The following is a 111,455-nucleotide window of genomic DNA, read 5'->3' on the forward strand; positions in this document are numbered from 1 at the left end:
CTGCCGAGGTCTACGCCCGCATCACCGACCGCAGGCGTGACCACCTGCACAAGCTCACCACTCGGCTCGTTCGTGAAAACCAAACGATCGTGATCGAGGACCTCACCGTCCGGAACATGGTGAAGAACCGGAGCCTGGCCCGCGCCATCAGCGACGCGGCCTGGTCGGAATTCCGGAGCATGCTGGAGTACAAGGCCCAGTGGTACGGCCGCGAGGTGATCGCGATCGACCGATGGTTCCCCTCCTCCAGGCTGTGCTCGACCTGCGGCACCTTGCAGGACAAGATGCCGCTGAACGTCCGCACCTGGACGTGCGACTGCGGGACGGCCCACGACCGGGACGTGAACGCGGCGAAGAACATCCTGGCCGTCGGGCTGACGGCGTCTGTCTGTGGAGCTGGTGTAAGACCTCAACGGAGTACTCCGGGCGGGCAGTCGGCGATGAAGCAGAAAACCCCACGGCGCGAGCCGTAGGAATCCCCCTCCTTCAGGAGGGGGAGGAAGTCAACTCGCGTTCCTTCCTCTCTCGGGTGCGCCGGTTCGCGCGGCACCGTACGGGCGCGCATGTGTGGAGACCGGCGCGGTGCGGGGAACTCATCGCCGCCGCGGCGGGTGGCGCAGGTCTCCCCGGTCCGCGGCATGACCGCCGCAGCCGCGGGTAGCCGCCCGCTGGTTCGCAGCCGCACCACGGCCGGACGTGCCCGCGGTGGGCGTGCCCGGATGGCGGGCGCGGCGGCGGGCGCGCGACCGGCACGTGAAACGATCTGGGGCGCGGCGAACGGCCGCACCACGGGTCGCTCACGGCGCCCGTGACACGAGAGAGAGGATCCGCACCATGGCGACCACCGCGACCCGGACCGAGCACCCGCCGATCTACGAGGGTCTGCTGGAGGAGCTCGGGGACGTCCCCACCGAGACGCGCGAGGCGGCCGAGCGAATACTGCGCGAGACCCGTGAGGTCCTGGACTGGAGAGAGCTGGGCGAGGCGCAGCACCGCCCCGAATGACCCGGGTCCGCCCGGACCGCCTCTGAGGACGTGGGCGCCGGGCGCTGCCGTCAGGCGGTGGCCGGGAGTGGCACCAGGAAGAACTCCCGGCCGTCACGCCCGACCACCCGCACCGGATTCGAGGGCAGCGCGTCGAAGACGGCCGCCGCCACGGTCTGCGGTGCGTCCTCGGCGGTGACCGGCGGCCCGAGGGCCGCCCGGATCGCCTTCCGGGAAGTGGGCGAGGGGGGCTTGCGCCCGGCGGACTCGGCGCACTCGTCGATCTGCTCGTCGCTCAGGTCCGGCCCGTATCCCCTGCGGCACGCCTCGGCGGCCACCACAGTGGCCAGGGCGGCGCGGTTGTGGTCGCGGCAGATGTCCCCCGGGGTTCCCGCGGGGTGGAAGTGGCGGGCGGTTCCGATCGAGATCGGGGACGACGAGGACGACGAGGACAACGAGGCCTCCGTGCAGAGCTGGAATCCGTGCGGGGGACGAAGAAGGAAGGGCGGGGCTCCCGCTCCGGGCGGCCGGGGCGTCCTCCATGGTACGGCCGCGCTCCGGCGGCTCCCCCGCGAGGCGCCCCGTGGGAGGGAATCGCGGGGGAAGGGAGGGAAGGCCCCGGCCGAGACGGGGGAGAACTCGACCGGGGCCGGTTGGGAGGCGGGTGCCCGGAGGGCGGTGCCCGGGGGAAGAGGCACGTTCGCGTCCGTCGGCACCCGCATCTGGTTCAACCGTAAACCATTCTGGGGTGTTCCCCCGCACCGGGCCCCGCTCCCGCGCCCCCGCGCACTTTTCCCCGGCCTTCCCGGGTGACCGGACGGCGGCTGGGTAGCGGGACATCATGAGGACAAACCGCCCCATCTCTCACATACTCCGGGGGCGGCGGGCGGCTCTGCTCTGGGCCGTCCTGCTCGCCCTCACCACCGCCCTCCTCTCCCCCGCGGGCGGCGCCCGGGCGGCCACCGGCCTCGACGAGGTCGCCGCCGCGCTGCGGGACGATCCCGTCTACGTCGATCCGGCCGCCTCCGACAAACTCTCGAAGTCCGAGGCCGACCGGCTCACCGAGCAGATCCGGGCCGGCGACGTCCCCGTCTACATCGCCGTCCTGCCCGACGACTCCTCCTACGGGGGCGACGCCGTCTTCGACCGGCTGCGCTCGGAGGTGGGACGCCCCGGCGTGTACGCCGTCGCGCTGGGCTCGCAGTTCGGCGCCGCCTCGGACGCCGGGGTGCTGGCCGGTTCGACGGCCAGTGAGCTGGCCCAGCGCAATCTGCGGGAGCACTCCGGTGAACCGGACCGGATCCTCAGCGGCTTCGTCACCGACGTGCAGTCGGCCGCGCGCACCGACGGCGGCACGGGCGGTTACGGCGACCGGGACACCACCGGCGGCACCGGTGGCGCCGGCGTCCTGGTGGGCTTCCTGGCCGTGCTGGCGGTGCTCGCGCTGGGCGGCCTGTTCCTCACCCGGCGCTCGCGCAAGCGGCGGCAGGAGGAGGAGCGGGCCGAACTGGAGCAGGTGCGGGCGGCGGTCCAGGAGGACATCACCTCCTACGGCGAGGCCCTGGACCGGCTCGACTTCTCCCCCTCCGCCCCCGGCGTCACCCCGGAGATGCTCGACGACTACCGACGGGCTCTGGACGCCTACGAGAAGGCCAAGGAAGCCTCCGACGCGGCCCGCCGCCCCGACGACGTACGGGCGGTGTCCGAGGCGCTGGAGGACGGCCGGTTCGCCCTGGCGGTGCTGGACGCCCGGAGGGAGGGGCGGGAGCTGCCCCAGCGGCGGCCGCCGTGCTTCTTCGACCCCCGGCACGGGCCGTCCGCGCGCGATGTGGAGTGGGCGCCCCCGGGCGGCTCGCCCCGCGAGGTGCCGGTCTGCGCGGCCGACGCCGCCCGGCTCGACGACGGCCTGGACCCTGCGGTGCGGACCGTGCCGACGGCGACCGGCGAGCGGGTGCCCTACTGGGACGCGGGCCCGGCCTACGGCCCGTGGATGGGCGGCTACTACGGCGGCTACGGCTCGATGCTGCTGCCGGGCCTGCTCTTCGGAACGGTCCTGGGCAGCAGCATGGGCGGCTGGGGCTACGGCTACGGGCCCGGCTGGGGTTACGGCGGCGAGAACGGCGGGGACTTCGGCGGAGGCTTCGGCGGTGGAGACGGAGGCGGTTTCGGCGGAGGCTTCGGAGGCGGGGACTTCGGGGGCGGCTTCGGCGGCGGGGGCGACTTCTGAGCCCCTCCCCCACCCCGCTGCCGGGCGGGCCCGGGAAGCCGGGCCCGCCCGGTTCTCACGCCGTGCGGCGGCGGAAGAGCGCCCCGGAGGCCACGACGGAGACGGCGAGGATCCCCGCGCACCAGGCCAGCGCCCGCCAGGGCGCGCCGCCGACCGGCTGTCCCAGCAGCAGTCCCCGCAGCGACTCGATGAGCGGGGTGACGGGCTGGTGCCCGGCGAAGCCGTGGAGCCAGCCCGGCATGGTCTCCACGGGGACGAAGGCGCTGCTCGGGTAGGGCAGGAACAGCACCAGGAAGGTGAAGCCGCTCGCGGCCTCGGTGGATTTCGCGAGCAGGCCGACCGCGGCGGACAGCCAGGACAGGGCCAGCACGTAGGCGGCCAGGAGTCCCGCGGCGGCCGCCCAGCCGGCCGCGTCGGCCTCCGGCCGGAAGCCGATGGCGAAGGCGGCGGCGAGCACCACGGCCGTCGCGGCGGCGTTGCGCGCGGCACTGGCCGCCACGTGCCCGGCCAGCACGGAGGTACCGCCGACGTCCAGGGAGCGGAAGCGGTCGACGACGCCCTCGGCCATGTCGCCCGCGACGCCGACGGCCGTCGCCGCGGCCCCGTAGCCGGCGCACAGCACCAGCACTCCGGGGACGACGTAGGTGATGTACCGGGTACCGGTGTCGATCGCCCCTCCGAAGAAGTAGACGAACACCAGCATCAGCATCACCGGCAGTATCAGCGAGGTGAGCAGGGCGTCGGTGTTGCGCATGGACAGCCGTGTGCAGCGGGCGGCCATGACCAGGCAGTGGGTCAGGGCGCGGGCCGGGCCCCCGGGCGCGGCGGCGCGGGGTGCGGTGAGGTCAGACACGGGCGGGCTCCTTGCGGGCGGGGGCGGCGGGGGTGGTAGGGGTGGCGGCCCGGCCGGTGAGCGCCAGGAAGACGTCGTCGAGGGTGGCCTCGTGCACGGTGAACCGGGCCACCGCGTCCCGGTCCGGATCGATCTCGTCCAGCAGCGCCCGTACCCGCGCCGCGCTCCCGTCGGTGGGCACTCCCAGGAGCAGCCGGTCCGGTTCGCGGTGCACGGCGCGCACGCCGAGCAGATCCGCGGTGCGCCCGTAGGCGGCGGCGTCGGTGAGCGTGAGGTCCAGACGCCGTCCGGCCACCCGCCTCTTGAGGTCGGCGGCGGTGCCTTCGGCGACCACCCGGCCCGCGTCGAGGAGTGCGATGCGGCCGGCGAGCCGGTCGGCCTCCTCCAGGTACTGGGTGGTGAGGAAGACCGTGGTGCCGGCGGCCGCCAGGCCGGCGACGAGTTCCCACATGGCCTGGCGGCCGCGCGGGTCGAGCCCGGTCGTCGGCTCGTCGAGGAAGACGACCTCGGGGCTCGCCACGAGCCCCGCCGCGATGTCCAGACGGCGGCGCATCCCGCCCGAGTACGCGCCGGCCCTGCGGTCGGCGGCGCCGGTGAGATCGAACCGCTCCAGCAGTTCCCCGGCGCGCTCGCGGGCCCGGCGCCGTGTCAGCCCGCACAGCCGGCCCATCATGCGGAGGTTCTCCTCGCCGGTCTGCTGCTCGTCCAGCGCCGCGTACTGGCCGGTGAGGCTGATGCGGCGACGCACCTCGCGCCGGTCGCGCACGGTGTCGAAGCCCGCGACGCGGGCCCGGCCCGCGTCGGGGCGCACCAGTGTGGACAGGATGCGCACGGTGGTGGTCTTGCCGGCCCCGTTGGGCCCCAGCAGCGCGAACACGCTGCCGCGCGCCACCTCCAGATCCACTCCGGCCAGGACTCTCACCCGGCCGTAGGACTTCTCCAGGCCGGTCGCCTCGACCACCGGTTCGTCGGCCATGACGGCTCCCCCTCTTGTCCCGCGCGCCCCGGGCACGCTTCTGCGTATGACATACACGCTATTGCGTAGGGTATACACATCCCTAGGATGGCGGTCAACCGGACGGAGAGCACCACAGCGGCGAGGGCGGGCACGACAAGATGGCGAAGGACAGCGGCGACGGCCTGCCTCCCGGCGTGGAGACCGCCTGGGGCCTGCGCGAACGCCCCGGCAAGGGACCCCGTCCGGGGCTGAGCGTGTCCCGGATCGTCGGCGCCGCGATCGAACTCGCCGCCGCCGAGGGGATCGCGGCGGTCTCCATGGCCCGGGTCGCCACCGCCCTCGGCGTCTCGACGATGTCGCTGTACCGGTACGTGGCCTCCAAGGAGGAACTCCTGGTCCTCATGGAGGACACCGCCTCGGGGCCGCCTCCGCAGGGACCCGTGCCGGAGGAGGAGGGCTGGCGGGCCGCGCTCGCGCACTGGGCCCGCTCCCACCGGGAGGTGCTGCACCGCAACCTGTGGATGCTCCGCATCCCGGTCAGCTCGCCGCCCATCACGCCCAACTCGGTCGCCTGGATGGAGCGGGGCCTGGCCTGCCTGCGCGGCACCGGGCTGGACGAGGGCGAGAAGGTGCAGGTCATCCTGCTGGTCAGCGGCTTCGTCCGGAACGAGGCGACCCTGATGGCGGACATCGAGGCCGCCGCCAGGGCATCGGGCCGGAGCACGGCCGAGACGATGGCCTCCTACACCCGGCTGCTGGACAGACTGACCGATCCCGAACGCTTCCCGGCTGTCACCGCGCTCCTCGCCTCGGGGGCCATGGACGGCGCGGAGGGCCCCGACGACGACTTCGCCTTCGGCCTGGAGCGCCTGCTGGACGGCGTCGAGGCGCTGGTGCGGACGCGGAGCGAGACGGGCCGCTGACGCACGGCGGTGTTTCTGCCGGGCGCCCGGGAGCCGGCCAAGGGCTTCATCGGCGCGATGCTGCGCGAGGACCCGGCGGCGCCGGGGAAGCAGAGGCACACGATTGACAGGGTCCGGGAGCGTCTGGCGGCGGAGCGCGGTTTCGGGCTCCGCCGGCTGCACCACGGTCCGCGACCACGCGCCCTCCGGAGCCGGCGCTGGAGGCCGAACAGGACCGCCGGAACCTTGAAGGCACGGTTCCGCACGGCTCCAGGACACCTGTGGCGAACGCGGAAACCACCGATGGAGGACCCTGCGGCTTCGTGTCCGAGGGCGGTCCCGGCACTGTCACGACGACGGCGCCCACGGTGAGTCACAGGCGCACGAAGCTCACCATGAGCACAGCCAGGGACAGCAGCAGCATGCCCAGGCAGTTGACCCAGAACGCGGAGTTCAAAGCTCGCGCACGCATATGGGATGCGGCGGCCGCCAGGAAGTAGACAACGATCGCAGCAGTGGTCGTCATGGCGACCCCGGGCACCCGGAGCCCGGCGATGAGCCCAGCCACGGAGGCCGCCTTGAAGGTGATCAGCACCCACCACCAGTCGCGCGGGAACCGTACGCCGTCCAGGCAGTCGACGATGAATCCCGGTGGACGGAGCATCATCGCGGCGTCGCCCGCCTGTACCCCGATCAGGATCAGGACCGGCCAGACGGGGGACGGGAGTTCAGACAGGGTCATCGGTCGTTCCCTGCGCATGCGGTGACGAATTCGGCGGTGCGCCGGATCCCGGCCGCCGTCTGCCGCCGGTCGGTGGATCCCGCGGCAAGCATCATCAGCTCACCCAGGTAGCTGGTGAACATCACCTGCGCACCATGCCGGGCGAGGGGGCCGGGTATTCCCGCCCTCACCATCGCGGCGGTGAGATCGCCCTCGGCCAACGTGCGCAGCCCGCCGAGGGCCGCGCTCTCGGGTCGGCCTCGGGTCAGGGCCCGGAAGTACGAGCGCGCGAGTTCCTCGTTCTCGGTGAACAGATCGAGGAACGGGTCGAAGTAATGGGCCAGGTAGTCGACTGCGGAGGCTGCGGACCCCGCCGCCGACGCGGGGACGCGGGCGGCGATGGCTTGGTCGTAGACAAGGCTCAACAGGGACTCCTTGTCCCCCACCGCCATGACGGCGCCCACGGAGACATTCGCCTCCGCGGCGATCTGCCGCACCGTCGTGCCCTGGAAGCCACGCTCCCGGAAGAGTCCTCCGGCGGCCTCGATGATGCGGGTGGCGGTCCGCCGTTTCCGTTCGGCGCGAGTCTCCTGAACACGTTCACTGAACATGTTCATAACGTAGTGGGCGCGGTTGCACCGGCACAACAGCGCCGGTCGGCACGGAGTGGTTCGCGAAGGCCCACCGTGCTGCCCCACGACTCTTCGTGGCTGATGCCTGAACCGCGGATCCCGGCCCGCCGCACGGACAACAGCCCACCTTGGTCCACAAAGGAGCCGGGCCCTTCCGAACCGCGCCCGCCGGGGACGCGGGCCGAGAGGGCCCGGTGGCGCCCCGGCAGGCGGGGCCCCCTGGGTCAGCGCGGCAGGGCGTCCAGCCAGACGGCGGTGTCCGGCGGCAGCGTCCGCCCGTCGCACGGGCCGCTGGCCAGCAGCGGCCCGGCCTCACAGGGCGGCAGGGGCAGCGGGGCGCCGGAGAGGTTGACCCGGCACTCCAGGGCGCCCTTGCGGAAGGCCAGCTCGCCCTCCCGGGCCGGCAGCCAGGTGAAGCTCTCGTCCCCGGTGAAGGAGCGGCGGGTCTTCAGGGCCGCCCGGTACAGCTCCAGGAAGGAGCCCGGCCGGCCGGTCTGGGCCTCCACCGAGTACTCGCCCCAGCCGTCGGGCTGCGGCAGCCAGCTCCCGCCCGGGCCGAACCCGCAGGAGGGGCCCGACCGCTCCCAGGGCAGCGGTACGCGGCAGCCGTCGCGGCCCTTGCGGGCGTTCCCGGTCCGCTCCCACATCGGGTCGCGCAGCGCCTCGCGCGGCAGGTCGGCCACCTCCGGCAGGCCCAGTTCCTCACCCTGGTAGAGGTAGGCGGTGCCGGGCAGCGCCAGGGTGAGCAGAGCGGCGGCGCGGGCCCGGCGGCGGCCCGCCTCCTGGTCGGCGGCCGGCTCGCGGCCGTCCGACATCAGCCAGGCGACGGTGTCGGCGCCGGCGGGCAGGGCGTGGCGGCTGAGGTGGCGCACCACGTCGTGGTTGGACAGCACCCAGGTGGGCAGCGAGCCGACCGAGCGGGCGCCCTCCAGCGAGGAGTCGATGACCTCTCGGTAGGCGCCGGCGTCCCAGGGGCAGCGCAGATAGGGGAAGTTGAACGCCTGGTGGAGTTCGTCGGGCCGGGTGTACAGCGGCAGCCGCGCCTGGCTGACGCCCGCCTCGGCGACGGCGATCCGGGGCGGAGTGTACTCGTCGAGGATCTTCCGCCAGGCCCGGTGGACGTCGTGGACCTCGTCGCGGTCCCAGAAGGGGTGGTCGTGTCCTTCGGGCGGCGCGTTGAGAGGGGCGGAGTCCGATCCGTTGGTGTCGCGCAGCGGCAGGGCGAGGTCCTTGCGCATGCCGTGCGCCACGTCGATGCGGAAACCGTCGACGCCCAGATCCAGCCAGAACCGCAGGATGCTCTCGAACTCGGCCACGACCTCGGGGTTCTCCCAGTTCAGGTCGGGCTGCTCGGCTGCGAAGATGTGCATGTACCACTGGCCGTCCGGCACCCGGGTCCACACCCCGCCGCCGAACTTGGACTGCCAGTCCGAGGGCGGCTCGCCGCCGTCCGGGCCGCGGCCGTCCATGAAGACGAAGCGGTCGCGGGCGGGTGAGCCGGGTGGGGAGGCCAGCGCCTCGGCGAACCAGGGGTGCTCGCCGGAGCAGTGGTTGGGGACGATGTCCACGATGACCTTCAGCCCCAGGGCGTGGGCCCTTTCCAGGAGCTCGCGGAAGTCCTCCAGGGTGCCGTGGCGGGGGTCGACGTCGCGATAGTCGCTGACGTCGTAGCCGCCGTCGGCCCAGGGCGAGCGGTAGAAGGGGGTGAGCCACACCGCGTCCGCGCCCAGTTCGGCGACGTGGCCGAGGCGGTCGGTGACCCCCCTCAGGTCGCCCATGCCGTCCCCGTCGGCGTCGGCGAAGCTGGGCACGTATATCTGGTAGACGACGGACTCCCGCCACCAGTCGGCGTCGTCGCCTCGGGACGTGCTCTGTGTCACGGCTGCCTCTCGGGTCCCGCTTGTAAGACAAGCCGAATTATTGGGCCGTAACGTGGTTCACGGTCAAGAAATGCCCGCGATACGAGCGCGTGACATATGCCATGTCCGATGATGTCCGGACTCGCCGCTCCGGCTCTCCCGCCGCCGTCACGCGGTTCGCCCCGGAAGGCCCGGGTAGCCGTCCTCACACCGTCCGTGCCCGTTCCACAGCACCGGGCCGTGTGAGGAGAGACATGTCCGCAGCGCAGCAGACCGACGGCCTGGTGAACTGGGCCACCGGCCTGATGGAGACCCTCGGCGCCCCCGGGGCGGGGCTGGCCATCGCCCTGGAGAACCTCTTCCCCCCGCTGCCGAGCGAGGTGATCCTGCCGCTGGCCGGGTTCACCGCCAGCCGCGGCGACATCAGCCTCTTCGCCGCTCTTGTGTGGACCACGCTCGGCTCGGTGGCCGGAGCGTTCCTGCTGTACTGGGCGGGCGCGCTGCTGGGCCGGGAGCGGACCCTGGCCCTCGCGCGGAGGATCCCGCTGCTGAAGCCCTCGGACGTCGAGAGGACCGAGGCGTGGTTCGCCAGGCACGGCACCAAGGCGGTCTTCTTCGGGCGGATGGTCCCGGTCTTCCGGAGTCTGATCTCGGTGCCCGCCGGCATCGAGCGCATGCCCGCGGCGACGTTCCTGACGCTGACCACACTCGGCAGCCTGCTGTGGAACACCCTCTTCGTGCTGACCGGGTACGCCCTCGGGGAGAACTGGCACACGGTGTCGGGCTACGTCTCGATGTACTCCAGGGCCGTGGTGGCCGTCATCGTCGTGGCCGTCGTGGGTTTCGTCGCCGTCCGCGCGGTGCGGTACCGCCGCGGCGACGGGTAGGGCGCCTCGGGTCCACGCCTCGTCTCAGGTGCGCCCCTCGTCCTCCTGCGCCTCCTCCAGAACGGGTCCGGCCGTCATCCACCCGGCCCGCACCACCGTGAAACCGTCCGCCTCGTAGGCGTCGCAGACCTGGTGGTCGTCGTCGACCACCAGGGCGACGGTGCGCCCCCGCGCCAGGCTCCGCAGCAGTTCGGGCTTGGCGACGCGGGCCGGGCGGCGGTCCCGCCCCCCGCGCATCAGCAGCGGCCCGCCCGGCAGGCCGTGCCGGGCCAGCCACCGCAGGGTGTCGCGGCGGCACCGCTCCGGCCTCCCGGTCACGTACGCGATCTCGTGCTCCCCGGCGGCGGTCAGGGCCAGTTCGACGCCCTCGGCCAGCGGTGGGTCGTCGGGGGCCGCGGCGAAGAATGCGCCCCAGTCGCGGCGCCCGTCGAGGAGGTGCAGGCGGTGGCGGACATCGGCGAGTGTTCCGTCCAGGTCGAACACCGCCAGCGAGCGGGACGCCATCGGTCACCTCCGGGTGCGGTGGGGCAGTGGCACTCGCGCCATGCTCGCACCCGCCGGTCACGGCCGTGCGACCGGCCTCGGGCCGTCCACCCACCAGCGCAGCGCCTCCGTGGCCAGCTCGGACGGCACCTCGTGGCCACCGCCGAACTCCCGGTAGGTGACCGCGTAACCGGACTGCGCCAACCGCGGGACGAGGCGGCGGCTGCACGTGCCGACCGGCAGGACGGGGTCGTCCCGGCCGTGGGAGACGAAGATCCGGGGGTGTCCGTGGTGGACCATCGGCGCCAGGAACCCCGGTGAGAAGGCCAGCACCGCACCGAACAGGTCCCCGTTGGCCAGCCCCAGCGAGAGCGCACAGGAGGCCCCGTCGGAGAAGCCCGCCACCGCCACCCCCGCCGGGTCCACGGGGAAACGCCGGAAGACACCGCGCAGCGCGGCGTCCAGCCGGGCCACGTCCGGGCCGTAACCACCGCCTGTGACATCCCAGGTGGAGCCGGCCGCCTGGGGCGCGAGCAGCAGCAGCCGGCCGGATCCGGCCTGCGGGAGCAGCCAGGTCAGCGCCTGCTCCGCCGTTCCCCCCTCCCCGTGCAGCACCACCACCAGCCAGTACGGCCGCGTCGGCGCCCCGGCCCCCGACGGCGGCGGAACACGCAGCAGCGCCCGCCCCTCCAGCCGGTGCGTACCCGGGCCCTCCTCCCCGGCCCCGGGCGGGGACACCGGGGGCGGGGAGGCGGAGGGCCGGGCGGACAGCCGGCCGTGCGGCAGGTCGTCCCCGGCCTCCGGGTGGGGGCGGGCCCGCTCCGGCCCCGGCGCACCGCCCGCACCCTCTCCCGCGTCCGTCCCGGTCACTTCCGCTCCCCTCTCCCGTGGCGCCGCATGCGCCGTGCCGCCGGGGGTACCCCCGGCGGCACGGCGCATGCCCGCCTCCCCCAGGGGTACGCACCCCGCATGGCCGACAAAAAGGACACGAACAGGAACGCGGGCGGGGACACCCCGTCGAAGTGGACCCCGGACGACGACAGGGTCCAGGAGATCCAGGAGGCCGAACGCGAACGCGGCGAGGCCCGTCCGTTCGACTATCCCTACGGCGAACGCCGGGCCAATGTGCGGGCCAGGCGCCACATCAGCAGGGAGGAGGCCGACGCGGACATGCCGCCGGGCCTCTCCGGAAGTTACGGCACCACCGGCGGCGGGCAGCCCGCGGGCCCGGCGCGCGCCCGGCCGGGCAGGTCGGTCGTGGGCGAGGACCCGGCCGGGGTCGTCGACCGGGACGGCCCGGCCGGGGAGCGGGCCGGAGAGGAACCGCGGAAGACCGGTGAGGAGGACACCGGGCGCGGGTGACGGCCGCCGGCCCTGCGCGCGGGCCCCTCGGCCCTACTCCCCGGGCCGTACGTCCGGCACGTCCGGCACGTCCCGTACGTCGAACCCGCCGCGGCCGTCGGTCCGCACCTCACGCACCGCGTCGAAGCCGTCCGACCGGCGGGGTTCGCGCAGCCGCCGGAGGGTGTCGAAGAAGCCCGCCTCGGGCACGCGCTCCCCGCCCCGGCGCGCGGCGTTGCGCGCCAGGGCGTTCGGCACGTCCGGCGGGAACCAGTACGCCACCACCCGCGCCCCGTACGCGCGTCCCGCGGCGATCAGGGGAGCCCACTCCAGCGGTGACGGGTTGGTGTTGTCCACGACCACCGGCCGCCCCCGCTCCAGCGCCTCCTCCACCAGGCGCATCTGGCGCCGCTGCCGGTGCCGGGCGGAGCGTGGGAAGAGGTCCTTGCTGACCACGGTGTACCCGGCGGGGAGGCAGCGGGCGCGGAAGGTCGTCTTCCCCGAGCCCTGGAGTCCCACCAGCACGGCCAGTTCCACAGGCGCCCGCCGCCCCTGGCCCGGGGCCTGCTCCTGCCCGGGCCCCCGCCCGGGCGGCGGTGCCGCCACGGCCTCTCAGCCCTCGCCCTCGGCCTTCTGCTGGGTCAGGCTCCAGGCGTACTGCAGCCAGTCGGACAGGGCCACGCTGCTCAGACAGGAGGTGACCAGGCGGGTGGCGCGCGGAGCCGTGGCGTAGCCCGCCGTCAGACCGCCGGCGATCCACACCGCCACACAGAAGGGGCAGGCCAGCAGTTCGCCCACGGACCGGTGCAGTCCGTGTCCGCGGGGCACGTCCATGACCTCGGCGCCGTGGAGACTGCCGGTGCGGCGGGTGAAGGGGGCCCGCAGGAAGCTGGTGACCTTGTCCTTGGTGAGCAGTCGGGAGCTGCGGTAGGTGGCGACCCCCATCAGAAGCAGGTCCAGCGGGGGGATCCGCTCGGGCAGCTGCCGGCCCGACGCCCTCATGCGCCAGGCGAACACCCCCGCACCGGTCGCGTAGACGCCCGCCAGCGTGGCGAGTCCGCGCAGGGAGACCTCCCCCTCCTCGGAGTACCCGTCCGCGCCGGTGACCCGGCCCACCGTCTCTGCGGCCTGGTCCATGGCATCACTCATTCGGCTCCTCCTCGTCACCGGTCCGGAAAAAGGACCCCGCGCCGGCCGTCCCGCGCCTCGCGCCCGTGCCGGGGCCGCCCATGTCACGGCCTGGGGTTCGTACGCCGCCACCGGGGGCGCGCCTCGGCTCCTCTCCGCCCCGCGACCGAGGCGCACCGCGGGCAGAGCCGCCGTACGCGGTCGGCCGCGCCGCCCGACTCGGGTATGACGTCTGCCCACGTCACATGCGGGAAGCGGTCGAGCCGCGAGCGGCTGAGGGACAGTCCGCACACGGTCTGGTTCATGCCCCGCTCCCAGGCGTGCGCCTCGCCCGCGGGCAGCCGGACGCCGTCCTCGTCGTCGATCCACCGGCCCGACGCGGCCACGGCGTATCGCTTGCTCACTGACACGGGTGTACGGGTTTCCCCGAGCGCCGTCCCCACACTCCTTCTCATCGGTTTCCGCAGCTCCCGGGGGCTCCGCGTCCGCCGCTCGGCCGCGTCCCTCCCCTCCTTCCGGCCGCGGCCCCGGCCACCGCCCGTGCGGTACGGCGGCCGCGGCTACCGGGAGTCCGCGGCCGGCTCCTCCCGGCGGTGGAGCCTGCCGCCCGCGCGGAACTCGTGGATGGCATGGCCCTGTTCCCCCGCGGTCAGCATCACCTGCTCCCAGCCCAGTGCGCGGTTCCCCGTGGCGAGCAGCGGGCCGCTCTCCCGGCCGCCGACCACCTCGCGCAGCAGTCCGGCCGCCCGCTCGCTGATGTTCCCCTCGCCCTCGGGCACCGCCCGGCCGCACACCCCGGTCACCCGCCTCGCCCGCAGATCCACGTCCTGGATCTCCAGGGAGAGCAGGTCCAGCACCCGCAGGTCCCCCTCCCACAGCAGCAGCCACAGGGCGCGGTGTGCCATGTCGATGGAGTCGTCGGCGAGCAGTTCCTCGAGCCGTTCGGCGGTGATGCGTTCGTCCGTGAGCGTCATGGCCCGGCAGTATTCCGGCCGGACACGTCCGCGGATAGGGGTAGGAAGGATCCTTCCTGTGAAGGTTGTACCGCGAAACGCCCGCGCTCGCCGCCCGCGGCGAGCGCGGGCGGCGGACTGCGGTGGAGGTCCGCATGGCCCTCCACCGCAACTCCCCTGTCAGCAGGTGAGGTTGTCGCCCGGAGTGGTGCCCAGGATCTGGACGAACCGCTGGTAGTTGTCGATCCGGCTCTGCACCTGGGCCGGGTTGCGTCCGCCGCACTCCAGGGAGCCGTTGATGCTGCGGATGGTCTCGCCGAAGCCGTGCCCGCCCACCATCGCGTCGTGCGGGGTCATGGTGCCCGGCCCGCTCTGGGTGTTCCAGTACCACAGGGCGGTCTTCCAGGCGACCGCCGCGTCCCGCTCCACCAGATAGGGGTCGCGCAGCAGGTCGATGCCCAGCGCGTCGCCCGCCGCCTTGTAGTTGAAGTTCCAGCTGAGCTGGATCGGACCGCGCCCGTAGTAGGCGGCCTGGCCGGCCGGGCAGCCGTAGGGCTGCCCACTGTCGCAGTAGTGCGGGTAGTTGGCGGTGTTCTGCTCCACGATGTGGACCAGGCCGCCGGTCTCGTGGCTGACGTTGGCGAGGAAGGCGGCGGCCTCCCGCTTCCTCACCGTGTCGCCGCCGGTGCCGGCGAAGGCCGGGTAGGCGCTCAGGGCCGCCTTCAGGCCCTGGTAGGTGTAGAAGGAGTTCCGGTTCGGGAACATCTGGTTGAACTGCGCCTCGCCGACCACGAATCCGGACGGATCCGGGTCTGTGGGCGGCGGGGTCGTACCGCCGCCGCAGGAGCCCTGATCGCTCCAGACTCCGGAGGTGCCGGGCGGCGCCTCGTTCTGGGTCCACCAGCGGGCGGTCCAGTTGTGGCCGTTGTGGGAGACGGTCGTCCCGCCGAGGTAGACCGCCGAGGAGCTCCACGGGGTCGCGCACTCGGCGGCGGAAGCGGAGGTCGCGGGGACGGCGACCGCCAGGGCGCCTGCGAGGGCGGAGGCGGCGAGACCCGCCATGAGGCGTTTTCTCAGCACGTGAACTTCCCTTTCGGGGTGAAGGGTTGACCGGGAACACTCAAGCGCCTTGGTATATACCAGTCAAGGTATGGACCAGATCCGTTTCCGCCGGAGCCGCCGGAGCCGCCGGAGCCATCCAACCGGGAGGAAGGTCATTCACCGTGATCGTATGAATTGAGACTTCACCCGAATGCCGGTCATCCGGTCGGGTCCCGCCTTCGTTGTTGTGGACGTGACTCCACCAGATCCGTTTTCCACGCCCGCGGCCCGCCTTCCCGGATCGAGCCGCCGTGAGTGACCAGGGACCGCACTTCGATCCGTACGGAACGCCCGCGGACCCGGACCCCGACTGGTACCGCACCGGTGTCCATCCGGACTTCGATCCGTGGTTCGTGCCGGAGCAGAGGGCCCCCGCCCCGCCCGACGTGGACGTCCTCGACCCGTCCTGGGACTTCGAGGCCGAACTCGCCAAGCTGCTGCGGGACTCCGGTCACACACCGCACCGGCCCCACGGCAGGGAGCACAATCAGCCCCATGCCCGGCCCCGCTCCCCCGAACACCACGGGGGCGCGGCGCACACCGGGCCTGAACCGTCCGCGGAGGACGAGACCACCCGGGTGCTGCGCCGCTTCGACGCCGGGGACACGGGAGAGCCGGGCCACTCCGGCGGCAGCGCCGCTCCCGCCCGCCGGGCGGGGCGCTCGGCCGCCGAACGCCGTCACCGCCGCAGGCGCCGGACGCCGCACCGGCCGGAGCTGTCGCTGCTGCATGTGTTCAGCTACGCCGTGGCGGCACTGACCGCCGGCATCGTGGCGATGGTCAGCGTGCTGGGCGGACTGGTCTCCTACGACCCCCTGCGCCTGCTGGCCGGGCCCACCGTGCCCGCCGACCTGGCGCGGTGGTGGCCCCTGCTGATCTACGGACCCTGGCTCACCGGCTCCCTGTCGATTCTGCGCGCCACCGTGCTGCGGCGCCGGGTCCGGCACTCCTGGGCGGTGGTGATCCTCTTCTCGGCCGTGGCGGTGGCCCTGTGCGTGGCCCATGCCCCCAAGACCCTGACCGGGGTGGCGGCCGCGGGCCTCCCCCCGATCACCGCCCTGGCCTGCTTCCACCAGCTGGTGGGGCAGATCACCCTCACCCAGCCCCGGCACGCCCTGCCCCGCCGGCCCGCGCCGCTGCCGCAGCGTGGCCCGCTTCCCCGAAGGCGGACCACGTACCGCGTGGCCGGTCCGGGGCGCCCCTCCGGGGAGGGGCGCCCCGGGCGAAGCGGCTGACGGACGCGGGAACGGAGCCTGCCGGACGGCCCTTGAGGGGCCGTCCGGCAGGCTCTCGTCATGGTGCGGCGCCGCTCCTCAGCGGCCGGCCCGACGGCTCTCCGGCGGCCCCAGGTAGCTCGGCCGCAGACCGCCGGTGTCCACGACGATCCGGTGCACGATGACCGTCGGGTCGACCATCCACAGCTTCAGGACGTGGACGCCCGGCCGGCCGACCGTGTGCCGGGTGACGGTGCGGTTGACGTTGTCGGAGGTGTTCCTCGCCCACCGCCTGTTCATGTAGGTGTCGTCGGCGCCGGTGGCGGTGGTGACGTTCACCGTCCGCGGTTCGGCGTCGTCGATCGAGACGGCGTACCGCAGGCCTTCCGTCGGCAGGACGTTGTTGCGCGGCGACAGATACACCCATACGTCGACCTCGCCGGCCGTGGTGAGCGTCATCTCGTACTCCAGGCGCGGCCCGCGGCCGCCGGGTTCCCGGCTGGGAGCGGTGACGGGGTAGGGCTCCATCCCGTCCTCCGCCCGCCCGATGTCCGGAAGGCGCTTCCAGCGGATGCCCGCGGTCCCGACGGCCCGGGAGCAGTGCGCGGCCTCCATGGAGATGTGCCCGTCCGCCTCGACGAAGCCCCGCGGCCCCCGCCGCGGCATCCGGTGGTTCTCGACGACGGCCTGGACCTCCACGGTGGCGCCGCCGGGGCCGTGGACGGTGATGGGCACCCTGGTGACGCCCTTGGGAGCCCTCCTCCAGTCGATCCGCACGGTGGCGCGCACCTGCTCCTCGACCCGCCCGCGCGCACGCCTGATCCGCACCCAGGGCTCGGCCGCGGTGATGCGGTAGTCGAAGGGCCTGCTGCCGCGGTTGAAGACCTCGATGTACTGCTCGGGGTAGTTCTGGTACGGGCTGAAGGCGGGCAGCACCGCCTCCGCGTCCGCCTCGGGCCACCACAGGTCGGATCCGTCGATGCCCACGCCCATCTCGGCGCGGTCGGGCAGTTCGATGCGTCTGACCGCCGGGAAGACCTCGTCGGGCAGCGCGACGTGGTCGGGCGTCTGGGGCTGCTGCCAGGGCGCGTCGGGCCCGTAGCGCTCCACGTCCCCGTAGCCGATCTTCGGCTGGGTCTGGAATCCCTTCCACTTTCCGCCGGCCAGGATGTTGTTGTAGTAGTCCGACATCGCCCGGTCGTCGGCGAAGCGCTCGTCGGTGAGGTCGGCGTAGCGGTTGGTGGCGGCGCGGCCCTGCTCGGCGTAGAGGAGGTTGGTGAACTCCGCCTCGCGCAGCTCGTAGAGGTTGGCGGTGGCCTTCACCTGGTAGAGCACGAGCTGGTGGTAGGCGTCCCTGTCCTCCTCCGGGAGCCTGCGGCCGGTCTTCTCCGCCCGCCCGGCCAGGCGGCGCCACTCCTCGGTGACCCGGGCCGTCTCGCCGTAGTGGTTGAGGTGGTACGGGCTGGCCTGGTCGTCGTGGACCACCGCCTCCTCGTCCCTGGACAGGTCCCTGGCCGGGTCCAGGGTGATGCGGCGGTTGAGCAGCTCGGGCTTGCGGCGGGCCTGCAGGACGCCGTAGGTGTGCAGGATCGAGGCGATCTCGTCGGCGTGCTCGGGGCCGAAGCTCTGCGCGACGTAGCCGCGCCCCCACTCGTGGAGCCGCTCCAGGGGCCAGCGCTCCGGGGCCCAGGCGTAGTCGAGGAAGAACTGCGTGGGCAGCTCCTCGGCTTTCAGATCGCCCACGTTGACCACCCACAGGCGGTCCACGCCGTAGGTGTGGGTCAGATGGAGCTGCTCCCAGGTGCTGACGAGGTTGACGGTGTCGACCCACTTGTAGTTGCGGCCGACTCCGACGTAGTCGAAGTGGTAGTACATGCCGTAGCCGCCGGCGCGCTTCGGCAGCGACTGGTCCGGGAGCTTGCGCATGTTGCCCCAGTTGTCGTCGCAGAAGACGACGGTGACGTCGTCCGGCGGGCGCAGGCCCTTGTCCCAGTAGCGCTGGACCTCCTTGTAGAGGGTCTGCACCTGCGGGACGCCGGTGACGTCCTGTCTGCCGGTGACCTCGGCCAGGATCTCGCGCTGGCTGTCGAGGATGGACCGCATCAGGTCGATGCCGTCGCCGTCGGGCAGGCTGACGTCGCCGTTGCCGCGCATGCCGAGGGTGACCACCCCCTCGAAGTCCTCCTCGGTCATGCGGCGGACGCCGTCGGCCCAGTACGCCTCGATCGCCTGCCGGTTGCGGCGGAAGCTCCACTCTCCGGTGCCGCCGTAGGGGTCGCTGCCGGGCTCGGTGATGTTGCCCTCGGCGTCGCGTTTCGCGGGGGTGGCGTGGCGGTTCCACTCCTCGATGCCGCGCATCATGGGGGCCTCGTGCGAGGTGCCCATCACGATGCCGTACTCCCTGGCGGTGGCGTGGTTGGCCGGGTCGTCCTCGGCGAAGGCCCGGCCCCACACGGCCGGCCACAGATAGTTGGCCTTGAGACGGAGGAGGGTCTCGAAGACCTTGGCGTAGAACTCCTTGTTGAATCCGTTGGGGAAGCCGGGGGCGTGGCCGGGGCCGAAGTACTCGGGCGCCCAGGTGCCCAGCGCCGGGTTCTCGTCGTTGATGAAGAAGCCGCGGTACTTCACGGCCGGGGTGCCCTGGGTGTGGCGGCCGGGCAGCACGTGCAGCTCGTCGTGGCGGCGCGGCGGTACGTCGTCCCAGAAGTGCCAGGGTGAGACGCCCATCTGGCGGGTGGTCTCGTAGATGCCGAAGATGGTGCCGCGCTGGTCGCTGCCGGCGATGACGAAGGCGCGGCGCACCCCCGGCACCGGGTTCTCCACCACCTGCTCGACGGTGGTCTCCCACTTCCCCGCGATGCCGGAGACGTCCAGCCTGCCGTCCGCGACGAGCCGGTCGATCAGCGGGCTCCTCCCGATGGTGCCGACGATCACGGCCTCGGCGCGCCGCGGCGGGGCATCAGCCCGTTTGAGGGCCGGCTCGACACCGGTGACGCGCCCGATGTCCTCGCGCAGGTCCTCCGCCGCCCGCAGTACGCCCGGGTGGTCGCCGCCGCTGACCACGATCGGCGCGGCGCGGCCGTCCGCGACGAGGGGGAAGCTCCCGGTTCGGCGGGAGAAGGAGATGTAGGCGTCGGAGCCTCCGCGGTGCCTGCCGCCGCCTCTGTCCCGGTCCGCCGCGGCGGCCGGGGCTGCCGTGGCGGCGGGTACGGCGGTGGCGGCCGCGGTCAGCGGAATCAATTCGAGGAACGTCCGCCGGCTGGCGTTCCCGGGTGCCTGTGGACCGGTGTCGGGCCTTCTCATTGTTCGATCTCCGCAGGTCATGGACGGGAGAGGACTGGAGGGAAGCGCACACTGATCGTTCCGGAACGATTCCGGAAATGGAATCACCGAGGCATGCTCCGGTCAAGGCTCTCCACCACGGAACTTCCGCGGTTTACACGGCGGTTGAGGGCGCAATCCACAAGAAGGGACCGTCCGGCGATCCGAAAATTTTCGCCGCCGTGACGACGCCCCCGCCGTGACGACGCCCCCGCGTGGTGGCGCCTCCCTCGGGCGGCCGCGCCGCCGCAAGCCCCCTCGGCCGACCGGACCTGCGGAAGCCGGTGGTCCCGAAAGCTCCGGGCCCGCCCCGCACCACGGCGGCGGGGCCGTACGGACGTCCGTACGGCCCCGCCGCCGTGGTGCGCCGCCCTCCGGGGCGGCCGTGCGGGCTCAGCCCGGCCAGGTACCCGTCAGCTTGCGGACGGCGACGGCACCGCCGCGGTCCACCGCCGCCCTGACCACCGAGAAGATCACGCCCTGGATCGCGGCCGCCAGCAGGATCTCGCCCAGCTTGCGGTCCTCGTCCCCGGGGTCGGGCGCGTCGTCCTCGTCGCTGATCGCCTTCCACGCCTTCTTGAAGGCGGTGCTCGCGACCAGGCCGCCCAGGGTGCCGAGCGCGAACCCCACGGGCCTGTACACCAGCTTCTGCTTCCTCTTCTTCATGACCGGTTCTCTCCTACCGGGTCCGCGGGACTGTTCCGGACGCTCCCGCCGCGGGCCGCCCGGGTCTTCCCACGGCTTCCCCGTACACGCCGCGCCACACCGCGTACGCGCCGGTCAACGGGTCACCACATGCCGCTCGTCGGGGACGCAGTGGGTCATCGTCAGACCCTCGACGTCCCGCGGCGGGTTCTTGCCGAGGTTCGCCAGGCGCTCGCGGTCCTCGTCGGTGAGCTGCTGGTTCGGCAGCGGCTCCAGGCTCGCCACGTCCTGCGGGGAGATGCCGAGCCCCTCGCCCACCCGCAGTCCGAGGTCGTTCTCCGCGAGGAGCAGGTGCCACACCATCCGTTCCTGGATGTGCCGGGGGCACTGCCTGAACTGGTCGGTGAAGTTGGCGACCAGGTCGTCGCGCTCCCAGTCCTCCATCAGCAGGTAGCGCTGCCCGGCCTGCAGGTAGTCGTTGGTCCGCGGGATGCGGCTGCGGGTCAGCCTGCCGCTGAGCTCCGGCCCCTGCTCGCCGTAGCCCGGCCCCTCCGCCTCCTGGAGCCCGCCGAGGGTGGACGGCTCGTAGTTGACGTGCCGGTTCTCGCCCCGGGGGTCGACCTCGTAGGCCATGGGGCCGCCGTTCTGGTTGGTGTGGACCGGGGCCTTGGCCCGGTTCACCGGTAGCTGGAGGTAGTTGGGGCCCACCCGGTAGCGCTGGGTGTCGCTGTAGGAGAAGGTGCGGCCGACCAGCATCTTGTCGTCGGAGAAGTCCAGGCCGTCGACCAGCACCCCGGTGCCGAAGGCGATCTGCTCGTTCTGGGTGAAGAAGTCGTCCGGCATCCGGTTGAGGACCATCCGGCCGACCGGCTTGGGCGGGAACTCCTGCTCGGGCCAGGTCTTGGTGTCGTCCAGCGGGTCGAAGTCCAGCTCCGGGTGCTCGTGGTCCTCCATCATCTGCACCAGGAGTTCCCACTCGGGGTACTCGCCCCGCTCGACGGCCTCGTACAGGTCCTTGGTGGCGTGGCCGAGGCTGTCGGCCTGGACGTTCGCGGCGTCCTCCTCGGTCATGGAGCGCACGCCCTGCTTGGGCATCCAGTGGTACTTGACCAGCATGGTGCGGCCGTCGGAGTTCTCCCACTTGTAGGTGTTGACCCCGAAGCCCTGCATGTGCCGGTAGTCGGCGGGGATGCCGCGCGGGCTGAAGAGGTTGACCAGCATGTGCATGGACTCGGGCGTCTGCGACATGAAGTCGAAGATCCGCTCGGGCCGCTGCTCGAAGGTCACCGGGTCGGGCTTGAGGGCGTGGATGACGTCGGGGAACTTGATGGCGTCCCGGATGAAGAAGACGCCCAGGTTGTTGCCGACCAGGTCCCAGTTGCCCTCCTCGGTGTAGAACTTCACCGCGAAGCCGCGGGGGTCGCGGGCGGTCTCGGCGGAGTCGCGTCCGCCGATGACCGTGGAGAAGCGGACGGCCACGTCGGTGCGCTTGCCCCGCTCCTGGAACAGCTTGGCGCGGGTGTACTGCGCGATGGGCTCGTCGCCCCAGGAGCCGTACGCCTCGAAGTAGCCGAAGGCCGTCACGCCGCGCGCGTGCACCACCCGCTCGGGGATGCGCTCCCGGTCGAAGTGGCTGATCTTCTCGAGGAAGTGGTAGTTCTCCAGCGTGGCGGGACCCCGGGCGCCGACCGTGCGCTGGTTCTGGTTGTCGTGGATCGGGTGGCCCTGCCGGTTCGTGAGCACCGGCCGGTCGTCGCGCTGCCTGGCTGTCTCGGTCACGTACTGGTCTCCTTCGAACGGGGGTTCGCGCGGCGGAGGCGTCCGGAACCGCCGCGCGCGTGTGCCTGTACCCCGATCCGCCCCTTTCGTACCTTCACATCGGCCATCGGTGCGCCGCGGGGAACGCGCAGACCGAACACGCCGGTTTGCCCTCGCCCCCTGCAGGGGTCAAGGGCAAACCGGCGTGCGGACGTATGTGCGTGCCGTGTACCGGCACGCACATACGGAGTCAGCGCTCCAGATCGCCACGCATGGCGACGAACAGCTTCCCGGCCTCGTCGAGGGTGCTGTCGGGGAACAGCGCCACCGCGGCGGTGCTCTCGTCCGCCCAGCCGCAGACCACCTGGCCGTTCTCGGCGAGGGAGGCCATCAGACACTCCACCGAGCCGCCCAGCGGCCCCGGGTCGGCCACCGGCCGCGCCAGGGGCTGTCCCAGTTCCGGGTCCCACTCGATGTACTCCAGCATGCCGCGGAAGAGATGCTCGCGGCGCTTGTTCGTGTCCTCGGGGACGTTGTCGACGCCCTCGAACAGGACCGGGTCGCCGCCGTCCGGGCCGGCGAAGCGGCTGACGACCAGTCGCATGCCGTCCCGCATCTCCCCCGGGTCGACCGGTACGTCCCCGGCGGCGCCTTCCCCGGTCCGCTTGCGCAGGCCCCCCGCCTCCGCCGCGTCCACCAGGGACCGCTGACCGTCCGGCGCGGCCGGCTGCGACGCGCTCGGGGATGCGGCCGCCGACGCGCCCGGGACCGCGGACGCCGGGACGTCGTCCGCCGGCAGGTCCTCCGGCTGACAGGCGGTCAGCGCCGCGACGGCCGCCGCCGCGACGACCGCTGCCCGGAGCAGCGCTTCTCGTGATGTCCGAAACACAGTGGTGTACCCCCCTGTCCATGGCCGTCCCTCCGACGGCCGCGACCAGTGGACGCGCAGGTGGGCGAGCCCGGTTCCCCCACCCGGGCCGCTGCCGGAGGGGGAGCCGGCGCGCCCCTGAGGCTGGCCCGAAGTCCGCTGTACCCGCCGGTCGATCCGGGGTACGCATGACGGGGGGCCACAGAGCGGACGGCCGCTCCCCCGCGTGGAGAGGAGGCGCCCCGTGCCCACCGAGACGGACACCGGCCGGGAGTGCGGCGCCCCGCCCGGCTCCCCGCCGGGCTCCTCGTGTCCCGAGCCGCCCGCGAAGCCACCGGAGCAGGCGCTACAGACGGAGGACGGCCGGTGCACGTGGGTCGTCGGCGACTGCTGGCTGTGGTGCCTGCGCAGCGGCACGGCGGTGACCTGGCTCGGACCGGTGGTCTCCTGGGGAACCCATGCCCCGCTGTACGCCTGCGAGGACTGCATCGGCCGGCTGGAGGAGCAGATGGAGAGCCCCTCCCCCGCCGGCCGGGGCTCCGTCTGCTGGCTGTGGTGCGGGCGGGGCGACGTGCCGCTGAGCCCTCTCGCGGAGGTCGGCTACCGCGGGAGGACGACCGTGTTCTCCGCCTGCGAGGACTGCGTCGCCCGGCTCAAGCAGAGGGTGCTGGCCGCGGCGATGGTCAAGGACGCGGCCAGCCGCTGAGCCCCGCCCGTGCGGGCGGGGCCCGGTTCAGGCCACGTTCAGGCCACGGTCCTGCGCACCGCTTCGGCCACGACGGCGCTCAGATCGCCGCCCGTCTCCTCGAAGACGGCGCGCTGGGCGGCGGCGCCGTTGCCGCGCCGGAAGAGATCCTCGACCCCCTCCTTGGCCAGGGACAGGTCGCCTGCGTCCGACAGGGCCGGGGCGGTGTGGTCGAGCAGGGCGCCCACGACGCTCTCCGCGGGGGCCGGCTCGAAGGTCACCGGGTGCACCAGCTCACCGGAGAGTCCGGAGCGGCCCGCCCGCCACGCCGCCAGGCGCAGCAGGCCGACGTCCACCGGCATGGGCGGGTCGCCCGCGCGCCACTGCCGGGCCGCGGTCTCCACCAGCGCGCGGACCAGCGCCGCGAGCAGCACCGTGTCGCGGGCGTCGAGGCACACGTCGGCGACCCGCACCTCGACCGTGGGATAGTTGCGCGCCAGCCGGGCGTCGAAGTAGATCATCCCCTCGTCCAGCAGCGCTCCCGTCCGGATCATCGAGCGCACCCGCTCGCGGTAGTTCCCGGCCGAGCCGAAGACCTCCACCGGCCCCGCCGACGGCCACCGGCCCCACACCCGGTTGCGGTAACTGGCGTATCCGCTGTCCTCCCCCTGCCAGAAGGGGGAGTTGGCGCTCATCGCCAGCAGCGGGGCCAGCCACGGCCGGATCCGGTCCAGGACGGCGACCCCCTCCTCGTCGGACTCCACGCTCACATGGACGTGGAGTCCGCAGGTGAGCTGCTCCTGGGCGGTCAGCCCGTACTCGCCGGCCATCCGCAGATAGCGCTCACCGGGGCTGAGCGAGGGGTCGACCGCCCGCGGCGAGGTGGCCAGCGCCGCGACCTCCGCCCCGACCGCGCGCGCCCGCTGGGACGCCGCGCCGCGCCACCGGCGCACCTCCACGGCCAGGTCCACCATCTGCGTACGCGGGCGGGTCCCGGTCTCCAGCTGCTCCTCCTGGAGCTCCTTCTCCAGTTCCTCGTCCTCGCCCGCGGAGGCCAGCACCGCTCCCGAGACGGCCTGCGGCTCACCACTGTCCGCGCTCACCAGGAGCAGTTCTTCCTCGACACCGACGCTTCTCATCGCCACAGCCTCCTCAGGCGGTCGTCCGGTCCAGCGACTTCCCCCGCCGGGCACGAGTACGCACCACGGTTCGGTCACACGACCGGGCGAAGCGAACGGGTCACGGAAGGGCCGGACGGGGAACGAGCACCACCGCCCCGGCCCCGCCCCGGCCCCGCACCGGCTCGGGAGGCCGGGCCGGGGCCGAACGGCCCGGTGCGGGAGCGGCTCAGGTCCTTGAGGCCACCAGGCACTCCCCCTCCCCGGTCCACTTCTCGACCGGCCTGCTGCGGTCGTAGGGGTCCCTCTCCTCGCCCGTGGCGGGGTTGGCGTACCGGTCGGCGACGAACTGCGGGTGGATGAAGCCGTCGTGCTCGTCGCAGGTGTCGTTGGCGATGTCCCCGTTGTAGCCGTACATCCACAGCGTGCCCTCGGTGTGCTCCCACCGCGGCCCGTGCAGGACGTCGACGTCGAGCACGCGGCGCACGACGGTGCGGGCGACCTCCTCGCCCCCCTCCGCGCGGGCCAGGGGGTAGACGAAGGTGTAGTCGGCGCGGATGCGCGGAACCCCCTGCTCGTTCTCGGTCACCTCCATCCGGCCGCGGACCTTGACCGCCTCGCCGGCGAGGCGGACCTCGTCCCGGTCGAAGCGGGTGAACAGCCAGGTGGGGTCGTTGTCCTCGCCGGGCTTGTCCAGGGACTTCCTGATCCGGTCGACGGTCTCGCCCATCAGCGGGTCCAGCAGGGCCAGGGCCTCGGCGGGCTCGGCGCCGTACAGCACGTCGCGGTCGAGGTTGGCGGCGACCAGGAACTTCCTGGTGCGCTCCAGGGCGGCCCGGATCTCGGCGGCGGGCACACCGCCGACCGCGGTGGCCTTCGGCACCTCGATGGCGTCCGCGCCCTCGGCCCACCGTTTGGCGGGCGACCCGGCGAACGGCTGCTCCACCGTGGGCCGGCCGGGCAGGAGTTCCTCCTTTGGCGCGGCGGCGGGCGCGGCGGTCTCCGCGGGCAGGGGCGCGGCCGGTCCGGCGCCGTGGGCGCCGTCGGGCAGCCAGGAGCGCACCAGCGCCGGATCGAGCGCGTAGAGCAGGGCCAGCACGGTCACACCGGCGCCGAGCGCCATGCCGGCCCGGCCCAGTCGCCCTCGTCCGCGCCGGCCGCCCTCCATCTCCTGCCAGGCGGGGCCGGTGCGCCAGCCCTCGGGCTGCCACGGTTCGGGCTGCCGCTTCTTCCCGCCCCAGCGCCGGGTCCGCCGCCTCGCGGCGGCTTCCTCGTCGGCCTTCCGCAGGCGCTCGGTCACCATCCGCGCCCGGGCGGACGGCTCCCTGGGTGCGGAGCCGGAGGAGGTCCCGCACTCACCGACGAAGCGCTCCCACGCCTCGTCCGGTATGTCCGGCCGCCCGCCTCCCGGTTCGTTCGCGTCGTTCCCGGGGGTGGGCGGTCGGACAGACATGACGCGCTCTTCCTTGTCTCTTCCGATCACGTGCCGACGTGAATCGATCATCAGGAAGGGACATTCCTACATGTCCGCACACCGCCCGCACAACGATTGTACGGAAGGAGGCGGCTGTTCTGTGACATCGGCCACGCCGGGCGCGGGAGGGGCGGGGCGGGCGGGCCGGCCTCAGAAGGCGTCGCGCAGCTCGAGCAGCGTCCGCTCGGTGTCCTGGACCGGCAGGGCCTGGGTGACCATGCGGTCGAGGGCTTCCAGATAGGTGGTGACCTCGGGGCGCTCGTCGATGTAGACGGCGCCGGTCAGGCTCTCGGTGTAGACGATGTCCGGCAGCTCCGGATAGCTGAACCGGAAGAGCTGGAAGGGGCCGAACATCCCCGGGTGGGGCCCCGCGCTGAAGGGCATGATCTGCAGGCTGATCCCGGGCCCGGCGCAGACCTCGACCAGCCGGTCGATCTGCGCCCTCATGACCTCGGCGCCGCCGACCGGTCTGCGCAGCACCTGCTCGTCCAGCACCACCCACAGGCGCGGCGCGTCGGGCTTGGCCAGGAGCTGCTGCCGCCCCATGCGCAGCGCCACCCGCCGGTCGAGCTCCTCCTCGTCCGCCCGGGGGAAGCCGGTCCGCAGCAGGGCGCGGGCGTACTCCTCGGTCTGGAGCAGACCCGGAACGCAGTGGGGCTCGTAGGAGCGGATGAGGTCGGCCTCGCTCTCCAGGCTGACGTAGAGGCTGAACCAGTCCGGCAGGACGCTGCGGAAGCGGTGCCACCAGCCCGGCCTGTTGGCCTTCTCCACCAGCGCGAGAAAGGCGTCGGCCTCTTCCGCCCCGACACCGTAGCTCTCCAGCAGCGCCTTGACGTACAGCGGGCGCAGACCCACCTCGGCCTTCTCCATGCGGCGGACCGTGGATGTGGTGACACTCAGGACCCGGGCGGCTTCCTCGAACGATTTCCCGGCGCGTTCCCGCAGGTCACGCAGGCGCAGCCCCAGGACGATCTGCCCCACGGTCGGTGCCGACCGGGACTCGCCCATGGTCTCTCCCTCTCCACTCGCGCCCCACCGGCAGAGCAGTGTGCCACGGCCCCGGTGACGCAGCCAGGCTGTCGTTTAAATCTTGCAATTTGCAGAACTCTTCTTGCCTTTTGCGGACACCAATGAGCATAGTAGCCGGGTGATCCAGTTCACGGCGCGGTCACACCGGCGTCGAACCGTACCGGTACACGGGCTCTCCCACATCTTCCGCGGGCCCCGTGCCCTCGCCGTCCCTCCCCACCGTGGCGCACCGGGCGCGGCGGCCGGCCGGCGGGCGTTCCCGGACACCGGCCCCTCGCGCGGACCGTGCCCCGCACACGGTGCACCGGACCCGACGCCCACCGGCGTACGAAAGGCGAGCCACTGATGGCTCTTCTCCCCCGCTCAGCGCACATGGCCCCCATGCTGCCGGCCGTCCACCCCCAGCGATCGCGGCAACGGGCGGAATTCGAGGTTCCCGCCCAGCGCTCCTCGGTGTGCGTGGCCCGGCACCTGCTCGCGGAGTGGCTGCACCGCTGGCACTGCCCGCAGAGCGTGGTCGACACGGCACAGCTGGTCGTGTCCGAGTTCGTCACCAACGCCGTGGTCCACACCGTCAGCGACAGAATCGCCTGCCTCCTCCAGCACGGCGACCGGCGGCTGCGCATAGAGGTGCGCGACCAGGGCACCGGCGCGTCCGGGCTCGCGGCCCGCTCGGCGGACGTCGAGGCGACCAGCGGGCGCGGGCTCCAGCTCGTCGACGCCCTCGCCGATTCCTGGGGGGACATACCCGCCGCCCAGACGCGGGGACGCGTCGTATGGGCGGAACTGAGGCTCGACGACATGTGACGGTCCCGTGACGGTCCCGGCCGCCGCACGCCGCCGCGCGTCACTCACTCGGCGGTGGGCACGTCCGGGGGCGTGCCGTGCCAGACCGTGGTGACGTTGCAGAACTCGCGGATGCCGTGCCCCGACAGCTCCCGGCCGTAGCCGGAGCGCTTGGTCCCGCCGAAGGGCATCGCCGGATGCGAGGCGGTCATGCCGTTGAAGTAGACGCCGCCCGCCCGCAGGTCGCGTACGCAGCGGTCCTGTTCCTCCCGGTCACGGGTCCAGACGTTGGAGCTCAGGCCGAAGGGGGTGTCGTTGGCCACCGCGATCGCCTCCTCCAGGTCCGCCGCCCGGTAGAGGGTCGCCACCGGCCCGAAGGTCTCCTCGCGGTGGACGCGCATCCCCGGCGTGACGTCCGCCAGGACGGTGGGCTCGTAGAACCAGCCCGCCGGGTGCGCCGCGGGCCGCCGTCCGCCGCACAGCACGGTGGCGCCGCGGGAGCGTGCGTCGGCGACCAGCTCCTCCAGGTCGGCCCGGCCCCTCTCGCTGGCCAGCGGCCCGACCTGGGTGGAATCGTCCATCGGGTCGCCCACCCTCAGGGCCTTCATGCCGTCCACGAACAGCCGGGTGAACTCCTCGTACACGTCCCGGTGCACGATGAAGCGCTTGGCCGCGATGCAGGACTGGCCGTTGTTCTGGGTCCGCGCGGTCACCGCGACCTCGGCCGCCCTCACCACGTCCGCCGAGGGCAGGACGAGGTAGGGGTCGCTGCCGCCCAGTTCCAGAACGGTCTTCTTGATCTCGTCACCGGCGACCGAGGCCACCGAGCGCCCGGCCGGTTCGCTGCCGGTGAGCGTCGCGGCGGCCACACGGTCGTCGCGCAGGACGCCCTCCACCGCGCCGGAGCCGATCAGCAGGGTCTGGAAGCAGCCCCTCGGGTAGCCCGCGCGGCGGAAGAGGTCCTCCAGGTACAGCGCGGTCCGCGGCACGTTCGAGGCGTGCTTGAGCAGGCCGGTGTTGCCCGCCATCAGCGCGGGGGCCGCGAAGCGGATCACCTGCCACAGCGGGAAGTTCCACGGCATCACCGCCAGGACCGGGCCCAGCGGGCGGTAGCGCACGTACGCGGTGCTGCCGCCGCTGTCCTCCACGTCCGCCGGTGAGGGGTGCTCGTCGGCCAGCAGTTCCCCGGCGTGGTCGGCGTACCAGCGCATCGCCTTCACGCACTTGGCGGCCTCGGCGCGGGCCGCGGTGACGGGCTTGCCCATCTCGGTGGTCAGGGTGCGGGCGATGTCGTCCCGCTCCTTCTCCAGCAGGTCGGCCGCCCGGTGCAGCAGTTCGGCACGCTCGGCGAATCCGGTGGTGCGGTACTCCTCGAAGGCGGTGCGGGCGCGTTCCAGCCGCTCCTCGATCTCCTCCGCGCCCAGGGCCTCGAAGGTCTGCAGGGTCTCGCCGGTGGCCGGGTTGGTGGTCGAGATGGGCATGGGTCCCTCCCGGGGGTGGTCTGAGACGGTGCGGCCCGCCGGCCGGGACCGCCGGCGGGCGTTCCCCGCTCCCGCTCGTCCTCGCTCGCTTGCGTTCGCGGGGGCGCGTACCCGCCCGCGGCGGTCTCAGTCGGCGAATGGCGGCCTCCCCCGGCCCCGGGCCGGTGGACACAGCCCCGGGCCGGTGGACACAGCCCCGGGCCGGTGGACACAGCCCCGGGCCGGTGGACACAGCCCCGGGCCGGTGGGCACAGCCCCGGGCCGGTCAGCGCTGGGCGAGCCTCAGCCGCACCTCCACCTCCTGGTCGCCCGAGATCCGGGGCTCGGCCGTCACGTCGTAGAAGCCCGCGAGAGCCTCCTGGACCTGCCGTACCGCGTCGGGGCCGCCGCTGAGGTCCGCCTCGACCGGCTCCCCGAGCTCCAGGGTGCACTCCACCTCACCGTGGGTGCGGACGTCGACCGTGCCCACCCAGAACTTCCGCTGCTCGCCGTCCGCCCCCGGCCCGCCCGCGCCGTTGCCGTCGCCCAGCTCGGGCGACTTGGGGAACGCCGACCTCAGCACGGCGAAGACGGCCGCCGCGTTCGAAGGGGTGCAGTGGGGCAGCTCGATCTCGACGAGGCATGCCCCTTCCTTGGTCTTTCCGGTCTGTTCAGTGCTCATAGCCCCACCTGTACCCCGGTGCGGACGATGGTCACAGGCCGTTCCGGCACACGCCCCGGTCCACCGCCGCGGGACCGGGTGCGGGACGCGCCGCTACCCGGCGGGATCCGGGGTGGCCCCGGTGCTGCGGAGGTAGTCGCCGTAGGGCTGCGGCGCGGATCCCTCCAGCGGTTCCCGGAAAGGACCCGGACCGGGCTCGGCGGAACGGAGGACGGCGTGGAAGCACACCCGGAGAGCCGCCGGAGGGCCGGGCTCCCGCCCCTCGTCCGGTCCGGGCGTCACGCAGCGGCCGTCCTCCGCCGGAGCCGGCGGAGCCGGGGGCTCCCCCTCCGGGGCGTGCTCGTACCAGCCGTACCGCTCGGAGGCGTCCCCGGCGCTGTCGTTCAGCGCCAGTGTGGCCCCGGCGCCCGCCACCGCGAGCACCGCCCACCCGGTGGCCAGTATCCGCTTCGTCCGGCGCGACGCCATGGCGGAATCCCCCTCACGAGAACGACGGTGATCACCACCCTAGTGCCATGCCGCGCGGAGGATCTCCTCCTCCTTCTCGGGCGCCAGCCCCACACGGGGGCGGTCGGGGCGGAGGGGCGGCTCGCCGTCCAGGCCGCACAGCCAGGCCCAGGTGTCGGCCACGGTCCGCTCCACGGGGCGGCAGCGCAGCCCCGCCGCGACGGCCCGGGAGACGTCCCCGGCGTGCATGGCGTCGTGGAGCTCGCCCGGCGGGATCCACACCGGCAGGTCCGCCCACGGCCGCACCCCCGCCGCGAGGATCGGCTCGGGATCGGTCCACCGCAGCCGCGCGCCGGATCCGGTGACGCGCACGCAGCTGCCCAGCAACTCCCCCATGGTGGCGTGGCCGGGCGGGCTCACCAGGTTGTACGGGCCGCCCAGTCCGCGCCCGGCGGCGTCCAGCGTCCAGACGGCGAGGTCGCGCGCGTCCACATACTGCAGGGGAAGGTCCCGGGGGCCGGGTGCCAGGACCTCACCGCCCCGGGCGACGCGCAGCAGCCACCACGGCAGCCGCCCGATGTTCTCGTACGGCCCCAGGATCAGCCCCGCCCGCACCAGCAGACCCCGGTCGCCGAAGGCCGCCTCGACGGCCATCTCCCCTCCCCGCTTGGCCCTGGCGTAGTCGGCGGCGCCGTCGTCGTCGGGCGAGGCGTCGACGAGCGGCCCCGTCTCGTCCAGGCCGGCCGGGGGCGGGTAGGCGTACACCGAGCGGCTGGAGACGTACACGTAGTGCCCCGCACGCCGCGCCAGCGCGGCGGCGGCGTCGCGTACCGCGGCGGGCGCCCCGGACCAGGTGTCGACCACGACGTCCCAGCCGCCGGCCGGCTCCTTCAGGGCGGCGAGCCCGCCGTCGGCCGTGCGGTCGCCCCGCAGCGCGGTGGCGCCGGGCGGCGGGGCGTGGCGTCCCCGGTTGAGGACGGTCACCTCCCAGCCGCGCGCCAGCGCCTCCTCGGCGACCGCACGGCCGACGAACTCCGTTCCACCCAGCATCAGAAGTCTCATGGGCCGAGCGTGCCCGCCGGCGCGGCCGGGCGGAACGGCTTCACGCCCGTGGCGTAATCGCCACAAGCCGAACCGGTCCGGGCCGGGCCCTTGTGGGGCCCGGCCCGGTCCGGGTGCCGCTGTGTCACCTCACGCGCCCGTAACGCACGCTCTTGGTCCAGATCCTCTCCTTGCGGACGGTCTTGCCCGGCTTGGGAGAGTGCCAGATCCGTCCCTCGCCGGCGTAGATGCCGACGTGGTAGACACTGCCGCCCGAGTGGAAGAAGACCAGGTCTCCCTTCTTGCGCGACTTGGCGGAGACCTTCTTCGAGCGGTTGTACTGGGCCGCCGCGGTGCGCGGCAGCCTCTTGCCCGCCTTCTTGTACGAGTACTGGGTGAGTCCCGAGCAGTCGAACCGGCTGGGGCCGGCGGCGCCGTAGCTGTAGGGGGCGCCCTTCTTGGAGGCCGCGACCCTGAGCGCCTTGCCGGCGGGGGTGGCCGCCTCGGCCTCGGGCGCGGCGGACGGGATGAACATCGTCCCCGCCAGGGTGGCGGCGGTGACGGCGGTGGTGATACCCGCCCGGGACACCGGACCCGCTATGCGTGCGTGCGCAGACATGAGTGAACCCTTCGTCGTACGCCTGCGAAAGATGACCTGTCGGGTTCGGGCCGGCGAAGTTGCCCGGCCACGTGGCGCGTGGCTTCACCCCAAGGGCCGCGTCGTGCGCGGCCCGCCTTGCTCGGGTCTCCCGCTCCTGCCGTCTCGTCATGGTCCGTTCATCACCCGGGCGGCGGCAGGATTGGGCGTCCGCCTGGGCGGCCCCGCCCTGCGGCGGGGACTTGCGGTCTTCTACGGATAGTGCGTCAGAAAAGTTCCGGATCGGTCGATCGGAGATGCTTTGTGAACATGCTCACTGCCGGTCCGCCGGGGGCGGGTTCCTGCCCAGGTGGACCGTTCGAGGCGTCAAAAGGCTTACGGGAGACGGGGGTTGCTCTCTTTGGAGGGTGTGCGGCGGCTCGGTGGCCGGTCTGCGCACCGGTTCGGCGTGCCGCCGGGATCAGCCCGAATGGGTGCGGTCGTGTCGGGTGAACGCGGCGGGTCGCGGGGTGCGGGCTGGGGGTGCGGGGTGTGGGCGCGTGGGGGCGCGTGCAGGGGGCGGGCGCGTGCGGGGGTCGGGGCCGGTCCGGGGCGAACATTCCGGACGGCATGATTTACGGCCGTTCTGTGCACCGTTGGGTGGAGCGCCTATTGGCCGCAAATCACGCCCCTGGCCTCCGGCATGGGGAACCCCGGAGTGTCCGGAACGTCCGCCCCTCCCCGTCCCCTCCCGCCGTCGCCCGGCTGCGGGTCCGGGGTGGTGCGGGCCGGCCCCGGGGGCGGTACGGCCCGTCGGCCGGGTACGGGGGACGGCCTCCGTCCGGTTCTCTTGCGCCGCCGCCCGGCTGGGGGCTGACTTCTTGTTTCCGGCGGGCAGGGCCCGGACGGCGCCAGGGCGCACGGCGGAGCAGGACGTGCCCCGCCGGGTGACCGCCGACCGTGCGGCGGCCACCCGGCGGGTGGGAGGTCAGCGGACGTGCATGCCCGAGACGGTGCGGGCGATGACCAGGCGCTGGATCTCGCTGGTGCCCTCGAAGATCGTGTAGATCGCCGCGTCCCGGTGCATGCGTTCCACCGGGTACTCACGGGTGAAGCCGTTGCCGCCGAGGATCTGCATCGCCTGGGCCGTGACGCTCTTGGCGGTCTCCCCGGCGAACAGCTTGGACATCGAGCCCTCGGCGCCCTCGAAGGGCTTGCCGGCCGCCGCCATCCACGAGGCCCGCCACACCAGCAGCCGGGCGGCGTCGATGCGGGTGCGCATGTCGGCGAGCTGGAAGGCGATGCCCTGGTTGTCGATGATCGGGCGGCCGAACTGCACACGGGTCTTGGCGTAGTCCAGGGCGACCTCGTAGGCGGCGCGGGCGATGCCGACGGCCTGGGCGCCCACGGCGGGGCGGGACGCCTCGAAGGTGGCCATCGCGGCGTTCTTCACACGCTCGCCGCCCTTCTTCGCCCGCTCGCGGGCGCGGGCGAGGCGCTCGTCGAGCTTGTCCTTGCCGCCCAGCAGGCAGTGGCCGGGCACGCGGACGTCCTCGAGCACCACCTCGGCGGTGTGCGAGGCGCGGATGCCGTGCTTCTTGAACTTCTGCCCCTGGGACAGGCCGGGGGTGTTCGGCGGGATCACGAAGGAGGCGTGCCCCTTGGATCCGAGCTCGGGGTCGACGACGGCGACGACGACGTGGACGTTGGCGATGCCGCCGTTGGTGGCCCAGGTCTTGGTGCCGTTGAGCACCCACTCGTCCTTGGCCTCGTCGTAGACCGCGCGGGTGCGCATGGCCGAGACGTCCGATCCGGCGTCCGGCTCGGAGGAGCAGAAGGCGGCGACCTTCACGTCGTCGGCGTCGCCGTACATCTGGGGGATCCAGGTACCGATCTGCTCCTCGGTCCCGTTGGCGAGCACGCCGACGGCCGCCAGCGCGGTGCCGACGATCGACAGGCCGATGCCCGCGTCGCCCCAGAACAGCTCCTCCATGACCATCGGGATGCTCAGGCCGGTGGGGTCGAAGTACTGCTGGGCGTAGAAGTCGAGCGAGTACAGGCCGATCTTGGCCGCCTCCTGGATGACGGGCCAGGGCGTCTCCTCGCGCTCGTCCCACTCCGCGGCGGCGGGGCGCATGACGTCGGCCGCGAAGCCGTGGATCCATTCCCGTACGGCCTTCTGGTCGTCGTTGAGGTCGAGTGCGAACTCCGCCATGGAAGCCCCTCCATCCGTTGTTACTAGCGGTAACGTGAATATGTTACCGATCGGTGCGATGTCAACCTCCACCGTCGGCACCCTCCCGTGCGCTCCGCGGGTGTTACGTTGCGCTCAGGCGGCACCGAGGTGTCACAGCAGGGTCGGGGAGGCCGAGGAACATGGAGACCACACATCGGGAGGACCAGCGCAGCGCCACCGAGCGCCGCCGCCGGGAGCTCCTGGAGGCCGCCGAGCGCGTGGTGCTGCGCGACGGCCCGGGCGCCTCGATGAACGCCATCGCCGCCGAGGCGGGCATCACCAAACCCATCCTCTACCGGCACTTCGGCGACAAGGGCGGGCTCTACCGCGCTCTGGCGGTGCGGCACACCGACGCCCTGGTGGACGCGCTGCGGGCCGCCCTGGACGCGCCCACCGACCGGCGCGAGCGCGTGGAGGCCGCGCTCGACACGTATCTGGCCGCCATCGAGTCCAGGCCCCAGGTCTACCGCTTCCTGATGCACCCGGCCGAGGAGTCCGGAGGCGAGCGCGGCTTCGACGTCGGCCAGCACTCGGCCCCGCTGCTGCGCAGGCTGGGCGAGGAGCTGGCCACGGTGATCGCCGAACGCGTCGACCTCGGCGCCGACCGCGAGGAGCGGGCCCGGGTGTGGGGGCACGGGATCGTCGGCATGATGCACGCGGCGGGCGACTGGTGGCTGGGCGAGCGGCCCTGCCCCCGGGAGCGGCTGGTGCGGCACCTGGCCGACCTGCTGTGGGGAGGCCTGGCCACTGCGGAGGATCTGGCCGGCGGCCCGGGTCTGTAGAGCACCGCCGGGCGCTTCCGTCGCGGTCCCCGGGACCTACCGCCCGGGGATCCGCGCGGCTGTCCGGCGTACCGCGCGCAGCGCCCGGCGGCGGCGCGTCCCCGTGAGGCGGTCGGTGTACACACCGCCGTCGAGGTGGTCGCACTCGTGCTGCAGGCAGCGGGCGAAGAAGCCGGTTCCCCCGACCCGCACCGGCGCCCCCGTCCTGTCCCACCCCTCCACCACGGCCCGGTCGTGGCGCCGCACGGCCGCCTCCGCACCGGGCAGGGACAGACAGCTCTCCGGACCGCGTACGATGACGCCGCCGGTCTCCACCAGGCGCGGGTTGACCACATGGCCCAGGTGGCGGCGGTCCTCGTCGTCGGGGCAGTCGTAGACGAACACCCGCGAGAGGACTCCGATCTGGTTGGCGGCCAGCCCCACGCCGTGCGCGGCGTACATCGACGCGAACAGGTCCTCCACCAGGCGGGACAGCTCCGCGCCGAAGGACACCACCTCGGCGCACCGGGCGCGCAGGGCCGGGTCGGCCGACAGCCGCAGGGGATGGACAGAACCGGAACTTCCGGGAATGGTGCCGCGGTGCATGTGTGTCACCCTACGCCGTGTTGATCATCTGTGGGGTGGCGCGGTTCGGGGCCGGGAGCGGACCTCGGTAGGCTGATCCCCGACCCAGGGGCAAGGAGGGACAAGGACGATGGCAGGCAACACGGAGCCGCTGCCGCCGCGGGCCAAACTGGCCGTGACGGCGGGCAAGGCAGCCGCGGCGGTGTCACGGGCCGCGGGCCGCGGCAGCGGGTCGGTGATCGGCGGGAAGGTGGCCCTCAGGCTCGACCCCGACCTGCTGGCCAAACTCGCCCAGAACCTGGACGTCGTCCTGGTGTCGGCGACCAACGGCAAGACCACGACGACCCGGCTGATCGCCGAGGCACTGCGGGCCGCCGGCCCGGTCGTCTCCAACGCGCTGGGCGCCAACATGCCCGCGGGCATCACCGCGGCGCTCGCCGGGAGCGGCGAGGCGCGCTACGGCGTCATCGAGGTGGACGAGAAGTACCTCGCCGCGGTCGCCCGCGATGTGACGCCCAAGGCGATCGCCCTGCTGAACCTCTCCCGCGACCAGCTCGACCGCGCCGCCGAGACCCGGATGCTCGCCGAGCGCTGGCGCGAGGGGCTGTCCGGTTCCAAGGCCGTGATCGTGGCGAACGCCGACGATCCGCTGGTGGTGTGGGCCGCCTCCTCCTCCCCCAACGTGGTGTGGGTGGCCGCGGGCCAGGAGTGGAAGGACGACGCCTGGTCCTGCCCGGCCTGCGGCGGCGTGATGCAGCGCCCCGGAGACGACTGGTTCTGCGGCGAGTGCGGCTTCCGCCGCCCCACCCCGAGCTGGGCCCTGTCGGGCGACCACGTGCTGGACCCGCACGGGTCGGCCTGGCCGATCCGCCTCCAGCTCCCCGGCCGCGCCAACAAGGCCAACGCCACCACCTCCGCGGCCGTCGCCGCCGCCTTCGGGGTGCCGCCCCAGACGGCGCTGGAGCGGATGTACTCGGTGACCGCGGTGGCCGGCCGCTACGACGTGGTGTCCTTCCAGGGGCGCGAGATCCGGCTGCTGCTGGCGAAGAACCCGGCCGGCTGGCTGGAGACCTTCTCCCTGATCGACGGCCCGCCGGCACCCGTGATCCTGTCGGTCAACGCGCGCGGTGCGGACGGCACCGACACCTCCTGGCTGTGGGACGTGGACTACTCCCGGCTGGCCGGGCACCCCATCTGCGTGATCGGCGACCGCAAGCTGGACCTGGCGGTCCGGCTGGAGGTCGCGGGGGTCGACTTCCAGGTCTGCGAGAACGCCGCCGAGGCGGTGCGGCAGTGCCCGCCCGGCCGGATCGAGGCGATCGCCAACTACACCGCCTTCCAGGATCTGCGCCGCGTCGTCGGCAACTGATCCCGGGCCCTCCGGGCTCCCGGCCGGAGCCGGGCGGCCGGAGGCGCCGAAGACGCAAAGACGTCGAAGACGCCGGAAACACGGCGAGGATGCGAGCGAGCATGAGTGAGAGCGGCCTGCGCGTGGTGTGGGTCTACCCGGACCTGCTGAGCACCTACGGCGACCAGGGCAACGTACTGGTGGTGGAGCGGCGTGCCCGGCAGCGCAGGCTGGGCGTGCAGCGGATCGACGTCCGCTCCGACCAGCCGATCCCCACCTCCGGGGACATCTACCTGGTCGGCGGCGGCGAGGACCGGCCGCAGCGGCTGGCGGCCGAGCGGCTGCGCCGCGACGGCGGGCTGAACCGGGCCGTGGACAACGGCGCCATCGTCTTCTCGGTGTGCGCCGGCTACCAGATCCTGGGGCACGAGTTCGTCAACGACCTCGGGCAGCGCGAGCCGGGCCTGGGCCTGCTGGACGTCACCAGCACCCGCGGCGAGGGCGAGCGGTGCGTCGGCGACGTGCTGGCCGACATGGACGAGCGGCTGGGCCTGCCCCAGCTGACGGGCTTCGAGAACCACCAGGGCATCACGCATCTGGGCCCGACCGCCCGGCCGCTGGCCCGGGTACGGCTGGGCCGGGGCAACGGGACCGGCGACGGCACCGAGGGGGCCTGGAACGACACCGTCTTCGGCACCTACATGCACGGCCCGGTGCTGGCCAGGAACCCGCAGATCGCGGACCTGCTGCTCAAGCTGGCCCTGGACGTGAACGCGCTGCCGCCGGTGGACGACCGGTGGTACGAGGCGCTGCGCGCCGAGCGGATCGCGGCGGCCACCCAGCCCGCCTGACACCCGCCCGACGCTGCCGCCCGGGCGTCCGCCGTGCCCATGCGGCGTCCGCTCGGGCCGGATCGGAACCGCCCCCGGCCGAAGTCCCGGCCGGGGGCGGTTCTAATCTGTCCCGAGCGGATCGGCACGAATCGGGAGAGCTGCGGATGGACCACGACGGACACGGCACGATGGCGGATCTGCCGCCGTTCACCCTCGGACGCGGTCTGGAGCTCTCCCCCGAGCCGTTCTTCCTGGTGAGCTGCCTGCTGGCGCTGGCGCTCTACGGCTGGGGCGTTGTGCGGCTGCGGCAGCGCGGCGACACCTGGCAGACCGGCCGCACGGTCTCCTTCGCGCTGGGCGTGCTGACGGTCGCGCTGGTGATGTGCACCAAGCTCAACGACTACGGCATGGTGCTGTTCAGCGTGCACATGGTGCAGCACATGGTGATCAGCATGCTGTCGCCGATCCTGGTGCTGCTGGGCGCCCCCGTGACGCTGGCGCTGCGCGCGCTTCCGGCCGCCGGGCGCGGCCGCAGGGGGCCGCGCGAGATCCTGGTGGCGGTGCTGCACAGCCGGTACATGCGGGTGGTCACGCACCCGGGGTTCACCATCCCGATGTTCATCGCGAGCCTGTACGCGCTGTACTTCACGCCGCTGTTCGACTTCCTGATGGAATCCAAGGCCGGGCACCTCGGGATGATGGTGCACTTCCTGGCGGTCGGGCTGGTCTTCTTCTGGCCGATCATGGGCGTGGACCCGGGGCCGCACCGTCCCGGCTACGTGATGCGAATGCTGGAGCTGTTCGCGGGCATGCCCTTCCACGCCTTCTTCGGCATCGCGCTGATGATGGCCGGCGAGCCGATGGTTCGGACGTACGCGAACCCTCCCGCCTCGCTCGGGGTCACCGCGCTGTCCGACCAGAACGCCGCGGGCGGCATCGCCTGGGCGTTCAGTGAGATTCCCACGGTCATCGTGCTGATTGCACTCGTCTTCCAGTGGTACTTCTCCGAACAACGGCAGGCTCGGCGCGACGACCGGGCCGCTGACCGCAACGGCGACCAGGACCTGACCGCGTACAACGCCTACCTGGCGTCGCTGCAGGCCCGCGGCCAGTAGCGCACCGGGCCGGGCCGGACAGGACGGGGCCGCCGGCCGCGGCGATACGACGGCCGCGGCGACCGGCGGTCCCGCTCCGACCGACTCGGGAGGAAGGTGTGAGCGATGCCGGAGATGGCGAAGGCCATGACCGTCACCACGGTGGCCGCCCTGATACTGGTGACCGCCTACTCGGTCGCGCTGGGCGGCAGCGGCTGGCTGTGGTTCGCGTGGGTAGTCCTGGGGCTGGTGACCCTGGGCGTGGTGACGTCGCGGGAGCGGTGAGCCGCCGCTTGCCGGGGCGGGCCGGGGCGCTCGTCCCGGTCCGCCCCGGTCCACCCCGCCACAGGCGTGCGAGTCCCGGCCCGGGCAGCCCCCGGGTCGGGACTCGCACGCCTGTGGCGGGCTCGGGGGCGAGCCCGGAAGCGGACTCAGAAGTCGAACACCGCTCCGGTCTGCCTGAGCAGGGCGCAGGCGTTGGGGAACTCCGACCGCCAGTGGATCCGGCTCCCCCGCCAGGTGCCCGTGACCTCGGCCACCACGGGCCGGTGCTCGTTGGTGCAGTCGCGCTGACGGCCGGAGAGCCGGCGCAGCTCGCCCCCGGACCGGTCGATGGCCTCGCAGGCCTCGGCCGCACGGGGGTGGGGGCCGCCGCCGTCGTCCGGGCAGATCAGCATCACGCCCCGTGTCCAGGTGTCCTCGGCGTCGGAGACGGTCAGGAAGACCTCGCCGCGGGCCTGCTCGATCCCGGGTGCCCCGGGGGCCTCGGCGCGGGCGGCGGACGCCGGGGTGAGGAGTGCGGCGACGGCAGCGGCGGCCAGTGCCGCGGCGGCGGTGGTGCGGGTGCGCGGGAACATGCGGGCCTCCAGAAAGCTGGGCACGATTGCGCGCCCAAGACCACCGTGGCGGAGCACCCCGGGCAAGGACCCTCGCCCGTCCCTTCACCCGGTCGGCGGGCACCGCTCCCCCGGCCGGGGCCCGCCGCCGTCCCGCCGCCGCCCCGCGGCCTTCGCTCCCGAGCCGCTCCCCCGGCGCGGACGACGGGCCCGGAGCACACGGGTCTAGGATGCATACATGTCGAAGGTACTGAATAAACTTCCAGTCGGTGAGCGCATCGGCATCGCGTTCTCAGGCGGTTTGGACACCTCTGTCGCGGTGGCGTGGATGCGCGAGCGCGGCGCCGTCCCCTATGCCTATACGGCCGACGTCGGCCAGTACGACGAGCCCGATCTGGCCGACGTGCCGGAGCGGGGCCTGGCGTACGGCGCCGAGCGGGCGCGGCTGGTCGACTGCCGCGACGCCCTGGTCGAGGAGGGGCTGGCCGCCCTGGCGTGCGGCGCCTTCCACATCCGCTCGGCCGCGCAGACCTACTTCAACACCACCCCGCTCGGCCGTGCGGTGGTGGGCACCCTGCTGGTGCGGGCGATGCGTGAGGACGACGTCTTCATCTGGGGGGACGGCTCCACCTACAAGGGCAACGACATCGAGCGGTTCTACCGCTACGGCCTGCTCGCCAACCCCGGTCTGCGGATCTACAAGCCCTGGCTGGACCGGGCGTTCGTGGCCGAACTCGGCGGGCGGCACGAGATGTCCGCCTGGCTGTCGCAGCGCGACCTGCCCTACCGCGACTCCGCCGAGAAGGCGTACTCCACCGACGCCAACATCTGGGGCGCCACGCACGAGGCCAAGCGCCTGGAGTACCTCGACACCTCGATGGAGATCGTGTCCCCGATCATGGGCGTCCCCTTCTGGGACCCCGGGGTCGACATTCCGGCCGAGGACGTCACCGTGGAGTTCGAGCACGGGCGCCCCGTGCGGATCAACGGGCGCGCCTTCGCAAGCGCGGTCGAACTGGTGCGGGAGGCCAACCTCATCGGCGGCCGGCACGGCCTGGGGATGTCCGACCAGATCGAGAACCGCATCATCGAGGCCAAGAGCCGCGGCGTCTACGAGGCCCCCGGCATGGCACTGCTGCACGTGGCCTACGAGCGGCTGCTGAACGCCATCCACAACGAGGACACCGTGGCCATGTACCACGTGGAGGGGCGCCGGCTCGGGCGGCTGCTCTACGAGGGCCGCTGGTTCGACCCGCAGGCGCTCATGCTCCGCGAGAGCCTCCAGCGCTGGGTCGGCCGGCCGGTCACCGGCAGCGTCACGGTGCGGCTGCGCCGCGGCCAGGACTACTCCGTCCTCGACACCCAGGGCCCGCACCTGAGCTACCACCCCGAGAAGCTGTCCATGGAGCGCAGCCACGACCCGGCGTTCGTCCCGGACGACCGCATCGGGCAGCTGACCATGCGCAACCTCGACATCGCCGACTCGCGGGGCAAGCTGGAGCAGTACGCGGCCCACGGCCAGCTCGCCGCGTGGGGCGGGCTCATCGGCGAGCTGCCCCCGGGCGGCGCCGAGGCCATCTCGGCGGGCAGCCACGAGGGAGGGGAGACACCGGTGGACTCCGACGCGCTCGACCACGCGGCGATCGAGTCGGGTACGGACTGAGAACGCGGGGCTCCGGTCCGGGGCCCCACCTGCTCCCGGGGTCGCAACCGGACGGCCCCGGGATCGGGTTGGCGGGGTCCGGGCCGTCGCGGAAGCCGGCGGGCACGGGCGCCGGATGTGGTCGCACACCGCGGTGCCCGCACATACACTGATTCCTCCCCGACCGACTCTCCGGCGCCCTCCGGCCGGGAAGCGGCCGGGGGCGAAGAAGCAGCCCGCAGGCCCGTCCGGTGCGGTAGGGAGCCACCCCGTGTTCTACTACGTGCTCAAGTACGTCCTGCTGGGGCCGCTGCTGCGACTGCTGTTCAGACCCCGGATCGAGGGGCTGGAGAACGTCCCGGACGAGGGCCCGGCGATCATCGCCGGAAACCACCTGTCCTTCTCCGACCACTTCCTGATGCCCGCGATCCTGCACCGGCGCATCACCTTCCTCGCCAAGGCGGAGTACTTCACGGGACCGGGCCTGAAGGGGAGGCTGACCGCCGCTTTCTTCCGCAGCATCGGCCAGATCCCGGTCGACCGCTCGGGCCGCGGCGCCGGGCAGGCGGCGGTCGAGGAGGGGCTGCGGGTGCTGCGCCGGGAGGAGCTGCTCGGCATCTACCCCGAAGGCACCCGGTCGCACGACGGGCGGCTGTACCGGGGACGGGTCGGCGTCGCCTCCATGGCTCTCAGGGCCGGGGTTCCGGTAATCCCGTGCGCGATGGTGGGCACCTTCGAACTCCAGCCCCCGGGCCGGAGACTGCCGAGGATCGGGCGGGTGACCATCCGCTTCGGCGAGCCGCTGGACTTCTCGCGCTTCGCCGACCAGCACGGCGAGCGGACGGTGCTGCGCGCGGTCACCGACGAGATCATGTACACGATCATGAATCTGTCCGGCCAGGAGTACGTGGACCTGTACGCGCCCGACGCCAAGGCCGCGCAGGCGGAGGCCGCCAAGAGCGGCGACGACGCGGACCCGGCTCCGGGGAACGCCGCGCCGTAGACCTGCGCCGAGCACGCGCCGGGGTGGGCGGGCAGACGGGCCGGATGCCGCCGGAGCCTTCGCCCCCGCCCGCCCTGGCACGGGAGCTGAGGGGAGGGCCGGTGCGGACCCCACCGGGTCGGCGGCGAGTGACGCGCCCTCCGGGCGGCAACACCGACCGCATGACCGACCGCCACGAGACCCCCCTGGAACGCGCCGACCGCAACTTCCTCGAGCTGCTGCAGGAGCTGAGGGTCATCCAGACAGGCGTCCAGATCCTCTTCGCCTTCCTCCTCACCCTCGCCTTCACCCAGCGCTTCACCGGCCTGGACACGGTGCAGCGCGGCACCTACGTGACCACGCTGCTGCTGGCGGTGACCGCCTCCATCCTCTTCACGGCGCCCGCGGCCCTGCACCGGGCGCTGTTCCGGCGCGGGGTCAAGCGGCTGATCGTGGACGTGTCCTCGCGGCTGGCCGGGGTCGGGCTGGTCTTCCTCTCCCTGGCGCTGACCGGGTCCGTGCTGCTCGTGGTGGACGTGGTGCTGGGAAGGGCCGCGGGGCTCGCGGTGGCGGCGTGCGTGCTGGCGTTCTGCGCGGCGATGTGGGCGCTGCTGCCCTTCGGACTGCGCCGGAAGGCCGCGGCGCGGCGGAGCCGTGCGGCGGGCCCGCCGCGGGAGCGGCCGCCGGACCCCGGATGAGCGGCCGGACGGGCGGTGCGGGCGCCCGGTCAGGCGTCCCTCCCCGCGGGCGGCGCGGTGCGCGCGATGGTGGCCGCGGCCGCGTCCAGCTCGGCCTCCGTCAGATCGGCGCGGGCGGTCAGCCGCAGCCGGGAGATCCCGTCGGGCACCGAGGGGGGCCGGAAGCAGCCGGCGGCCAGAAAGGCGCCGCGGCAGTCGGCGGCCCAGCGCACGGCCGACTCCGCGGAGGGGGCGCGTACCGACACCACGGCGGCGTCCGGGCGGGTGGCGTCCAGACCGGCGCCCGCCAGCCGCTCGTACAGCCCGGTGGCGACCTCGCGGACGCGGGCGGCACGGCCGGGCTCGGTCCGCAGCAGCCGCAGCGCGGCGAGGGCGGCGCCGGCCGCGGCCGGGGCGAGGCCGGTGTCGAAGACGAAGGTGCGGGCGGTGTTGACCAGGTGGTCGATCACCCGGGCCGGGCCGAGGACGGCGCCGCCCTGGCTGCCGAGCGACTTCGACAGCGTCACGGTGGCCACCACGTCCGGGTCCCCCGCCAGGCCCGCCGCGTGGAGGGCGCCCCGCCCACCGTCGCCCAGGACGCCCAGGCCGTGCGCGTCGTCCGCCAGCAGCGCGGCACCGTGACCGCGGCAGACGGCGGCCAGAAAGGCCAGCGGCGCGGCGTCGCCGTCGACGGAGAAGACGGTGTCGGTCACGGCCACGGTGCGGCCGGCGAAGCCGTCGAGCGCCTTGCGCACGGCGCCGGGGTCCGCGTGCGGTACGACGGCGGTCTCCGCCCGGGACAGCCGGCAGCCGTCGATCAGGGAGGCGTGGTTGGCGGCGTCGGAGACCACCAGCGTGCCGCGGTCGGTCAGGGCGGTGACCGCGGCGAGGTTGGCGGCGTAGCCGGAGGAGAACACCAGGGCGGCCTCGAAGCCGCAGAAGTCGGCGAGCTCCGCCTCCAGTTCGGCGTGCAGTTCGGTGGTGCCGGTGACCAGGCGGGAGCCGGTGGCGCCCGCGCCCCAGCGGCGGGCGGCGGCCGAGGCGGCGGCGACGACCTCCGGATGCCGGGCCAGACCCAGGTAGTCGTTGCCGGCGAGGTCGAGCAGCGGGGAGTCGGCGGGCCGGGGGCGCAGGGAGCGCACCAGGCCCGCGCGGCGGCGCAGTTCGGCGTGCTCGTCGATCCAGTCGAACGGGTCCGGGGTGCTGCGGTGCTCCTGCGGCATGGCGGGCCGTCCCTCGCCTTCTGTCGGTTCCGCCCAAAGGTAGTGGCGGACGGACCCGCACAGGGTGTGGCGATACACACACCTTCCGCCCGCCCGGTTGTGGGGGTTCGTCCTTGGCCGCGGGCGGGCGCGTAGGCGAGGATCAACGCCATGGACCTGCTGAAGACGCTGGTGGACAAGGGGCTGCGGCGCGAGCTGCCCACGCGCGACGAGGCGCTGGCCGTACTGGCCACCTCCGACGACGAACTCCTCGATGTGGTGGCCGCGGCCGGGAAGGTGCGGCGTCAGTGGTTCGGCCGGCGGGTGAAGCTCAACTACCTGGTCAACCTGAAGTCCGGGCTGTGCCCGGAGGACTGCTCGTACTGCTCGCAGCGGCTGGGCTCGAAGGCCGACATCCTCAAGTACACCTGGCTGAAGCCCCAGGAGGCCGCGGCGGCGGCCGGAGCGGGCGTGGCCGGGGGCGCCAAGCGGGTGTGTCTGGTGGCCAGCGGGCGCGGTCCCACCGACCGGGACGTGGACCGGGTCTCGCAGACCATCGCCGCCATCAAGGAGCAGAACGAGGGCGTTGAGGTGTGCGCCTGCCTGGGGCTGCTCTCCGGCGGCCAGGCCGAGCGGCTGCGCGAGGCGGGCGCGGACGCCTACAACCACAACCTCAACACCTCCGAGGCGACATACGGGGAGATCACCACCACTCACACCTACGCCGACCGCGTCGAGACGGTCCATCAGGCGCAGGCGGCCGGGCTGTCGGCCTGCTCGGGGCTGATCGCGGGCATGGGCGAGTCGGACGCGGACCTGGTGGACGTGGTCTTCTCCCTGCGTGAGCTGGACCCGGACTCGGTACCGGTGAACTTCCTCATCCCCTTCGAGGGGACTCCGCTGGCGAAGGAGTGGAGCCTCACGCCCCAGCGCTGCCTGCGCATCCTGGCCATGGTCCGCTTCGTCTGCCCCGACGTGGAGGTCCGGCTGGCGGGCGGGCGCGAGGTGCATCTGCGGTCGATGCAGCCGCTGGCCCTGCATCTGGCCAACTCCATCTTCCTGGGCGACTACCTCACCAGCGAGGGCCAGGCGGGCAGGGCCGACCTGGAGATGATCGCCGACGCCGGTTTCGAGGTGGAGGGCGCCGGGGAGCGGACGCTGCCCGAGCACCGGGCGGACGCGCTCGCCGCGTCCGGCGGGGGCTGCGGCGGACACGACGGCGCGGGAGCCGGCGGGGGCTGCGGGCCCTGCGGCGGCGGCGCGGACGCCGGCGTCACCGCGGACACCGGCGTCACCGCGGGCGAGCCGGTCTCGAAGGCGTCCGGGGAGACGGGTGCCGCCGAGGGCGCGGACGCCGCGGCGGCGTCCGGACGGGCCCGCACCGATCTGGTGGCGGTGAGGCGGCGGGGCGCGGGCACGGAGCTGCCGCCCAATGCCTGACGCCGACGCCCCGCTCGCCCTCTCCCCCGCCTCCGGCATCCCGCCCGAGGAACTCGCCGAACTCGACCGCCGCCACGTCTGGCACCCCTACGGCCCGATGCCCGGCCGCTCCGAACCGCTGGTCATCTCCTCCGCCTCCGGGGTCCGGCTGCGGCTGGCGCGGCCGGCCTGGGGCAGCGTGGAGCTGGTCGACGGGATGTCGTCGTGGTGGTCGGCGATCCACGGCTACAACCACCCGGTGCTCAACGACGCGGCGAGCGCCCAGCTGGAGCGGATGAGCCATGTGATGTTCGGCGGACTCACCCACGAACCCGCCGTACGGCTGGCCAGGCGGCTGGTGGACGTCACCCCGGAGGGGCTGGAGCACGTCTTCCTCGCCGACTCCGGTTCGGTGTCGGTCGAGGTCGCCGTCAAGATGTGCCTGCAGTACTGGCGTTCGCTGGGACGGCCGGGCAAGCGGCGGCTGCTGACCTGGCGCGGCGGCTACCACGGGGACACCTGGCAGCCGATGTCGGTGTGCGACCCCGAGGGCGGTATGCACCACCTGTGGTCCGGGGCGCTGCCCGAGCAGGTCTTCGCGGACGCTCCGCCGGGCGGTTTCGACGCCGGCCCCGACCCGGCCTACGAGGCGCACCTGCGGGAGCTGATCGCCTCCCACGCCGACGAGCTGGCCGCGGTGATCGTGGAGCCCGTGGTCCAGGGCGCGGGCGGGATGCGCTTCCACTCCCCCGCCTATCTGCGGGTGCTGCGCGAGGCATGCGACGAGCACGGCGTACTGCTGGTGTTCGACGAGATCGCCACCGGCTTCGGCCGTACCGGTTCCCTGTTCGCGGCCGGCCACGCGGGGGTGACCCCCGATGTGATGTGCGTCGGCAAGGCACTGACCGGCGGTTATCTGACGATGGCCGCGACTTTGTGCACCACGCGGGTGGCGGAGGGCATCTCGCGCGGCGAGGTGCCGGTGCTGGCCCATGGCCCCACGTTCATGGGCAACCCGCTGGCGTCGGCGATCGCGGTGGCCTCCCTGGACCTGCTGCTCGCCCAGGACTGGGCGGGCGAGGTGAAGCGGATCGAGGCCGGGCTGCGCGCCGGGCTCGCCGGGGCCGCCGCGCTGCCGGGGGTGCGCGACGTGCGCGTGCTTGGGGCGATCGGAGTGGTCCAGCTCGACCACGAGGTGGACATGGCGGCGGCCACCGAGGCGGCGGTGCGCGCCGGCGTGTGGCTGCGGCCGTTCCGCGACCTGGTGTACACCATGCCCCCCTACGTCACCGGCGACGAGGACGTGGCGCGGATCGCGGCCGCGGTGTGTGCGGCGGCGCGGGCGGGCTGAGCAGGCGGGCCGGGCGGACGGCCGGGCAGACGGTGCGGAAGCGGGCCGGGACGTCCCGGTGCACGAAGGAGCGAGGAGAGGCGCGAACATGTCGGTGCTGGTCGTCACCGGGACGGGCACGGAGGTCGGCAAGACCGTGGTCACCGCGGCGCTGGCCGCCGCGGCGGTGGCGGCGGGCCGCTCGGTGGCCGTGCTCAAACCCGCGCAGACCGGGGTGGCCGAGGGCGAGCCGGGGGACGCGGCCGAGGTGCGGCGTCTGGCCGGCGCGGACGTGACCGCCGTGGAACTCGCCCGCTACCCCGAACCGCTGGCCCCCGAGACGGCGGCGCGCCGGGCCGGTCTGCCCCGGGTGCGTCCCGAGGCGGTGGCGGAGACGGCGCGGGCCCTGGCGGAGGAGCACGATCTGGTGCTGGTCGAGGGCGCGGGCGGGCTGCTGGTCCGCTTCGACGAGCGGGGCTCGACCCTCGCCGACGCGGCCCGGCTGCTGGGCGCCCCGGTGCTGGTGGTCGCCGCCGCCGGGCTGGGCACCCTGAACGCGACGGCGCTGACGACCGAGGCACTGCGCTCCAGGAGCCTGGAATGCGCCGGTGTCGTGGTCGGCAGCTGGCCGCGCGAGCCGGATCTCGCGGCCCGCTGCAATCTGGCGGACCTCCCGGTGGCGGCGGACGCCCCGCTGGCGGGGCTGCTGCCGCAGGGGGCGGGCTCGCTGGAGCCCCCGGTGTTCCGCGGGCGGGCGGCGGGCTGGCTCTCCCCGCGGCTGGGGGGCTCCTGGAAGGGTGGGGAACGGCCGGCGGAGCGAGAATGGGAGACCGCACCGAGGTGAGAGCCCCTCCCGGAGGACGCCCATGGCCCCCCGCCGCAGGTCCGAGACCGACGCCGTGCACCACCCCGTCTTCGCGCGCTACTACGCCCGCTTCGCCCCGGCGGTGGACGAACGGGCCGGGATCGGCGCGCACCGCGCCGAGCTGCTGGCCGGGCTGTCCGGCCGGGTGGTCGAGGTGGGGGCGGGCAGCGGCCTGAACTTCGGCCGCTACCCGGCCGCCGTGCGCGAGGTGGTGGCGGTGGAGCCGGAGCCGCTGCTGCGGCGGGCGGCACGGGAGGCCGCGGCGCGCGCCGCCGTCCCCGTCCGTGTGGTCCCCGGCGTCGCGGAGGACATCCCGCTGGACAGCGAGGCGTTCGACGCGGCCGTGGTGTCGCTGGTGCTGTGCTCGGTGAGGGACCCCGACCGCGCCCTGGCCGAGATCCGCCGGGTGCTGCGGCCGGGCGGCCGGCTGTGCTTCTACGAGCACGTCCGGGCCGACGGCACCGCGATGGCCCTTCTCCAGCGGTCGCTGGACCGCACCGTGTGGCCGCACCTGTTCGGCGGCTGCCACACCGCACGCGACACCGTGGCCGCGATCGGGGCGGCGGGCTTCACCGAGCTGTCCCTGCGGCGGCTGCGGGTTCCGGAGAAGGGCGTTCCGACACCGGTGTCGGCACACGTCCTGGGCGGTGCCCGGCGGCCGTGACACCGCCGGGGCGGCCGGGCGCGTCACGGCCGCGGCTTCCGGGGCGCTCCCGCCGCCCTGTGGATGGACGGCCCCGCACCGGGTACGGACCTGTCAGTCGTCCCGGCTCCCGTGAGGGGGCCGTCCGTCCGAACCGGGAGGTGCGGTGTCCACTGACGCGCGGAAGGCGAGCGAGGCGCCGAAGGCGGGGCGGTCCGCCGCCCGGGCCCGCGGGCTGACCAAGAACTACGGCAGTGGCGAGACGGCCGTGGTGGCACTCGACTCGGTGGACGTCGACATCGCCGAGGGCCGGTTCACCGCGGTGATGGGCCCGTCCGGTTCGGGCAAGTCGACGCTGATGTACTGCCTGGCCGGGCTGGACACCGTCACCGAGGGGAGGGTGTGGGTCGGCGACACCGAGGTCACCGGGCTGGGGGACGCGGAGCTGACACGGCTGCGGCGGGACGAGATCGGCTTCGTGTTCCAGTCCTTCAACCTGCTGCCCACCCTGACGGCCCTGGAGAACATCACGCTGCCCATGGACATCGGGGGCCGCAGGCCGGACCGGCGGTGGCTGGACACGGTGATCGACACGCTCCGGCTGCGGGACCGCCTCGACCACCGGCCCACCCAGCTCTCCGGCGGCCAGCAGCAGCGGGTGGCGTGCGCCCGTGCGCTGGCCTCCCGTCCGAGGCTGGTCTTCGCCGACGAGCCGACCGGGAACCTCGACTCGCGCTCCGGGCTGGAGCTGCTGGACTTCCTGCGCCGGGCGGTCGACGACCTGGGGCAGACGGTGGTGATGGTGACCCACGACCCGGGCGCCGCGGCCCACGCCGACCAGGTGCTCTTCCTGGCCGACGGGCGGATCGTCGACGAGATGCCGCGCCCCACCGCCGGGGCCGTCCTGGAGCGGATGAAGCGGTTCGACCCCGTGCGGCAGTACTGACCCGGGCCCGCCCCGCTCCGCCGTCCCCGGAAAGCCCCCCGGAACGTCTCCGGGGCACGGCCTGACGCCCTGACCGACACGCCCCCGGCCCCGGCCCGGGGGCCCGATCCCCTTCCGCAGTCCGGACCGTGAGGAGAGCCGCATGACACGACCGTTCCGCTTCGGCGTCAGCCTGGTCGCCCTCGACTCCCGCGACGCCTGGCGTGCCAAGTGCCGCCGCGCCGAGGAGCTGGGGTACGACGTGCTGCTCGTGCCCGACCACCTGGGCGCTCCCGCGCCGTTCCCGGCGCTGGTCGCCGCGGCCGAGGCGACCCGGCGGCCCCGCGTGGGCACCTTCGTGCTCAACGCGGGCTTCTGGAACCCCGCTCTGCTGGCCCGCGAGGTCGCCACCTGCGACCGGCTGACGGGCGGACGGCTGGAGCTGGGGCTGGGCACCGGGTACGTGCGCTCCGAGCACGAGCGGGCCGGGCTGCCGTGGGGGTCGCCGGGCGAGCGGGTGGACCACCTGGAGCACACCGTCGCCGAGCTGGACCGGCTGCTGTCCGACCCCGAGCACGTCCCCGCGCCCCGGCAGCGGCCCCGCCCGCCGCTGCTGATCGGCGGCAACGGCGACCGGGTGCTGCGGCTGGCCGCCCGCCACGCCGACATCGCCGCCTTCACCGGGACCCGGCAGGCCCCCGGCGCGCCCGAGGGTGTCATCCACCTGATCAGCCCGGACGAGCTGGAGGAGCGGACGGCCGCCCGCCGCCGCTTCGCCGCCGGCCGGGAGGAGCCCGCCGAGCTGAACTACCTCGTCCAGCGGGTGGTCGTCACCGACGACCGGCGCGCGGTGGCCCGCGAGCTGGTCCCGTACGCCCTGGGCGCGACGGAGGACGAGCTCCTGGAGCACCCGGCCCTGCTCGCCGGCAGCGTCGGACAGATCGCCGGGCAGGTGCGCGCCCACCGCGAGCGGTACGGCTTCAGCTACATCTGCGTGCTGGAACCGTACATGGAGGTCTTCGCAGAGGTGATCGAGGAGTTGCGGGGCAGCTGACGCCCCCTGGTGACCACATGACGGAACACCGCGCGTACGCCGCCCGGCCGGTGCTGGGATGCCGCCATGGACGATCTTGTGAACGACTTCGGCCTCCGTGTCCGGACCGCCCTCGCCTCGGACGTCGACGCCGTCCTGGCCTTCTGGGCCCAGGCCGCGGAGGGGACGAGCATCAGCGACGACCGTGCGGGAGTGGCCCGGCTGATCGACCGGGACCCGGACGCGCTGCTGCTGGCGGTGCCCGGCGGGGGCCCCGGGGAGCCCGCGGCCGCCGGGGCGCCTGCCGCCGGGCCGGTGATCGGCTCAGTGATAGCGGGCTTCGACGGCTGGCGCTGCCATCTGTACCGGCTCGCGGTCCATCCGGCGCACCGCCGCCGCGGTGTGGCCTCGGCCCTGCTGGCGGCGGCCGAGGCGCGGTTCGCCGCGCTGGGCGGGCGCCGGGCCGACGCCATGGTGCTCGACCGCAACGCCGCCGCCCACCATGCCTGGCGTGCGGCCGGCTACGCGCCGCAGCCGCAGTGGAGCCGGTGGGTGAAACCGCTGGACTGACGGGCGCGGCCCGGTAGCGGACCGGCGGCCCCGGGCAGTGCGCGGCGGCTCGCATACGATGGACTGCCCATCGCGCGCTCGAGCCGTGTATCGCGGCCGCCGTGTCCACGGCGCGCGCTCCGGAGCGACATCCCAGAGAAAGGTGTGTGAGCGTCCGCCCATGGGCGAGCCTCCCAGTAGTACCGGCAGCAGAGCCGGCAGTAGAAGCGGCAGTGGAACCGGCCGCGAACACGGCCGTCGAGCGGCTCTCTCCGTCCCGCCGGACCAGGGGACGGGGGTGACCCGGTGACCGAAGTGCTCCTCCTGCTTCTGGCGCTGCTGCTGACCCTGGCCTGTGCCGTGTTCGTCGCGGCGGAGTTCTCGCTGACCACCGTCGAGCGCGGCGATCTGGAGCGGGCCGCCGAGCGCGGTGAGCCGGGCGCCGACAGCGCTCTGACGGCGGTGCGGTCCCTGACCTTCCAGCTCTCCGGCGCCCAGCTCGGCATCACCGTGACCGGTCTGATCATCGGCATGCTCTCCGAGCCCTCGACCGCGCGGCTGCTGGCCGGCCCGCTGCGGGCGGCCGGGCTGCCCGACTCGGCGGCGTCCTCGGTGGCGCTGGTGGCGGGCACGGTGCTGTCCACGGTGGTGCTGATGGTCGTCGGCGAGCTGGTGCCGAAGAACTGGGCGATCTCCCGGCCGCTGCCGGTCGCCCGCCGGGTCGGCGGCCTGCAGCGCGGTTTCAGCGCCGCCTTCCGGCCGCTGATCACCCATCTGAACAACACCGCCAACCGGGTTCTCCACCGTCTCGGTCTGGAGCCCACCGAGGAGCTGGCCTCGGCCCGCTCCCCGCAGGAGCTGGTCGCGCTCGCGCGCCACTCGGCGAAGGCGGGCGCCCTGGAGGCGGACACCGCGGAACTGTTCGTCCGCACCATCCGGCTCTCCGAGCTGACCGCGCAGAGCGTGATGACGCCGCGCGTCCAGGTCATCGCGCTGGAGGAGAGCACCTCCGCGCAGGACGTGGTCAACGCCGCCCGGGCGACGGGCCTGTCCCGCTTCCCGGTCTACCGCGGCAACCTCGACACCGTGGTCGGCGTCGCCCACGTCAAGGACGTCATCGCCGTCCCCGCCGGCCGCCGCGCCGGCTGCCCGGTCACCGGGCTGCTGCGCGAGCCGGTGCTCGTACCGGAGTCGCTGACCGTGGACCGGCTGCTGGACCGGCTGTCGGGCAAGCAGGGAGGCAACAGCATGGCGGTGGTGATCGACGAGTACGGCGGCACCGCCGGGGTCGTCACCCTGGAGGACATCATCGAGGAGGTCGTGGGCGAGGTCCGCGACGAGCACGACCCGCTCCAGACTCCCGATCTGGTCCCGGCGGGCGCGGACGGGGAGGGCCGTACCGTCTATGACGCGGACGGTGCGGCCCGCACCGACCGGCTGGAGGAGATCGGCCTGCGCGCCCCGGACGGCCCGTACGAGACCCTGGCCGGGCTGATCGCCACCGAACTGGGCCGCATTCCGGTCGTGGGCGACGTCCTGGAGGTCGCCGGGTGGCGGCTGGAGGTCGTGGACGCGACCGGACGGCGGGCCGCCGGGGTACGGCTGACCGCCCCGCCCGAACCCGGTGACGGGGACGGGGACGGCCACGACGACCACGACGGCGGCCGGGAGGGCCACGACCGGGCCGGCGGCGGCCACGGCGGCCTCGGGGACGCCGGCGGGCGCCGCGGTGCCCGGGTCGGCGCCCAAAGCGGGGAGGCGGACCGATGACCGCCGTCCAACTGCTGATCGGCCTGCTGACCCTGGTCGCCAACGCCTTCTTCGTGGGCGCGGAGTTCGCGATGATCTCGGTGCGCCGCAGCCAGGTCGAACCGCTCGCCGAACGCGGCGAGAAGCGGGCGCGCGGTGTGGTGTGGGGTCTGGAGCACGTGTCGGCCCTGATGGCCACCGCCCAGCTGGGCATCACCTTGTGCACCCTGGTGCTGGGCGTGGTCGCCGAGCCCGCGATCGCGCATCTGCTGGAGCCGGTGTTCCAGCTCGCCGGCGTGCCGGAGGGCCTGGTCCATCCGATCGCCTTCGTGATCGCGCTGGCGGTGGCGACGTATCTGCACATGCTGCTGGGCGAGATGGTGCCGAAGAACATCGCGCTGGCGGCGCCCGAGCGCGCGGCGTTGCTGCTGGGACCGCCGCTGGTCGCCCTCACCCGGGCCCTGCGGCCGGTGATCTTCGGTGTCAACGCCCTGGCCAACGGTCTGCTGAAGCTGCTGCGGGTGGAGCCCAAGGACGAGGTCTCGGCGACCTACTCCGACGACGAGCTGGCCCGGCTGGTGGCCGACTCCAGCGAGGCCGGACTGCTGGACGAGCGCGCCACGGAGCGGCTGCGCGACGCGCTGGAACTGGGCCGGCGCCCGGTCGAGGACGTCGTACGGCCCACCGACCGCGTCGTCTTCGCCCCGTTCGGCGTCACTCCCGAGGGGCTGGAGCAGCTCTCCGCGCGCAGCGGGTTCTCCCGCTTCCCCGTGGTGGACGACCGGGGCAGGGCGCTGGGTTATCTGCACGTCAAGGACGCGCTCGACGCCGTGCACCGCGACGCGCCCTTCCCCGTCGCGGCGCTGCGGCCGATCGCCCGGGTGCGGGCGACGGCGCCGCTGGACGACGTGCTGGGCGCGATGCGCGGCAGCGCCACCCACCTGGCGGCGGTGATCGGCACGGACGGGCGCGCGGTCGGGCTGGTCACCATGGAGGACGTGCTGCGCGAACTGGTGGGCCGCTGACGGCGGGGCGGGGCGTCCCCGAGGAGACGTGCACCGCGAGGAGACGTGCACCGGAGGAAGGCACGTACCAAGCGGTCGGTTATCATGGTCCGCGCCATGGACAGTGCAACCGACTCGCCCGCCCCGCCCGCCATCACCAGCTTCGTCGCCCTCGGGGACTCCTTCACCGAGGGCATGTCGGACCTGCTGCCGGACGGCAGTTACCGCGGCTGGGCGGATCTCCTCGCCGCCCGCCTCGCCGCCCGCACCGACGGCTTCCGCTACGCCAACCTGGCGGTGCGCGGCAAGCTGATCCGGCAGATCGCCGGGGAACAGGTGGACGTGGCCGCCGCCATGGGCGCGGATCTGGTGACACTGGTCGGCGGCCTCAACGACGTACTGCGTCCGAAGTGCGACATGGGCCGGGTGTGCGGCCTGCTGGAGGAGTCGGTCGCCAGGCTCGCCCCCGAATGCCGCCACCTGGTGCTGATGCGCAGTCCCGGGCGGCGCGGGCCGGTACTGGAGCGCTACCGGGCCCGCATGGAGCACCTCTTCGACTTCATCGACGATCTCGCCGAGCGGCACGGCGCCCTGGTGGTGGACCTGTACGGCTGCGACGCGCTGAGTGATCCCAGGATGTGGGACGACGACCGGCTGCACCTGACCGCCGAGGGACACGAGCGGGTGGCCGAGGCCGTCTGGCAGCGGCTGGGGCACGAGGCCGAGGCGGACTGGCACGCGGCCCTGCCGCCCGCCGTCCTGCCCGGCTGGTACGCACGCCGCGTCGCCGACCTGCGCTTCACCCGCCGCCATCTGCTCCCGTGGATCGGCCGGCGGCTGACCGGGCGCTCCTCGGGCGACGGGCTGACGCCCAAGCGGCCCGACCTGGCACCGCTGGACCCGGCCGTGGACCGGGGCCGGTACTCCGCACCCGACCTGGCGCCGCTGGCCTGCGAGGACACCCCGTAGAATCCCCGGGTGTGACTGACAAGCCGCGCATCCCGAACGTCCTCGCAGGCCGCTACGCCTCCGCGGAGCTGGCCCGACTGTGGTCCCCCGAACACAAGGTGGTACTGGAGCGGCGGCTGTGGCTCGCCGTGCTGCGGGCCCAGAAGGACCTGGGCGTCGAGGTGCCGGAGCAGGCCCTGGCCGACTACGAGCGGGTGCTCCAGGATGTCGACCTGGCCTCGATCGCCGAGCGGGAGAAGGTCACGCGCCACGACGTGAAGGCGCGGATCGAGGAGTTCAACGCGCTGGCCGGGCACGAGCACGTGCACAAGGGCATGACCTCCCGGGACCTGACCGAGAACGTCGAGCAGCTCCAGATCCGGCTGTCGCTGGAGCTGGTGCGCGACCGCGCGGTGGCCGCGCTGGCGCGGCTGGGCCGGCTGGCGGCCGAGCACGGCGAGCTGGTGATGGCGGGGCGCTCGCACAACGTCGCCGCGCAGGCCACGACGCTGGGCAAGCGCTTCGCGACCGCCGCCGACGAACTGCTGGTGGCCCACGCGCGGCTGGAGGAACTGCTGGCACGCTACCCGCTGCGCGGCGTCAAGGGGCCGGTGGGCACCTCCCAGGACATGCTGGACCTGCTGGGCGGGGACGGGAGCAGGCTGGCCGAGCTGGAGGAGCGGATCGCCGCCCACCTCGGCTTCGGCCACACCCTCACCTCCGTCGGCCAGGTCTATCCGCGCTCACTGGACTACGAGGTGGTGACCGCTCTGGTCCAGCTGGCCGCCGCGCCCTCCTCGCTGGCCAAGACCATCCGGCTGATGGCCGGGCACGAGCTGGTGACCGAGGGCTTCAAGCCGGGTCAGGTCGGCTCCTCGGCGATGCCGCACAAGATGAACACCCGCTCCTGCGAGCGTGTGGGCGGTTTCGCCGTCATCCTGCGCGGCTACGCCTCGATGGTCGGCGAGCTCGCGGGCGACCAGTGGAACGAGGGCGACGTCTCCTGCTCGGTGGTGCGCCGTGTCGCGCTGCCGGACGCCTTCTTCGCCCTCGACGGACTGCTGGAGACCTTCCTGACGGTCCTGGACGAGTTCGGCGCGTTCCCCGCGGTCGTCGCCCGCGAGCTGGACCGTTACCTGCCGTTCCTGGCCACCACCAAGGTGCTGATGGGCGCGGTGCGGGCCGGGGTCGGCCGGGAGACGGCCCACGAGGCCATCAAGGAGCACGCGGTGGCCTCGGCGCTGGCGCTGCGCGAGGGGGCCGAGCGCAACGAGCTGCTGGACCGGCTGGCCGCGGACGAGCGCATCCCGCTGGACCGGGAGCGGCTGGACGCCCTGCTGGCCGACCGGCTGTCCTTCACCGGCGCGGCCGGCGACCAGGTCGCCGCGGTGGTGGCCCGGATCGAGGAGATCGCGAAGCACCGTCCGGAGGCCGCCTCCTACACTCCGGGCGCGATCCTCTGACCGTCCCCCCGACTGCCTGAGGTCCTTCCGGGAAGGAGAGCCCCGGAAGGACCGCCAGGGAGGGCCATGACCAGGAGGACCACATCCGACCGGACCCCCGGCAGGGGTGCCTCCGGCGAGGAGGCGGGCGGCACCGGGATGACCGGGGAGGAGATGGAGGCGTTGCGCGCCCGCACCGTCCCCGACGTCGTCGCCGAGGGGCTGCGGGTGCTGTTCTGCGGGATCAACCCGGGGCTGACGACCGCCCGGCTGGGACACCACTTCGCCCACCCGGGCAACCGCTTCTGGCCGGTGCTGCACGCCTCCGGCTTCACCCCCCGGCGGCTGAGGCCGTCGGAGCAGCACGAACTGCTCTCGTACGGCCTGGGCATCACCAACATCTCGCCCCGCCCCACCGCCCGTGCCGACGAGCTGACGTCCGAGGAGTACCGCACGGGCGGGCGCGTGCTGGCCGAGAAGGTGGCCCGGCTGCGCCCGGAGTGGCTCGCGGTGGTCGGTGTGACCGCCTACCGGGCCGCCTTCGGGGACCGGAAGGCCCGCACGGGCCCCCAGGAGGCGGCGATCGGCGGCACCCGGGTGTGGGTGCTGCCCAACCCCAGCGGGCTCAACGCCCACTGGACACTGGAGACGATGGCCGAGGAGTACGGCCGGCTGCGCGCCGCCGCGCTCGACGGCCCGTCCTGACGGCGGTCGGCCCGCCCTGTCAGCCGGCCCCTCCCGGGGCGCCTCACCCGGCTCTCGCTCACCGTGCGCTCACCGGATACGATCCGGCCACACATGCGCACTTCCCAGGAGGCGGACGTTGGGGCGGCTCACCGGCAGGGATCCCTCCCTGTTGCGCAGGATCAACTCCGCCGTCGTCCTGCGCGCGCTGCGCGCCGCCGACGGCCCACCGACGCTGTCCGATCTGGCCCAGGCCGCGGAGCTGTCCCGGCCGACGGTCGAGGGTGTGGTGGAGCAGCTGGTGGAGGCCGGCCTGGCGGCCGAGGCCGCCGTCGGGGCCGGTGACGTCCGGCGGCAGGGACGGCCCGCGCGCCGCTACCGCTTCCGGGCCGAGGCCGGTCACCTGCTCGGCATCGAGATCGGCCCGCACCGGGTGGCCGCCGTCCTCTCCGACCTGTGCGGGCGGCGGCTGGGCACGGTCGGGCGCGCGGTCTCCGAACAGGCGACGGCCGACGAGCGGCTGGAACGGGCACGCGCGGTGGTCGCCGAACTGCTGCGCACCTGCGAGGTGCCGCGCAGCACCCTGCGCGCGGTGGGGGTGGGCAGCCCCGGGATCGTGGAGGCCGACGGCATGGTGCGGCTGTGCACGGCGCTGCCGGGCTGGACCGGTCTGCCGCTGGGCGAGCGGCTGCGGCGGTCGTTCCGCTGCCCGGTACTGGTGGAGAACGACGCCAACGCCGCCGCGCTGGCCGAGCACTGGAAGGGCGCGGCCGACGGGGTCGACGACATGGTGTTCGTCCTGGCCGGGCTGAGTCCGGGCGCCGGCTCGCTGATCGGCGGGCGGCTGCACCGCGGATTCGGCGGCGCGGCCGGGGAGATCGGCGCACTGCACCTGCTGGGGCGGGAGGCCACTCCCGAGCACCTGCTGTCCACGACCGGCGAGCCGCTGCACCCGCTGGACGAGGCGGCGGTGGCACGGGTCTTCGCACTGGCGCGCGAGGGGGACGAGCGGGCGCGGCAGGCCGTCGAGCGGTTCATACGGCGCCTGGTGCACGACGTGGCCGCGCTGGTGCTGGCCCTGGACCCGGAACTGGTGGTCGTCGGCGGCTGGGCCACCGGACTGGACGGGGTGCTGGACCCGCTCCGCCGCGAGCTGGAGCGCTACTGCCTGCGGCCGCCGCGGGTCGCACTGTCCCTGCTGGGCGAGGAGGCCATCGCGACCGGCGCGCTGCGGCTGGCGCTCGACCACGTCGAGGAGGAGCTGTTCACCGTGGAGGGCGCCGTCGCCCGCTGACGTCCCGTCGCCGGCGGGCGCGCGGCGTGCGGTTCAGCCCGCCAGCAGCGGGACTCCGGCGGAGTCGCCGAAGGTGAGGCGGCAGGTGTCGGCCCGGTAGGTGGAGAGCGCGACCGCGGCGGTACCGCCCGCGGCGAGGTAGCGGGTGGTGACGACGAGGACGGGCGCGCCGGGCAGCCGGTCGAGCCGCCTGGCGTCCTCCGCCCGGGCGGAGCCGAGTTCCACGGCCCGTTCCTGGCCGCCCAGTTCGAGGCGGTTCAGTTCGCGGAGGACGGCACGGCCGCGGGCGGCTCCCGCCTCGGTCTCGATGCCGGACATTCCGGGTACCGATGCGGCCGGTACGTACAGCGTCTCGGTGGCGACCGCCTGACCGTGGGTCATGCGGACGCGCTGAACGGCGTACACCGGCCGGCCGGTGTCCGTTCCGAGGATCCTGGCCACCGCGGCGGGCGGTACGGTCTCCTGGCAGTCCTCGGCCTGCCAGGCGTCCCCGGGGGCGCCGGGCCAGCTGTGCCGGGCGGGGTTCACGTCGACGCCGACGCGCGGCGGGGCGACGGTGGTGCCCACCCCCCGGCGGCGCTGAAGGCGTCCTTCCAGCTCCAGCTGCTCCAGGGCCTGACGGAGCGTGGCACGGGCGACACCGAAACGCGCGGCCAGGTCCCGCTCGTTCGGCAGGATCTCCCCCACCGTGAACTCCGAGTCGAGCGCCTCCGACAGCACGGTCTTGAGGTGTCGGTACTTCGGTTCCGGCACCGTCTCCAGTCGCGTGGTCCCCACCCTTGCCTCCGCAGTCGCCGTGTCCCGCCGGAATTTATGCGCGCTTCTTTTTTAAAGGTTGTTGCGTATGCCGACTTTAGGGAGCGGCGGCCCACTTGGTCAAGACCAATCCGGCCCGCTAGCGTGCCGAAGCGGCAAGAGGACGACGACAGGGCGACACGAGGGCGAGGGCGGGCATGGAGCAGCGGGTAACGGTCGTCACCGGCGGCAGCCGGGGCATCGGGGCGGCGGTCGCCCGGCGGCTGGCACGGGCCGGGCACCGCGTCGCGGTCGGCTACCAGCACTCCCGCGAGGCGGCCGAGGAGACGGCGCGGGCGGTACGCGCCGAGGGCGCCGAGGCGGTCGCCGTGCGGCTGGACACCAGGGTGGAGAGCGAGGTCGACGCGCTCTTCGAGGAGGCGGCCGGAGAGCTGGGCACGGTCACGGGCGCGGTTCTGAACGCCGGGATCACCGGCCCGCTGGGCCGGTTCACCGAGACCTCCACCGAGGTGATGCGCCGGGTGGTGGACGTCAACGTCATGGGCACGCTGCTGTGCGCACGGCGCGCGGCCCTGGCGATGTCCACGCGGCACGGCGGCCCTGGCGGCTCGATCGTCACCGTCTCCTCGTGCGCGGCCACGCTCGGCAGCCCCGGCGAGTACGTCCACTACGCCGCGGCCAAGGCGGCGCTGGACGCCATGACGGTCGGGCTCTCCAAGGAGCTGGGGCCCGACGGTGTGCGGGTGAACTCCGTACAGCCCGGGGCGATCCTCACCGACATGCACGCCACGATGGGCGATCCGCAGCGGCCCTGGCGCAAGGCCGAGGTGATCCCGATGGGCCGCCCCGGGGAGCCGGAGGAGGTGGCGGGCGCGGTCGCCTGGCTGATGTCCCCGGAGGCGTCCTACACGACCGGGGCCGTGCTGCGGGTGAGCGGCGGGCTGTAGACGCGCCGGTACGGGCTCCGCGGAGCCCGTACCGGTGAGGGGTGGTCAGGTGCCGGGGCGCGGGTCAGGTGCCGGGGCGCGGGGCGGCGGCCCGCTCCGGCGCGGGTACGCCGCCCTCCGGTGCCCCGTCCTCCCCTGCGCCCCGGACGCGGCCGGACGGCGGCGCCGGGTGCCCGCGCCCAGCACCACGCCCGCCCCGACCAGCAGGCTGCCGCCCGCCTGCGCCCAGCCGTAGGAGCCGGTGGCCACCAGCGGGGCGGTCAGCGCCGCGCTGACCGGGATGAGCCCGCAGAAGAGCGTGGCCCGCTCCGCGCCGATGCGGCGGACGGCGGCGTACCAGCAGACGAAACCGATCACCGTGACGACGACCGCCTGCCACAGCAGTGCCACCGCCTCGGCCTGGTCCGGCATCCGCAGCCAGGCCCGGCCGTCGAGCACCGCGCCCAGCAGCGCGGCCTCCACCGCCGCCAGGGCGCAGGCGGCCGTGGACAGCAGACGGGCGCCCAGCGGTCGCACCAGGGGGACGGCGATCACCGCGAACCCCACCTCGCCCGCCAGCGCGGCGGCCGACCACAGCAGTCCGGCGGCGTCGGTGCGTCCCCACCCCTGCACGGCCATGGCCCCGGCCGCCACCAGCAGCGCCCCGTACACCACCGCACGCGCGGGCCGGCGGCCCTCCAGGGCGGGGACGACCACGGCCACGACGACCGGCGCGCAGCCGACCAGCACGCCGGGCACCGCCGGTTCGGCGGTCCGCTCCGCGGCCAGTACGGCGAGGTTGAAGCCGACCATGCCCACGGCGGCGAGCAGGGCGAGGCGCGCCCACTGACGGGCGGTCAGCAGCCGCAGGGGCGCGAGCGCCCCGCGCCCGAGCAAGGGCAGGAGCAGCAGGCACGCCAGGCCGTAGCGCAGGGTCTGGCCGCCGGCGTGGGGGTAGTCGCCGAGCACGCTGTTGGCGGTGAAGGAGGCGCCGACCAGGCAGCAGGCGACGGCGGCGAGCAGGGCGCCGCGGCGGTGCTCGGCCCGGGAGGGGCCAAAGGAGGAGGTCATGGGGCCGACGTTAGGAAGGAGCGCGGACCGGTTTAAGGTCCACTTCCATGGCGGCTACGGGGACCACTTCCGGTGAAAGCGCGGGCGGGTGCGCGGAGGGCGGCGGGAACGGGGGAGCGCCGACCGCGCAGCCGGGCGCCGGGCCTGGCGGGAGCGCGGCGTGGGGACTGCTGCTGCCCGTCCGCGCGGCCCCGCCCCGGCAGCGCGGCCGCGCCCTCCAGGCCGGCCTGCGCGAGGCGGTGCGCTCGGGCCGGCTGGCGCCCGGCGCCCGGCTGCCCTCCAGCCGCGAGCTCGCCGCCGATCTGGGGGTCTCCCGGGGTCTGGTCACGGAGGCGTACGAACAGCTGACCGCCGAGGGTTATCTCACCAGCAGCCGGGGCTCGGGCACCTGGGTCGGCGACACCGCGCGCGACGCACCGGCGGGCGCCCCGCCCGACGGGGGGCGTACGGCCGCGCCCGCCGTGGACTTCCGGCCCGGTTCCCCCGACCCGGCGCTGTTCCCTCGCACCGCCTGGGCCGCCGCCCACCGCAGGGCGCTGGCCGGCCTGCCGCACCACGCCCTGGGCTACCCCGATCCGCGCGGGCTGCCCGAACTGCGCTCGGCGGTGGCCGCCCTGCTGACGCGGCGGCGCGGGGTGGCCGCCACACCCGGGCGGGTGGTGATCTGCTCGGGTGTGGCGCAGGCGATGACCCTGCTGGCCCTCACCCTGGACGGGCGCGGGGGCCGGACGGTGGCGGTGGAGTCCCCGGGGAGCTTCGAACACGCGGCGCTGTTCGCGGCGGCCGGGCTGCGCACCGTGCCGGTCGGCCTGGACTCGGAGGGCCTGCTCCCCGGGGACCTGGCGGCCTCGGGGGCACGGGCCGCGGTGCTCACCCCCTCCCACCAGTTCCCGTCCGGCATCGCCTACTCCGCCGCGCGCCGCTCGGCGCTGCTGGCCTGGGCCCGCGATGTGGACGGCCTGCTGGTCGAGGACGACTACGACGGCGACTTCCGCTACGACCGGGCGCCCGTCGGCGCCCTCCAGGGGCTCGACCCCCGACGGGTCGCCTACACCGGGTCGGTCAGCAAGTCCCTCGCTCCGGGGCTCCGGCTGGGCTGGCTGGTGGCGCCGGACGATCTGGCCGGGGAGATCGTGGAACGCAAACGGACCATGGATCTGGGCCATCCGGTGCTGGACCAGGCGCTGCTGGCCGACTTCATCGCCCGCGGCGAGTACGACCGGCAGTTGCGGCGCTGCGGACGCGCCTACCGGCAGCGGCGCGACGCGCTGCTGCGGGCGCTGGCGGAGCACATCGGGGGCACGGAGGTGACGGGAATCGCCGCGGGGCTCCACGTCATCGCCTCGCTGCCGCCCCGGTGCGGCCCGCAGGAGCGCCTCCTGGCCCGTGCGGCCCGGGTGGGGGTGGTGGTGCGGCCGTTGTCCGAGTACCTGCCGCCGCGCCCGTCGGTGCCGCGCCCGTCGGCGTCCCCGTCTCCGTCGTCGTCTCCGTCCTCGCCGCCGCGAAGCGGCGGCGAGGACCGCGAGAACGGCGAGCACGGCGAGCACGGCGGGCGCGTACGGTTGGTGCTGGGCTACGCGCATCTGACGCCGAACCGGATCGCGCACGGCGTACGGCTGCTGGCCGAGGCGGCCCGGCACCCGTGACAGGAGCGGGGAGGATCCGCCGTCGGGTCAGATCTCCAGCTCCGCCTCGATCCTGCGCAGCTGGTGCCGGGCCATGGCGAGGTTCGCCCGCGCCTTGTCCAGGGCCAGGTAGAGGAAGAGACCGTTGCTGCCGCGCCCCCTCAGCAGCCGGATCAGGTGGTACTGCCCGCCGAGGGTGATCAGGATGTCCTCGATCTCGTCCTTCAGGCCCAGCATCTCCATGGTGCGCACCTTGGCGCGGACCACGTCGGTGTTGCCGGCCGCGGCGACGTTCAGGTCGAGCTCCTTGCCCCCTCCGACGGTGCCGAGCGCCATGCCGCTGGTGTAGTCGACGAGGGCGGCCCCGAGGGAGCCCTCGATGGCGGTCATGGCTTCCTTGAGTGAGGTTTCGACGTTGGCCATGGCTGTCGCACTTCCTTTCCGCGTGCACCGCGGTGCACGTTCCGGTCTCTTTTCGACATATCGGTTTCTCGCGGGCGGGCTCGCCCGCGATGTGGGGCCCCGGGAGGCCGGGCGCCGCCGGCGGTACCGGCTCGGTTCAGCCGTCCTGCGGCCGTTCGTCCGGGCCCGCGGCCAGGCGGGCGATACGGGCTCCGGTCCGGCGGGCCTCCAGATGGATGCGGCCCACGTTGGCGCGCGGCTCCGCCAGGACGGTCAGGAAGGTGGCGGGGCCCGCCGCGTAGGCCGCGACGTACCCGCTCTCCCCCCGCACCAGCAGTTCGCGGAAGCGGCCCCGGTCGGCGGTCTCCGCCAGCCGCAGCGCGTCGGCGAGGGCGGTGGCGGTGAGCGCCGCCAGGGCCCCGGTCCGCGCGCCGGGGGCGTCCTCCGCGAGCAGGACGCCCCCGGCTCCGACCGCGAGGGCGCCGGTCAGATGCGGGACGCGGGAGCGCAGCATGCGCAACTCGCGCAGCACCTCCGGGTCGGCCGCGGCGGGCTGCCGCACTCCGGCGAGCTGCTTCAGCGCGCGCCTCACGGCAGGGCTCCGGTGCCGGCGGGGACGGTTGGGTGCATCACAGACGCGCCTCCAGGGCATCGCGGATCCGGAGCAGCAGGGCGATGTCCGGGTCGGCGGACACCTCCGGGAACCGGGCGGCGGACACGGGGGACGGGGGTGGGGCGGCTCCGGGCGCCGGAGGGTCCGGAGACTTCGGGAACGCCGGGGGCCGGGAGGAGGACGCCGGTCCGGGCGCGGGGGTTTGGATGTGCCCGGCGGCGGCCAGCCGCCGTACGTCGATCAGAACGTGGAAGGCCGGGCGGCCGAGCCGTCGCGCGATATCGGCCGGGGTGCGCGTCCCGTCCGCCAGTTCCAGGAGGGCGCGCTGCCTGCGGGTCGGGGCGGGAAGGACGGCCTGCCGGCTTCGGACCACCGGGGCGGCGTCCACCTCCGGGTGCGGCCACAGGTCCTCCAGCAGCCTTCTGCGGCGCAGGACCTCCCGTTGCAGATCTCCTGCCGGAACCGGCCGGATGGGCCCCAGCCAGTGGGACAGGCCGCTGCGGAACCGGGCCGGCCCGCTGCCGGGGGCGAGGGCGAAGAAGGCCGCGTCGTACAGCGCGCCCAGGTGGTAGACCTCCAGTTCACCCCGGGTCAGCCGGCCGTTGTCGACCAGGAAGCGCGCCACCTGCCGACGGGCCCCGGCCCGCTCCACGGCCTCCCGCCAGCCCTCGGCGGGGAGTCTGCCACCGAGGGTGAGCAGTACGTCCAGCCCCGGGGAGACGGGGCTCTCCGCGTGGACGACCTCGCCGTCGCGCAGATAGAGCGTTCCGCTGCCCCGCAGCAGTGCCCCGGTGGCCCGCTGCGCCGCGAGATGGCCGAGCATCGGTGAGAGGGCGGCCCTCATCCGAGCACCAGCCGTTCGGACAGGTGGCGCAGGCGGATGCGGGCGAGGGCGAGGTTGCCGCCGTCCCGGTCGAGCCACAGGTGGACGAGGAGGCTGCCGTCGAAGACCTGCCCGACGAAGCGCAGCAGGTGGTAGCCGTCGCGGGTGGTGACGATGAGGTCCTCGACCGGCTCTCCCCCGCCGGTCTCCGGCTCCTCCGCGAGCTCCCCGCCGTCGCTTCCGTGCCCGGAGCCGCCGGGCGCGGCGAACGCGATGTGCTCGGCGGCCGTGCGGGCGAGTTCGGCCGTCCGGGCGGCGGTCGTCTCGTGGTCGCCGCACGACGGCTCGCCCACCGCGCCGAGCGCGAGTCCGCTGGTCCAGTCGACCACGGCGGCGCCACGGGCACCGGGCAGCGTCATGGCTTCGAGCAGGCACTCGTCGATTCCGGGCACGTAGGACCCCCTTCCTGCTCGACGTGCGGACGCACCATCAGTGGTGCGGAAGTGACGACGAGGTTACGCATCGTGTCACCCGTTCCGGGCACATTTGAACGATTCCGACCGAGGAAGCGGCGTACTGTTCGAGTGGCAAGTGAACTTGTCATTTTCACGCCGCTCTCCGCCCGCCTTGGCCGGCGCCTGCCCCGGTGCGAGAGACCTGGCACGGCGGGTACCGCCGCGTTCACCCGGAACAGGCCCGCACGCAGCGGCGCGGCTCCCCCGCGTTCGCCTCGCGCGGCCATCATGACCGGCCGTACGACCCGCTCCGCCCGATGCTCAGGAGGTAGTTCGCCCATGGCACACCAGGACTCACCGGAGCGCGCCGCGCCCGCTCGGCGCTCGGTTCTGCGCGGCACGCTGGCCGCCTCGGCGGCGCTGTCCCTGCCCACCGCCGCGCTGGTACCGGCCGCCGCGCCCGCGCTGGCGCTGTCGGGACGGCCGAGGGCCGGCTGGGGGGGTGCAGACCGGGGATGTGACGGCCACGTCCGGCCTGGTGTGGGTGCGCTCGGACCGCCCGGCCCGGATGCTGGTGGAGACATCCGCCACGGAGTCCTTCCGCAACCCGCGCCGCCGGTACGGCCCCCTCCTCGGACCGGGCACGGACTTCACCGGTACGACGGCGCTGCACGGACTGCCGCCGGGCCGGCAGATCCACTACCGGGTGGTGCTGGCCGACCCCGACGACCCCCGGCGCACCGGCGAGCCGGTGTACGGCACCTTCCGCACCGCCCCGGCGCGGCGCCGGGACGGGGTGCGCTTCGTGTGGTCGGGCGACCTCGCCGGGCAGGGCTGGGGTATCAACCCCGACCGCGGCGGCTATCCGGTCTTCGACGAGATGGCCCGGCTGAACCCGGACTTCTTCCTCTTCAGCGGCGACACCGTCTACGCCGACGGACCGCTGACCGAGACCGTGGCACTGCCCGGCGGCGGCACCTGGCGCAACGTGGTCACCGAGGAGAAGTCGAAGGTCGCCGAGACCCTCGACGAGTACCGGGGCAACTTCCGCTACAACCTCATGGCCGAGTCGCTGCGGCGCTTCAACGCGCAGGTGCCCTCCATCGTTCAGTGGGACGACCACGAGGTGGTCAACAACTGGTACCCCGGCGAGATCCTCGCCGACGCCCGCTACACCGAGCGGCGCGTGGACGTGCTGGCGGCCCGGGCCCGGCGGGCGTTCGGCGAGTACTTCCCCGTCTCCTCCCCGCGGCGCGACCGCGACGGGCGGGTCTACCGGGTGGTGCGCCACGGCCCGCTGCTGGACGTCTTCGTGCTGGACATGCGCACCTACCGGAACGCCAACTCCCCCGGTCTTCAGACCTCCGACCCGCGGGGCGTGCTGGGCGCGGAGCAGTTGGCCTGGCTCAAGCGGGAGCTGGCGCGCTCGCGCGCGGTGTGGAAGGTGATCGCCTCGGACATGCCGCTGGGGCTGGTCGTCTCCGACGGCGGACACGTCGAGGCGGTGGCACAGGGCGACCCGGGCGCGCCGCTGGGGCGCGAGCTGCAGATCGCCGAGCTGCTGCGGTTCGTCCGCGACCGGCGGATCACCGGCACGGTGTGGCTGACCGCGGATGTGCACCACACCTCGGCCCAGCACTACGACCCGGCGCGGGCCGCGTTCAAGGACTTCGCGCCGTTCTGGGAGTTCGTCACCGGGCCGCTGAACGCCGGAGCCTTCCCCGCGAGCGCGCTGGACGGCACGTTCGGCCCCCAGCGGGTCTTCGTCAAGGCGCCGGAGCGCGGCAACGTCCCGCCGAGCGAGGGTTACCAGTTCTACGGCCAGGTGGACATCGACGGCGACAGCGGCGAGCTGACGGTGCGGCTGCGCGAGGAGGGCGGCGCGGTGCTGTTCACCAAGGTGCTGCACCCCGGCCGCGTCGGGCAGTAGGCGGCCGGGCGTCCACGGGCGCGGCGCGATACGGCGCGGCACGGCACGGCACGGCGCGATACGGCGCAATACGCTGCGCCCATGGACGCGAACGACGACCGCACCGGCGATCCCGCGGCCGGCCTGACGTACACCGGGGCGGGCGCCACCCGCGAGGACGGCATGCCCGGCCGGCCGCCGGGCTTCGGACTGCTGCGGGTGCGCACCCGCCTCGGTGCGGGCCGGGAGGTCTTCCGGGCCGCCGGGCGGGCCGTGCTGACCTGGCGGATGCACCGGGCCATGGGCGTGGAGATGGCCACGGGCTCCCCGCGCGCCGAGCCCGGGGTGCGCGTGGTGGTGGGGCTGGGCGCCGGACGGCTGCGGATCCACGCGCCGTGCCGGGTGGTGTGGGCGGCGGACGGCGAGCGGCGGGCGGGCTTCGGCTACGGGACGCTGCCGGGGCATCCGGAGCGCGGTGAGGAGGCGTTCGTCGTGGAGCTGGACGACGACGGGGCCGTCTGGCTGGAGGTGCGGGCCTTCAGCCGTCCCGAGGTGTGGTGGGCGCGGGCCGCCGGGCCGCTCGTCCCGCTGTTCCAGCGGCTGTACGCCCGGCGGTGCGCAGCGGTGCTGCGACGGCTCTCCCGCGTCCCCCACGCCTCCCGCGGCCCTCGCGCATGACGAGGCGCCCGGAGAGAGGCGCCCGGAGAGAGGCGCCCGACCGGGAGGCGCCCGGCAAAAAGGGCATGGTTCCCAGAAGGCCCTTAACCCATCGGTCACAACCCGTTCGTGATCACGCAACACCGGTCGGTGAGAGTGACCGCATGACCGAATCCTCCGCACACCGCGCAGATCGCCGCACCGCTCGCCGCGCCACCCGCCGCAAGGCCCGCGGCCCGCACCACTGGCGGCACGACCTGGTCGAGCTGGCGGCGCTGTTCACGGCCGTGGCCGTGGCCGACAGCATCGCCAAGACGGTGGCGCACGGACCCGACGGGCCCGTGCTGCTGGTGCTGTCGGCCGCCGCCCTGCTGGCCACGGCGGGGATCCACATCTGGTGGGCGCGGCGCCGCCACCATCCGCCGCCCGATCCCGGCGGCGATCCGGCCGACGCGGGCTCCGCGCAGGAGCCGCCGGTGCTGTGGCGGCTGCGCACCACCGTGCGGGAGAAGCCCGGATCGCTCGCCGCGCTGTGCACCGCCCTGGCGAAGCTGCGGGTGGACGTCATCGGCCTCCAGACGCACCCGCTGGGCGAGATGACGGTGGACGAGTTCCTGCTGCGGGCGCCCCGCGCACTGGAGGCCGCCGAGCTGGGCCGGGCGGCGGCCGCGGCGGGCGGGCGGGACACCTGGCTGGAGCGGGCCGACGCCCACGATCTGGTGGACACCCCGACCCGGGTGCTGGGCCTGGCCACCCGTACCGCGCTGGACAGCGCCGAACTCCCGCTCGCGCTGCGCCAGTTGCTCGGCCGCTGCACGATCCGTTCGGTGCCCTCCCGGAAGACGGGCGGGCAGCCGCACGGAGAGCCGTGCGGCGGTGAGGTCTCCGAGGACGGCGTGCTGGAGGGGACGGTGATCCGGATGCGCGATCCGCACGGCGGGACGATCGTCGTGGAGCGCCCTCACCTGCCCTTCACCCCGACCGAGTTCGCCCGGGCCCGCGCCCTGGTCGAGCTGGACACCCGGCTGGACGCCCAGTCGGACCCCCGCCCGGCCGGAGCCGCCGGGTCCGGCCCCGGGGCGGAGCCGGCGGGCCGGATGCCGCGCCGCCGCGAGACGCTCACGCTCCCGGAGGGGAACGAGATCACCGTGCGGCGGGCGGACACCTGCGATCTGGAGGCCGCCCGCGCGATGCACCGGCGCTGCTCGGCGCGCACCCTGGCCGCGCGCTACCACGGTCCGGTCAGGGACGCCGACCGCTATCTGAACCACCTGCTCAGCCCGCGCTTCGGCCGCACCCTGGCGGCCGAGACGGCGTCGGGGAAGCTGGTGGCGCTCGGCCATCTGATGTGGGACGGCGACGAGACGGAGGTGGCCCTCCTCGTCGAGGACGTCTGGCAGCGCCGCGGCATCGGCGCCGAACTGCTGCGCCGTCTGGTGGCGATGGCCGCCGAGGCGCGGTGCGAGAGCGTCTACGCCGTGACGCAGTCGCACAACACCGGCATGGTGGCGGCCATGCGCGGCCTGGGGCTGCCGCTGGACTACCAGGTCGAGGAGGGCACCCTGGTGATCACCGCCCGGCTCGTCCCGGTTCCGGCAGCCGCCGAGACGGGACCGCGCTGACGCTCGCGGAGTCCGCGGCGCCCTCTTCGGCGCTCCCGGCGCGGCGCTCGGCCCCGCTCCCGGATCCCCGGGCGGAGCCGAGCGCCGCGTCGAGGTCGTTCCACAGGTCCTCGACGTCCTCCAGGCCGACCGACATCCGCAGCAGCCTCTCGCCGATCCCGCCGGTGCGGCGGTCGTCCTCGCAGACGATGCGGTGGCTGATGGACCCGGGGTGCTGGATGAGGGTGTCCACGCTGCCGAGGCTGACCGCCGGGGTGATCAGCCGCACCCCCGCGATCACCTCGTGCGGCTCCCCCTCGACCTCGAAGGAGACCATGGCGCCGCCCAGCCTCGGGTAGTACACCCGGGCGATCCGCGGGTCGTCCGCCAGGCGCCGGGCCAGTTCCGCGGCCGTGGCCGACTGCGCCCGCACCCGCACCGGCAGCGTGGACAGGCCGCGCAGCAGCAGGTAGCCGGCGAGCGGGTGGAGCACGCCGCCGGTGGCGAAGCGCACCTTCCGCAGTTCGCGGGCCGTCTCCTCGTCGCAGGCGACGACGCCGCCGAGGACGTCGCCGTGGCCGCCCAGGTACTTGGTGGCGCTGTGCAGCACGATGCGGGCGCCGTCCTCGACCGGCCGCTGCAGCACGGGGGTGGCGAAGGTGTTGTCGACCAGCAGCGGCACGGAACCGCAGGAGTGCGCCACGGCCTTCAGGTCGATTTCGGCCAGAGTGGGATTGGCCGGTGTCTCCACCATCACCAGGCCGGTGTCGGGGCGTATGGCGTCGGCGATGCCCGCCGGGTCGGTCCAGGTCACCTCGGTGCCCAGCAGTCCGCTGTTGAGCAGGTGGTCGCTGCAGCCGTACAGCGGCCGGACCGCGACGACGTGCCGCAGCCCCTGGGCGGCGCGCACCAGGAGCACGGCGGTCAGGGCCGCCATGCCGCTGGCGAAGGCCACGCCCGCCTCGGCGCCCTCCAGCCGGGCCAGGGCCGTCTCGAAGCGTGCCACGGTGGGGTTGTCGAGCCGGGCGTAGACCGGCGGGCCCTGCAGCTGGGCGCCGGTGGCGGCGAACTCGTCCAGCCGGGCCGCCTCGGCCCGGCTGTCGTGGGAGGGGTAGGTGGTGGACAGGTCCAGGGGGGCGGCGTGCAGGCCGAGGGCGGCGAGGTCCTCGCGTCCGGCGTGCACGGCCTCGGTGGCCAGCGTTCGGGTGGCGGCCGGCGGTGTCGTGTCCGCGCTGTCCTGGTGGGTCATGCCGCGATGCTGAACAACTACCGGCGTGTAGCGGAAACCAGCCGTGTTATGTTCGGCGAATGTCCGATTCAGTCGTTCTCGACCCGGTCGATCTGGAGATTCTGCGCCTTCTGCAGAACGACGCCCGGACCACCTACCGCGATCTCGCCGCCGCCGTCGGCGTGGCCCCCTCGACCTGTCTGGACCGAGTGGCGCGACTGCGTCGCGGCGGGGTGATCCTCGGCCATGCGCTACGACTGGATCCAGCCAAACTCGGAAGGCCCCTGGAGGCCTTTCTCTCGGTGCAGGTCCGGCCCCACAGAAGGGAGTTGATCGGTCCGTTCGTGGAGCGCGTCCGAGCGCTGCCGGAGTCGCGGGCGCTGTTCCACCTGACCGGCCCCGACGACTACCTCGTCCATGTCGCGGTCGCCGGGACCGCCGATCTGCAGCGGCTGGTGCTGGACGAGTTCACCTCGCGCCGGGAGGTCGCCCGGGTCGAGACGCGGCTGATCTTCCAGCAGTGGACGTGCGGCCCGCTGCTGCCCGCCGAACGGCCGGGCTGACCCGCGGCGCCCCGGCGCCCTCCCCCGTGACTCGGCGGGCGCCCCCGTACCAGGATGAGACCCATGTCCGATACCACGAACACCTCGCCCGAGACCGCGTCCGGCGCGGCATCCGGTGCCGAACCCCTGCCCCGCCGGGTCGCCGACGCCTATGTCGACGATCTGGTCGCGCTCGATCCGATCCTCGGCACCTACCTCGGTCTCCCCGGCGGCCCGAAGGAACTGCCCGACTTCTCCCCCGACGGCCAGGAGGCCCAGGCCGCCCTGGACCGCGCCACCCTGGAACGGCTCACCGAGGCCGAGCGGCGGCCCGGCGGGGACGGCGACGCCGAACGGCGCTGCGCGCGCCTGCTGCGCGAGCGGCTGACCGCGGAACTCGCCGTGCACGAGGCGGGCGAGGGGCTGCGCGCCGTCAGCAACCTCCACTCCCCGGTGCACTCGGTACGCAGTGTGTTCACGCTCATGCCGACCGCGACCGACGAGGACTGGGCGGCCGTCGCCCGGCGGATGGCGGCCGTGCCGGCCGCCCTGGAGGGCTACCGCGCCTCGCTGGCCAAGGGCCTGGCCGGCGGGCTTCCGGCCGGACCGCGCCAGGTGGACACCGTGATCGGGCAGCTCGGCCAGTGGCTGGGCGAGGACGGCGGCGCGGACTGGTTCGTCTCCTTCGCCGCCGGCGGTCCCGAGTCCCTGCGCGCCGAGCTCGGCAGAGGCGCCGCCGCGGCCGCCGGCGCGGTGGCCGGTCTGCGCGACTGGCTGCGCGACACCTACGCCCCGTCCGTCCACGGAGCCCCGGACACCGTGGGCCGTGAGCGGTACCGGCGGTGGGCGCGCTACTGGAACGGCACCGACCTGGACCTGGCGGAGGCGTACGCCTACGGCTGGGAGGAGTACCACCGCATCCACGCCGAGATGCGCTCCGAGGCCGTCAAGGTCCTGCCGGGCGCCGCGACCCCGTGGGAGGCGCTGCGCCGTCTCGACACGCACGGCCGGGCGATCGAGGGCGTGGAGGAGACCAGGGTGTGGCTCCAGGGGCTGATGGACGAGGCGATCGAGAAGCTGGACGGTACGCACTTCGACCTGGCCGGGCCGGTCCGGCGCGTGGAGTCCATGATCGCCCCGCCGGGCAGTGCCGCCGCGCCGTACTACACCGAGCCGTCGCTGGACTTCTCCCGGCCCGGCCGCACCTGGCTGCCGGCGATGGGGCGGACCCGTTTCCCCGTCTACGAGCTGGTCACCACCTGGTACCACGAGGGCGTACCCGGCCACCACCTCCAGCTCGCCCAGTGGACGTACGTCGCCGACCGGCTCTCGCGCTACCAGACGTCGGTGGGGATGGTCAGCGCCAACGCCGAGGGCTGGGCGCTGTACGCGGAGCGGCTGATGGACGAGCTCGGCTTCCTGCACGACGCCGAGCTGCGGCTGGGCTATCTGGACGCGCAGATGATGCGCTCCGTCCGGGTCATCGTGGACATCGGCATGCATCTGGGACTGGAGATCCCGGACCACTCCCCCTTCCACCCCGGCGAGCGCTGGACACCGCACCTGGCCCAGGAGTTCTTCGGCATGCACAGCGGCCTGCCCGCCGACCACGTCGAGAGTGAGCTGGTGCGCTACCTGGGCATGCCGGGCCAGGCGATCGGCTACAAGCTGGGCGAACGCGCCTGGCTGAAGGGCCGCGCGGCCGCCCGCGCGGCGCACGGCGACGCCTTCGACGCCCGGAAGTGGCACATGGACGCGCTGTCCCTGGGCTCGCTGGGCCTGGACGATCTGGTGACGGAGCTCTCCGCGCTCTGAACCGCGCGCGAGCCGCGCTCCGAACCGCACTCCGAGCGCCGCACGGCGCCCCGTGGGGCGCGCGGATTCCCGCCGCGCGCTCCACGGGGCCCGCCGCCTCCCGCCTCCTCGCCCCGCCGCCACCCCCCGGCCACCCCACTGTCATGCTTTCGACACGTTGCTGGTGTACATGCCGGGTTTGCGGAAACCACCACCGCCCCCCTCCGGGCATCACTGCGGCGCTCCGGCCCGACGCCATATCAGATGATCGCCCGCAGGGCCACAACCTGGCCATTTCCCCTCCCTCGCACGGCCCCGGGCCCTACGCTGTCGTCGCACGCGACCCGCGGTTACCCCGGTCGGCACCATCCGACGGTTTGACCGTTTCTTCCCGCAACGACGCGTCCGCGAGGAAAGTTGATGACCGATATAACGACCTTGGCGAGTCTGTTCGGCTCGGGCCTGGCCGTGGCCCTCACGCCGGTGGCGGTGCGCCAGGCTCGTCTGATCCGCGGGCTGCGGACGCAGCTGTCCGAAGCCCGTTCCGGCAGCCGGGCGCGGGACGCCGAGCTGGCCCGGCTGGCCGGGGTGAGCCTGCCGGCGACCGTCCAGGCCGTCAGCGACCGGCAGCCGGTGCCGGACCTCCCGCCGGTCTCCGCGGAACTGGTCGGAACGCCGTTCGCCCGCCATCTCGACGATCTCCAGGAGCAGGTCGTACGCGCCCTCACCGACGCCGAGGGCCGCACCGCGCAGATGACCCAGGCGACGCTGCTGTCCGTGGCCCGCACCCTCCAGGCGCTGGCCAACAAGCAGCAGATGGCCGTCACCGACATGCTCCGCAAGCACGACTCGCCCGAGGTGCTGGGCGATCTGCAGGTGGTCGACCACGCCACCGCCCAGATCCTGCGCCGTGCCCAGGCGATCACCGTGGTGTGCGGCTCGTACCCGGGCCGGCAGCACAACGCCACCCCGCTCAGCGATGTGGTGCGGGGCGCGGTCAGCCGCATCCTGGACTTCCGGCGCGTCAGGATCTTCCACGACGAGGGGGACCGCGCCGTCGTGGGACGGGCCGTGGAGGGGCTGGTGCTCGCGCTCGCCGAGCTGCTGGAGAACGCCACCCGCTACTCGCACCCGGACACCCAGGTGCTGGTGCAGTTCGAACGCGCGCACAACGGGCTGTCCGTCATCGTGGACGACAAGGGCGTGGGCCTCCAGCCCGGCGAGCGGGAGCGGGCCCAGAGCCTGCTGTCGGGACAGGGGCCCGTCAGCGTCACCCGGCTCGGCGACCCCCCGAAGTTCGGTTTCGCCGTGATCGGCATGCTGAGCAGCCGGTACGGGTTCGAGGTGTCGGTGACCAAGTCCCCCTACAGCGGGGTGCGGGCGGTGGCGTTCCTGCCCAGCCCGCTGCTCACCGACCCGACCCCGACCCAGCCGGTGGCCACGCTCGGCTCGTCCGGCTCGTCCGGCTCGTCCGGCTCCCAGCCGGCTGCCGCCGCTCCCCCGCCGGCAGCCGAAGCGGCCACCGAGGCGGCGGTGGGACCGGCTGGTCCGGCGGGGGCGACCACCGCGGGCGGGCTGCCCAAGCGGCGGCGGCGCACCGCCGGCGCGCAGACGCCCCCCATCCCCGCCCCCCGGTCCGCCGAGCAGCCGGCGTCCGGCCGCTCGCCGCGGGACTCCGCTGCCGCCCTGGGCGGCTTCGCCCGTGCCGCGCGGGCCGCCCAGCGCAACACGTCGACGTCCGGAGGGTCCGAGCCGGACGGGTCTGAAGGGAACACCGAGGCATGATCTTCGACAACGAGAAGCTGGCCTGGATGCTGGGGCAGATCATGGACCAGCCCGAGGTCCACGACGCCCTGCTGGTCTCGGGGGACGGCCTGGTCCGGGCCTGCACCCCGGGCCTGGACCGGGACACCGCCGAGCAGACCGCCGCCGCGCTGGCCGGCGTCCAGGCCACCTCCAGCGCCAGCGCCCGGCTGTGCCGCTCCGCACCGGACTCCTGGGAGCAGAGCCTGACGCAGTTCCGCGACGGATACGTCATCACCATCCGGGCGGGCGACGGGAGTTTCCTGGCCGTGGGCACCTCCGGCGCGGCGGACGTGGAGGCCGTCGGCTTCCGGATGCACCAGCTGGTGGCCCAGCTCGGCGGGCAGATGACCAGCGAACCCCGCCACGACTCGGGCGGCCCGACATGACCCCCCGCCGCGTACGCACGGACCTGGTCCGGCAGTACGTCATCACCGGCGGCCGCGACCGGCCCAGCCGCAACACCCACACCCTGGAACTGGTCACCCTGGTCACCGCCACCGGTGACCGGCCGGTGGCCGAGCTGGAGCCCGAGCAGCACAGGATGGTCCGGCTGTGCCGGGGCGGCTATCTGTCGGTGGCCGAGGTCGCCGGCCACGTACGGCTGCCCGTGTCCGTCACCACCATCCTGCTGGCCGACCTGATCGACAGCGGCCACATGGTCGCCCGCAAGCCCCCGCCGGTGGCCCGGCCCACCGACCTCGACGTCCTGGAGAAGGTCCTGGATGGCCTCAACAACATTCTCTGACGGTGGCATCTACGTCCGCGACACCGTCCAGACCGCCGCCAAGCTCCTGGTCGTCGGGCCGTTCGGCGTCGGCAAGACCACGCTGATCGGCGCGGTCAGCGAGATCGAGCCGCTGCGGACCGAGGAGATCATGACGCAGGCCGGCGCGCTGGTGGACGACCTCAGGGGCGTGGAGGACAAGAGGACCACCACCGTCGCGATGGACTTCGGCCGCCTCACCCTCTCCCCCGAGCTGGTGCTGTACCTGTTCGGCGCGCCCGGCCAGCGGCGCTTCATGCGGGTGGCCCCGGTGTGGCGGCAGCTGGCCCTGGGCGCCTACGGGGCCCTGGTGCTGGCCGACACCCGGCACCTGGACGCCTCCTTCGACGCGATGGAGACGGTGGAGGGGCACGGCCTGCCGTACGCGGTCGCCCTCAACTCCTTCCCCGACTCCCCGCGCTTCCCCGAGGAGGAACTCAGAGAGGCCCTCGACCTGCGGCCCGAGACCCCTTTGGTCGACTGTGACGCGCGGGACCGCGCCTCCGCCGCACGGGCGCTGATCGCCCTGGTCAAGCACGTCCGCACCCACCACCAGGAGCACGTTTCGTGACGATCCCGCCTTCCGGCCCGGGCGCGGCTCCGCCGCCGGGCTGCCCCGCCCACCGGCCCCCGGGCGCGTCCGCCGCCGGCCTGCCGCGGCTGTACGGCCCCGCCTTCGCCGCCGACCCGGACACCACCTACGCCGCGCTGCGCGCACAGGGCCCGGCGAGCTGGGTGGAGCTCGCCCCCGGCGTCCCCGCGATCGTGGTCACCGACTACGGCGCGGCCCTGGAGGTGCTGCGCAGCTCGCGGTTCAGCAAGGACGCCCGCCGCTGGACGGCCCTGAACCAGGGCCTGATCCCGATGGACAACCAGGTCGTCCCCATGATGGGTTTCCGGCCCAGCCTGCTGTTCGCCGACGGCGACCGGCACCTGCGGCTGCGCAGGACCGTCGACGACGCGCTGGCCCGCGTGGACTCCTACCGCGTGCGCGCCTTCGTGCGGCGCAGCGCGACCGCGCTGATCGGCGAGTTCGGCCCCGCCGGCTCGGCGGACCTGGTCTCCCAGTACGCCGAGCGGCTTCCGGCGCTGGTGTTCACCCAGCTCTTCGGCTGCGACGACGCGCTGGCGGGTCGCATGTCCCGGGCCTGCGCGCGGATGATCGACGCCGAGCCCGCCACGGCCCAGCAGGGCAGCGAGGACCTGGCCCGCTGCCTGGGCGAGCTCGTCGCCGCCAAGCGCCGCTCCCCCGGCGCCGATGTGACCTCCTGGCTGCTGCACCACCCGCTGGGGCTGTCGGACGAGGAGATGATCCACCAACTGGTGGTCCTCATCGGCGCGGGCACCGTGCCGCAGTCGGCCTGGATCTCCAGCTCCGTCATGCTGCTGCTGACCGACGACAGGTTCGCCGGCGATCTGTCCGGCGGCAGCCTCACCGTCTCCGACGCCCTCAACGAGGTGCTGTGGGAGCAGTCGCCGATGGCGAACTTCTGCTTCCACTACGCCACGAACGAGTACGACCTGCGCGACGACTCCGGCGCCGGGCTGCCGATCCCGCCGGGTGTCCCGGTGCTCGTCAGCCACGCGGCGGCCAACACCCAACAGCCGCGCGACGGCGGCGGCCGCCGGCCGGCCAACCACGCCCATCTGGCGTTCGGCGCGGGGCCGCACGTGTGCCCCGCCCAGGGCATCTCCCAGATCATCACCGACGTGGCCATCGAGACGCTGCTGGACGTGCTGCCCGACGTGGCACTGGCCGTCCCGGCCTCCGAACTGATCTGGCGGCTGGGCCCCTTCCACCGCAGCCTCTCGGCGCTTCCGGTGACCTTCCCGGCGCTCCCCGCGCCCGACTCCGTACCCGAACCCGACTCCGTACCCGAACCCGACTCCGTACCCGAACCCGACTCCGCGTACGACTCCGTGCCCGCGCGCACTTCCGCACCGTCCGACACGACCTCCGGAGGCCAGCCATGGAATCCCCCGACATCCCCGTCCTCGACCCCACAGGCCGAGACCTCCACGGCGAGGCGGCCCGGCTCCGCGCCCAGGGGCCGGCGACGCGGGTGGAGCTTCCCGGTGGGGTGGTCGCGTGGTCGGTGACCGGGCACGAGTACATCAAACGGCTGGCCGGCGACCGGCGCGTCTCCCGTGACCCGAGGCGGCACTGGCCGGAGCTGGAGCGAATACCCCAGGACTGGTCGCTGAACGTGTGGGTGCGGGTGGTCAGCGCCTTCACCAGCTACGGCGCCGAGCACCGCCGGCTGCGCGACATGATCGCCCCCTCCTTCACGCCCCGCCGCACCGAGGCGCTGCGCCCCCGCGTCCAGGAGATCGTCGACGGACTGATCACCTCCCTGGAGGCCTCCGATCCGGGTGAGGCGGTCGATCTGCGCGCGAAGTTCGCCTACATCATCCCCAACGAGGTGATCTGCGAGCTGTTCGGCGTCCCCGCCGACATGCGCGCCTGGACCCGGCGGGTCATGGACGCCGTCCTGAACACCGGCGCCTCCCCCCAGGAGGCGCGGGCGGCCTACGCCGAGATGTGGGCCTGCATGCGCGCGCTCGCGGACGTCAAGCGCGTCCGGCCGGGCGACGACATGACCACCGAGCTGATCGCCGCCCGCGACGGTGACTTCGCCTTCGACGAGGACCAGTTGATCAGCACCCTCGTGCTGATGATCGGCGCGGGCAGCGAGACGGCCGTCAACCTGATCGCCAAGGCCGTCCACGCCCTGATCACCCGGCCCGGCCAGCTCGCCCTGGTGCGGGAGGGGAGGGCGACCTGGGACGACGTGATCGAGGAGACGCTGCGCGTCGAGGGCCCGATCATGCACATGCCCCTGCGCTACGCGGTGGAGGACATCGACCTCGACGGCGTGCTGATCCGCAGGGGCGAGCCAATCATCCTCGCCTTCGGAGCCGCGGGCCGCGATCCCGCCCTCCACGGCGAGGACGCCGGCGCCTTCGATCTCACCCGCACCGAGCGGGAGCACCTGGCGTTCGGCTACGGCGTCCACTTCTGCCTGGGCGCGCCCCTGGCCCGCATGGAGGCGGCCATCGCGCTCCCGGCCCTCTTCGAGCGATTCCCCGACATCCGGCCGGCCGCCGGGGTGGACGGGCCCGTGCCCCAGGCGTCGTTCATCGCCAACGGCCACCAGTCCCTGCCGGTCCACCTCAAGCCCGTTTCCTGACGCCCGTCGCGGGCCGTCGGCGCCGGTGGGCTCCATGCCCGCCGGCGTCGGCGGCGTCAGCGGTGTCAGCGCCGAAGCCGCCGTCGGAGGTGATGACCTGGCCGGTGATCCAGGCCGCCTCGTCGGTGGCGAGCCAGGCGACCAGCCGGGCCGGGGCGTCCGGCCGTCCCCAGTGCCCGCCGGGGAAGAGGGCGGCGACGCAGGCACGGGTGTCGCCGGTGGCGTAGCCGGCCGTCACCCGGTTTTCGGCACCCGGTGGCGGACGGCGGAGCCGGAGCGGGTCTTGACCACCTCCAGCTGTGCCGGGATGCGCCGGCGCAGATCGGCGACGTGACTGACGATGCCGACGCTGCGGTCGCGTTCGCGCAGGGAGTCAAGGACGTCCAGCACCTCGTCCAGGGTCTGGTCGTCCAGGCTGCCGAACCCCTCGTCGATGAAGAGGGTGTCCAGGCGCAGCCCGCCCGCCTCCTCGCAGACCACGTCGGCCAGGCCGAGGGCGAGGGCGAGGGAGGCGAAGAAGGACTCGCCGCCCGAGAGGGTGGCGGTGTCGCGCTCGTTGCCCGTCCAGGCGTCGATCACGTGCAGGCCGAGCCCGGAGCGGCCTCGGCCGGAGGTGCGCGCGTCGGAGTGGACGAGGGTGTAGCGGCCCGCGGACATGTGCGCCAGGCGGGCGCTGGCCGCGGCGGCGACCTGCTCCAGACGGGCGGCCAGCACATAGGACTCCAGCCGCATCCGGTGCTCGTTCTGCGCCGACGTGCCGGCGGTGAGAGCCGCCAGCCGGGCTACGCGGTCGTACTCCTCGCGCAGCGGGGCGAGTTCCCGGGTGTCGGCCAGGGCATGGGCGGAGAGCCTGTCGAGCTGCTCGCAGCGGGTGCGGGCCTCGGCGTGGGCGGCGGAGGCGGCGTTCAGCCGTGCCACGGCCGCCGCCGACGCGGCCTCGGCCCCGGCGGTGCCGGCCGGTTCGGAACCGGCCGGTTCGAGGCACTCGGGTGTGAGGTCCTCGGGGGTGAGGTCCGCCAGTTCGGGGGCGGCCAGTTCGGCCGCGACGGCCGCCTCCTCGGCCTGCCACTCGTCGATGCGGCGTTGCAGCAGGCGCTGCTCGTCGCCGGTGAGCCGGGCGCCGGCGGCGGCCCGCGGGGTGTCGAACCCGGCGCGCCAGACGGCGTCCGCGAGCCGGGCGTCGGCCTCCTTCAGCCGCAGTGCGGCGGCCCCGGCGGCGGCCGCGGCCTCGGCGGCACCGGCCAGCCGCCGTGCCAGGCGCTCCAGTTCGGCCGCCCGGTGGGCGACGGAGGGGGCCTCCCCCCGGGCGCGGGCCACCTGCTCGGCCAGCTCGTCCCGCTCCCCCAGCAGCGCCTCGCGCCGGGAGACGCGGGAGGCGGTGCGCCGTTCGGTCTCCCGCCGGACGGCCAGGCGGGCGTCGTGCTCGCGGACGGCGCGCTCCAGGGCGGCTCGGGCGTCCCACACGCCGGAGGCCGCCTGCCGGGCGGCGGCATGGTCGTCCTCCAGCGCGGCGACCCGCTCGGCGAGTTCGGCCGCGGGCGTCCCGCCCGCCTCCTCGTCCGCCGCGGCCAGCCGGTCGCGTATGGACTCCAGCCGCTGCTCGGCCCGCCGCCGAAGGTCCTCCGCCCGCTGGTAGCCGGCCAGGGCGCTCTCCTCGGCGCTCCGGTCCGCGTGCCCGCTCCCGGGACGGGCCGGATCGGGGTGTTCGCGGGAGCCGCACACCGCGCACGGCTCACCCTCCTCCAGCCCGGCGGCGAGCTCGGCCGCGATACCGCGCAGGCGCCGCTCCTTGACCTCCAGCCAGTGCTCCTTGGCGGTCAGGGCCCGCTCGAGAGCGGCCGACAGTTCGGCGCCGGCCGCTTCCCGCTCGGCGGTGAGGACGTCGCGGCGGCGGGCGGCGTCCAGGGCGCGCCGCAGGCCGTCCAGCCGCCGGGCGAGCTGCTCGGCCAGGGGCGCGGCCTCCGCGGCGGCGTCCACGTTCCGCTGGTGGGCGGCGCGGGCGGCCTCCCACCCTTCCAGCCACTCCTCCGCCTCGCGCAGCGCTTCCTCGTCCGAACCCGACTCCCGCTCCAGCCGGGTGAGTTCGTCGTCGAGCCGGGCGACGCGCTCCTCGGCTCGCCGGGCGGCCTCCAGTGCGCCCAGCTCCCGGCGGGTGGCGCGTTCCAGGTCCGCCAGTCGCTCGGCGGGGGCCTGCGCCGCCTCGCCGGGCAGTCCGGCGCGGGCCCGCTCCTCGGCGTACGCGGCGTCGCGGCTCTCGGCCTCGGCCTCCTCGCGCAGGGCGAGGGCGGGGGCGACGGTGTCGGCGGCGCGGGCCCGCTCCAGCCGGGCGCGGTCGGCGCGGTGCTCCTCCTCCCGCGCGGCCAGCTCCCCGGCGCGCCGCCGGGCCTGCGCGTACCGCCTGCGCCGCCGTTCCAGCTCGCGCGCCTCGTCCAGCCGCCGCCGGGCGCCGGTGTGGGCCTCTTCGGCCAGGCGCAGGGCCGAGGCGGCGGCGTCCAGCCGTTCGCGGGCCAGGGCTCTGGCGGGCGCGGCCCACCCGAGTACGGCGTCGGCCAGGCCGAGGTCGCCGGGGGAGAGCTCGGCGAAGGGGTCGCCGTCCGCTCCGGTACCCGGCGCGGCGCCCGGTTCGGTGGCGTCTCCGGCCGCCTGCCGCATGCGGTGGGCCAGGGCGAGCAGCCGCTCGTCGCCGTCGCGCACCCGGCGCTGCGCGGCGGTGCGCAGCTCGGCCAGGTGCTGTTCGACGGCGGCGAAGCGGTGGGTGTCGAACAGGCGGCCCAGCAGTTTCGCGCGCTCCTCCGCGCCGGCCCGCAGAAAGCGCGCGAAGTCGCCCTGCGGCAGCAGCACCACCTGGCAGAACTGCTCGCGGCTCATGCCCAGCAACTGGGCCAGTTCCTCTCCGATCTCCTGGTGGGAGCGGCTGAGCGCCTTCCAGGTGCCGGCCGCGGCGTCGTACTCGCGCAGCCAGGACTGGGCCTTGTCGGTGGTCATGCCGGTGCCGCGCTTCTTGGGGCGCCGCTGCTCGGGCTGCCGGGTGATCTCCAGCCGCCGCCCGCCGACGGTCAGGTCCAAAACCACCTCGGTGCGGGTGCCGGGGTCGGCGTGGTCGCTGCGCAGCCTGGCGGGGCCGGAGGTCTGGCGGGCGCCGGGCACCCCGCCGTACAGGGCGTAGCAGACGGCGTCCAGCACGGAGGTCTTGCCCGCGCCGGTGGGTCCGTGCAGCAGGAACAGCCCGGCGGCGGACAGCTCGTCGAAGTCGATCTCCTGGGTGTCGCCGAAGGGCCCGAAGGCGGTGACGGCGAGCCGGTGCAGTCTCATCGGGGCGCCTCCGTGCGGGCCTCGTCGGCGCGTACGGCGTCCAGGGCCGCGCTCAGCAGGGCCCGTTCGTCTCCGTCGGGTTCCGCTCCGCCGCGGACGTGGGCGACGAAGTCCTCGGCGATCTCCTGGTCGGTGCGGTCGCGCAGCCGGCGCCCGTAGGAGGCGAGGGGACCCTGCTCGGTGCGCTCGGGGTCGAAGACGAGGGTGAGGACGTGGGGGAAGCGGGCGGCGAGCCGGGCCATCGGCTCGCGCGGGCGGACGGGGTCGGTGAGGGTGGCCTCGACCCAGGCCTGCTCGTGGCGCTCCAGCGCGGGGTCGGCGAGCAGTTCCTCCAGCGTCCCGCGGATACGCGCCAGCGGGCGCGGCACCGGGCAGTCGATCCGCTCGGCCGCCACCTCCCCGCGCGGCCCGAGGTCGACCAGCCACACCGACTTGCGGTGGTGGGTCTCGGAGAAGGAGTAGGCCAGCGGCGATCCGCAGTAGCGGATCCGCTCGGTGAGGGTCTGGCAGCCGTGGAGGTGGCCCAGCGCCGCGTAGTCGGCGCCCTCGAAGACGGAGGCCGGGACGGAGGCGACGCCGCCCACGGTGATGTCGCGCTCGCTGTCGGAGGGCTCGCCCCCGGTGACGAAGGCGTGGGCGAGGACGACCGAGCGGGTCCCGGCGGGGCGGGCGGCCAGGTCGGCGCGCACCCGGTCCATGGCGGCGCCCAGCACCGCCGCGTGCCCGGCCCGCTCCACCCCGAAGTGGTCCTTGACCAGGGCCGGCTCCAGGTAGGGCAGACCGTAGAACGCCACCTCGCCGTGGACGTCGGACAGCAGGACGGGGGTGGCGCAGCCGGCGGGGTCGGTGCGCAGATGGATGCCCGCCCGCTCGATGAGCCCGGCGGCCACCCCCAGCCGGCGGGCCGAGTCGTGGTTGCCGGAGATCATGACCGTCGGCACACCGAGGTCCGCCAGACGGTGCAGGGTGTCGTCGAAGAGTTCGACGGCGGCCAGCGGCGGCACCGCCCGGTCGTAGACGTCCCCGGCGACGAGGACGGCGTCGACGCGCTCGGTGCGCACCACCTCCACCAGGTGGTCGACGAAGGCCTCCTGGGCGGACAGCAGGCTCACCCGGTGGAAGCTCCGGCCCAGGTGCCAGTCGGAGGTGTGCAGCAGTCTCAAGATCCGGCTCCGCCCCGCAACGTCTGTCCCTCTCCTCGCCCCCGTCGGCCGCCCTCGGATTCTCGCATGATCCGTTCGGCGGAGTGCCCCGGACGGGCGAATCGGGCGGACCGGGGCGCCCGGCGGACCGGACGGCCGCACCCGGCTCGCGGGCGCGCTCGCGGCGCCGGGGAGCCCGCGGGGGCCGCCTGCCATGATGTGCTCCTTCGCGCTTGCTTGCGTGCTTGCGTGCTTCGAGTGGGGGATCCGAGTTGGGGGGAGAGACGGTGAGCCGGTTCCGTTACGCGGTGGGGGAGTTGGCGGCGGCGCAGAAGCCGGCCAAGGGGGTGTCGCTGTACTCGCGGTACGTCAACCGGCCCGCCGGCCGGTTACTGGCCGCCGCGGCCTACCGCGCGCGGATGTCGCCCAACCAGGTCACGGCGGTCAGCGCGGTGTTCACGTTCACGGGGGTGGCGCTGATCGCCCTGCTGCCGCCTTCCCACGGTCTGGCGCTGGGGGTGTTCGCCGCGCTGGTGACCGGCTTCGCGCTGGACTCGGCCGACGGGCAGCTCGCCCGGCTGACGCGGCGGGGCAGCCCGGCCGGGGAGTGGCTGGACCATGTGGTGGACTGCGCGAAGATGCTCGCGCTCCACACGGCGGTGCTTGTCTGCTTCCACCGTCACTTCGGATTCTCCGACCCGGTGTATCTGCTCATCCCGCTCGCCTTCCAGTTCGCCGCCGTGACGGTCTTCTTCGGCGGCGTCCTCACCGAGCAGCTGAAGCGGAACGCGGCGGGCTCCGGGGCAGGGGCGCCCGCGGCCTCCGCGCCCTCCGCGCTCCGCTCGGTGGCGCTGCTGCCGGTGGACTACGGGCTGTTGTGCGCGGTCTTCCTCTTCCTGGGCGACCGCGAGCTGTTCCTGGTGCTGTACTGCGCGCTGCTCGCCGCCCATCTGCTGTTCCTGCCGGCGTTCCTGGCCAAGTGGTACCGCGAGCTGTCGGCCCCCGCCCGCTGACCGGCCCGCGGGCCGGGCGGCACAAGGACCGGGCGGCACAAGGACCGGGCGGCACAAGGACCGAGTGAGGGCCGCCGGAGCGACGGCGCCGCGTCGCTCCGGCGGGCTCAGGCCGACTCGACCAGCCCGTCGAGCGCCCGCCGCAGCAGGGTGCTGGAGGTGTGGACGGTGTAGGGGAAGTACACGACCTCGACCCCGACACCGGCGAAGTCGCGCTCCAGCCTCTCCCCCTTTTCCGTACCCCGCCAGTCGTCGCCCTTGAAGATGACGTCGAAGCGCACCTGCCGCCAGGTCTCCAGCTTGTCGGGCACCGTCTCCACGAACGCGGCGTCCACGAAGCGGATGCTGCGTACGATCTCCAGCCGCTCGGTGAGCGGCACGACCGGCGACCTGCCCTTGGCCTGCCGGGCCATCTCGTCGGACACCACCCCGGCCACCAGGTAGTCGCAGCGGCTCCTGGCGTGCCGCAGGATGTTCAGGTGCCCGACGTGGAACAAGTCGTACACCCCGGGCGCGTAGCCAACTCGGTGCGTCATCCGCTCTCCTCGGCTCCTCGGCGTGCGGTCGGGTCAGCTGCCGGCTGTCACGTACACGGGGCCGTTGCGTCCCGAGAGGTTGGTGCCGTCGGTGACCTCCAGCGAGTAGCGGTGGGTGGCGCCGGGCTCCACGGTGTCGGTGTAGCCCATCATGGGCCGGTCCCAGTAGCGGGAGTCCTGCTCGATGGAGGTCAGGAGGACTCCGTCCCGGTAGAGCAGGTAGGTCAGGACCCCGTCGTCCCGGTCCCAGGAGGCCTTCCAGCTGAGCTCGATCTTCCCCCTGGCTCCGGTGGCGCCGCTCATCAGCGGCACCTGGGGCGCTCCGGTGTCCGGCCCGGCGGCGAAGCGGGTCAGCCCCTGCTGCGGTTCCTCGTTGACGGTGGTGAACTCCCCGCCCGTCCACAGGATCTCGTCGGCCATGACCATGGCGCGCGGGCCGATCTGCTCGCCGATGCCGTCGTTGGTGTCGGGGAACCACGGCAGGATCGTCTCGTCGGAGATCGACTGGGCCAGCAGGTGCTGGCGGTTGCGGTGTTCGGGGAAGCCGCCGGGGGTGTCGCCGCAGTTGTGCGCGTGCGAGCCGCTGTAGAGCACGCCCCGGTGGGGCACCACGGCCTGGGTGGCGCCCAGGCAGGTGTCCTTCCACAGCATCGCTCCGTCTGAGAGCCGTCCGGCCGCGCGGCCGTCGAAGACTCCGCCGCCGGTGCCCTCGGCGCCCAGATAGAAGTTGGTGCCGTCGTTGACCAGGGACTTCACCGCGGACTTGCGCGGGATCCAGCCGGTGAAGTGGTTGACGATCCGCCCGGTGGTCGCGTCCAGGCCGACCAGCGCGTGCACGCTGTTCAGGAGGCTGCCGTTGATGGAGGTGAACCGGCCGCCGATGATGACCTTGTTCAGGTGCGGGGCGGCGGTGATGGCGTTGACGCCGGGGATGGGGTCGTTGGAGATCGACGATCCCCGGACGGTGACGTTGAAGGGCAGCAGGGTGCTGTCGGGGGACAGGGCCGCGACGCGTTCGCGTGTCTGCCCCTGGACGGTGGTGAACTGGCCGCCGATGTAGACGGTGTCGTCGGTGACGTCGATGGCCCGCACGGTCGAGGAGACCACCGGCTTCCAGTCGGAGCCGATGGTGCAGTCGCCGGTGTTCAGGGCGGCGGTGTTGGAGCGTCCCACTCCCCCGGCGCTGCCGAAGGAGCCGCCGATGTAGAGCAGCGAGCCGTCGGGGGACGGCTTCAGGGCCCGTACGGTTTCCACACCTCCGGTGAACTCCGGTGCGCACGGGAGGGGCTCACCGGTCACCGCGTCGAAGGCGGCGAAGTTCTTCCGCGGCAGTTCGCCGGTGCCGGGCGCGGCCCCGGGCGGGCGGATGTGCTCGAAGGAGCCCCCCGCGTAGACGACGCCCCGTGCGTAGGCCAGGGCCCATACGATGCCGTCGGTCTGCCAGGTCTCCAGCGGATCGGCGGTCAGTGTGGTCTCTCCGGCGGCCTGGGCCGGGCCGGCCCCTAACGCCGTGGACGACAGGCCGAGCACAGCGGCGGCGAGCAGGGTCGTGACGGTTCTTCTGCGCATGGATTCCCCCCTGGAAACGCATGAGCGCGGACGGGACGAGCCGGGGTGGGGAGGGCGTCCGCGCCGGTCGGCGCACGCGGCGGCCACCCCTTGGTTCAGCTTGCTCGGCTTGCTCGGCGCGACTTCCCCTCGCTGCCCTTGCGCAGCGCCCGGAGGAACTCCCCCACCCCCAGCGGCACACGATAGCGCCACAGGGCCGCGCAGAACCCGCAGACGGCGAAAGCACCGCCCAGCACAGCGCCCCAGGGGGTGTCCCCCCACAGCAGGCGGGCGGCGAACGCCGGCGGCGCGACGGCGGCGACGGCCACGGCCGCGGCGTGGAGGTAGCCGCGGTCGGCGGTACGGAAGCCCAGCCGCCGCACCAGCAGCGCCGAGGCGGTGTTGTCCACCACGATCGCCAGCCCCCAGGCCAGGGCCGCCCCCGTCACCCCGTACCGAGGCACCAGCCAGATCCCGGCGCCGAGCTGGGCGGCGAAGCCCGCACCGGCCGTCGCCAGGTTCCAGGTGCTGCGGCCGGCCATGAGGACGACCGTCTGCGCGTTGCCGACCCCGACGTTGACCACGCAGGCCGCCGACAGCACCACCAGCGCGGCGGCGCCCTGGCCGAAGCCGGGCCCGAACAGGGAGAGCACGGTGGCGGGGAAGGCCGCGAGCAGCATGAACAGGGGCCAGGAGAACAGCACGATCCACCGGGTCGACAGCCGGTGCAGATGCTCCGCCTCCCGTTCCAGGCCGGCCGTCAGCAGTCTGCTGATCTGCGCGGCCACGGCGAGGCGTACCGCGAGCTGGAGCAGGGTGCCGGCGGTCACCAGCCGGCCGACGGCCGTGTAGATCCCGGCCTCGGCGCCGGTGCCCAGCGCCGACAGCAGGACCACCCCGATCCACACCGCGGCGATGTCGAAGACCGAGGACAGTGCGCGGGGGCCGGCGAAGGACCAGAACTCGCCCGGGGAGACGGGCCGCTTCTCCCCCGAACCGCCCGCACCGCCGCGGTGTGCCGCGCGGGAGCGGCGCAGCGAGATCCAGGCCGCCGCCGCGCCCAGCAGGGCGGGGGCCAGCCAGGCCGCGGACAGCGTGAGCACGCTCGGCGCGAACAGGACCAGGGGCAGCGCGAGCACCACCCGCAGTACGGGTTTGCCGATCTGCTCCACGCCCACGAAGGGGACCACCGAGCCGTATCCGCGGGTGGCTCCCAGCAGCACCAGGGAGACGGTCGCCACCGGCAGGAGGAGCGCGAACAGCCGCACCACCGCCAGGGCCTGCCCGGCGGGGAGGCCGGGCAGCAGCCAGGTCGCCGGGGCGGGCGAGAGGAACAGCAGCGCCGCGCACGCCGTGCTCGCCGCCAGGGCGGGCGGCACGGCGGTGCGCAGCAGCGCCGGTACGCCGGCCCCGCCGGTGAGTTCCAGGTCACGGGAGACGAAGCGCACCAGTGCGGTGTCGGCGCCCAGCTTGCAGGCGTTGCTCACGGTGGTGAACGCGGCGACGCCCGCGAAGACCGCGCCGGCCCCGTGCGCGCCGAGCCCGCGGGTGACGACGGCGACCAGGAGGAAGCCGAACAGCGCGTTGACGGCGGAGCCCGCGAAGCCGAACCAGCCGCCGCGCACGGTCGCGGCGACCCCCCGGGCGCGTGCCCCGGCCGCCGTGCCGCCGTGTGCGGCGGGCCGTGTGCCGGTCACGGGCGCGGGCCGGTGCCGTCGCCGGTGCGCCGGTACCGGCCGTACGAGCCGTAGGCGGTGTCCAACCGGGCGTCGGACGGCTCCGGTTCGAGCCGCTTGAGCGCCACGGTGTCCTCCCCCGTGCCGCCGGGGCCGGGACCGGTGCCGGGGCCGCCGCCCGTCCCGGCGTCCCCGGCGGGCGAGGCCGGTTCGGCGGGCTCGAAGGTCGCCGGGGGCGCGGCGGGAGAGGGATTCCGGCGGCGCCTGCGGCCGCCCTCGTACAGCACCGCGCCCAGGACGTGCCCGCCGACGGAGGTGACCAGGTCCCGCACCCGGTCCAGGTCGTCCCTGAGGGTGGTGTCCGGATCGCAGACCACCAGCACCCCGCGCGCCAGTCCGGCCACGGCCGTGCCGTCCGCGTGGGACAGCAGTGGCGCGGTGACGGCCACGACGTACTCGCCCCGCTCGGCGGCCCCGCTCAGCAGCCCGGTGAAACCGGGGGAGTTCAGTGCCCGTGCGGCGTCGGGCACCCGGCATCCGGGGACGAGTTCGAGGTATCCGGCGGTACCGGTGTCCACGGTGGCCCGCGCGCCGTCCGGCCAGCGGCCCGGCACGGGCTCGCGGACGGCGCCGCGCACGGGTAGTTCCCCGGCCAGGCGCGGCGTACGCGGGTCGGCCTCGACCAGCAGCACGTCGCGGCCTGTCTCGGCCAGGGCCGCGGCGAGGTTGACCGCGGCGGGCAGGGTCCCGGGGTGCTCCCGGGCGGAGACGACCAGCAGGCCGCCGGGCTCCGCCAGTCGCGGGTGGCGCAGCGTGCGCAGGGCGATCGTGCGGAACTCCTCGGCCCGCTCCCCGCCGCGGGACGGACCGACCTCCAGGATCCCCGCGCCGTCCCGCCGCCGCGGCAGGCTGCCGAGCACGGGCGCGCGCAGGGCGGTGCGCACCTCGCCGGCCGAGCGCGCCCGCGGATCCAGCAGGGAGCGGATCCAGGCGGCGAGCAGTCCGCCGGCCAGTCCGGCGACGGATCCGACCAGCACGAGCACCGCGATTCCGGGGCCGGAGGGCGCCTCGGGCGCCTCGCCCCTGCGCACCACGTCGCCGGGGGAGGTGTCCAGGGTCTTCAGTCCGGTGACGCGCCCCTGGAGGTCGGCTATGCGGGCGGCGAGGTTGGCGCGTTCGGACTCGGCGGTCTGCCGGGCGGACTCGGTGGACGCGCCGGCGATCTCCTCGTCCAGCTCCTCGCGCTGGTCGATCAGGGGCTGGAGTTCCTCGTTCAGCTCGGCGACGGTGTTGTCGATGCGCCGGACGACGGCTGCCTCGCGGTGGTCGAGGTAGGCGCGCACGAAGGCGTTGACGCGTTCGGCCGCCTCCCGCGGCGAGTCGGCCGTGTACTCGAACTCCAGGATCTGTGTGTCGGGGGGGTTGCTCACCCGCAGACCGCGCTGGAGCTGCGCCGGGTCGGCTCCCCCGCCCAGCTCCTCGGCGGCACGTCCGGCGACCGCGGCGCTCCGGGCGACCTGCCGCTCGGTGCCCATGCTGATCTGCTTGTCGGCCGAGACTCCGCCGGCCTCGAACGGCGCGGTGCTGATGGCCTGTACGACGACCTCGCCGGTGGCGGTGTAGTCCGCGCCGCCCGCGGTGGACACGGCCCCGCCGCAGGCGGCGCCCAGCAGCAGTCCGGCGGCGATGACGGCGCGATGGCGGAAGAGCCGGCGCATCTGGTCGCGGAGCTGGTCGGGCTCCCGCGAGGAGGGGTCGTAGGCGCTCACGTGCGTGCTTCTCCTGTGGAGGTGGTCGAGAAGGTGGTGCGGGTGCGGGTGCGGGACGCGGCGCCCGCGGGCACGGGGCCGGGCGCCGCCGCCGGGTCCGCCGACGGCTCGGAGGAGAGCTCGGAGGGGGGCTCGGAGGGGGGCTCGGAGCGGGGCTCGGAGGGGGGCTCGGAGTGCGGCCGTCCGGGCTCCGTCCGGCCCGGTCTCCCGGTGATCAGCACGGGCGTCAGGAGCAGCAGGGTCAGCGGTCCCATCACGAACAGCAGGCTGCCGCGCAGCAGGATGATCTGGTAGAAGCCGAACGCGGTCACGGCCAGGGCCGCGAGCGTACCGCCGTGTTCGCGCAGCCGGTGCCGTACGCCGTCGATCCGCCGCCCCGCCGCCCCGAACAGGGCGAAGACCGCGGCGACCCCGGGAAGGCCGGCCCACATGTAGCTCTCGATCCACAGCGGCGCGGAGAGGTTCTCGAAGGAGTAGCCGGCGTGCCGGGCCAGGGCGACGCCCGCGTCGTCGGGCTTGCCGGGCCACAGGGCGCGCGGCACGAAGAACAGCGGCGGCCCGAGCGCGTCCCGCATCCGGTGGCCGTTCTCCCGCACGTGGTCGACGCCGGTGGCGATCTGCTGGAAGGCGTCGTAGTCGCCGTTGGAGGTGAACTGCTCGGCGAGTGAGACGACCTCGACCGGCTCGCGCCTGTCGTGGCGGAAGTAGTCGCTGTAGGGGAACACCAGGAGCACCACGGCGGTGACGGTGGCCGCCCCCGCCCGGAAGGCCCGCGGCCGGCGCAGCGCGGGAGCGGCGAAGAGAAGCGTCAGCAGCACCGTCCCGGCCCAGAAACGCGGCTGGCTGACGGGGTTGTTCACCACGGCGTTCACCGCGACCAGCACGGGCAGCAGGATCCACCGCACCCCGCGCAGGGTCCGGTCGCCGCCCGGCGTGCGGGGCACGTACAGCAGCGCCAGAAGCGCCCAGAAGGCCGGCACCGACAGGCTCCAGGCGGCCAGGGCCTGGTCCGCGGCCCCGCCCGGATCCCCCTGCGCGGTGGCCTCGTTGACGGCCTGGCGGCTCTGGAAGAACGCCGCCGGGCCGCCCTGGGCGGGGACCAGCACGGCCGCCAGCGCCAGGGACAGTCCGCACAGCAGCAGGGTGCGCACGGGGGTGATCCGGCGGGCGAGCAGCGGCTCGAGTACGGGTGAGGTGCGCGGCGTCCGCCGCCCGGCCAGCGCCGATCCGGCGCTGTGGGCGAGCAGTCCGGTCTCCACCAGGGCCGCCGAGGTGAAGGCGGTGCCGGCGTCGACGGCGAAGCCCCAGGGGTAGGAGTCGGTGGCCAGCATGGCCAGTGGCGCCAGACCCAGCCAGACGTAGCAGAAGAGCCAGAAGCCGAAGCCGACCACCCTTACCAGGGGGTCGGTCAGCACCCGCGCCAGCGCCCCTCCGGTGTGGGCCACCACCACGCACTGCACCGCGAACGCGGCGCCGGTGTGCACGTCCTGCCCGTACAGCACCAGGGCGGGCAGCAGCAGGACGAGTAGAACGGTGCACAGGCACAGCGCGGGGACGCTGCGCCGCCCGGCCCGCTCCACCTCCGGGGACGGTTCCCTCACGGGCATGACCCGTTCTCCTCCTCCCGTTCCGCGCCGGCCCCGGTCCGGGGCGGCACGGGCGGGTTCTCGCGCTCGGTCGGGGATGGACTGATCGAATTCACTATGCTTATCGGCTTTTCTGGTGTTCTGACAGCAGATGAGGCCGTATACGCCTACGATGACCGCGTCTTCGAAGGGGGGACGGCTGTGCTGGACTCGTTCGCGGGCCGCCGCGTGCTCGTGGTCTCGACCAACTACGCGCCGGAGCACGCCGGCATCGGGCCGTACTCGGCGCAGATCGCCGAGCACCTGGCCGCGCTGGGCGCCGACACCCATGTGCTCGCCGGGATGCCGCACTACCCGGCGTGGCGGGTGCACGAGGAGTACCGCGGCAGGTGGCGGGTGCGCGAAGTACTCGAGGGCGTCACCGTCCACCGCCGCAGGCACACCGTGCCGCGGCGGCAGACGGCGCTGCGCCGGGGGCTTTTCGAGGCCGGAGTCCTGGCGCACGGTGTCGTGGCGCCGCCGCGCGTCCGCCCGGACGTGGTGCTCTCCCAGATGCCCAGCCTGGCCGGAGGGGTGCTCGGCGCCCGTATCGCCCGGCGCGCCGGGGCGCCGCACGCGGTGGTCGTCCAGGACCTGATGGGCGCGGCGGCCGGGCAGAGCGGGATGAGCGGCGGCGGCCGGGTCGCCTCGTTCGCCGGGGCCGTGGAGGGCCGGGTGCTGCGCTCGGCGGCGCTGGTGGGGGTGGTGCACGAGTCGTTCGCCGACCGGGTGGCTGCCATGGGCGTGCCGCGCGAGCGGGTGCGGGTGGTGCCCAACTGGACGCATGTGCGCGCCCCCGGCGGCGACCGCGCGCGGACCAGGGCCCGGCTGGGCTGGCCCGAGGACACCACCGTGGTGCTGCACTCGGGGAACATGGGTCTCAAGCAGGGGCTGGAGGTGCTGGTGGAGACCGCCCGTCTCGCCGGCCGGGACGGCGCCCCGGCCGGCGGGACGGGCGGCGGGACGGGCGGCACGGTGCGGGTGGTGCTGATGGGCGAGGGACATCGGCGCGGGTATCTGCGGGAGCTGGCCCGGGGGGTGGGGTCGCTGGACTTCCTCCCGCCCGCGGACGCGGAGGAGTTCCCCGAGATCCTGGCCGCGGCGGACGTACTGGCCGTCACCCAGCGGGCGTCGGTGCTGGACATGAGCCTGCCGTCCAAGCTGACCTCGTACTTCGCGGCCGGACGCCCGGTGGTCGCGTCCGTCGCGGCCGGCAGCGGCACCGCGCGGGAGGTCGAGCGCTCCGGCGCCGGGGTGGTGGTGCCCGCGGAGGACCCCAAGGCCCTGCTGGAGGCGGTCCGCCGGCTGGCCGGCGATCCCGGCGAGTGCGCGGAACTGGGCGCGCGGGGGCGCGAGTACGTCGAGCGGCGGCTGAGCCGCCGGGCCGGTCTGGAGCGGATCACCACCCTGCTGCGGGAGGCCTCGGCCGCCGGATGACAGGCGGGCGCGGCACGCGGGCACGGGGCGGTCCGGGGGAACCGTACGGCCTGGGGGCGGTGCGGGCCGCACGCGGCGCCTCACCGCGCTCCGGGCCGGACGGCGCGGGCGGCGGCCCCGTACAGCTGCTCCAGCCGGTCGGCCACGGCCGCCGCCGAGAACCGCTCCCGCACCGCCGCGCGGCCCGCCGCGGCGGTGCGCTCGTGCAGCGACCGGTCCTCCAGCAGGCTCAGCACCGCGTCGGCCAGCGCCCCGGGGGAACCGTCGGTGACCAGCGCGGCTCCGCGCCGCTCCAGTTCGGCGGCGATCCCGCAGCTGTCGGTGCAGACCACGGGGGTGCCCGCGGCCAGCGCCTCCAGCACGCTCATCGGGAACGGCTCGTCCACGCTGGGCAGGACGTACACGGTGGCGCGGGCGATGCGCCGCACAGCGGCGGCGTGGTCCAGCGGTCCGCCGTACTCCACCGCCTCCTCGAGCCCCTCCTCGGCGATCAGTCGGCGCACCGGGGCCAGCCGGCCCTCGTCGGCCCCGTGCAGGGTGAAGCAGGCCCCGGGGTGCCCGGCGCGCACCAGCGCGGCCATGCGCACGAACGCCTCGGGGCGCTTGCGCCGGTGGAGCCGGGCGAGGAAGAGCACGTCCGCCCCGTCCGGCGGGCCCTCCGGCTCGCCTTCCCCTTCCTCCGGCGGCCTCACGCCGTTGGGCAGCCGTACCGTCGGCGGGCCGCCCGGCCGCAGCACCCTGCGCAGCCCGGTCTCCTCGGCCTCGGTGAGCACCAGCGCGGCGCGCGCCCTGCGCAGCAGGGGCACATAGCAGCGGTCGAAGAGGCGGACGGCGGCCGAGCGGCGCGGCTGGACCATGCCGTGGGTCTGGACGACGAAGGGGCGGCGGCGCAGTACGGCGGCGGCCAGCGCCGCGAGGGAGACCAGGTCGCGTCCGGCGTGGACGTGCAGTACGTCGGCCCGGCCCGCCAGCCGCCACAGGGTGAGGGCCAGCCGGGGGTGGAACAGGCCGAGGAACCCCTGGCCGGGCACCAGCGTGCGGGCCCGGTGGGCGCGCAGCGGCACACCGTCCAGGGTGCGCGGCGGCGCGGCGCGGCCGCGCCACAGGGAGACCAGTGCGACCTCGTGGCCGCGTGCGGCGAGCTCGGCCAGCTGTCCGGTGGCCACGCTCACCGGGCCGCCGTAGGCCCCGTCGTCGCCGGTGAGGGTGACGGTGTGGACGATCCTCATCGCGCGCCTCCGGCGGTGAGCACGGCTTCCGGCGCGAGATCGCGGTGGGCGACCGCCCCGGCCCCGACCACCGCGCCCGCGCCGACGGTGACGCCGCGCAGCACCATGGCCCGGGCGGCCACCCAGCAGCCTCGCTCCAGGCGGACGGGGGCGTTGTCGAACTCGAAGGTGGGCGAGTGCCGCTGGTGGCTGCCGGTGCACAGCACCGCCTCCTGGGAGACGCAGACGTCGCTTTCGACGGTGATGGGCTCCAGGTTGATCAGCCAGGCGCCCTCGCCGATCCACACGTCGTCGCCGACGGCCAGCTTCCAGGGCCACTGCACGCGCACCCGGTGCCGGATCAGGACCCGCTCCCCCACGCGCGCGCCGAAGGCCCGCAGCAGGGCCGGGCGCCAGCGCGGCGGGAACCACCACTTGACGAAGAGCAGGTTGAGCGCAGCGAACCAGGCGGCCTGGACCAGCAGGCCGCGCTGTTTGTCGTAGCCGGCGCCGGTGAAGCCGCGCAGCCGGCGCCCGGCGGCCGGGGCGCTCAACGGTCCACCCGCACACGGCGGCCGGACAGTTCGGCCTCCAGCTGCGCCACGTCGGCCTCGACCATGATCCGGGCCAGCTCGTCGTAGTGCACCCTGGGGGACCAGTCCAGCAGCTTCTGCGCCTTGGAGGCGTCCCCGATCAGGGCGTCCACCTCGGTGGGACGCTCGTACTTGGGGTCGAAGCGCACATGGCGCTCCCAGTCCAGCCCCGCGGCGCCGAAGGCTGCGGTGAGGAAGTCGCGGACGGTCGCGGCCACCCCGGTGGCCACCACGTAGTCGTCGGGCTCGTCGCGCTGGAGCATGCGCCACATGGCCTCGACGTACTCGGGCGCGTAGCCCCAGTCGCGGACGGCGTCGAGGTTGCCCAGGTAGAGGTGCTCCTGCAGACCGGCGCGGATACGGGCGACGGCGCGGGTGATCTTGCGGGTGACGAAGGTCTCGCCGCGGCGCGGGCTCTCGTGGTTGAAGAGGATGCCGTTGACGGCGTGGAGGCCGTACGCCTCCCGGTAGTTGACGGTGGCCCAGTACGCCATCACCTTGGCGCAGCCGTACGGGCTGCGCGGATGGAAGGGCGTGGTCTCGTTCTGCGGTGGCGGGGTGGAGCCGAACATCTCCGAGGAGGAGGCCTGGTACAACCTGGTCTCCACACCGCCGGCCCGGATCGCCTCCAGCAGCCGTAAGGCGCCGAGCCCGGTCACCTCGCCGGTGTACAGGGGCGCGTCGAAGGAGACGCGGACGTGCGACTGGGCCCCCAGGTTGTACACCTCGTCCGGCCGGATGTCGCGCAGCAGGTTCACCAGCGCCACCCCGTCGGCGAGGTCGGCGTGGTGCAGGACGAGCCGGCGGCCGGGGGTGTGCGGGTCCTGGTAGATGTGGTCGATGCGCTCGGTGTTGAAGCTGGACGAGCGTCTCATCAGGCCGTGCACGGTGTAGCCCTTGTCCAGCAGCAGTTCGGCCAGATAGGAGCCGTCCTGCCCGGTGATGCCCGTGATCACAGCGGTACGCGGCATGGTGTTCCCCCCACAGGTGGTCTGGTGCCGGCCCGTGTCCGGCCGGGCGCCGGGGCGAGACGGGCTCCCGGCGGCAACTGATGGTATTTCAGCGGAAGCCGGGAGAAAGCAAGCCTTTCCCTGACAGAATGCGCGCCATGGACGATCTGCTGCCCCCGCCCGCCCGCGTCTTCGTCGCGGGACACCGCGGCCTGGTCGGCTCCGCCGTCGCCCGGCGCCTGTCCGCCCGGGGCTACGAGGTGCTGACCCGCACCCGCGCCGAACTCGACCTGCGCGACGGCGCGGCCACCGCCGCGTATCTGCGCGACGTCCGGCCCGACGCCGTGGTCCTGGCCGCCGCGAAGGTGGGCGGGATCATGGCCAACAGCACCTTCCCCGTGCAGTTCCTGGAGGACAACCTCCGCATCCAGCTCGGCGTGATCGGCGGCGCCCACGCCGCCGGGGTACGCCGGCTGCTCTTCCTCGGGTCGAGCTGCATCTACCCCAAGCACGCCGAACAGCCGATCACCGAGAGCGCCCTGCTGACCGGCCCGCTGGAGCCGACGAACCAGGCGTACGCCGTCGCCAAGATCGCCGGCATCGTTCAGGTCCAGTCCTACCGGCGGCAGTTCGGCGCCTCCTACATATCGGCGATGCCCACCAACCTCTACGGGCCCGGCGACAACTTCGACCCCGAGACCTCGCACGTCCTGCCCGCGCTCATCCGCCGCTTCCACGAGGCGCGCGAGAAGGGCGCGAAGGAGGTGGTGCTGTGGGGCACCGGCAGCCCCCGCCGCGAGTTCCTGCACGTGGACGATCTGGCCGCCGCCTGCGAGGTGCTGCTGCGCCGCTACGACGGTGACGAGCCGGTCAACGTCGGCTGCGGCGAGGACCTGACGATCCGCGAACTGGCCGAGCTGGTCGCCTCGGTGGTGGGTTACCAGGGCCGGATCGCCTTCGACCCCGCCAAGCCGGACGGCACCCCGCGCAAGCTGCTCGACGTCGGCCGGATGAGGGCGCTGGGCTGGTCCCCCTCGATCGGCCTGGCCGAGGGGATCGCCGCCACCCACCGCGCCTGGCGCGGGGCGGCCGAGCCGCTCTGATCCGGCCGCCCCGCCCGCCCCGGCGTCCGCCCGGCCGTTCCCGGGGCGTGTCGCGGAAGTCCCGTCCGCGGGGCGGCGCCAGGCGCGCGCCCTAGTACGCGCCACGGGCGCTCACCACGGCGCGGAAGGTGCGGGCCAGGACACCGAAGTCCCCGGCGTAGGACCAGTTGTCCACGTACCTCAGATCGAGCGCGACGGTCTCGTCCCACGACAGGTCGGACCGTCCGCTGACCTGCCACAGCCCCGTGATCCCCGGCTTGACCGACAGTCTGCGCAGCTCGGTGTCGTCATAGCGCTCCACCTCCTCGGGCAGCGGCGGGCGCGGTCCCACCAGCGACATGTGGCCGGCCAGCACGTTGAACAGCTGGGGCAGCTCGTCCAGGGAGTAGTGGCGCAGAAAGCGGCCCAGCCGGGTGACCCGGGGGTCCTCGCGGATCTTGAACATCGCCCCGTCGTGCTCGTTCGCCGCCTCCAGCGCCGGGCGCATCCGGTCGGCGGCCTCCACCATCGTGCGGAACTTCCACATCGGAAACGGCCGCCGCCCCTGTCCGACGCGGAGCTGCCGGTAGATCACCGGCCCCGGCGACGACAGACGCACCGCCGCCGCCACGCCCAGCAGGACGGGCGAGAGCACCACGGCCAGCAGCAGCGCGCCCACCCGGTCGGTGATCCGCTTGAGCAGTACCGGCAGTCCCCGCCGGGGCGCCGGCTCCACATGGAGCACGGTCATCCCCGCGGCCCGGGTCAGCCGCAGCCTGCGCCGCGAGACGTCGACGAGGCCGGGCACGACGGCCAGACTCCGGCCGTCGTCGTGCAGGGCCCAGGCCAGCCGGCGCAGCCCCTCGGCCGTCGTCCACCGTCCGGGGACGGCGAAGACCGTGTCGGCGTCGAGTTCCGCCGCGCGTTCGAGGACGGTGGCGGTGCCCACCGTTCCCTCGGCCTTCCCGGCGTCCCCGGGCCCCCCGGGCACACAGCCGCCGACCACCACGTACTCGCCGTCGGTACGGACACCCATCCGGGCCGTCAGACCGTCCGCGGCCCCCGCCTCCCCCACCACCAGCACCCGCCGCAGCCCCCGCGCCCGGCGCCGCCGTGCCAGGGTGCGCCGGTAGGCCAGTCTGCGGTGGGCGGCGGTCAGCGCCAGGCAGGGAAGGAGCGCGGGCAGCCACGCTCCGGCCGACACCTCCAGCCGCGCCGCCACGCACACCGCGGCGAGCAGGCCCAGCATCGCCAGCCAGTCGCGGAACACCGGCAGCACGGCTCCGCTCTCCCCCGCCTCCTGTGCCGCGTAGCGCCCCCTCAGCGCCGCGATCAGCGGCCACGCGGCGCCGACGACCGCGGCGGCCGGCAGCGGGCCCGGCCCTCCCCCCGCGGCGCCCAGCGCACCGGCCGGCAGCGCGGCGCCGAGCAGGTCCACCGCCAGAGCCGGTGGAATGCGCCGGCCGGCCCCCGGTCTCTCCCTCGTCCTGCGCTTCCCGTCCCGCGCGCGAACGCGCAACGGCTCGGTTAAGTGCGCGGGCGCTTCGGCGACCCGCGTTCCGGCAGCCTCGAACAAGGCCCTGCCCCCCTACTCGGTCGGCGTCCCCTTCCCCCGCTCGGCCGGCTGGTGCCAGCTTTGCATTCGCCTCCGTACTGAGTGTGAAGACTAGAACACACTTGCCGATTTCCGCGGCTGTTTACCTAAGTTGTCGATATCCGCGGCTTCGGGTTCACATGGCGCCCGGAGATCACCCGCGGGTGTCCGGTCGTGTTCCCCGCCCGGCCCCGTACGCCTCGCCGCCCAGCTCCAGCCGGGCGGTGCCCGCGGTGGCGTCGGCGAGCCAGGAGCGGAAGGCGGCGACCTCGGCCTCGGGCAGCCCCACCTCGATGGCGACCTCGGCGCCGTAGTGCACGCCGCGCACATCCCGGCCGCCGGTGCGCAGCTCGTTCTCGACCCGGCCCGCCCTCTGATGGTCCACCGTGACCGTGACCAGCCGCATCCGCCGCCGGGTGACGGTGCCCAGCGCGTCGAGGGCCTCGCCGACCGCACCGCCGTAGGCCCGGATCAGCCCGCCGGCGCCCAGCTTCACCCCGCCGAAGTAGCGGGTGACGACCGCGACGGCGTAGCGGACCTCGCGGCGCAGCAGCATCTGGAGCATGGGCACGCCGGCCGTGCCGCCGGGCTCCCCGTCGTCGCTCGCCTTCTGCACACCGGCGTCGGCGCCGATGACGTAGGCCCAGCAGTTGTGGGTGGCGTCCGCGTGCCGCTCGCGCACCCGGGCGACGAACGCCCGCGCCTCCTCCTCGGTGGCGGCGGGCGCGAGCGCGCAGATGAAGCGCGACCTGTTCACCTCGGTCTCGTGCACGCCCTCGCCCGCGACCGTCACATACTGCTCCCGCATTCGGCCCACCCTACGGTCCGCCCCGGGGAATGGCCCGGCCGGGCCGCCGGTTGGCAGGGGCATGTACGGAGATTCGGAGACAGTCCGCAGGATTCTGACCGAGGCCGGCGACACCTGGGCGGTGGTCGGCCTGTCGTCCAACCGCGACCGCGCGGCCTGGGGCGTGGCCGCCACGCTCCAGCGGTTCGGCAAGCGGATCGTGCCCGTCCACCCCAAGGCGGAGACAGTGCACGGCGAGCGGGGCTACGCCTCCCTGGCCGAGATCCCCTTCCCCGTCGACGTCGTGGACGTGTTCGTCAACTCCGCGCTGGCGGGCGGCGTCGCGGACGAGGCGGTGGCGGTCGGGGCGAAGGCCGTCTGGTTCCAGCTCGGCGTGGTCGACGAGGCGGCCTGTGAGCGGACCCGCGCGGCGGGCCTGGAGATGGTGATGGACCGCTGCCCGGCCATCGAGATCCCGCGCCTGGGCTGAGCGCCCGAGAGCGGGTGTCCCGACCGCCGGACGGCGGTCGGGACGCCCGCTCCGCGCGGAGTCAGGGCAGTTCCAGCACCAGCTTGCCGACGTTCTCCCCCCGGAAGAGCATCCGCAGCGTCTCGGGGAAGTCGTCCACGGTCCCCTTGACCACGTGCTCCTTGACCTTGACGCGGCCCTCGCCGATCCAGCCGGCGATCTCCTGCGCGGCCTGCCCGTAGCGCTTGGCGTAGTCGAAGACCACGAAGCCCTCCATCCGGGCCCGGCGGACCAGCAGGGACAGGTAGTTGGACGGGCCCTTGACCGGAGTGGCGTTGTTGTACTGGCTGATCGCGCCGCAGATCACCACGCGGGCGTGCATCGCCAGCCGGGCGAGCGCGGCGTCCAGGATGTCACCTCCGACGTTGTCGAAGTAGACGTCGATGCCGTCCGGCGCGTACTCGCGCAGCGCCTTGCGCACGTCCTGCGCCCGGTAGTCGATCGCCGCGTCGAAGCCCAGCTCACCGGTGAGCATCGCGCACTTGTGCGGCCCTCCGGCGATGCCCACGACCCGGCAGCCCTTCGCCTTGGCGATCTGCCCGGCGATGGTGCCCACCGCGCCCGCGGCGCCGGAGACCACCACGGTCTCGCCCTCCTTGAGCGCCCCGACGTCCAGCAGGCCGAAGTACGCCGTCATGCCGGGCATGCCCAGCGCGCCCAGGTATGTCGAGGGCGGGGCGAGCGCGGTGTCGACCTTCATCGCGCCCCTGCCGTCGGAGACGACGTACTCCTGGACTCCGAACGTGCCCACCACATGGTCGCCGGGCCGGTAGTCGGGGTGGTCGGACGCGGTGACCTCGACGACCGATCCCGCGCGCATCACCTCGCCGATGCCGACGGGCGGCAGGTAGGAGGGACGGTCGTCGAGCCATCCCCGCATGGCGGGGTCCAGCGAGATGACACGGGTGCGGCCCGCGAAGCGGCCCGGCCCGGGATCCTCCACGGGCACCGAGCGGTGCTCCCAGTCCTCGGGCTTCACCTCTCCGGTGGGGCGGGCCGCCAGGCGGATCTGACGGTTGGTCGCTGGCATGGGGCCTCCTGCTCGATCAAGACTCCCTGCACCGTACCGACCGGTAGGTACGAGGTCGATGTGATCTGCGGCACATTCGGCCCGGAGTGGACCCGGAGCGGCCCGGAGCGGTCCCGGCCGTCAGTGGTCAGCCGTCGGGCAGCCGGCCCACGAAGCGGCGCCTGATCAGCCGCCGCTCGGCCGCGGTGGTGCCGCCCCACACCCCCTCGGTCTCGCCGTGCCTGACGGCCCAGTCCCTGCACTGGTACATGACGGGGCAGCCGAGGCAGACGGCCCGGGCCCGGGCCGTCTGCCGCTCGGCCGGGCCGCCGTCGCCGAGGGGGAAGAAGAGTTCGGGATCCTCGCCGCGGCATGCCGCGGACTCACGCCAGCCCATGTCAGCGCAGCGGTCGCGGGGGACGGGACGGCCGCCGGGAAACCGCCCGGCACGCGCGGAAGGGGAAGAAGTCGGGAACGCTCACCGGAACCTCCGAGGGATCGGGGCGGCCCGCGGGCGGGCAGCCCGAAGATCCCCGCGGCACACTGGTGCGCCGCGGAGCCCGGCAGGGGCGTTGATATTCAAATATAAAGGGATGTTCTGGTTTCCGGCGAAGGTCATGCTCCGGACCGGGCCCTCACCAGACGGCGCAGGGCGAGCCGGGCCGGACCCGCGTAGAGGACGAGCGCCGGAAGCGGCCCCTCCATGCGCAGCTCGGTGCCGGTCCGCCCGTCGGGCAGGACGACGACCGCGTGGTGCAGGCGCATCCGTACGGGACCGGTCCTCACCCGCCAGGTCCACCGCCGCCGCGCCTCGCTGACCTCCTCGACCGCGAAGGCGACCGGCACTCCCGGCAGCGAGACGACCTCGCCCTCCATCCCGGGCTCGATGCGGTCGCCGCGCACGCGCACGGACCGGATCTGCGGGGACCAGGTGGGCCACAGCCCCGGACGCGCGTAACGTTCCCACACGTCCTCGGCCGGGGCCCGCCCGGTCGCCCGCAGTGTCATCCGTGCCATACCGGCCGGCTCCTCGTCATGGAGGGACGGCCGGGCACGGCATGTGCCGGGCCGCTCCCCTCACCCGTCGGAGTAGCTGAGTTCCCCCAGAGTCCAACTGCTCACCTCGCCGATGGCGACGCGGTACATGCCGCCGGTGTCGGGGAGACCGTAGCTTCCCTGGAGGATGCGTGCGACGTGCAGGTGCAGATGGGTGGGCCTGCCACCGCCGTGCCGGTCGTCCTCCCCGGACGACCCGAACAGCTCGGCGAACGGCTTCAGGCGCTCGGAGTCCCGCAGGACCTCGGCGACCCGCGCCTTCCAGACGGCCTCGGGCGCCAGCCTGCCGGTGATGACCGCGCCGGGGACCACCACGGTGAGGGGCATCTGGTTGCTCCGCTCGGACTCCACCTTCTCGGCGATGGAGACGAGCAGGTCATCGTGGTTAGACATGCGGGCAGAGTAGCGTCCGCGGCGGTGATCAGTCGCCGGTGCGGGTGGCATGGAGGCCCAGACCACCGAGCACTCGCGCTCCGGGCAGTCCGGCCAGGGCCTTACCGGGCACCAGCAGTTTGCCGCGGCGGCGCCCGGATCCGACGACGGCGTACGGGGTGTCGGCGACCGCCGCGTCCACCAGCAGGGGCCAGCCGGGGGGCAGGCCGACCGGGGTGATGCCGCCGTACTCCATGCCGGACTCGCCTACGGCCGTCTCCATGGGCGCGAACGAGGCCTTGCGGGCGCCCAGTTCGCGCCGGACGGTGCGATTGACGTCGGCACGGGTGTGGGCGAGGACGACGCAGGCGGCCAGGGTGGTCTCCTGGCCGCGGCGGGCCGCGACGACCACGCAGTTGGCGGACTGCTCGGGCGGGATGCCGTGGACCTCGCCGAAGCGGGCGGTGTCGGCGTCGTCCGGGTCGCTGTCCACGTAGACGATCCCGTCGGCCGGCACGGGGCCGCGCAGCGCGGCGGCGACCGGCGGGGCCAGCAGGTCGAGCTTGTCGGTGACCGGCCAGGCGTCGGTGAAGTTCCCGATGGGGGCGCGCATGGCGTGCACGCTAGCAGCCGCCCGGGCGTCCTCCGCGCGGGGCGGACTCGGGGGCGGGGCGGGCTGGGCGGCGAGGGTCAGAGCCAGTGGTTGCGGGCGACGTACAGCAGCAGTGCCAGGCCGTGCAGGGCGACGGCGAAGAGCAGCAGCAGGCGCAGGGTCCGGTTGCTCATGGCGTACGCATCCCGTCGGTGCTTCCTCTCCGGTCGGCGGGCGGGGACGGAACGGTTCCGTGGCCGGCCGTCCCCTCCAGTCCGCCCGCTTCCGCCCCGGCCGCCTCCGGCCCGGCCGTCTCCGCCCCAGCGGTCCCCGGTTCGGGGATCTCCAGGCCGGCCAGTGCCGCAAGCTGCCCGGGGGTGACGCCCTCGGGCACCGGCACCGGCGGCGGGGTGCGCAGCGGAGGCAGCCAGCCCTCCCGCGGGTCCCAGCGCCGTACGACCTTCGCGGGCGCGCCCGCGACCACGGCGTGGTCGGGCACCTCGCCGCGGACGACCGAACCGGCCGCCACCACCGTGTTCCGCCCCAGCCGCGCGCCCGGCAGCACCACCGCTCCCGTGCCCAGCCAGCTGCCCGCGCCGATCTCCACCGGCGCCGAGCGCGGCCACTGCCTGCCGATCGGCTGATGGGGGTCGTCGTAGGAGTGGTTGGTGGAGGTGATGTAGACGTACGGGCCGCAGAAGACGTCGTTCCCGATCGTCACGCCCGCCCCCGCCCCGTCGGCCACCACATGGCTGCCCCGGCCCAGGACCACCCCGTCGCCCAGCCTCAGCACCGTGTCCGGTCCGAGGTCGAGGCCGGGCATCATCCCGGCGGTCAGCGTGACCTCGGCGCCGATGACGCAGCACGCGCCCAGCTCGATCCACTCGGTGCCGAACAGCGTGCCCTGCGGGAAGGCCAGCCGGGTGCCCTCCCCGATGCCGCGGAAGGCGTACGGCCCGGGGCGCTCGGCCGAGACGGCGCCCGCCCGCTGCGCGTGGCGCCACAGCCCGTGCACGGCGCGGGAGGCCGTACGGGAGGAGGCCGCGCGTGACAGCAGGGAGGAGAACACGTTCCTGTTCTTGGGCACCCGATCACGGTAGACGCCCGGACGGGCGGCGCACCGCCCGCCGTGCTGTGATTCCCGCCCCACCCATCCCTTACGGTGCCGTTGGAGTCGGAGAAGGCGCTCGGTACACGGACCGTGCGCGGCACGGCAGGCGGGAGAGGCACGGATGGAACGGCGGGCGATGATCGCGGGCGTGGTGGGCAGGGAGCCCGAGATCGATCCGGAGGCGTACGTCGCCCCCACGGCCGTGGTCGTCGGCCAGGTGTCGCTGGGGCCCGGCGCGAGCGTCTGGTACAACGCGGTGCTGCGCGGCGACTGCGACGCGATCACCCTCGGCAGGGACAGCAACGTGCAGGACAACTGCACCGTCCACGCCGACCCGGGCTTCCCCGTGGTCGTGGGCGAGCGCGTCTCGGTGGGGCACAACGCGGTGCTGCACGGCTGCACGATCGGGGACGAGGTCCTGGTCGGAATGGGCGCGACGGTGCTCAACGGGGCCCGGGTGGGCGCCGGTTCGCTGGTGGCGGCCCACGCCCTGGTCCCGCAGGGCATGGAGGTCCCGCCCGGTTCCCTGGTCGCCGGGGTGCCGGCCCGCGTCAGGCGGGAGCTGACCGAGGAGGAGCGCGAGGGCATCCGCGTCAACGCCGCGGCGTACCGGGGGCTGGCCGGCACGCACCGGGAGACGCTGGTCGTCCTGGATGACGGCGAGGGCTGAGACCTCGGCGGGCACCCGGTGCAAGGGCCCTCGCGCGAGTTCCCGTGTACCGGGTGCGTACCGAAGCGGGGGTGGCCGTGGTCCGGCCGCGGCGGCGGCTCTAGTGTTCTCGCCATGTGGCCAGGACAGCAGCCGCCCGGGGGCGAGCAGAACCCGCAGGACCCGCACAGCCCGCAGAACCGGCAAAACCAGCCCAACCCGTACCGGACGCCGGGTTACCAGGCTCCGAACCCCTACCAGGGCCCGGGTCACCAGGGGCAGCCCGGCGGCCAGTGGGGGCAGCCGGGCGCACCCGGCGCACCGCAGCCGCCGCAGGGCGGGAAGGGCGGGAAGAGGGGCCGGAACGCGGCGATCGCCATCGTCGCGGCCGTCGCGGTGATCGCCGCGGCCGTGGTGACGGGCGTCCTCGTCCTCGCCGACGACGACAAGGGCGAGAAGACCGCGGGCCCCGGCGCCAGTGTCCCGCCGAGCCCCGAGCCCTCCACCGCCGAGCCGGACGAGGACGAGGGCTCCGGGGCCGAGCGGGACGATCCCACCAACCCGCGCGACGGGGTCGCCCCGAAGAAGCCGGACCCGGTGGTCTCCGGCTGGAAGGTCGTCACCAACGCCAAGCACCACAACGCCTTCGACGTGCCGGCCGACTGGAAGCTCGGCACGGAGACGACGATCATCGGCTACGGGCAGAAGGACGAGGACGATCCCTTCTCCGGGCCCCAGGTCGCCTTCAGCGCCCCGGCCTTCCACAAGGAGGGCTGGTGCAAGGTCGGCAACAGCAAGTACACCCGGGCCACCGTCGGCAGCAAGGGCGGCCAGGGCTCCCGCAACACCGCCGAGGGCGCCGAGATCGCCGCGGAGAACTTCGTCTACTTCGCCTACGGCGAGCAGAAGGACACCGTCAAGCTCACCAAGGCGAAGAAGTTCTCCAACGAGCACGGCATCACCGGCCACATAGCGAGCGCCACGGCCACCGGGGTCAAGAAGGAGAACAAGTGCGACTCCGACGGCAGGGTCGTGACCGTCTCCTGGATCGACGGCAGCAACGACCTGCGCATCTGGCTCCTGATCACCGACGCCGGGGTCGATGACGAGGTGTCCCAGGAGACCATCGACAAGATGACCGGCAGTCTGCGGCCGTACGCGGAGAAGGACTGACCGGCAAGGGGCCCGCCGGGGGCGGGGCGGGGCGGCGGCCGTCCCGCCCCGCCTGGGCGGGCCGCGACTACACGCTGCTGACGGCCGCCGCCGTGATCACCGGGCTGGGCAACTCCGGTGCGCTGATCGCGGCCGCGTTCGCCGTGCTCGCCCTGGGCGGCGACGGCACCGACGTGGGCCTGGTCGCCGCCGCCCGCACCGTCCCCCTGGTGCTGTTCCTGCTCGTCGGCGGCGCCGTCGCCGACCGGCTGCCGCGTCACCGGGTGATGGTGGCGGCCAACGCGCTCAACTGCGTCTCCCAGGGCGTCTTCGCCGCGCTGGTGATCACCGGGAGCGCCGAACTGTGGCAGATGGTGCTGCTGTCGGCGCTGGGCGGCACCGGCCACGCCTTCTTCGCCCCGGCCGCCGAGGGGATGGTGCTCGCCAGTGTCCGCGGCGAGCAGGCCGGACGCGCCTTCGCCGTCTTCCGGATGGGGGTCAACGGCGCCTCCATCGGCGGCGCGGCACTCGGCGGCGCGCTGATCGCCGCGGTCGGCCCCGGCTGGGTGCTGGCGGTCGACGCCGCCGCGTTCGCCGCCGCGGGGGCGCTGCGCGCCCTGCTCGACCTGCGCGCAGTGCCCGAGCGCGCGCCGGGCGGCGGCCTGCTCGGCGATCTGCGCGACGGCTGGCGCGAGGTGGTGGGGCGGCCGTGGCTGTGGGCGGTGGTCCTGCAGTTCGCGGTGGTCAACGCGGTGGTCGCGGCGGCCGAGGCGGTGTACGGGCCGCAGGTCGCCGAGGAGCACCTGGGCGGCGCCCGGCCGTGGGGGCTGGCCCTGGCCGCCTTCGGCGCGGGCACGGTGTGCGGCGGGGTGCTCATGACCCGCTGGCGGCCGCGCCGCATCATGCTCGCGGGCACCCTGTGCGTCTTCCCCCTGGCACTGCCCTCGGCGGCGCTGGCGGTTCCCCTGCCCGCGGCGGGCCTGGCCGCGGTGATGTTCACCACCGGGGTGGCCATCGAGGTGTTCGGGGTGTCCTGGATGACGGCGCTGCACCAGGAGGTGCCCGAGGAGAAGTTCTCCCGGGTCTCGGCCTACGACTGGCTGGGGTCGATCGCCCTGGTGCCCCTGGCCACGGCCGCGGCCGGCCCCGTCGAGTCGCTGGTGGGCCGGCCGGCGGCGCTGTGGGGCTGCTCGGTGCTGGTCGCGGCGCTGACGGCCGCGGTGCTGTGCGTACCGGGGGTGCGCGGCCTGACCCGGCGGGACGGGACCGCGGCGGCCGGCTCTCAGCCGACGGTGAAGGAGCCCTCCGGCGGCTCGGGCGAGGCGGCCGCCTCGCTCTCCTGAACCGGGCGCGCGTTCCCGGTCAGCCGCTCCAGCGCGGCCCCGTGCACCACCCGTGCGGGGAACGGGTCGCCCGCCGCCAGCCGCGCCAGCCGCTCCACGGGCAGCCCGGCGCGGGAGGCGGCCAGCACGGTGTTGCCGAAGCGGCGGCCGCGCAGCACGGCGGGCTCGGCGATCAGGCACAGCCGGCCGGGGTCCTCGCCGAAGACCGTGCGGAAGCCGGCCAGCTGGGAGCGGAGGAAACCGAAGGGCGCGGCGTCGGCGAGGTTGGCAACGTAGACACCGCCGGGCCGCAGCGCCCGGGCCGCGGCCCGGGCGTACGCCAGGGTGGTCAGGTGGGCCGGGACGCGGGAGCCGCCGAAGACGTCGGCGACCAGGACGTCCGCCGCTGCGGGGGGCCTGCCCCGCAGCGCGGTGAGGGCGTCCTCGGCCCGCACCACGATGCCGCCGCCGGGCGGCAGCGGCAGGTGCTCGGCGACCAGGCCGAGCAGGGCCCGGTCGGCGTCCACCACCTCCTGGCGGGAGCCGGGGCGGGCGGCGGCCAGATAGCGCGGCAATGTCATGGCCCCACCGCCCAGGTGGAGGACGTCCAGCGGCGTGTCCGGGGCTGCGGCGCAGTCCAGGACGTGGGCGATCCGGCGCACGTACTCGAACTCCAGGTGCGCCGGATCGCCGAGGTCCACGTACGACTGGGGGGCGTCGTCGACGGTGAGCAGCCAGGCGCGCGGCCGGTCCACGTCCGGCAGCAGCCGGGCGGTGCCCTGGTCCACGGTCCGGCGTACGGGCACCGGCTCCCCTGCCGCCCGGTCGTCCGCCGTCCGGTCGTCCGCCGTCCGGCCCTGCGCTGCCTTGTCCATCGCCCCATTGTCCCGTCGTCCCGGCCGGCCGCGGGACGGGGTGGGGGCGCCCGGGCGCGGCCGGGGCACGGCGCCCGGCCGGGCCCGGGTCGCGGACCTCACAGCGGGCAGACCGGGACGTATGTCACCCGCGTCGGTTACGCTCGCCCGGTGCCCGTCCCCGCTCCCCGGCCCGTCGGACCCGCCGCCCGGTGCTCCGCGGTGCTGTTCTCCCCGTGGTCCCGTCTGTCCCTCCTCGCCGTGCTCCTGGCCGCCGCCGCCACGACGGTGGCCCTCCACGAGCCCCAGCAGCTGATCGCCCAGGGGTGGCGCCCCCCGCTGACCGGGGGCGGCGCGCTGGCGCTGTTCGCCCTCGCGTACGGCCTGGGCACCGCGGCCCTCGTGCCCAGACCGGTGCTGAACCTGGCCTCGGGCGCCCTCTTCGGCGCCGCCCTGGGCACCGCGGCGGCGGTGGCCGGGACGGTGCTGGGGGCCGGGCTGGCCTTCGGGCTGGGGCGGCTGCTGGGGCAGGACGCCCTGCGCCCACTGCTGCGCGGCCGCTGGCTGGCGGCCGGGGACCGGCAGCTCAGCCGCCGGGGCTTCCGCTCGATGCTGGTGCTGCGGGTGCTGCCGGGAATCCCGTTCGCCGTCTCCAACTACGGCGCCTCCGTCAGCCGGATGCGCTGGTCCGCCTTTCTGTCGGCCACCGCGCTGGGCTGTGTGCCCAACACCGCCGCGTACGCCGTGGCGGGCAGCCAGGCCTCCACTCCGACCTCGCCGGTCTTCCTGGTCGCGTCCGCCTTCATCGCCGTTCCCGGGATGGCCGCCGCGGTCGTCGCCTGGCGCAGGCGCGCCCGGCCGCGCGGGTCCGGGGCGCCGGCCTCGGCCGCGGACCGGCCCACCGGCCAGGCCGCGGACCAGGCGCAGGGCCGGGCGGTCACCGGCCCGGTACGCGCGAACCCGCGACGTTCGCCCGCCGTTTCCCTCCCCGTTCCCGACCGGCCATAGCATCTGCCCGACCTGACCGATGATCACAAAATAGGGACGAGCACACCCCGACATGTCTTGGTTCGAAGCGTTCATCCTCGGGCTCGTCCAGGGGCTGACCGAGTTCCTTCCCATATCCTCCAGCGCCCATCTGCGGCTGACCGCGGTCTTCGCCGGTTGGGAGGACCCCGGCGCGGCCTTCACCGCCGTCACCCAGATCGGCACCGAGGCGGCGGTGCTGATCTACTTCCGCAAGGACATCGCGCGGATCGTCTCCGCCTGGTTCCGCTCGCTGTACGACAGGCAGGCGCGCCGTGAGCACGACGCGAAGCTGGGCTGGCTGGTGATCGTCGGCTCCATCCCGATCGGCGTCCTCGGCCTGACCTTCAAGGACTACATCGAGGGGCCCTTCCGCGATCTGCGGCTGATCGCCACGACCCTGATCGTGCTGGGCATCGTCCTGGGCCTGGCCGACCGGCTCGCCTCCCGCGACGCCCCCGGCGGGCGCCACCGCGCCGTGCGCGAGCGCAAGCCGCTGGAGCGACTGACCGTGCGCGACGGCCTGCTGTACGGCATGGCCCAGGCGATGGCGCTGATCCCCGGTGTGTCCCGCTCGGGTGCGACGATCAGCGGCGGTCTGTTCATGGGCTACACCCGTGAGGCCGCCGCCCGGTACTCCTTCCTGCTGGCCATCCCGGCCGTCCTCGCCTCCGGCCTGTTCGAGCTGACGGAGATCGGCCAGGGGCACGTCTCCTGGGCGCCGACGCTCTTCGCGACCACGCTGTCCTTCCTGGTGGCCTACGCGGTCATCGCCTGGTTCATGAAGTTCATCTCCACCAGGAGCTTCATGCCGTTCGTGGTCTACCGGATACTGCTGGGCCTGCTGATCTTCGCCCTGGTCGCGGCCGGGGTGATCTCCCCGCACGCGGGCGAGGCGGCGGGCTGACGGCTGCGGGCGTCCGACCGGCCGCCCGGGACGCCCGGGACGCCCGGCCTCACCGGCCCTCGGCCAGACCGTCCTCGGCCGCTCCCCGGCTCAGCACCGCCTCCCGCACCCGCCTGTGCACCCCGGGGAAGTTCTCCCCGGTGGCGCGCACCACGCGGAAGGGCGGGCCCATGTCGGAGTGGCCGACCAGGAACTCCGCCCCCGTGACGGTCCAGCGGCCGTCCCGGGGGGTGAAGGTGAAGCGGGCCATGGAGCCCTCGTTGCCGCTGCGCTTGTTCCCCGGGACGAAGCTGGCGATCTGGTCGCCCAGGCCGTAGACCACCCAGGTGCCGTTCACCTTCTCGTACGGCTGGGGGACGTGGTTGTGGGTGCCGACCAGCAGGTCGACGTCCCGGCGTCCGCCGGTGCGCGCGGCAGTGAGCCTGCGGGCCAGCTCCTTCTGCGTCGCGTCGGGCGCCTGCCGCCACTCCGTGCCCCAGTGCAGGCTGACGATCACCACGTCGGCCCCGGCGCGGCGGGCGGCGCGGGCGTCGGCGAGCACGCGCTCCGGTTCCAGCATGCTCACCGCCCACGGCCGGCCTTCGGGGAGCGGGATGCCGTTGGTGCCGTAGGTGTACGCCAGATGGGCGATGCGGGCGCCGCCCGCCTCCAGCAGTGCCGGGCGGGCGGCCTCCGCCGCGTCGCGGGCGGTGCCCGTGTGCCGCACTCCCGCCGCGTCCAGCGCGTCGAGGGTGCGGCGCACGCCCTCGAAGCCGTCGTCGAGGCTGTGGTTGGAGGCGGTCGAGCAGCTGTCGTAGCCGGTGGCCCGCAGGGCCTTCGCGAGCTGGGGCGGGGAGCGGAAGAGCGGATAGCCGGTGAAGGGGCCGTCCTCGTCGCCGTAGGGCGTCTCCATGTGGCACAGCGCGATGTCGGCGGGTTCGACCACCGGTTTGACGCCCGCGAGGATGCGGGTGAAGTCGTGTCCGGCGCCGCCCGCGTCCAGCCGGGCCTGCTCGACGATCGACGGGTACGGGATGATGTCGCCGGTCGCCACCACGGTGAACGGCCTGCCCCCGTCCGTCCGTGCCGCCCGGTCCTCCCCCGGGGCGCCGCCGGGCGCGGTGCACGAGGCGGGCGCGGCCAGCGCCAGTACGGCGGCGGCCGTGGCCGCGAGGTGTATTCGGCGGCCCGCGCGCATCCGGTGCCCCGCCTCGCCCTCTCCCTTACGTCCGGCCGTCCGCCGTGCGGTCCGTCCGGCTGCCGTCCCCGCTGGTGCGATCCGGCGCATCCTTCGCCTCCCGTGCGTCCCGGCACGCCACTTCGGGGCGGGCGCGCCGTCCTCCTCTCCCGGCAGCGTGGGCGACGGCGGGGCGGGCGGCACCTCGGGCGGCGCCCGGCTGCGCCGAGCGGGCGAACGGATCGCGCGGCTGCCGGAGCGGGGGCGTGAGGAGCGGCGCGGGGCCGGCGCGGCAGGCGCCGGGAGGGCGGCACCGCCCGTCGCCGGAGGCGGCCCGGGCCGCCGGGGTGGTCCGCTCCGCCCGTACGAGCGGGCGCGGGAAACGGTGCGACCGCGCGGGTCGCTTTTCCGTGCCGCCCCGGCCTGGGAAGCTGTTCGCAGACAACCGCGGGGCATCCGCAGCGAATCCGGAGTTCACCTTGGCCGAGCGCGACGACGACAGCTACCGACTCCTGGCCGGGCTGCCCTTCGCAGCCATGACCGTCGTCGCCCTGGTGGACGTGACGGCCGGCCCGGGCGTGGGGTTCCTGCCGCTGCTGTCGCTCGGCCCCGCCTTCGCCAGCCTGGTCGGCGGTATGCGCCGCACCGCGCTGATCGGGCTGCTGGCCCTGGCCCTGTGCTTCTGCCTGGCCTTCTACGACGGCCTGCTGTGGACCACGCGCGGCTACACGGCACTGCTGTCGGTGGCCGGGGTGTCGGCGGCCGGGCTGGTCGCGGCCGCCATCCGCCAGCGGCACGAGGCCGAGCTGGCGAACGTGCGGTCCATCGCCGAGGTGGCCCAGCGGGTGCTGCTGCGCCCGGTGCCCCGGGCCGCGGGGCACCTGCGGATCGCGGTGTCCTACACCTCCGCGGTGGCCGAGGCCCGGATCGGGGGCGACCTGTACGAGGTGGTCAACTCGCCCTCGGGGGTCCGGGTGATCGTGGGCGACGTCCAGGGCAAGGGGCTGGAGGCGGTGGAGACGGCGGCGGTCGTCCTGGCCGCGTTCCGGGAGGCGGCGTACGACGAGCCGG

108 protein-coding genes, 2 pseudogenes and 1 riboswitch (1 of these 111 running past the window's edge) are annotated in these 111,455 nt (G+C 74.2%); of the genes and pseudogenes, 53 read left to right on the forward strand and 57 right to left on the reverse strand.

Features of this window, described 5'->3' with window-relative positions; genetic code table 11:
* Both CUT83_RS15605 and CUT83_RS30325 read left to right on the forward strand, forming a co-directional pair.
* Positions 1-473: RNA-guided endonuclease TnpB family protein (locus CUT83_RS15605; protein ID WP_143688532.1), on the forward strand; the 473-nt coding region annotated here is incomplete at its 5' end.
* Between the two features lie 361 nt (positions 474-834).
* Positions 835-1,005, forward strand: a complete 171-nt coding sequence (locus CUT83_RS30325) for a hypothetical protein (protein WP_165869647.1) — start codon at positions 835-837, stop codon at positions 1,003-1,005.
* Positions 1,006-1,055: 50 nt separating this feature from the next.
* On the opposite strand, the gene CUT83_RS15610 is transcribed toward CUT83_RS30325, so the two are convergent.
* Positions 1,056-1,439 carry a hypothetical protein gene (locus tag CUT83_RS15610; RefSeq protein WP_240958419.1) on the reverse strand — a complete coding sequence of 128 codons (384 nt, stop codon included), beginning with the start codon at positions 1,437-1,439 and terminating at the stop codon, positions 1,056-1,058.
* A gap of 386 nt (positions 1,440-1,825) precedes the next feature.
* Here CUT83_RS15610 and CUT83_RS30130 point away from each other — a divergent pair, with 386 nt between their 5' ends.
* Positions 1,826-3,211: a hypothetical protein gene (locus CUT83_RS30130; RefSeq protein ID WP_158239021.1), complete on the forward strand. Its 1,386-nt coding sequence runs from the start codon at positions 1,826-1,828 to the stop codon at positions 3,209-3,211.
* A 55-nt stretch (positions 3,212-3,266) separates the two neighbouring features.
* Here the strand turns inward: CUT83_RS30130 and CUT83_RS15620 are convergent, their stop codons facing one another.
* Both CUT83_RS15620 and CUT83_RS15625 read right to left on the reverse strand, forming a co-directional pair.
* Entirely contained in the window at positions 3,267-3,992 is a 726-nt protein-coding gene (locus CUT83_RS15620; protein WP_101256580.1) for an ABC transporter permease, read from the reverse strand.
* Between the two features lie 64 nt (positions 3,993-4,056).
* On the reverse strand, positions 4,057-5,040 hold the full coding sequence (locus tag CUT83_RS15625) for an ATP-binding cassette domain-containing protein (protein ID WP_101256456.1): 984 nt from the start codon (positions 5,038-5,040) through the stop codon (positions 4,057-4,059).
* 140 nt (positions 5,041-5,180) lie between these two features.
* Between CUT83_RS15625 and CUT83_RS15630 the strand changes: the two genes are divergently transcribed.
* Positions 5,181-5,945 (forward strand): TetR/AcrR family transcriptional regulator, encoded by a 765-nt coding sequence (locus CUT83_RS15630; protein ID WP_101256457.1) that lies wholly within the window; start codon positions 5,181-5,183, stop codon positions 5,943-5,945.
* Between the two features lie 352 nt (positions 5,946-6,297).
* On the opposite strand, the gene CUT83_RS15635 is transcribed toward CUT83_RS15630, so the two are convergent.
* The 3 genes from CUT83_RS15635 to CUT83_RS15645 all read right to left on the reverse strand — a co-directional run bounded on the left by CUT83_RS15635 (position 6,298) and on the right by CUT83_RS15645 (position 9,157).
* The gene (locus CUT83_RS15635; RefSeq protein ID WP_101256458.1) at positions 6,298-6,666 is read right to left on the reverse strand and encodes a DoxX family protein; all 369 of its coding nucleotides are present in this window, start codon (positions 6,664-6,666) and stop codon (positions 6,298-6,300) included.
* Positions 6,663-7,256 carry a TetR/AcrR family transcriptional regulator gene (locus CUT83_RS15640; protein WP_101256581.1) on the reverse strand — a complete coding sequence of 198 codons (594 nt, stop codon included), beginning with the start codon at positions 7,254-7,256 and terminating at the stop codon, positions 6,663-6,665. Before CUT83_RS15640 ends, CUT83_RS15635 begins: the two co-directional genes overlap by 4 nt.
* 245 nt (positions 7,257-7,501) lie before the next feature.
* Positions 7,502-9,157, reverse strand: coding sequence for a glycoside hydrolase family 13 protein (locus tag CUT83_RS15645; protein ID WP_240958421.1), 1,656 nt, complete (start codon positions 9,155-9,157; stop codon positions 7,502-7,504).
* Between the two features lie 233 nt (positions 9,158-9,390).
* Between CUT83_RS15645 and CUT83_RS15650 the strand changes: the two genes are divergently transcribed.
* Positions 9,391-10,023, forward strand: a complete 633-nt coding sequence (locus CUT83_RS15650; protein ID WP_101256459.1) for a DedA family protein — start codon at positions 9,391-9,393, stop codon at positions 10,021-10,023.
* 24 nt (positions 10,024-10,047) lie between these two features.
* Here CUT83_RS15650 and CUT83_RS15655 read toward each other — a convergent pair whose 3' ends face one another.
* Both CUT83_RS15655 and CUT83_RS15660 read right to left on the reverse strand, forming a co-directional pair.
* Positions 10,048-10,527, reverse strand: coding sequence for a phosphatase domain-containing protein (locus CUT83_RS15655; RefSeq protein WP_101256460.1), 480 nt, complete (start codon positions 10,525-10,527; stop codon positions 10,048-10,050).
* 57 nt (positions 10,528-10,584) lie between these two features.
* Positions 10,585-11,376 (reverse strand): alpha/beta hydrolase, encoded by a 792-nt coding sequence (locus CUT83_RS15660; RefSeq protein WP_206606927.1) that lies wholly within the window; start codon positions 11,374-11,376, stop codon positions 10,585-10,587.
* Between the two features lie 99 nt (positions 11,377-11,475).
* Between CUT83_RS15660 and CUT83_RS15665 the strand changes: the two genes are divergently transcribed.
* Positions 11,476-11,868, forward strand: coding sequence for a hypothetical protein (locus CUT83_RS15665; protein WP_101256461.1), 393 nt, complete (start codon positions 11,476-11,478; stop codon positions 11,866-11,868).
* 33 nt (positions 11,869-11,901) lie between these two features.
* On the opposite strand, the gene CUT83_RS15670 is transcribed toward CUT83_RS15665, so the two are convergent.
* The 5 genes from CUT83_RS15670 to CUT83_RS15690 all read right to left on the reverse strand — a co-directional run bounded on the left by CUT83_RS15670 (position 11,902) and on the right by CUT83_RS15690 (position 14,990).
* Complete coding sequence (locus CUT83_RS15670; protein WP_241524802.1) at positions 11,902-12,453, reverse strand: ATP-binding protein; 552 nt, start codon at positions 12,451-12,453, stop codon at positions 11,902-11,904.
* Between the two features lie 6 nt (positions 12,454-12,459).
* On the reverse strand, positions 12,460-12,996 hold the full coding sequence (locus CUT83_RS15675; RefSeq protein ID WP_240958435.1) for a DUF1360 domain-containing protein: 537 nt from the start codon (positions 12,994-12,996) through the stop codon (positions 12,460-12,462).
* Positions 12,997-13,079: 83 nt separating this feature from the next.
* A complete protein-coding gene (locus CUT83_RS15680; RefSeq protein ID WP_420882494.1) occupies positions 13,080-13,430 on the reverse strand; it encodes a hypothetical protein in 351 nt (116 codons plus the stop codon).
* Positions 13,431-13,535: 105 nt separating this feature from the next.
* A complete protein-coding gene (locus tag CUT83_RS15685) occupies positions 13,536-13,949 on the reverse strand; it encodes a site-specific integrase (RefSeq protein ID WP_101256464.1) in 414 nt (137 codons plus the stop codon).
* Between the two features lie 159 nt (positions 13,950-14,108).
* Complete coding sequence (locus CUT83_RS15690) at positions 14,109-14,990, reverse strand: glycoside hydrolase family 19 protein (RefSeq protein ID WP_173915089.1); 882 nt, start codon at positions 14,988-14,990, stop codon at positions 14,109-14,111.
* A 290-nt stretch (positions 14,991-15,280) separates the two neighbouring features.
* On the opposite strand from CUT83_RS15690, the gene CUT83_RS30995 reads away from it, so the two are divergent.
* Positions 15,281-16,264 (forward strand): DUF2637 domain-containing protein, encoded by a 984-nt coding sequence (locus CUT83_RS30995; protein WP_240958425.1) that lies wholly within the window; start codon positions 15,281-15,283, stop codon positions 16,262-16,264.
* Between the two features lie 78 nt (positions 16,265-16,342).
* Here the strand turns inward: CUT83_RS30995 and CUT83_RS15700 are convergent, their stop codons facing one another.
* The 4 genes from CUT83_RS15700 to CUT83_RS15715 form a co-directional block, all read right to left on the reverse strand.
* Entirely contained in the window at positions 16,343-19,567 is a 3,225-nt protein-coding gene (locus CUT83_RS15700) for a glycosyl hydrolase 115 family protein (RefSeq protein ID WP_439145004.1), read from the reverse strand.
* A gap of 390 nt (positions 19,568-19,957) precedes the next feature.
* Positions 19,958-20,230, reverse strand: a complete 273-nt coding sequence (locus CUT83_RS15705) for a DUF4235 domain-containing protein (RefSeq protein ID WP_093848697.1) — start codon at positions 20,228-20,230, stop codon at positions 19,958-19,960.
* 114 nt (positions 20,231-20,344) lie between these two features.
* Positions 20,345-21,988: a catalase gene (locus tag CUT83_RS15710; protein WP_101256466.1), complete on the reverse strand. Its 1,644-nt coding sequence runs from the start codon at positions 21,986-21,988 to the stop codon at positions 20,345-20,347.
* A gap of 229 nt (positions 21,989-22,217) precedes the next feature.
* Positions 22,218-22,856 carry a hypothetical protein gene (locus CUT83_RS15715; RefSeq protein WP_240958427.1) on the reverse strand — a complete coding sequence of 213 codons (639 nt, stop codon included), beginning with the start codon at positions 22,854-22,856 and terminating at the stop codon, positions 22,218-22,220.
* Positions 22,857-23,079: 223 nt separating this feature from the next.
* On the opposite strand from CUT83_RS15715, the gene CUT83_RS15720 reads away from it, so the two are divergent.
* The gene (locus CUT83_RS15720; protein ID WP_101256467.1) at positions 23,080-23,541 is read left to right on the forward strand and encodes a hypothetical protein; all 462 of its coding nucleotides are present in this window, start codon (positions 23,080-23,082) and stop codon (positions 23,539-23,541) included.
* A 38-nt stretch (positions 23,542-23,579) separates the two neighbouring features.
* On the opposite strand, the gene CUT83_RS15725 is transcribed toward CUT83_RS15720, so the two are convergent.
* The 3 genes from CUT83_RS15725 to CUT83_RS15735 all read right to left on the reverse strand — a co-directional run bounded on the left by CUT83_RS15725 (position 23,580) and on the right by CUT83_RS15735 (position 27,120).
* A complete protein-coding gene (locus tag CUT83_RS15725) occupies positions 23,580-24,659 on the reverse strand; it encodes a glutamate--cysteine ligase (RefSeq protein WP_101256468.1) in 1,080 nt (359 codons plus the stop codon).
* 208 nt (positions 24,660-24,867) lie between these two features.
* Positions 24,868-26,091, reverse strand: a complete 1,224-nt coding sequence (locus CUT83_RS15730; RefSeq protein WP_101256469.1) for a hypothetical protein — start codon at positions 26,089-26,091, stop codon at positions 24,868-24,870.
* A gap of 171 nt (positions 26,092-26,262) precedes the next feature.
* A complete protein-coding gene (locus tag CUT83_RS15735) occupies positions 26,263-27,120 on the reverse strand; it encodes a Sco1979 family transcriptional regulator (protein ID WP_101256470.1) in 858 nt (285 codons plus the stop codon).
* Positions 27,121-27,486: 366 nt separating this feature from the next.
* On the opposite strand from CUT83_RS15735, the gene CUT83_RS15740 reads away from it, so the two are divergent.
* Positions 27,487-27,948 (forward strand): ATP-binding protein, encoded by a 462-nt coding sequence (locus CUT83_RS15740; RefSeq protein ID WP_093848692.1) that lies wholly within the window; start codon positions 27,487-27,489, stop codon positions 27,946-27,948.
* 44 nt (positions 27,949-27,992) lie between these two features.
* Here the strand turns inward: CUT83_RS15740 and CUT83_RS15745 are convergent, their stop codons facing one another.
* The 6 genes from CUT83_RS15745 to CUT83_RS15770 all read right to left on the reverse strand — a co-directional run bounded on the left by CUT83_RS15745 (position 27,993) and on the right by CUT83_RS15770 (position 34,349).
* Positions 27,993-29,408, reverse strand: a complete 1,416-nt coding sequence (locus tag CUT83_RS15745; RefSeq protein ID WP_101256471.1) for an NADP-dependent succinic semialdehyde dehydrogenase — start codon at positions 29,406-29,408, stop codon at positions 27,993-27,995.
* 265 nt (positions 29,409-29,673) lie between these two features.
* Entirely contained in the window at positions 29,674-30,069 is a 396-nt protein-coding gene (locus tag CUT83_RS15750; RefSeq protein ID WP_093848690.1) for a hypothetical protein, read from the reverse strand.
* Between the two features lie 93 nt (positions 30,070-30,162).
* Positions 30,163-30,537: a hypothetical protein gene (locus CUT83_RS15755; protein ID WP_101256472.1), complete on the reverse strand. Its 375-nt coding sequence runs from the start codon at positions 30,535-30,537 to the stop codon at positions 30,163-30,165.
* Between the two features lie 39 nt (positions 30,538-30,576).
* Entirely contained in the window at positions 30,577-31,578 is a 1,002-nt protein-coding gene (locus CUT83_RS15760) for an NAD-dependent epimerase/dehydratase family protein (RefSeq protein ID WP_101256473.1), read from the reverse strand.
* Positions 31,579-31,702: 124 nt separating this feature from the next.
* On the reverse strand, positions 31,703-32,176 hold the full coding sequence (locus CUT83_RS15765) for a C40 family peptidase (protein ID WP_101256474.1): 474 nt from the start codon (positions 32,174-32,176) through the stop codon (positions 31,703-31,705).
* A gap of 3 nt (positions 32,177-32,179) precedes the next feature.
* Positions 32,180-32,336: riboswitch (cyclic di-AMP (ydaO/yuaA leader) on the reverse strand.
* Between the two features lie 786 nt (positions 32,337-33,122).
* Positions 33,123-34,349 (reverse strand): acyl-CoA dehydrogenase family protein, encoded by a 1,227-nt coding sequence (locus CUT83_RS15770; RefSeq protein WP_101256475.1) that lies wholly within the window; start codon positions 34,347-34,349, stop codon positions 33,123-33,125.
* Positions 34,350-34,510: 161 nt separating this feature from the next.
* Between CUT83_RS15770 and CUT83_RS15775 the strand changes: the two genes are divergently transcribed.
* Positions 34,511-35,152, forward strand: coding sequence for a TetR/AcrR family transcriptional regulator (locus CUT83_RS15775; protein WP_101256476.1), 642 nt, complete (start codon positions 34,511-34,513; stop codon positions 35,150-35,152).
* A 36-nt stretch (positions 35,153-35,188) separates the two neighbouring features.
* On the opposite strand, the gene def is transcribed toward CUT83_RS15775, so the two are convergent.
* Positions 35,189-35,737, reverse strand: a complete 549-nt coding sequence (gene def, locus CUT83_RS15780) for a peptide deformylase (protein ID WP_101256477.1) — start codon at positions 35,735-35,737, stop codon at positions 35,189-35,191.
* Positions 35,738-35,846: 109 nt separating this feature from the next.
* On the opposite strand from def, the gene CUT83_RS15785 reads away from it, so the two are divergent.
* The 4 genes from CUT83_RS15785 (at position 35,847) to CUT83_RS30330 (ending at position 39,276) form a co-directional block, all read left to right on the forward strand.
* A complete protein-coding gene (locus CUT83_RS15785; protein ID WP_101256478.1) occupies positions 35,847-37,085 on the forward strand; it encodes a MurT ligase domain-containing protein in 1,239 nt (412 codons plus the stop codon).
* A 101-nt stretch (positions 37,086-37,186) separates the two neighbouring features.
* On the forward strand, positions 37,187-37,915 hold the full coding sequence (locus CUT83_RS15790; protein ID WP_101256479.1) for a type 1 glutamine amidotransferase: 729 nt from the start codon (positions 37,187-37,189) through the stop codon (positions 37,913-37,915).
* 146 nt (positions 37,916-38,061) lie between these two features.
* On the forward strand, positions 38,062-39,012 hold the full coding sequence (locus CUT83_RS15795; RefSeq protein ID WP_101256480.1) for a cytochrome c oxidase assembly protein: 951 nt from the start codon (positions 38,062-38,064) through the stop codon (positions 39,010-39,012).
* A gap of 105 nt (positions 39,013-39,117) precedes the next feature.
* Positions 39,118-39,276, forward strand: coding sequence for a hypothetical protein (locus tag CUT83_RS30330; RefSeq protein WP_165869648.1), 159 nt, complete (start codon positions 39,118-39,120; stop codon positions 39,274-39,276).
* Between the two features lie 146 nt (positions 39,277-39,422).
* Here the strand turns inward: CUT83_RS30330 and CUT83_RS15800 are convergent, their stop codons facing one another.
* Complete coding sequence (locus tag CUT83_RS15800) at positions 39,423-39,848, reverse strand: SSI family serine proteinase inhibitor (RefSeq protein ID WP_101256481.1); 426 nt, start codon at positions 39,846-39,848, stop codon at positions 39,423-39,425.
* Positions 39,849-40,065: 217 nt separating this feature from the next.
* Here CUT83_RS15800 and argG point away from each other — a divergent pair, with 217 nt between their 5' ends.
* From argG to CUT83_RS15815, 3 genes are all read left to right on the forward strand, one after another.
* Complete coding sequence (argG, locus tag CUT83_RS15805) at positions 40,066-41,490, forward strand: argininosuccinate synthase (protein WP_101256482.1); 1,425 nt, start codon at positions 40,066-40,068, stop codon at positions 41,488-41,490.
* A 250-nt stretch (positions 41,491-41,740) separates the two neighbouring features.
* Positions 41,741-42,472 carry a lysophospholipid acyltransferase family protein gene (locus tag CUT83_RS15810; RefSeq protein WP_101256483.1) on the forward strand — a complete coding sequence of 244 codons (732 nt, stop codon included), beginning with the start codon at positions 41,741-41,743 and terminating at the stop codon, positions 42,470-42,472.
* 161 nt (positions 42,473-42,633) lie between these two features.
* Entirely contained in the window at positions 42,634-43,149 is a 516-nt protein-coding gene (locus CUT83_RS15815; protein ID WP_101256587.1) for a DUF6328 family protein, read from the forward strand.
* A 29-nt stretch (positions 43,150-43,178) separates the two neighbouring features.
* Here CUT83_RS15815 and CUT83_RS15820 read toward each other — a convergent pair whose 3' ends face one another.
* A complete protein-coding gene (locus CUT83_RS15820; protein WP_101256484.1) occupies positions 43,179-44,351 on the reverse strand; it encodes an 8-amino-7-oxononanoate synthase in 1,173 nt (390 codons plus the stop codon).
* Between the two features lie 150 nt (positions 44,352-44,501).
* On the opposite strand from CUT83_RS15820, the gene bioB reads away from it, so the two are divergent.
* From bioB to CUT83_RS15885, 13 genes are all read left to right on the forward strand, one after another.
* Entirely contained in the window at positions 44,502-45,770 is a 1,269-nt protein-coding gene (gene bioB, locus CUT83_RS15825; RefSeq protein WP_101256485.1) for a biotin synthase BioB, read from the forward strand.
* Positions 45,763-47,100, forward strand: a complete 1,338-nt coding sequence (locus tag CUT83_RS15830; RefSeq protein WP_101256486.1) for an adenosylmethionine--8-amino-7-oxononanoate transaminase — start codon at positions 45,763-45,765, stop codon at positions 47,098-47,100. The genes bioB and CUT83_RS15830 overlap by 8 nt, the downstream gene beginning before the upstream one ends.
* Positions 47,101-47,188: 88 nt before the next feature.
* Positions 47,189-47,923, forward strand: coding sequence for a dethiobiotin synthase (bioD, locus tag CUT83_RS15835; RefSeq protein WP_101256487.1), 735 nt, complete (start codon positions 47,189-47,191; stop codon positions 47,921-47,923).
* Between the two features lie 22 nt (positions 47,924-47,945).
* On the forward strand, positions 47,946-48,608 hold the full coding sequence (locus CUT83_RS15840; RefSeq protein ID WP_101256488.1) for a class I SAM-dependent methyltransferase: 663 nt from the start codon (positions 47,946-47,948) through the stop codon (positions 48,606-48,608).
* A gap of 145 nt (positions 48,609-48,753) precedes the next feature.
* Positions 48,754-49,533 (forward strand): ABC transporter ATP-binding protein, encoded by a 780-nt coding sequence (locus CUT83_RS15845; protein ID WP_101256489.1) that lies wholly within the window; start codon positions 48,754-48,756, stop codon positions 49,531-49,533.
* Positions 49,534-49,675: 142 nt separating this feature from the next.
* A complete protein-coding gene (locus tag CUT83_RS15850; RefSeq protein ID WP_101256490.1) occupies positions 49,676-50,566 on the forward strand; it encodes an LLM class F420-dependent oxidoreductase in 891 nt (296 codons plus the stop codon).
* 66 nt (positions 50,567-50,632) lie between these two features.
* Positions 50,633-51,115: a GNAT family N-acetyltransferase gene (locus CUT83_RS15855; protein WP_101256491.1), complete on the forward strand. Its 483-nt coding sequence runs from the start codon at positions 50,633-50,635 to the stop codon at positions 51,113-51,115.
* 285 nt (positions 51,116-51,400) lie between these two features.
* Positions 51,401-52,864 carry a hemolysin family protein gene (locus tag CUT83_RS15860; protein ID WP_101256492.1) on the forward strand — a complete coding sequence of 488 codons (1,464 nt, stop codon included), beginning with the start codon at positions 51,401-51,403 and terminating at the stop codon, positions 52,862-52,864.
* Positions 52,861-53,868, forward strand: coding sequence for a hemolysin family protein (locus tag CUT83_RS15865; protein WP_101256493.1), 1,008 nt, complete (start codon positions 52,861-52,863; stop codon positions 53,866-53,868). The genes CUT83_RS15860 and CUT83_RS15865 overlap by 4 nt, the downstream gene beginning before the upstream one ends.
* A gap of 96 nt (positions 53,869-53,964) precedes the next feature.
* The gene (locus CUT83_RS15870) at positions 53,965-54,816 is read left to right on the forward strand and encodes an SGNH/GDSL hydrolase family protein (protein ID WP_101256588.1); all 852 of its coding nucleotides are present in this window, start codon (positions 53,965-53,967) and stop codon (positions 54,814-54,816) included.
* Between the two features lie 11 nt (positions 54,817-54,827).
* A complete protein-coding gene (purB, locus tag CUT83_RS15875; protein ID WP_101256494.1) occupies positions 54,828-56,258 on the forward strand; it encodes an adenylosuccinate lyase in 1,431 nt (476 codons plus the stop codon).
* Positions 56,259-56,396: 138 nt separating this feature from the next.
* Positions 56,397-56,942, forward strand: a complete 546-nt coding sequence (gene mug, locus CUT83_RS15880) for a G/U mismatch-specific DNA glycosylase (protein ID WP_101256589.1) — start codon at positions 56,397-56,399, stop codon at positions 56,940-56,942.
* Positions 56,943-57,060: 118 nt separating this feature from the next.
* Positions 57,061-58,215, forward strand: coding sequence for an ROK family transcriptional regulator (locus CUT83_RS15885; protein WP_101256495.1), 1,155 nt, complete (start codon positions 57,061-57,063; stop codon positions 58,213-58,215).
* 33 nt (positions 58,216-58,248) lie between these two features.
* Here CUT83_RS15885 and CUT83_RS15890 read toward each other — a convergent pair whose 3' ends face one another.
* The gene (locus tag CUT83_RS15890; RefSeq protein WP_101256496.1) at positions 58,249-58,992 is read right to left on the reverse strand and encodes a GntR family transcriptional regulator; all 744 of its coding nucleotides are present in this window, start codon (positions 58,990-58,992) and stop codon (positions 58,249-58,251) included.
* Positions 58,993-59,168: 176 nt separating this feature from the next.
* Here CUT83_RS15890 and CUT83_RS15895 point away from each other — a divergent pair, with 176 nt between their 5' ends.
* Positions 59,169-59,918: an SDR family oxidoreductase gene (locus CUT83_RS15895; protein ID WP_101256497.1), complete on the forward strand. Its 750-nt coding sequence runs from the start codon at positions 59,169-59,171 to the stop codon at positions 59,916-59,918.
* Between the two features lie 45 nt (positions 59,919-59,963).
* On the opposite strand, the gene CUT83_RS15900 is transcribed toward CUT83_RS15895, so the two are convergent.
* Positions 59,964-60,968 (reverse strand): DMT family transporter, encoded by a 1,005-nt coding sequence (locus tag CUT83_RS15900; protein ID WP_101256498.1) that lies wholly within the window; start codon positions 60,966-60,968, stop codon positions 59,964-59,966.
* 47 nt (positions 60,969-61,015) lie between these two features.
* On the opposite strand from CUT83_RS15900, the gene pdxR reads away from it, so the two are divergent.
* Positions 61,016-62,614 (forward strand): MocR-like pyridoxine biosynthesis transcription factor PdxR, encoded by a 1,599-nt coding sequence (gene pdxR / locus CUT83_RS15905; protein ID WP_101256499.1) that lies wholly within the window; start codon positions 61,016-61,018, stop codon positions 62,612-62,614.
* Between the two features lie 27 nt (positions 62,615-62,641).
* Here pdxR and CUT83_RS15910 read toward each other — a convergent pair whose 3' ends face one another.
* The 4 genes from CUT83_RS15910 to CUT83_RS15925 form a co-directional block, all read right to left on the reverse strand.
* Positions 62,642-63,016, reverse strand: coding sequence for a hypothetical protein (locus CUT83_RS15910; protein ID WP_101256500.1), 375 nt, complete (start codon positions 63,014-63,016; stop codon positions 62,642-62,644).
* 136 nt (positions 63,017-63,152) lie between these two features.
* Positions 63,153-63,587 (reverse strand): roadblock/LC7 domain-containing protein, encoded by a 435-nt coding sequence (locus tag CUT83_RS15915; protein ID WP_240958411.1) that lies wholly within the window; start codon positions 63,585-63,587, stop codon positions 63,153-63,155.
* A gap of 37 nt (positions 63,588-63,624) precedes the next feature.
* Entirely contained in the window at positions 63,625-64,452 is an 828-nt protein-coding gene (locus CUT83_RS15920; protein WP_101256502.1) for a hypothetical protein, read from the reverse strand.
* Positions 64,449-64,883, reverse strand: coding sequence for a roadblock/LC7 domain-containing protein (locus CUT83_RS15925; RefSeq protein ID WP_101256503.1), 435 nt, complete (start codon positions 64,881-64,883; stop codon positions 64,449-64,451). Before CUT83_RS15925 ends, CUT83_RS15920 begins: the two co-directional genes overlap by 4 nt.
* Before the next feature lie 342 nt (positions 64,884-65,225).
* On the opposite strand from CUT83_RS15925, the pseudogene CUT83_RS15930 reads away from it, so the two are divergent.
* The 3 genes and pseudogenes from CUT83_RS15930 to CUT83_RS15940 all read left to right on the forward strand — a co-directional run bounded on the left by CUT83_RS15930 (position 65,226) and on the right by CUT83_RS15940 (position 69,074).
* Positions 65,226-66,816 (forward strand): annotated as a pseudogene (locus CUT83_RS15930) (alkaline phosphatase D family protein).
* An 81-nt stretch (positions 66,817-66,897) separates the two neighbouring features.
* Positions 66,898-67,473 (forward strand): DUF1990 domain-containing protein, encoded by a 576-nt coding sequence (locus tag CUT83_RS15935; RefSeq protein ID WP_101256504.1) that lies wholly within the window; start codon positions 66,898-66,900, stop codon positions 67,471-67,473.
* A gap of 143 nt (positions 67,474-67,616) precedes the next feature.
* On the forward strand, positions 67,617-69,074 hold the full coding sequence (locus tag CUT83_RS15940) for a GNAT family N-acetyltransferase (protein ID WP_101256505.1): 1,458 nt from the start codon (positions 67,617-67,619) through the stop codon (positions 69,072-69,074).
* On the opposite strand, the gene CUT83_RS15945 is transcribed toward CUT83_RS15940, so the two are convergent.
* Positions 69,022-70,302, reverse strand: a complete 1,281-nt coding sequence (locus tag CUT83_RS15945; protein ID WP_101256506.1) for a trans-sulfuration enzyme family protein — start codon at positions 70,300-70,302, stop codon at positions 69,022-69,024. The genes CUT83_RS15940 and CUT83_RS15945 overlap by 53 nt on opposite strands.
* A gap of 59 nt (positions 70,303-70,361) precedes the next feature.
* On the opposite strand from CUT83_RS15945, the gene CUT83_RS15950 reads away from it, so the two are divergent.
* The 8 genes from CUT83_RS15950 (at position 70,362) to CUT83_RS15985 (ending at position 78,377) form a co-directional block, all read left to right on the forward strand.
* On the forward strand, positions 70,362-70,844 hold the full coding sequence (locus CUT83_RS15950; protein ID WP_101256507.1) for an Lrp/AsnC family transcriptional regulator: 483 nt from the start codon (positions 70,362-70,364) through the stop codon (positions 70,842-70,844).
* A 63-nt stretch (positions 70,845-70,907) separates the two neighbouring features.
* Complete coding sequence (locus CUT83_RS15955; RefSeq protein ID WP_101256508.1) at positions 70,908-72,638, forward strand: DUF885 domain-containing protein; 1,731 nt, start codon at positions 70,908-70,910, stop codon at positions 72,636-72,638.
* 399 nt (positions 72,639-73,037) lie between these two features.
* A complete protein-coding gene (locus CUT83_RS15960) occupies positions 73,038-74,402 on the forward strand; it encodes an ATP-binding protein (RefSeq protein WP_194074711.1) in 1,365 nt (454 codons plus the stop codon).
* Positions 74,399-74,809: a roadblock/LC7 domain-containing protein gene (locus CUT83_RS15965; RefSeq protein WP_101256509.1), complete on the forward strand. Its 411-nt coding sequence runs from the start codon at positions 74,399-74,401 to the stop codon at positions 74,807-74,809. The genes CUT83_RS15960 and CUT83_RS15965 overlap by 4 nt, the downstream gene beginning before the upstream one ends.
* The gene (locus CUT83_RS15970; RefSeq protein WP_101256510.1) at positions 74,806-75,168 is read left to right on the forward strand and encodes a DUF742 domain-containing protein; all 363 of its coding nucleotides are present in this window, start codon (positions 74,806-74,808) and stop codon (positions 75,166-75,168) included. The genes CUT83_RS15965 and CUT83_RS15970 overlap by 4 nt, the downstream gene beginning before the upstream one ends.
* On the forward strand, positions 75,146-75,757 hold the full coding sequence (locus CUT83_RS15975; RefSeq protein ID WP_101256511.1) for a GTP-binding protein: 612 nt from the start codon (positions 75,146-75,148) through the stop codon (positions 75,755-75,757). Before CUT83_RS15970 ends, CUT83_RS15975 begins: the two co-directional genes overlap by 23 nt.
* Positions 75,754-77,286 (forward strand): cytochrome P450 family protein, encoded by a 1,533-nt coding sequence (locus CUT83_RS31000; RefSeq protein ID WP_240958413.1) that lies wholly within the window; start codon positions 75,754-75,756, stop codon positions 77,284-77,286. Before CUT83_RS15975 ends, CUT83_RS31000 begins: the two co-directional genes overlap by 4 nt.
* The gene (locus tag CUT83_RS15985) at positions 77,250-78,377 is read left to right on the forward strand and encodes a cytochrome P450 family protein (protein ID WP_241524803.1); all 1,128 of its coding nucleotides are present in this window, start codon (positions 77,250-77,252) and stop codon (positions 78,375-78,377) included. The genes CUT83_RS31000 and CUT83_RS15985 overlap by 37 nt, the downstream gene beginning before the upstream one ends.
* Before the next feature lie 73 nt (positions 78,378-78,450).
* Here the strand turns inward: CUT83_RS15985 and CUT83_RS31720 are convergent.
* From CUT83_RS31720 to CUT83_RS16000, 3 genes and pseudogenes are all read right to left on the reverse strand, one after another.
* Positions 78,451-78,615, reverse strand: a pseudogene (locus CUT83_RS31720) (SDR family oxidoreductase); the annotation flags it as partial.
* Complete coding sequence (locus CUT83_RS15995) at positions 78,612-81,689, reverse strand: AAA family ATPase (protein WP_101256513.1); 3,078 nt, start codon at positions 81,687-81,689, stop codon at positions 78,612-78,614. The pseudogene CUT83_RS31720 and the gene CUT83_RS15995, both read right to left, overlap by 4 nt.
* A complete protein-coding gene (locus CUT83_RS16000) occupies positions 81,686-82,852 on the reverse strand; it encodes an exonuclease SbcCD subunit D (protein ID WP_101256514.1) in 1,167 nt (388 codons plus the stop codon). Before CUT83_RS16000 ends, CUT83_RS15995 begins: the two co-directional genes overlap by 4 nt.
* Before the next feature lie 266 nt (positions 82,853-83,118).
* Here CUT83_RS16000 and CUT83_RS16005 point away from each other — a divergent pair, with 266 nt between their 5' ends.
* Positions 83,119-83,844, forward strand: a complete 726-nt coding sequence (locus CUT83_RS16005) for a CDP-alcohol phosphatidyltransferase family protein (RefSeq protein WP_101256515.1) — start codon at positions 83,119-83,121, stop codon at positions 83,842-83,844.
* 107 nt (positions 83,845-83,951) lie between these two features.
* Here CUT83_RS16005 and CUT83_RS16010 read toward each other — a convergent pair whose 3' ends face one another.
* The 5 genes from CUT83_RS16010 to CUT83_RS16030 form a co-directional block, all read right to left on the reverse strand.
* A complete protein-coding gene (locus CUT83_RS16010) occupies positions 83,952-84,380 on the reverse strand; it encodes an FAD synthase family protein (protein WP_101256516.1) in 429 nt (142 codons plus the stop codon).
* A 33-nt stretch (positions 84,381-84,413) separates the two neighbouring features.
* Positions 84,414-85,949, reverse strand: coding sequence for a hypothetical protein (locus tag CUT83_RS16015; protein WP_101256517.1), 1,536 nt, complete (start codon positions 85,947-85,949; stop codon positions 84,414-84,416).
* Positions 85,950-86,044: 95 nt separating this feature from the next.
* Positions 86,045-87,625, reverse strand: coding sequence for a lipopolysaccharide biosynthesis protein (locus CUT83_RS16020; protein ID WP_240958415.1), 1,581 nt, complete (start codon positions 87,623-87,625; stop codon positions 86,045-86,047).
* Positions 87,622-89,373 carry a lipopolysaccharide biosynthesis protein gene (locus CUT83_RS16025; protein WP_101256518.1) on the reverse strand — a complete coding sequence of 584 codons (1,752 nt, stop codon included), beginning with the start codon at positions 89,371-89,373 and terminating at the stop codon, positions 87,622-87,624. The genes CUT83_RS16020 and CUT83_RS16025 overlap by 4 nt, the downstream gene beginning before the upstream one ends.
* A complete protein-coding gene (locus CUT83_RS16030) occupies positions 89,370-90,980 on the reverse strand; it encodes a hypothetical protein (protein WP_194074712.1) in 1,611 nt (536 codons plus the stop codon). The genes CUT83_RS16025 and CUT83_RS16030 overlap by 4 nt, the downstream gene beginning before the upstream one ends.
* Before the next feature lie 183 nt (positions 90,981-91,163).
* Here CUT83_RS16030 and CUT83_RS16035 point away from each other — a divergent pair, with 183 nt between their 5' ends.
* Positions 91,164-92,435, forward strand: coding sequence for a glycosyltransferase (locus CUT83_RS16035; RefSeq protein ID WP_241524804.1), 1,272 nt, complete (start codon positions 91,164-91,166; stop codon positions 92,433-92,435).
* Between the two features lie 80 nt (positions 92,436-92,515).
* Here the strand turns inward: CUT83_RS16035 and CUT83_RS16040 are convergent, their stop codons facing one another.
* The 3 genes from CUT83_RS16040 to gmd are packed head-to-tail and all read right to left on the reverse strand — an operon-like array spanning position 92,516 to position 95,207.
* Entirely contained in the window at positions 92,516-93,664 is a 1,149-nt protein-coding gene (locus CUT83_RS16040; protein ID WP_101256520.1) for a glycosyltransferase, read from the reverse strand.
* A complete protein-coding gene (locus CUT83_RS16045; RefSeq protein WP_101256521.1) occupies positions 93,661-94,197 on the reverse strand; it encodes an LbetaH domain-containing protein in 537 nt (178 codons plus the stop codon). Before CUT83_RS16045 ends, CUT83_RS16040 begins: the two co-directional genes overlap by 4 nt.
* Positions 94,194-95,207 carry a GDP-mannose 4,6-dehydratase gene (gmd, locus tag CUT83_RS16050; RefSeq protein ID WP_101256522.1) on the reverse strand — a complete coding sequence of 338 codons (1,014 nt, stop codon included), beginning with the start codon at positions 95,205-95,207 and terminating at the stop codon, positions 94,194-94,196. Before gmd ends, CUT83_RS16045 begins: the two co-directional genes overlap by 4 nt.
* A 137-nt stretch (positions 95,208-95,344) precedes the next feature.
* Here gmd and CUT83_RS16055 point away from each other — a divergent pair, with 137 nt between their 5' ends.
* Positions 95,345-96,289 (forward strand): GDP-L-fucose synthase family protein, encoded by a 945-nt coding sequence (locus CUT83_RS16055; protein ID WP_173915085.1) that lies wholly within the window; start codon positions 95,345-95,347, stop codon positions 96,287-96,289.
* A gap of 91 nt (positions 96,290-96,380) precedes the next feature.
* Here the strand turns inward: CUT83_RS16055 and CUT83_RS16060 are convergent, their stop codons facing one another.
* Both CUT83_RS16060 and CUT83_RS16065 read right to left on the reverse strand, forming a co-directional pair.
* Entirely contained in the window at positions 96,381-97,706 is a 1,326-nt protein-coding gene (locus tag CUT83_RS16060; protein ID WP_240958418.1) for a sugar transferase, read from the reverse strand.
* Positions 97,707-98,016: 310 nt separating this feature from the next.
* Positions 98,017-98,670: a YigZ family protein gene (locus CUT83_RS16065; RefSeq protein ID WP_101256524.1), complete on the reverse strand. Its 654-nt coding sequence runs from the start codon at positions 98,668-98,670 to the stop codon at positions 98,017-98,019.
* A 61-nt stretch (positions 98,671-98,731) separates the two neighbouring features.
* Here CUT83_RS16065 and CUT83_RS16070 point away from each other — a divergent pair, with 61 nt between their 5' ends.
* Entirely contained in the window at positions 98,732-99,139 is a 408-nt protein-coding gene (locus tag CUT83_RS16070) for a CoA-binding protein (RefSeq protein ID WP_101256525.1), read from the forward strand.
* Between the two features lie 61 nt (positions 99,140-99,200).
* On the opposite strand, the gene CUT83_RS16075 is transcribed toward CUT83_RS16070, so the two are convergent.
* The 6 genes from CUT83_RS16075 to CUT83_RS16100 all read right to left on the reverse strand — a co-directional run bounded on the left by CUT83_RS16075 (position 99,201) and on the right by CUT83_RS16100 (position 103,294).
* Positions 99,201-100,208, reverse strand: coding sequence for an NADP-dependent oxidoreductase (locus tag CUT83_RS16075; protein ID WP_173915086.1), 1,008 nt, complete (start codon positions 100,206-100,208; stop codon positions 99,201-99,203).
* A 127-nt stretch (positions 100,209-100,335) separates the two neighbouring features.
* The gene (locus CUT83_RS16080; protein WP_101256526.1) at positions 100,336-100,584 is read right to left on the reverse strand and encodes a WhiB family transcriptional regulator; all 249 of its coding nucleotides are present in this window, start codon (positions 100,582-100,584) and stop codon (positions 100,336-100,338) included.
* A 218-nt stretch (positions 100,585-100,802) separates the two neighbouring features.
* A complete protein-coding gene (locus tag CUT83_RS16085) occupies positions 100,803-101,204 on the reverse strand; it encodes an SRPBCC family protein (RefSeq protein WP_173915087.1) in 402 nt (133 codons plus the stop codon).
* 60 nt (positions 101,205-101,264) lie between these two features.
* Complete coding sequence (locus CUT83_RS16090; RefSeq protein WP_093848635.1) at positions 101,265-101,636, reverse strand: GvpU-like protein; 372 nt, start codon at positions 101,634-101,636, stop codon at positions 101,265-101,267.
* 28 nt (positions 101,637-101,664) lie between these two features.
* Positions 101,665-102,228: a YbaK/EbsC family protein gene (locus CUT83_RS16095; RefSeq protein ID WP_101256527.1), complete on the reverse strand. Its 564-nt coding sequence runs from the start codon at positions 102,226-102,228 to the stop codon at positions 101,665-101,667.
* A gap of 169 nt (positions 102,229-102,397) precedes the next feature.
* Entirely contained in the window at positions 102,398-103,294 is an 897-nt protein-coding gene (locus tag CUT83_RS16100) for an acyltransferase (RefSeq protein WP_101256528.1), read from the reverse strand.
* Between the two features lie 145 nt (positions 103,295-103,439).
* On the opposite strand from CUT83_RS16100, the gene CUT83_RS16105 reads away from it, so the two are divergent.
* From CUT83_RS16105 to CUT83_RS16115, 3 genes are all read left to right on the forward strand, one after another.
* Entirely contained in the window at positions 103,440-103,988 is a 549-nt protein-coding gene (locus CUT83_RS16105; protein ID WP_101256529.1) for a gamma carbonic anhydrase family protein, read from the forward strand.
* Between the two features lie 114 nt (positions 103,989-104,102).
* Positions 104,103-105,140: a DUF8017 domain-containing protein gene (locus CUT83_RS16110; protein WP_101256530.1), complete on the forward strand. Its 1,038-nt coding sequence runs from the start codon at positions 104,103-104,105 to the stop codon at positions 105,138-105,140.
* On the forward strand, positions 105,137-106,462 hold the full coding sequence (locus tag CUT83_RS16115; RefSeq protein ID WP_101256531.1) for an MFS transporter: 1,326 nt from the start codon (positions 105,137-105,139) through the stop codon (positions 106,460-106,462). Before CUT83_RS16110 ends, CUT83_RS16115 begins: the two co-directional genes overlap by 4 nt.
* Here the strand turns inward: CUT83_RS16115 and CUT83_RS16120 are convergent.
* The gene (locus CUT83_RS16120; RefSeq protein WP_165869646.1) at positions 106,402-107,316 is read right to left on the reverse strand and encodes a spermidine synthase; all 915 of its coding nucleotides are present in this window, start codon (positions 107,314-107,316) and stop codon (positions 106,402-106,404) included. The genes CUT83_RS16115 and CUT83_RS16120 overlap by 61 nt on opposite strands.
* A 150-nt stretch (positions 107,317-107,466) precedes the next feature.
* Between CUT83_RS16120 and CUT83_RS16125 the strand changes: the two genes are divergently transcribed.
* On the forward strand, positions 107,467-108,303 hold the full coding sequence (locus tag CUT83_RS16125; protein ID WP_101256532.1) for a TVP38/TMEM64 family protein: 837 nt from the start codon (positions 107,467-107,469) through the stop codon (positions 108,301-108,303).
* A gap of 52 nt (positions 108,304-108,355) precedes the next feature.
* Complete coding sequence (locus CUT83_RS16130) at positions 108,356-109,228, forward strand: undecaprenyl-diphosphate phosphatase (protein WP_101256533.1); 873 nt, start codon at positions 108,356-108,358, stop codon at positions 109,226-109,228.
* Positions 109,229-109,277: 49 nt separating this feature from the next.
* Here CUT83_RS16130 and CUT83_RS16135 read toward each other — a convergent pair whose 3' ends face one another.
* Positions 109,278-110,405, reverse strand: a complete 1,128-nt coding sequence (locus CUT83_RS16135; protein ID WP_101256534.1) for a CapA family protein — start codon at positions 110,403-110,405, stop codon at positions 109,278-109,280.
* A gap of 515 nt (positions 110,406-110,920) precedes the next feature.
* Here CUT83_RS16135 and CUT83_RS16140 point away from each other — a divergent pair.
* Positions 110,921-111,455: the 5' portion of a PP2C family protein-serine/threonine phosphatase gene (locus CUT83_RS16140; protein WP_101256595.1), read on the forward strand. It continues 464 nt past the right edge of the window; 535 of the gene's 999 nt are visible here — the first part of the coding sequence; it begins with the start codon at positions 110,921-110,923; its stop codon lies beyond the right edge, outside the window.

This window comes from Streptomyces barkulensis, from assembly GCF_002843305.1.
Classification (GTDB): Bacteria; Actinomycetota; Actinomycetes; order Streptomycetales; family Streptomycetaceae; genus Streptomyces; species Streptomyces barkulensis.

Coding starts and splice junctions, on each gene's coding strand:
- CUT83_RS16110 (WP_101256530.1), top strand. CDS start 104,103: ATGTGGCCAGGACAGCAGCCGCCCGGGGGCGAGCAGAACCCGCAGGAC.
- CUT83_RS15975 (WP_101256511.1), top strand. CDS start 75,146: ATGGCCTCAACAACATTCTCTGACGGTGGCATCTACGTCCGCGACACC.
- CUT83_RS15945 (WP_101256506.1), bottom strand. CDS start 70,302: ATGACCCACCAGGACAGCGCGGACACGACACCGCCGGCCGCCACCCGA.
- CUT83_RS16065 (WP_101256524.1), bottom strand. CDS start 98,670: ATGCGGGAGCAGTATGTGACGGTCGCGGGCGAGGGCGTGCACGAGACC.
- CUT83_RS15705 (WP_093848697.1), bottom strand. CDS start 20,230: ATGAAGAAGAGGAAGCAGAAGCTGGTGTACAGGCCCGTGGGGTTCGCG.
- def (WP_101256477.1), bottom strand. CDS start 35,737: ATGCACCGCGGCACCATTCCCGGAAGTTCCGGTTCTGTCCATCCCCTG.
- pdxR (WP_101256499.1), top strand. CDS start 61,016: ATGGCGGCTACGGGGACCACTTCCGGTGAAAGCGCGGGCGGGTGCGCG.
- CUT83_RS16135 (WP_101256534.1), bottom strand. CDS start 110,405: ATGCGCGCGGGCCGCCGAATACACCTCGCGGCCACGGCCGCCGCCGTA.
- CUT83_RS30130 (WP_158239021.1), top strand. CDS start 1,826: ATGAGGACAAACCGCCCCATCTCTCACATACTCCGGGGGCGGCGGGCG.
- CUT83_RS15950 (WP_101256507.1), top strand. CDS start 70,362: ATGTCCGATTCAGTCGTTCTCGACCCGGTCGATCTGGAGATTCTGCGC.
- CUT83_RS15940 (WP_101256505.1), top strand. CDS start 67,617: ATGACCGAATCCTCCGCACACCGCGCAGATCGCCGCACCGCTCGCCGC.
- CUT83_RS16070 (WP_101256525.1), top strand. CDS start 98,732: ATGTACGGAGATTCGGAGACAGTCCGCAGGATTCTGACCGAGGCCGGC.
- CUT83_RS15675 (WP_240958435.1), bottom strand. CDS start 12,996: ATGAGTGATGCCATGGACCAGGCCGCAGAGACGGTGGGCCGGGTCACC.
- CUT83_RS15995 (WP_101256513.1), bottom strand. CDS start 81,689: ATGAGACTGCACCGGCTCGCCGTCACCGCCTTCGGGCCCTTCGGCGAC.
- CUT83_RS15740 (WP_093848692.1), top strand. CDS start 27,487: ATGGCTCTTCTCCCCCGCTCAGCGCACATGGCCCCCATGCTGCCGGCC.
- CUT83_RS15725 (WP_101256468.1), bottom strand. CDS start 24,659: ATGAGAAGCGTCGGTGTCGAGGAAGAACTGCTCCTGGTGAGCGCGGAC.
- CUT83_RS15735 (WP_101256470.1), bottom strand. CDS start 27,120: ATGGGCGAGTCCCGGTCGGCACCGACCGTGGGGCAGATCGTCCTGGGG.
- CUT83_RS15895 (WP_101256497.1), top strand. CDS start 59,169: ATGGAGCAGCGGGTAACGGTCGTCACCGGCGGCAGCCGGGGCATCGGG.
- CUT83_RS15775 (WP_101256476.1), top strand. CDS start 34,511: ATGGAGACCACACATCGGGAGGACCAGCGCAGCGCCACCGAGCGCCGC.
- CUT83_RS15630 (WP_101256457.1), top strand. CDS start 5,181: ATGGCGAAGGACAGCGGCGACGGCCTGCCTCCCGGCGTGGAGACCGCC.
- CUT83_RS15830 (WP_101256486.1), top strand. CDS start 45,763: ATGCCTGACGCCGACGCCCCGCTCGCCCTCTCCCCCGCCTCCGGCATC.
- CUT83_RS15840 (WP_101256488.1), top strand. CDS start 47,946: ATGGCCCCCCGCCGCAGGTCCGAGACCGACGCCGTGCACCACCCCGTC.
- CUT83_RS16090 (WP_093848635.1), bottom strand. CDS start 101,636: ATGTCTAACCACGATGACCTGCTCGTCTCCATCGCCGAGAAGGTGGAG.
- CUT83_RS15790 (WP_101256479.1), top strand. CDS start 37,187: ATGAGTGAGAGCGGCCTGCGCGTGGTGTGGGTCTACCCGGACCTGCTG.
- CUT83_RS15635 (WP_101256458.1), bottom strand. CDS start 6,666: ATGACCCTGTCTGAACTCCCGTCCCCCGTCTGGCCGGTCCTGATCCTG.
- CUT83_RS15770 (WP_101256475.1), bottom strand. CDS start 34,349: ATGGCGGAGTTCGCACTCGACCTCAACGACGACCAGAAGGCCGTACGG.
- bioD (WP_101256487.1), top strand. CDS start 47,189: ATGTCGGTGCTGGTCGTCACCGGGACGGGCACGGAGGTCGGCAAGACC.
- CUT83_RS15865 (WP_101256493.1), top strand. CDS start 52,861: ATGACCGCCGTCCAACTGCTGATCGGCCTGCTGACCCTGGTCGCCAAC.
- CUT83_RS16130 (WP_101256533.1), top strand. CDS start 108,356: ATGTCTTGGTTCGAAGCGTTCATCCTCGGGCTCGTCCAGGGGCTGACC.
- CUT83_RS15910 (WP_101256500.1), bottom strand. CDS start 63,016: ATGGCCAACGTCGAAACCTCACTCAAGGAAGCCATGACCGCCATCGAG.
- CUT83_RS15640 (WP_101256581.1), bottom strand. CDS start 7,256: ATGTTCAGTGAACGTGTTCAGGAGACTCGCGCCGAACGGAAACGGCGG.
- bioB (WP_101256485.1), top strand. CDS start 44,502: ATGGACCTGCTGAAGACGCTGGTGGACAAGGGGCTGCGGCGCGAGCTG.
- CUT83_RS16080 (WP_101256526.1), bottom strand. CDS start 100,584: ATGGGCTGGCGTGAGTCCGCGGCATGCCGCGGCGAGGATCCCGAACTC.
- CUT83_RS15665 (WP_101256461.1), top strand. CDS start 11,476: ATGGCCGACAAAAAGGACACGAACAGGAACGCGGGCGGGGACACCCCG.
- CUT83_RS15850 (WP_101256490.1), top strand. CDS start 49,676: ATGACACGACCGTTCCGCTTCGGCGTCAGCCTGGTCGCCCTCGACTCC.
- CUT83_RS15785 (WP_101256478.1), top strand. CDS start 35,847: ATGGCAGGCAACACGGAGCCGCTGCCGCCGCGGGCCAAACTGGCCGTG.
- CUT83_RS15795 (WP_101256480.1), top strand. CDS start 38,062: ATGGACCACGACGGACACGGCACGATGGCGGATCTGCCGCCGTTCACC.
- CUT83_RS16120 (WP_165869646.1), bottom strand. CDS start 107,316: ATGGACAAGGCAGCGCAGGGCCGGACGGCGGACGACCGGACGGCGGAC.
- CUT83_RS15690 (WP_173915089.1), bottom strand. CDS start 14,990: ATGGCGGGTCTCGCCGCCTCCGCCCTCGCAGGCGCCCTGGCGGTCGCC.
- CUT83_RS15655 (WP_101256460.1), bottom strand. CDS start 10,527: ATGGCGTCCCGCTCGCTGGCGGTGTTCGACCTGGACGGAACACTCGCC.
- CUT83_RS30325 (WP_165869647.1), top strand. CDS start 835: ATGGCGACCACCGCGACCCGGACCGAGCACCCGCCGATCTACGAGGGT.
- CUT83_RS15955 (WP_101256508.1), top strand. CDS start 70,908: ATGTCCGATACCACGAACACCTCGCCCGAGACCGCGTCCGGCGCGGCA.
- CUT83_RS16010 (WP_101256516.1), bottom strand. CDS start 84,380: ATGACGCACCGAGTTGGCTACGCGCCCGGGGTGTACGACTTGTTCCAC.
- CUT83_RS16075 (WP_173915086.1), bottom strand. CDS start 100,208: ATGCCAGCGACCAACCGTCAGATCCGCCTGGCGGCCCGCCCCACCGGA.
- CUT83_RS15870 (WP_101256588.1), top strand. CDS start 53,965: ATGGACAGTGCAACCGACTCGCCCGCCCCGCCCGCCATCACCAGCTTC.
- argG (WP_101256482.1), top strand. CDS start 40,066: ATGTCGAAGGTACTGAATAAACTTCCAGTCGGTGAGCGCATCGGCATC.
- CUT83_RS15960 (WP_194074711.1), top strand. CDS start 73,038: ATGACCGATATAACGACCTTGGCGAGTCTGTTCGGCTCGGGCCTGGCC.
- CUT83_RS15800 (WP_101256481.1), bottom strand. CDS start 39,848: ATGTTCCCGCGCACCCGCACCACCGCCGCCGCGGCACTGGCCGCCGCT.
- CUT83_RS16040 (WP_101256520.1), bottom strand. CDS start 93,664: ATGAGGATCGTCCACACCGTCACCCTCACCGGCGACGACGGGGCCTAC.
- CUT83_RS15855 (WP_101256491.1), top strand. CDS start 50,633: ATGGACGATCTTGTGAACGACTTCGGCCTCCGTGTCCGGACCGCCCTC.
- CUT83_RS15750 (WP_093848690.1), bottom strand. CDS start 30,069: ATGAGCACTGAACAGACCGGAAAGACCAAGGAAGGGGCATGCCTCGTC.
- CUT83_RS15680 (WP_420882494.1), bottom strand. CDS start 13,430: ATGAGAAGGAGTGTGGGGACGGCGCTCGGGGAAACCCGTACACCCGTG.
- CUT83_RS15820 (WP_101256484.1), bottom strand. CDS start 44,351: ATGCCGCAGGAGCACCGCAGCACCCCGGACCCGTTCGACTGGATCGAC.
- CUT83_RS15765 (WP_101256474.1), bottom strand. CDS start 32,176: ATGTCTGCGCACGCACGCATAGCGGGTCCGGTGTCCCGGGCGGGTATC.
- CUT83_RS15745 (WP_101256471.1), bottom strand. CDS start 29,408: ATGCCCATCTCGACCACCAACCCGGCCACCGGCGAGACCCTGCAGACC.
- CUT83_RS16085 (WP_173915087.1), bottom strand. CDS start 101,204: ATGGCACGGATGACACTGCGGGCGACCGGGCGGGCCCCGGCCGAGGAC.
- CUT83_RS16055 (WP_173915085.1), top strand. CDS start 95,345: ATGGACGATCTGCTGCCCCCGCCCGCCCGCGTCTTCGTCGCGGGACAC.
- CUT83_RS15900 (WP_101256498.1), bottom strand. CDS start 60,968: ATGACCTCCTCCTTTGGCCCCTCCCGGGCCGAGCACCGCCGCGGCGCC.
- CUT83_RS16105 (WP_101256529.1), top strand. CDS start 103,440: ATGGAACGGCGGGCGATGATCGCGGGCGTGGTGGGCAGGGAGCCCGAG.
- CUT83_RS15935 (WP_101256504.1), top strand. CDS start 66,898: ATGGACGCGAACGACGACCGCACCGGCGATCCCGCGGCCGGCCTGACG.
- CUT83_RS15755 (WP_101256472.1), bottom strand. CDS start 30,537: ATGGCGTCGCGCCGGACGAAGCGGATACTGGCCACCGGGTGGGCGGTG.
- CUT83_RS30330 (WP_165869648.1), top strand. CDS start 39,118: ATGCCGGAGATGGCGAAGGCCATGACCGTCACCACGGTGGCCGCCCTG.
- CUT83_RS15625 (WP_101256456.1), bottom strand. CDS start 5,040: ATGGCCGACGAACCGGTGGTCGAGGCGACCGGCCTGGAGAAGTCCTAC.
- CUT83_RS15620 (WP_101256580.1), bottom strand. CDS start 3,992: ATGGCCGCCCGCTGCACACGGCTGTCCATGCGCAACACCGACGCCCTG.
- CUT83_RS15970 (WP_101256510.1), top strand. CDS start 74,806: ATGACCCCCCGCCGCGTACGCACGGACCTGGTCCGGCAGTACGTCATC.
- CUT83_RS15685 (WP_101256464.1), bottom strand. CDS start 13,949: ATGACGCTCACGGACGAACGCATCACCGCCGAACGGCTCGAGGAACTG.
- CUT83_RS15815 (WP_101256587.1), top strand. CDS start 42,634: ATGACCGACCGCCACGAGACCCCCCTGGAACGCGCCGACCGCAACTTC.
- CUT83_RS15965 (WP_101256509.1), top strand. CDS start 74,399: ATGATCTTCGACAACGAGAAGCTGGCCTGGATGCTGGGGCAGATCATG.
- CUT83_RS15650 (WP_101256459.1), top strand. CDS start 9,391: ATGTCCGCAGCGCAGCAGACCGACGGCCTGGTGAACTGGGCCACCGGC.
- CUT83_RS15730 (WP_101256469.1), bottom strand. CDS start 26,091: ATGTCTGTCCGACCGCCCACCCCCGGGAACGACGCGAACGAACCGGGA.
- CUT83_RS15760 (WP_101256473.1), bottom strand. CDS start 31,578: ATGAGACTTCTGATGCTGGGTGGAACGGAGTTCGTCGGCCGTGCGGTC.
- CUT83_RS16095 (WP_101256527.1), bottom strand. CDS start 102,228: ATGCGCGCCCCCATCGGGAACTTCACCGACGCCTGGCCGGTCACCGAC.
- mug (WP_101256589.1), top strand. CDS start 56,397: ATGACCGGGGAGGAGATGGAGGCGTTGCGCGCCCGCACCGTCCCCGAC.
- CUT83_RS15700 (WP_439145004.1), bottom strand. CDS start 19,567: ATGACCTGCGGAGATCGAACAATGAGAAGGCCCGACACCGGTCCACAG.
- gmd (WP_101256522.1), bottom strand. CDS start 95,207: ATGCCGCGTACCGCTGTGATCACGGGCATCACCGGGCAGGACGGCTCC.
- CUT83_RS15920 (WP_101256502.1), bottom strand. CDS start 64,452: ATGAGGGCCGCCCTCTCACCGATGCTCGGCCATCTCGCGGCGCAGCGG.
- CUT83_RS16015 (WP_101256517.1), bottom strand. CDS start 85,949: ATGCGCAGAAGAACCGTCACGACCCTGCTCGCCGCCGCTGTGCTCGGC.
- CUT83_RS16030 (WP_194074712.1), bottom strand. CDS start 90,980: ATGCCCGTGAGGGAACCGTCCCCGGAGGTGGAGCGGGCCGGGCGGCGC.